Annotated in this window: 92 protein-coding genes and 4 pseudogenes (1 of these 96 running past the window's edge); 50 read left to right on the top strand and 46 right to left on the bottom strand. The window is 72.3% G+C overall.

What is annotated here, in order from left to right; all coding sequences use genetic code 11:
- Positions 1-109, bottom strand: the beginning of a protein-coding gene (locus BKI49_RS03590; protein WP_095932708.1) for an ROK family transcriptional regulator. 1100 nt of this gene lie to the left of the window's left edge; the window shows 109 of its 1209 coding nt (coding positions 1-109); it begins with the start codon at positions 107-109; its stop codon lies off the left edge, out of view.
- 73 nt (positions 110-182) lie between these two features.
- Complete coding sequence (gene xylB / locus BKI49_RS03585; RefSeq protein ID WP_095932707.1) at positions 183-1616, bottom strand: xylulokinase; 1434 nt, start codon at positions 1614-1616, stop codon at positions 183-185.
- A gap of 164 nt (positions 1617-1780) precedes the next feature.
- Here xylB and xylA point away from each other — a divergent pair, with 164 nt between their 5' ends.
- Positions 1781-2947 (top strand): xylose isomerase, encoded by a 1167-nt coding sequence (xylA, locus tag BKI49_RS03580; RefSeq protein WP_095932706.1) that lies wholly within the window; start codon positions 1781-1783, stop codon positions 2945-2947.
- 649 nt (positions 2948-3596) lie between these two features.
- On the top strand, positions 3597-4214 hold the full coding sequence (locus tag BKI49_RS35185) for a hypothetical protein (RefSeq protein ID WP_179332323.1): 618 nt from the start codon (positions 3597-3599) through the stop codon (positions 4212-4214).
- 154 nt (positions 4215-4368) lie between these two features.
- Here the strand turns inward: BKI49_RS35185 and BKI49_RS03570 are convergent, their stop codons facing one another.
- The 3 genes from BKI49_RS03570 to BKI49_RS03560 form a co-directional block, all read right to left on the bottom strand.
- Positions 4369-5712 carry an esterase-like activity of phytase family protein gene (locus tag BKI49_RS03570; RefSeq protein WP_095932704.1) on the bottom strand — a complete coding sequence of 448 codons (1344 nt, stop codon included), beginning with the start codon at positions 5710-5712 and terminating at the stop codon, positions 4369-4371.
- Between the two features lie 88 nt (positions 5713-5800).
- A complete protein-coding gene (locus BKI49_RS03565; RefSeq protein WP_095932703.1) occupies positions 5801-7081 on the bottom strand; it encodes an SWF or SNF family helicase in 1281 nt (426 codons plus the stop codon).
- Positions 7078-9954, bottom strand: a complete 2877-nt coding sequence (locus BKI49_RS03560; protein ID WP_373557515.1) for a DEAD/DEAH box helicase — start codon at positions 9952-9954, stop codon at positions 7078-7080. The genes BKI49_RS03565 and BKI49_RS03560 overlap by 4 nt, the downstream gene beginning before the upstream one ends.
- A gap of 358 nt (positions 9955-10312) precedes the next feature.
- On the opposite strand from BKI49_RS03560, the gene BKI49_RS03555 reads away from it, so the two are divergent.
- Together BKI49_RS03555 and BKI49_RS03550 are read left to right on the top strand one after the other, a co-directional pair.
- Positions 10313-11365: an acyl-CoA desaturase gene (locus BKI49_RS03555; RefSeq protein ID WP_095932701.1), complete on the top strand. Its 1053-nt coding sequence runs from the start codon at positions 10313-10315 to the stop codon at positions 11363-11365.
- A 105-nt stretch (positions 11366-11470) separates the two neighbouring features.
- The gene (locus BKI49_RS03550) at positions 11471-11653 is read left to right on the top strand and encodes a hypothetical protein (protein ID WP_028800308.1); all 183 of its coding nucleotides are present in this window, start codon (positions 11471-11473) and stop codon (positions 11651-11653) included.
- A gap of 4 nt (positions 11654-11657) precedes the next feature.
- Here the strand turns inward: BKI49_RS03550 and BKI49_RS03545 are convergent, their stop codons facing one another.
- A complete protein-coding gene (locus tag BKI49_RS03545; protein ID WP_095932700.1) occupies positions 11658-13037 on the bottom strand; it encodes a tannase/feruloyl esterase family alpha/beta hydrolase in 1380 nt (459 codons plus the stop codon).
- A gap of 148 nt (positions 13038-13185) precedes the next feature.
- Positions 13186-13506 carry a GYD domain-containing protein gene (locus tag BKI49_RS03540; RefSeq protein WP_095932699.1) on the bottom strand — a complete coding sequence of 107 codons (321 nt, stop codon included), beginning with the start codon at positions 13504-13506 and terminating at the stop codon, positions 13186-13188.
- A 537-nt stretch (positions 13507-14043) separates the two neighbouring features.
- Between BKI49_RS03540 and BKI49_RS03535 the strand changes: the two genes are divergently transcribed.
- Positions 14044-14556: a CAP domain-containing protein gene (locus BKI49_RS03535; protein ID WP_095932698.1), complete on the top strand. Its 513-nt coding sequence runs from the start codon at positions 14044-14046 to the stop codon at positions 14554-14556.
- A gap of 345 nt (positions 14557-14901) precedes the next feature.
- The gene (locus BKI49_RS03530; protein ID WP_095932697.1) at positions 14902-18288 is read left to right on the top strand and encodes a hypothetical protein; all 3387 of its coding nucleotides are present in this window, start codon (positions 14902-14904) and stop codon (positions 18286-18288) included.
- Positions 18289-18431: 143 nt separating this feature from the next.
- Here BKI49_RS03530 and BKI49_RS03525 read toward each other — a convergent pair whose 3' ends face one another.
- The 3 genes from BKI49_RS03525 to BKI49_RS03515 all read right to left on the bottom strand — a co-directional run bounded on the left by BKI49_RS03525 (position 18432) and on the right by BKI49_RS03515 (position 20454).
- Positions 18432-19358, bottom strand: a complete 927-nt coding sequence (locus BKI49_RS03525) for a hypothetical protein (RefSeq protein ID WP_095932696.1) — start codon at positions 19356-19358, stop codon at positions 18432-18434.
- A 135-nt stretch (positions 19359-19493) separates the two neighbouring features.
- The gene (locus tag BKI49_RS03520) at positions 19494-19799 is read right to left on the bottom strand and encodes a hypothetical protein (protein WP_095932747.1); all 306 of its coding nucleotides are present in this window, start codon (positions 19797-19799) and stop codon (positions 19494-19496) included.
- A 121-nt stretch (positions 19800-19920) separates the two neighbouring features.
- Positions 19921-20454, bottom strand: coding sequence for a PadR family transcriptional regulator (locus tag BKI49_RS03515; protein WP_095932695.1), 534 nt, complete (start codon positions 20452-20454; stop codon positions 19921-19923).
- Between the two features lie 120 nt (positions 20455-20574).
- On the opposite strand from BKI49_RS03515, the gene BKI49_RS03510 reads away from it, so the two are divergent.
- On the top strand, positions 20575-21333 hold the full coding sequence (locus BKI49_RS03510; protein WP_095932694.1) for an alpha/beta fold hydrolase: 759 nt from the start codon (positions 20575-20577) through the stop codon (positions 21331-21333).
- Positions 21334-21399: 66 nt separating this feature from the next.
- On the opposite strand, the gene BKI49_RS03505 is transcribed toward BKI49_RS03510, so the two are convergent.
- A complete protein-coding gene (locus tag BKI49_RS03505; RefSeq protein WP_095932693.1) occupies positions 21400-21999 on the bottom strand; it encodes a class I SAM-dependent methyltransferase in 600 nt (199 codons plus the stop codon).
- A 152-nt stretch (positions 22000-22151) separates the two neighbouring features.
- Between BKI49_RS03505 and BKI49_RS03500 the strand changes: the two genes are divergently transcribed.
- The 5 genes from BKI49_RS03500 to BKI49_RS03480 all read left to right on the top strand — a co-directional run bounded on the left by BKI49_RS03500 (position 22152) and on the right by BKI49_RS03480 (position 27211).
- Positions 22152-22925 (top strand): MHYT domain-containing protein, encoded by a 774-nt coding sequence (locus BKI49_RS03500; RefSeq protein ID WP_095932692.1) that lies wholly within the window; start codon positions 22152-22154, stop codon positions 22923-22925.
- Positions 22926-22990: 65 nt separating this feature from the next.
- On the top strand, positions 22991-25528 hold the full coding sequence (locus BKI49_RS03495; protein WP_095932691.1) for a sensor histidine kinase: 2538 nt from the start codon (positions 22991-22993) through the stop codon (positions 25526-25528).
- Positions 25525-25959, top strand: coding sequence for a roadblock/LC7 domain-containing protein (locus BKI49_RS03490; RefSeq protein WP_095932690.1), 435 nt, complete (start codon positions 25525-25527; stop codon positions 25957-25959). The genes BKI49_RS03495 and BKI49_RS03490 overlap by 4 nt, the downstream gene beginning before the upstream one ends.
- Before the next feature lie 19 nt (positions 25960-25978).
- Positions 25979-26374, top strand: coding sequence for a DUF742 domain-containing protein (locus tag BKI49_RS03485; RefSeq protein WP_095932689.1), 396 nt, complete (start codon positions 25979-25981; stop codon positions 26372-26374).
- Positions 26375-26602: 228 nt separating this feature from the next.
- Positions 26603-27211, top strand: a complete 609-nt coding sequence (locus BKI49_RS03480) for a GTP-binding protein (protein ID WP_028800295.1) — start codon at positions 26603-26605, stop codon at positions 27209-27211.
- A gap of 54 nt (positions 27212-27265) precedes the next feature.
- Here the strand turns inward: BKI49_RS03480 and BKI49_RS03475 are convergent, their stop codons facing one another.
- The gene (locus tag BKI49_RS03475; protein ID WP_095932746.1) at positions 27266-27694 is read right to left on the bottom strand and encodes a PPOX class F420-dependent oxidoreductase; all 429 of its coding nucleotides are present in this window, start codon (positions 27692-27694) and stop codon (positions 27266-27268) included.
- A gap of 96 nt (positions 27695-27790) precedes the next feature.
- Here BKI49_RS03475 and BKI49_RS03470 point away from each other — a divergent pair, with 96 nt between their 5' ends.
- The gene (locus BKI49_RS03470; RefSeq protein ID WP_095932688.1) at positions 27791-28204 is read left to right on the top strand and encodes a roadblock/LC7 domain-containing protein; all 414 of its coding nucleotides are present in this window, start codon (positions 27791-27793) and stop codon (positions 28202-28204) included.
- Between the two features lie 127 nt (positions 28205-28331).
- On the top strand, positions 28332-29267 hold the full coding sequence (locus BKI49_RS03465) for a DUF6397 family protein (RefSeq protein ID WP_095932687.1): 936 nt from the start codon (positions 28332-28334) through the stop codon (positions 29265-29267).
- A 64-nt stretch (positions 29268-29331) separates the two neighbouring features.
- Here the strand turns inward: BKI49_RS03465 and BKI49_RS03460 are convergent, their stop codons facing one another.
- Entirely contained in the window at positions 29332-30198 is an 867-nt protein-coding gene (locus tag BKI49_RS03460; protein ID WP_028800292.1) for an acyl-CoA thioesterase, read from the bottom strand.
- Positions 30199-30217: 19 nt separating this feature from the next.
- Entirely contained in the window at positions 30218-32731 is a 2514-nt protein-coding gene (locus BKI49_RS03455; protein ID WP_095932686.1) for a DEAD/DEAH box helicase, read from the bottom strand.
- A gap of 145 nt (positions 32732-32876) precedes the next feature.
- Between BKI49_RS03455 and BKI49_RS03450 the strand changes: the two genes are divergently transcribed.
- On the top strand, positions 32877-33671 hold the full coding sequence (locus BKI49_RS03450) for a metal-dependent hydrolase (RefSeq protein ID WP_095932685.1): 795 nt from the start codon (positions 32877-32879) through the stop codon (positions 33669-33671).
- A 53-nt stretch (positions 33672-33724) separates the two neighbouring features.
- Here BKI49_RS03450 and BKI49_RS03445 read toward each other — a convergent pair whose 3' ends face one another.
- The 4 genes from BKI49_RS03445 to BKI49_RS03430 form a co-directional block, all read right to left on the bottom strand.
- The gene (locus BKI49_RS03445; protein WP_095932684.1) at positions 33725-33994 is read right to left on the bottom strand and encodes a type B 50S ribosomal protein L31; all 270 of its coding nucleotides are present in this window, start codon (positions 33992-33994) and stop codon (positions 33725-33727) included.
- Positions 33995-34015: 21 nt separating this feature from the next.
- Entirely contained in the window at positions 34016-34486 is a 471-nt protein-coding gene (locus BKI49_RS03440) for a DUF5709 domain-containing protein (RefSeq protein WP_095932683.1), read from the bottom strand.
- A gap of 273 nt (positions 34487-34759) precedes the next feature.
- Entirely contained in the window at positions 34760-36541 is a 1782-nt protein-coding gene (locus BKI49_RS03435) for an ABC transporter ATP-binding protein (protein ID WP_095932682.1), read from the bottom strand.
- A complete protein-coding gene (locus BKI49_RS03430) occupies positions 36538-38421 on the bottom strand; it encodes an ABC transporter transmembrane domain-containing protein (protein ID WP_095932681.1) in 1884 nt (627 codons plus the stop codon). The genes BKI49_RS03435 and BKI49_RS03430 overlap by 4 nt, the downstream gene beginning before the upstream one ends.
- Positions 38422-38721: 300 nt before the next feature.
- Here BKI49_RS03430 and BKI49_RS03425 point away from each other — a divergent pair, with 300 nt between their 5' ends.
- Both BKI49_RS03425 and BKI49_RS03420 read left to right on the top strand, forming a co-directional pair.
- Complete coding sequence (locus BKI49_RS03425; RefSeq protein ID WP_179332322.1) at positions 38722-39459, top strand: L,D-transpeptidase family protein; 738 nt, start codon at positions 38722-38724, stop codon at positions 39457-39459.
- Between the two features lie 108 nt (positions 39460-39567).
- Positions 39568-41166: a peptide-N4-asparagine amidase gene (locus BKI49_RS03420; RefSeq protein ID WP_095932680.1), complete on the top strand. Its 1599-nt coding sequence runs from the start codon at positions 39568-39570 to the stop codon at positions 41164-41166.
- Between the two features lie 182 nt (positions 41167-41348).
- Here the strand turns inward: BKI49_RS03420 and BKI49_RS03415 are convergent, their stop codons facing one another.
- Complete coding sequence (locus BKI49_RS03415; protein WP_095932679.1) at positions 41349-44282, bottom strand: FAD-binding and (Fe-S)-binding domain-containing protein; 2934 nt, start codon at positions 44280-44282, stop codon at positions 41349-41351.
- Between the two features lie 25 nt (positions 44283-44307).
- The gene (locus BKI49_RS03410) at positions 44308-44763 is read right to left on the bottom strand and encodes a MarR family winged helix-turn-helix transcriptional regulator (protein WP_095932678.1); all 456 of its coding nucleotides are present in this window, start codon (positions 44761-44763) and stop codon (positions 44308-44310) included.
- Between the two features lie 94 nt (positions 44764-44857).
- Between BKI49_RS03410 and BKI49_RS03405 the strand changes: the two genes are divergently transcribed.
- Positions 44858-46657, top strand: coding sequence for an ABC transporter ATP-binding protein (locus BKI49_RS03405; RefSeq protein WP_095932677.1), 1800 nt, complete (start codon positions 44858-44860; stop codon positions 46655-46657).
- A 61-nt stretch (positions 46658-46718) separates the two neighbouring features.
- Positions 46719-47552, top strand: a pseudogene (gene mltG, locus BKI49_RS03400) (endolytic transglycosylase MltG); the annotation flags it as partial.
- Positions 47553-47922: 370 nt separating this feature from the next.
- Here mltG and BKI49_RS03395 read toward each other — a convergent pair.
- Positions 47923-48996, bottom strand: coding sequence for an NAD(P)-binding domain-containing protein (locus BKI49_RS03395; RefSeq protein ID WP_095932675.1), 1074 nt, complete (start codon positions 48994-48996; stop codon positions 47923-47925).
- Between the two features lie 258 nt (positions 48997-49254).
- Between BKI49_RS03395 and BKI49_RS03390 the strand changes: the two genes are divergently transcribed.
- From BKI49_RS03390 to BKI49_RS03380, 3 genes are all read left to right on the top strand, one after another.
- Complete coding sequence (locus BKI49_RS03390; protein ID WP_095932674.1) at positions 49255-49677, top strand: YjbQ family protein; 423 nt, start codon at positions 49255-49257, stop codon at positions 49675-49677.
- A 413-nt stretch (positions 49678-50090) separates the two neighbouring features.
- Positions 50091-50294 carry a cold-shock protein gene (locus tag BKI49_RS03385; RefSeq protein ID WP_028800280.1) on the top strand — a complete coding sequence of 68 codons (204 nt, stop codon included), beginning with the start codon at positions 50091-50093 and terminating at the stop codon, positions 50292-50294.
- A gap of 172 nt (positions 50295-50466) precedes the next feature.
- A complete protein-coding gene (locus BKI49_RS03380; protein WP_095932673.1) occupies positions 50467-51954 on the top strand; it encodes a DEAD/DEAH box helicase in 1488 nt (495 codons plus the stop codon).
- A gap of 107 nt (positions 51955-52061) precedes the next feature.
- Here the strand turns inward: BKI49_RS03380 and BKI49_RS03375 are convergent, their stop codons facing one another.
- The 5 genes from BKI49_RS03375 to BKI49_RS03355 form a co-directional block, all read right to left on the bottom strand.
- On the bottom strand, positions 52062-52811 hold the full coding sequence (locus tag BKI49_RS03375) for a class I SAM-dependent DNA methyltransferase (RefSeq protein ID WP_179332321.1): 750 nt from the start codon (positions 52809-52811) through the stop codon (positions 52062-52064).
- 157 nt (positions 52812-52968) lie between these two features.
- Entirely contained in the window at positions 52969-54156 is a 1188-nt protein-coding gene (locus tag BKI49_RS03370) for a cytochrome P450 (RefSeq protein WP_095932671.1), read from the bottom strand.
- Positions 54157-54308: 152 nt separating this feature from the next.
- On the bottom strand, positions 54309-58400 hold the full coding sequence (locus BKI49_RS03365) for a bifunctional nitrate reductase/sulfite reductase flavoprotein subunit alpha (protein ID WP_095932744.1): 4092 nt from the start codon (positions 58398-58400) through the stop codon (positions 54309-54311).
- A 268-nt stretch (positions 58401-58668) separates the two neighbouring features.
- Positions 58669-60759: an ATP-binding SpoIIE family protein phosphatase gene (locus BKI49_RS03360; protein ID WP_095932670.1), complete on the bottom strand. Its 2091-nt coding sequence runs from the start codon at positions 60757-60759 to the stop codon at positions 58669-58671.
- Between the two features lie 64 nt (positions 60760-60823).
- Entirely contained in the window at positions 60824-61504 is a 681-nt protein-coding gene (locus tag BKI49_RS03355; protein WP_095932669.1) for a class I SAM-dependent DNA methyltransferase, read from the bottom strand.
- 291 nt (positions 61505-61795) lie between these two features.
- Between BKI49_RS03355 and BKI49_RS03350 the strand changes: the two genes are divergently transcribed.
- Positions 61796-62761, top strand: a complete 966-nt coding sequence (locus BKI49_RS03350; protein WP_095932668.1) for an aldo/keto reductase — start codon at positions 61796-61798, stop codon at positions 62759-62761.
- Positions 62762-62909: 148 nt separating this feature from the next.
- Positions 62910-63539, top strand: a complete 630-nt coding sequence (locus tag BKI49_RS03345; RefSeq protein WP_095932667.1) for a dihydrofolate reductase family protein — start codon at positions 62910-62912, stop codon at positions 63537-63539.
- 160 nt (positions 63540-63699) lie between these two features.
- On the opposite strand, the gene BKI49_RS03340 is transcribed toward BKI49_RS03345, so the two are convergent.
- Positions 63700-64401: a TetR/AcrR family transcriptional regulator gene (locus BKI49_RS03340; RefSeq protein ID WP_257004597.1), complete on the bottom strand. Its 702-nt coding sequence runs from the start codon at positions 64399-64401 to the stop codon at positions 63700-63702.
- 346 nt (positions 64402-64747) lie between these two features.
- Here BKI49_RS03340 and BKI49_RS03335 point away from each other — a divergent pair, with 346 nt between their 5' ends.
- The 5 genes and pseudogenes from BKI49_RS03335 to BKI49_RS36275 form a co-directional block, all read left to right on the top strand.
- Complete coding sequence (locus tag BKI49_RS03335) at positions 64748-65362, top strand: (2Fe-2S)-binding protein (protein ID WP_095932743.1); 615 nt, start codon at positions 64748-64750, stop codon at positions 65360-65362.
- Positions 65359-66351 (top strand): FAD binding domain-containing protein, encoded by a 993-nt coding sequence (locus BKI49_RS03330; RefSeq protein WP_095932665.1) that lies wholly within the window; start codon positions 65359-65361, stop codon positions 66349-66351. The genes BKI49_RS03335 and BKI49_RS03330 overlap by 4 nt, the downstream gene beginning before the upstream one ends.
- Positions 66348-68471: a xanthine dehydrogenase family protein molybdopterin-binding subunit gene (locus BKI49_RS03325; protein ID WP_095932664.1), complete on the top strand. Its 2124-nt coding sequence runs from the start codon at positions 66348-66350 to the stop codon at positions 68469-68471. The genes BKI49_RS03330 and BKI49_RS03325 overlap by 4 nt, the downstream gene beginning before the upstream one ends.
- A pseudogene (locus BKI49_RS36280) lies at positions 68464-68916 on the top strand (XdhC family protein); the annotation flags it as partial. The gene BKI49_RS03325 and the pseudogene BKI49_RS36280, both read left to right, overlap by 8 nt.
- A gap of 390 nt (positions 68917-69306) precedes the next feature.
- Positions 69307-70008 (top strand): annotated as a pseudogene (locus BKI49_RS36275) (XdhC family protein); the annotation flags it as partial.
- 171 nt (positions 70009-70179) lie between these two features.
- On the opposite strand, the gene BKI49_RS03315 reads toward BKI49_RS36275, so the two are convergent.
- Positions 70180-70872, bottom strand: coding sequence for an HAD family hydrolase (locus tag BKI49_RS03315; RefSeq protein ID WP_095932662.1), 693 nt, complete (start codon positions 70870-70872; stop codon positions 70180-70182).
- 121 nt (positions 70873-70993) lie between these two features.
- A complete protein-coding gene (locus BKI49_RS03310) occupies positions 70994-71470 on the bottom strand; it encodes an Lrp/AsnC family transcriptional regulator (RefSeq protein WP_095932661.1) in 477 nt (158 codons plus the stop codon).
- Between the two features lie 256 nt (positions 71471-71726).
- On the opposite strand from BKI49_RS03310, the gene BKI49_RS03305 reads away from it, so the two are divergent.
- The 3 genes from BKI49_RS03305 (at position 71727) to BKI49_RS03295 (ending at position 76362) form a co-directional block, all read left to right on the top strand.
- Complete coding sequence (locus BKI49_RS03305) at positions 71727-73214, top strand: FUSC family protein (RefSeq protein ID WP_095932742.1); 1488 nt, start codon at positions 71727-71729, stop codon at positions 73212-73214.
- A gap of 670 nt (positions 73215-73884) precedes the next feature.
- Entirely contained in the window at positions 73885-75255 is a 1371-nt protein-coding gene (locus BKI49_RS03300; protein WP_095932741.1) for a nitric oxide synthase oxygenase, read from the top strand.
- A 60-nt stretch (positions 75256-75315) separates the two neighbouring features.
- Entirely contained in the window at positions 75316-76362 is a 1047-nt protein-coding gene (locus tag BKI49_RS03295) for a lactonase family protein (protein WP_095932660.1), read from the top strand.
- A 244-nt stretch (positions 76363-76606) separates the two neighbouring features.
- Here the strand turns inward: BKI49_RS03295 and BKI49_RS03290 are convergent, their stop codons facing one another.
- From BKI49_RS03290 to BKI49_RS03275, 4 genes are all read right to left on the bottom strand, one after another.
- Positions 76607-77527: a sirohydrochlorin chelatase gene (locus BKI49_RS03290; RefSeq protein ID WP_095932659.1), complete on the bottom strand. Its 921-nt coding sequence runs from the start codon at positions 77525-77527 to the stop codon at positions 76607-76609.
- Positions 77528-77996: 469 nt separating this feature from the next.
- On the bottom strand, positions 77997-79007 hold the full coding sequence (locus BKI49_RS03285; RefSeq protein ID WP_095932658.1) for an N-acetylglucosamine kinase: 1011 nt from the start codon (positions 79005-79007) through the stop codon (positions 77997-77999).
- Entirely contained in the window at positions 79004-79681 is a 678-nt protein-coding gene (locus tag BKI49_RS03280) for a uracil-DNA glycosylase (protein WP_095932657.1), read from the bottom strand. Before BKI49_RS03280 ends, BKI49_RS03285 begins: the two co-directional genes overlap by 4 nt.
- Before the next feature lie 245 nt (positions 79682-79926).
- Complete coding sequence (locus tag BKI49_RS03275; protein ID WP_179332320.1) at positions 79927-81012, bottom strand: WD40/YVTN/BNR-like repeat-containing protein; 1086 nt, start codon at positions 81010-81012, stop codon at positions 79927-79929.
- 271 nt (positions 81013-81283) lie between these two features.
- On the opposite strand from BKI49_RS03275, the gene BKI49_RS03270 reads away from it, so the two are divergent.
- Positions 81284-81862, top strand: a complete 579-nt coding sequence (locus BKI49_RS03270) for an Rv1733c family protein (RefSeq protein WP_095932655.1) — start codon at positions 81284-81286, stop codon at positions 81860-81862.
- Positions 81863-81890: 28 nt separating this feature from the next.
- Here the strand turns inward: BKI49_RS03270 and BKI49_RS03265 are convergent, their stop codons facing one another.
- The gene (locus tag BKI49_RS03265) at positions 81891-83972 is read right to left on the bottom strand and encodes a HEAT repeat domain-containing protein (protein ID WP_095932654.1); all 2082 of its coding nucleotides are present in this window, start codon (positions 83970-83972) and stop codon (positions 81891-81893) included.
- Between the two features lie 168 nt (positions 83973-84140).
- Between BKI49_RS03265 and BKI49_RS03260 the strand changes: the two genes are divergently transcribed.
- Both BKI49_RS03260 and BKI49_RS35655 read left to right on the top strand, forming a co-directional pair.
- Positions 84141-84533 carry an ArsR/SmtB family transcription factor gene (locus BKI49_RS03260; RefSeq protein ID WP_095932740.1) on the top strand — a complete coding sequence of 131 codons (393 nt, stop codon included), beginning with the start codon at positions 84141-84143 and terminating at the stop codon, positions 84531-84533.
- Between the two features lie 106 nt (positions 84534-84639).
- A pseudogene (locus BKI49_RS35655) lies at positions 84640-84822 on the top strand (cation-transporting P-type ATPase); the annotation flags it as partial.
- Positions 84823-84932: 110 nt separating this feature from the next.
- Here the strand turns inward: BKI49_RS35655 and BKI49_RS03250 are convergent.
- The 3 genes from BKI49_RS03250 to BKI49_RS03240 form a co-directional block, all read right to left on the bottom strand.
- Positions 84933-86744: a phosphatidylglycerol lysyltransferase domain-containing protein gene (locus tag BKI49_RS03250; protein WP_095932653.1), complete on the bottom strand. Its 1812-nt coding sequence runs from the start codon at positions 86742-86744 to the stop codon at positions 84933-84935.
- Positions 86745-87018: 274 nt separating this feature from the next.
- A complete protein-coding gene (locus tag BKI49_RS03245; protein WP_143658372.1) occupies positions 87019-87360 on the bottom strand; it encodes a hypothetical protein in 342 nt (113 codons plus the stop codon).
- A gap of 208 nt (positions 87361-87568) precedes the next feature.
- Entirely contained in the window at positions 87569-88648 is a 1080-nt protein-coding gene (locus BKI49_RS03240) for an NADH:flavin oxidoreductase/NADH oxidase (protein WP_095932738.1), read from the bottom strand.
- A 143-nt stretch (positions 88649-88791) separates the two neighbouring features.
- Here BKI49_RS03240 and BKI49_RS03235 point away from each other — a divergent pair, with 143 nt between their 5' ends.
- Positions 88792-89148 (top strand): ArsR/SmtB family transcription factor, encoded by a 357-nt coding sequence (locus BKI49_RS03235; protein WP_095932651.1) that lies wholly within the window; start codon positions 88792-88794, stop codon positions 89146-89148.
- Between the two features lie 187 nt (positions 89149-89335).
- Here BKI49_RS03235 and BKI49_RS03230 read toward each other — a convergent pair whose 3' ends face one another.
- The gene (locus BKI49_RS03230; protein WP_095932650.1) at positions 89336-90700 is read right to left on the bottom strand and encodes a nucleobase:cation symporter-2 family protein; all 1365 of its coding nucleotides are present in this window, start codon (positions 90698-90700) and stop codon (positions 89336-89338) included.
- 169 nt (positions 90701-90869) lie between these two features.
- Positions 90870-92219 carry an FAD-dependent oxidoreductase gene (locus BKI49_RS03225; protein WP_095932649.1) on the bottom strand — a complete coding sequence of 450 codons (1350 nt, stop codon included), beginning with the start codon at positions 92217-92219 and terminating at the stop codon, positions 90870-90872.
- Between the two features lie 213 nt (positions 92220-92432).
- Here BKI49_RS03225 and BKI49_RS03220 point away from each other — a divergent pair, with 213 nt between their 5' ends.
- Positions 92433-92954 (top strand): DUF6214 family protein, encoded by a 522-nt coding sequence (locus BKI49_RS03220; RefSeq protein ID WP_095932737.1) that lies wholly within the window; start codon positions 92433-92435, stop codon positions 92952-92954.
- A gap of 34 nt (positions 92955-92988) precedes the next feature.
- Here BKI49_RS03220 and BKI49_RS03215 read toward each other — a convergent pair whose 3' ends face one another.
- Positions 92989-93663 carry a DUF305 domain-containing protein gene (locus BKI49_RS03215; RefSeq protein ID WP_373557514.1) on the bottom strand — a complete coding sequence of 225 codons (675 nt, stop codon included), beginning with the start codon at positions 93661-93663 and terminating at the stop codon, positions 92989-92991.
- 192 nt (positions 93664-93855) lie between these two features.
- Between BKI49_RS03215 and BKI49_RS03210 the strand changes: the two genes are divergently transcribed.
- On the top strand, positions 93856-95358 hold the full coding sequence (locus tag BKI49_RS03210; RefSeq protein WP_095932647.1) for an LVIVD repeat-containing protein: 1503 nt from the start codon (positions 93856-93858) through the stop codon (positions 95356-95358).
- Here the strand turns inward: BKI49_RS03210 and BKI49_RS03205 are convergent.
- The 5 genes from BKI49_RS03205 to BKI49_RS03185 all read right to left on the bottom strand — a co-directional run bounded on the left by BKI49_RS03205 (position 95346) and on the right by BKI49_RS03185 (position 99553).
- Complete coding sequence (locus BKI49_RS03205; RefSeq protein WP_095932646.1) at positions 95346-96128, bottom strand: TetR/AcrR family transcriptional regulator; 783 nt, start codon at positions 96126-96128, stop codon at positions 95346-95348. The two genes, BKI49_RS03210 and BKI49_RS03205, sit on opposite strands and share 13 nt — an antisense overlap.
- Positions 96129-96287: 159 nt before the next feature.
- Positions 96288-96983, bottom strand: coding sequence for an HAD family hydrolase (locus BKI49_RS03200; protein WP_095932645.1), 696 nt, complete (start codon positions 96981-96983; stop codon positions 96288-96290).
- 32 nt (positions 96984-97015) lie between these two features.
- Complete coding sequence (locus BKI49_RS03195; protein ID WP_095932644.1) at positions 97016-97729, bottom strand: phosphatase PAP2 family protein; 714 nt, start codon at positions 97727-97729, stop codon at positions 97016-97018.
- A 186-nt stretch (positions 97730-97915) separates the two neighbouring features.
- Positions 97916-98851, bottom strand: coding sequence for a M56 family metallopeptidase (locus BKI49_RS03190; protein WP_095932643.1), 936 nt, complete (start codon positions 98849-98851; stop codon positions 97916-97918).
- 150 nt (positions 98852-99001) lie between these two features.
- Positions 99002-99553: a DUF5134 domain-containing protein gene (locus tag BKI49_RS03185; protein WP_095932642.1), complete on the bottom strand. Its 552-nt coding sequence runs from the start codon at positions 99551-99553 to the stop codon at positions 99002-99004.
- 178 nt (positions 99554-99731) lie between these two features.
- On the opposite strand from BKI49_RS03185, the gene BKI49_RS03180 reads away from it, so the two are divergent.
- Together BKI49_RS03180 and BKI49_RS03175 are read left to right on the top strand one after the other, a co-directional pair.
- Positions 99732-101387 (top strand): FUSC family protein, encoded by a 1656-nt coding sequence (locus BKI49_RS03180; RefSeq protein ID WP_095932641.1) that lies wholly within the window; start codon positions 99732-99734, stop codon positions 101385-101387.
- A gap of 383 nt (positions 101388-101770) precedes the next feature.
- A complete protein-coding gene (locus BKI49_RS03175) occupies positions 101771-102421 on the top strand; it encodes a MarR family winged helix-turn-helix transcriptional regulator (protein WP_095932736.1) in 651 nt (216 codons plus the stop codon).
- Between the two features lie 88 nt (positions 102422-102509).
- Here the strand turns inward: BKI49_RS03175 and BKI49_RS03170 are convergent, their stop codons facing one another.
- On the bottom strand, positions 102510-103274 hold the full coding sequence (locus BKI49_RS03170; protein WP_095932640.1) for a VOC family protein: 765 nt from the start codon (positions 103272-103274) through the stop codon (positions 102510-102512).
- Positions 103275-103475: 201 nt separating this feature from the next.
- On the opposite strand from BKI49_RS03170, the gene fabG reads away from it, so the two are divergent.
- From fabG to BKI49_RS03120, 10 genes are all read left to right on the top strand, one after another.
- A complete protein-coding gene (fabG, locus tag BKI49_RS03165; protein ID WP_095932639.1) occupies positions 103476-104228 on the top strand; it encodes a 3-oxoacyl-[acyl-carrier-protein] reductase in 753 nt (250 codons plus the stop codon).
- Entirely contained in the window at positions 104225-105034 is an 810-nt protein-coding gene (locus BKI49_RS03160) for a thioesterase II family protein (protein ID WP_095932638.1), read from the top strand. The genes fabG and BKI49_RS03160 overlap by 4 nt, the downstream gene beginning before the upstream one ends.
- Positions 105031-105966, top strand: a complete 936-nt coding sequence (locus BKI49_RS03155) for a TauD/TfdA family dioxygenase (RefSeq protein ID WP_095932637.1) — start codon at positions 105031-105033, stop codon at positions 105964-105966. The genes BKI49_RS03160 and BKI49_RS03155 overlap by 4 nt, the downstream gene beginning before the upstream one ends.
- 16 nt (positions 105967-105982) lie before the next feature.
- Positions 105983-106993, top strand: coding sequence for a TauD/TfdA family dioxygenase (locus tag BKI49_RS03150; RefSeq protein ID WP_095932636.1), 1011 nt, complete (start codon positions 105983-105985; stop codon positions 106991-106993).
- 7 nt (positions 106994-107000) lie between these two features.
- Positions 107001-108002, top strand: coding sequence for a beta-ketoacyl-ACP synthase III (locus BKI49_RS03145; RefSeq protein WP_095932635.1), 1002 nt, complete (start codon positions 107001-107003; stop codon positions 108000-108002).
- A gap of 51 nt (positions 108003-108053) precedes the next feature.
- Positions 108054-108314: an acyl carrier protein gene (locus tag BKI49_RS03140; RefSeq protein ID WP_095932634.1), complete on the top strand. Its 261-nt coding sequence runs from the start codon at positions 108054-108056 to the stop codon at positions 108312-108314.
- Between the two features lie 2 nt (positions 108315-108316).
- Complete coding sequence (locus BKI49_RS03135) at positions 108317-109741, top strand: condensation domain-containing protein (RefSeq protein ID WP_179332319.1); 1425 nt, start codon at positions 108317-108319, stop codon at positions 109739-109741.
- Between the two features lie 160 nt (positions 109742-109901).
- Complete coding sequence (gene sbnA, locus BKI49_RS03130; protein ID WP_095932633.1) at positions 109902-110918, top strand: 2,3-diaminopropionate biosynthesis protein SbnA; 1017 nt, start codon at positions 109902-109904, stop codon at positions 110916-110918.
- Positions 110912-111928 (top strand): 2,3-diaminopropionate biosynthesis protein SbnB, encoded by a 1017-nt coding sequence (sbnB, locus tag BKI49_RS03125; RefSeq protein WP_095932632.1) that lies wholly within the window; start codon positions 110912-110914, stop codon positions 111926-111928. Before sbnA ends, sbnB begins: the two co-directional genes overlap by 7 nt.
- 117 nt (positions 111929-112045) lie before the next feature.
- The coding region (locus BKI49_RS03120; RefSeq protein ID WP_095932631.1) for a non-ribosomal peptide synthetase at positions 112046-115343 on the top strand (3298 nt) is incomplete at its 3' end.

Here is a 115343-nt window from a genome sequence, read left to right as displayed (position 1 = left end):
TGACGGTGTGCATGACCCTGGACAGGTTGCGGCGGCGCATGCCCTGCTGAGTGTCGGGCAGTCGGCGGCCGGATCCGGTCGGGTGGGTCTCGTGCAGCGGTGCGGTCATGCCTCCGTCAATCCTCGTTCCTGTCGTCCTCGCGGGACCACGCTCCTGCCACCGCCCGCACGGGCCGGCCTGACTACGGCCGCTCCAGCAGGGGAGCCGCGTCGGAGAGTACCCCGGCGATCCTGGCGAGCGTCTCGTCGTCCCGCTCCACGGCGTCGAGCACCGGCCCCTCAGCGGTGTTCCAGCGTCGGGCGACGGCGGCCGGGTCCTCGCCGGTGAGCAGGCCCGCGGCCTGGGCGGCCGCCCCGAGCGCCACGAGTTCCTTGGCCTCGGGCACCTGCACCGGCCGCCCCGACAGCCGCCGCACGGTCTGCTGCCAGGCGGTACCCCGGGCACCGCCGCCGATCAGCAGCAGGGGCGCGGTGCGGTCGGCGTCCGCGTCGAGGACGAGATCGAGGGCGCCGAGCAGCGAGTGCACGGCACCGTCGTACGCCGCTTGGAGAAGCTGCCCGCCGGTCGTGTCGTGACGCAGCCCGGTCAGCAGTCCGGCCGAGTGCGGCAGGTTCGGGGTGCGCTCACCGTCCAGGTAGGGCAGCAGCGTCACTCCGGATCCGGGTTCCACGGCCTCCCGGTCGAGGCCCAGGAGCGCGGCGATACGGTCGACGGCCAGGGTGCAGTTCAGGGTGCAGGCCAGCGGAAGCCAGTCGCCGCGCGCGTCGGCGAAGCCCGCCACCGTGCCGGTCGGATCGGCGGGGCGCCGCGTCGACACGGCGTACACCGTGCCGGACGTCCCGAGGCTCAGTACCGCGGTGCCGGGGCGCAGGCCGAGGCCGAGCGCGGCGGCCGCGTTGTCGCCGGTGCCCGCCGCGACCAGGGTGCCCCTGGAGAACGGCAGGCCACCCTGCGCGTGCACCGTTCCGGCCACCTCGCCGGGACGGACCACGCGGGGGAGCAACGCCGGGTCGAGCCCGACGTGGGCGAGGACCTCGTCGTCGTAGGCCTCCGTCCCGGACGCCCACCAGCCCGTGCCCGAGGCGTCCCCGCGGTCGGTGGTGCCCTGTCCGGTCAGTCGTTCGGTGAGGTAGTCGTGGGGCAGCCGGACGGCCGCCGTCGCCCGGACGGCGTCCGGCTCGTTCTCGGCGAGCCAGGCCCATTTCGTCACGGTGAAGGACGGTCCGGGGACGCTGCCGGTGCGTTCCGCCCAGGCCTTCGGGCCGCCCAGTTCCTCGACCAGTCGGCGGGCCTGCGGCGCGGACCGCACGTCGTTCCACAGCAGGGCGGGACGCACGGGCTCGCCCTGGGCGTCGAGGGTGACCAGGCCGTGCTGCTGGCCGCCGATCGAGACCGCGGCGGCCTCGTGGGCGGCGTCGCCACACTGGTGCAGCGCTTCGCAGAGCGCGTCCCACCACTGCCGGGGGTCGCTCTCGCGGCCCGCACCCGTGGAGACGGTGTGCGGTGCCTGCCCACTGGCAACCACCTGTCCGGTGGATGCGTCGACGACCAGGGCCTTGGTGGACTGGGTGGACGTGTCCACTCCGACGACGAGCGGACCCTCGGCTGCTGACATCGGGCTCTCCCTCTTCCGCGGCTCCGCGGGATCTGTCCTGGTTGTGGGGCTGTCCGGACCGGCTCGGCCCGGGTTTCGCACTTCGTCTCTTCCCAGAGATGCGTCCGCATACTAATTTGTTAACCGCCATGACGAAATAGTCGGAGCAAGCAAGGAGCCGCGACATGAACTACCAGCCCACCCCCGAGGACAGGTTCACCTTCGGCCTGTGGACCGTCGGCTGGCAGGGAAGGGACCCGTTCGGCGAAGCCACCCGGAGGGCCCTGGACCCGGTCGAGTCGGTGCAGCGTCTGGCCGAGCTCGGTGCCTACGGAGTGACGTTCCACGACGACGACCTGATCCCCTTCGGGTCCTCGGACAGCGAGCGCGAATCGCACATCAAGCGGTTCCGGCAGGCCCTGGACGCCACGGGGCTGAAGGTGCCGATGGCCACGACCAACCTGTTCACGCACCCCGTCTTCAAGGACGGCGCGTTCACCGCGAACGACCGCGACGTGCGCCGCTACGCCCTGCGCAAGACGATCCGGAACATCGACCTGGCGGTCGAACTCGGCGCCCAGACGTATGTCGCGTGGGGCGGCCGGGAGGGCGCCGAGTCCGGTGCCGCCAAGGACGTCCGGGTCGCGCTCGACCGCATGAAGGAGGCCTTCGATCTTCTCGGCGAGTACGTGACCTCCCAGGGCTACGACCTGAAGTTCGCCATCGAGCCGAAGCCGAACGAGCCGCGCGGCGACATCCTGCTGCCCACCGTGGGCCACGCCCTCGCCTTCATCGAGCGCCTGGAGCGCCCGGAGCTGTACGGCGTGAACCCCGAGGTGGGTCACGAGCAGATGGCCGGGCTGAACTTCCCGCACGGCATTGCGCAGGCTCTGTGGGCGGGGAAGCTCTTCCACATCGACCTCAACGGCCAGTCGGGCATCAAGTACGACCAGGACCTGCGCTTCGGGGCGGGCGACCTGCGTGCCGCGTTCTGGCTCGTCGACCTCCTGGAGAGCGCCGGTTACGCCGGGCCGAAGCACTTCGACTTCAAGCCGCCGCGCACCGAGGACTTCGACGGTGTCTGGGCGTCGGCCGCCGGCTGCATGCGCAACTACCTGATCCTTCGGGAGCGCTCCGCGGCCTTCCGTGCCGACCCCGAGGTCCAGGAGGCCCTGCGTGCCTCGCGTCTGGACGAGCTGGCGCAGCCCACGGCGGCCGACGGCCTGAAGGGGCTACTCGGTGACCGGACGGCCTTCGAGGACTTCGACGTGGACGCGGCGGCCGCGCGCGGCATGGCCTTCGAGCGTCTGGACCAGCTGGCGATGGACCACCTGCTGGTTGCGCGGGGCTGACCGGTCCCACGCGGCGTGGGCCCGCCCTCGGGCGGGCCTGCCCCAGAGCGGGATCTCGCGGCCGGGCCTCGTGCTCGGGCGCCTTCCGACCCCACCTCGTGGCCGGCTCCGGTGGGATCGGTGAGTGTGGAGGGGGCAGCGGGTTCGGTGGGTTCGGAACGTTCCCTGGGTGAATGATGCGGAATCATGCGATCCATGCCATGAGTCCGTATCAACTTCCGCGCAGGGCTCGCGTGATGACCGGTTCGGCACGACTCTTGACGGTATGGCCATGCCGCCCGTACCGCCTCGACCGCCGGGAGACACGCCGCCCCCAGATGACGGTGGCTTCGGCCCACCACCGGGAGGCTACGACCCACCGCCCAGTGGCTATGGATCGCCGACAGGTGGCGACGGATCGCAGTCGGGCGGATATGGACCTTCGTCCGGTGGCTACGGACCTTCGTCCGGTGGCTACGGGCCGCCGACAGGTGGCCATGGATCGCAGTCGGGTGGCTACGGTCCCCCTCCAGGGGGCTACGGTCCGCCTCCCGGCGGCTTCGGGCCGCCGTCGCAGGGAGGCGGGGGATGGCAGCCACCGCCACCTCCCGGACCGCCGGGCGGCGGACCCGGAGGCCACCGGGGCGGACGGCGCAGGAACACGCTCCTCGTGGTGCTCGCCGTGATGGTGACCATCGGTGTCGTGGTGGCCGTGATCGCGGTGGCGACGGGAGACGGTGGAGGCGGGAAGGACGACAAGTCGCCGGAGGCCAGCGGAAGTACGCGGCGAACGCCCGGTCCCTCGCTGAGCATCCCGTCCGAACTGCCCTCCGCCCCCTCGGAACTACCCAGTGCCGTGCCGACCCTCCCCTCGGACCTGCCCACCGACATCGTCCCGAGTGACCTCGGATCGCTCTTCCCGACGCCCGCGGGCAACGAGTTGCCGTACTACATGCTGACCACGGGGGACTGCTTCGACGCGGACGGCAGTCGGCCCGGACAGGCCGCCAAGCGCTCGTGCAGCAAGCCGCACGACGCCGAAGTGGTGAAGGTGGCGGAACTCGAAGGCACCTACACCACCGATGCCGCTCTCAAGAAGGCGGCATCGGCCCTCTGCCGAGTGCCCCTGGAGCGCAAGGCTGCCAAGCAGTCCGCGGGCACCGTACGCGGCACGCTCGTGCAGTACCCGGATTCCAGCGGCTACCGGATCGGCATCGACAAAGTGGCGTGCAGTCTGGCGGCGGACGTCGGCAACGGCACCCACAAACTCACCAAGCCACTGAAGTGAGCGGCACGCAGTCGTGCGCCAGCCGGCTCCGTCGCCGTTCCCGCGATCGCGCGTCTGCCGGTGTCCGCGCGATCGCGTGCCTGCCGGCCGCCGTCCCGCGCGCCCGCCAGTCACGTGCCACGCGCGCGTGGCACGTGACCGGCCGGCGCAGACGTCAGATCCCGTGCGGCAGCCGCACGTACGTCACCGTCGTCTCGATGCCGCTGTCGACCAGCCGGCCCTGCGCGTCGAACGCGCCTGACCCGTCGGTCATCCCGAAGTCGTTGTCGTTGATGAGGGCCAGCGTGTCGTGATCCACGCGCGCGACGCCCTCGATCTTTCCGGGCACCCCCGTGACGGTGCCCAGGTCCACGACCAAGTGCTTGCCCAGCACCGGGACACCGGCGGCAGAGGGGTCGTCGAGCTGCTCCAGGGAGGGCGACGTCGTGTCGTCGTCCCACGGGCCACCGAGGATGTCCGCCTGCCGCGACAGCTTCACCAGGTGCAGACGCGCGGCCTTGTCGGTGCGCTCCTCGACGAGCAGCCGATCGCCTCCGACGGCCACCACGGAGGAGATCTTGAGCTCCGAGGTGTCGTCCTCGCTCGGGTCGACCACGTTCACGGGGTCGAAGCGGTACGCGTACTCGGCGGTGACGGCACGCTTCTTGGGGGAGAAGCGGACCAGCCGGGTGGTGCGCGAGGCGTCTCCCACGGCGCCGTCCGGCAGGGAGAGCGGGCTCTGCAGCGCCATCACCAGGTCGCCGCAGGGCAACAGGGCAAGCCCTTCGAAGCCGCGGTTGATCTTCCGGTGCAGCAGAACCGACGGCAGCGCCTCCACCACCGGATAGTCCGCGCCGGTCAGGTTCAGCCCCTTGGGCACGTAGCGCGTGAGTACCTTCCCGCGCGCGGAGACGTGGATCAGCGACGGCCCGTACTCGTCGACGAGCCAGAAGGTGCCGTCCGCGGCGCGCACGATCCCCTCGGTGTCCACACCGTTCGGGTTGAACGTGAGTGGGGTCAGCGCGTCGTAGGAGTACGGTGCCTCGTCGCGTCCGGCCTGGTTGGACAGACCGGTGACGGGCTTCCCGGAAGACGTGGTGATCGGGATCGCGTCGATCACCTTGACGTTGTCACCGGTCACGCGGATCTTCACGATCGCCGGGTCGAACCCCGGCACGGGGAAGGTCCGGCGCTTCTTGCCGTCCACCTTGATCTGGCCGTTGGGACCGCGGTCGGTGACCGTCCAGAACTCGCCCTTGCGTCCCGCCGGGTAGATGTCGCTGCCGATGCCGCCCAGGTCCACACCCCGGTCGTCGTCCACCGTGCCCGGCAGCAGCGAGTTGCTGAACGCGCCGAGCGGGACGTCGCCGAGTGTGGCGGTGCCCGTCACCTGCGGCTGTGCCGGGCTGCCGGCCGCGCTCGCGGAGCCGGCCACCGCGAGGGCGGCCAGCACGGCGAGCGGCAGGCCCGCTGCGACGGAACGGTTGACGCGGCGCCGGCCGACGGCGTGCGGGGACATCAGGCCTCCTGGGGCACAAGTTCAGTGTCAGCGGCCAGAGTTGGCCTCGACCCCCAACGCCGGGCGACCTTGAGATGAACGCCGCGCGTCAACCATTCATCGGGTCTCCTCCGGCCGCGGCGAGGGCCGTCGCCGGGTCCCGTACCGCCGGCCCGGCGGGGGCCCATCGGCCCCGCTCCTCGCGGTACGGCCACCACCTGCCGTCCCGGGCCAGGCGCAACTGGATGCCACTGCCGCCGCTGCCGACGACCGTCCAGCGGTTGTCGGCCGGGACCAGCCGCGGTCGCTCGTCCTCGTCCCAGGCCGACTCCAGGGCGTCACGCGCGCGTGCCAGCGATTCGCCCTCCACGGCCCACGTGTCCTCAAGGACCGACAGCGCCGCCGTACCCCCGAGACGCCAGGCACGTACGGCGAGTCGCAGAGCCTCGGCGTCGCGCCCCGAACCCTCGGCCAGCCGCTGGAGGACAGCCTGGTCCGGGTCCACAGCGGCCAGCCGCACCGCGTCCTGGGCGAGCGACAACCCCTGCCTGACCGCCTGCTGCCCGTGCCCGTCCGCGAGCGCCTCGCGGAGGAGCCGGTACGCCTCTCCCGCCGCGGCGGTCGCGAGGAACTCGAGGGCGGCCGGGTCGAGTCCGGGCGCGGGGGCGGTCTCGGCGTCCAAGGCGGGCGGCGGCCCGGCCTCGCCCGGCAGGTCGGCGACAGACGGCAGTGACGGCAGGATGTCCCCGGCGGCGTACGCCTCGGCCGCGTCCACGCCCTCCACGCGCGCGTGGCCTGCATCCGACGGCTCCCGCTGCCGCGCGCTGCCGCGCTCCTGGAGCTCGTCCAGCAGGACGTGCTCGGAACGCCCACGCATCAGCAGCAGGACGAAGGGGTCCTGGTCGAGCAGCCTCGCCATCTGGTAGCAGAGGGCGGCCGTGTGCCCGCAATGGTCCCAGGCGTCGCAGTCGCACTCCGCCTCCAGATCGCCGAGCCCCGGCAGGAGTTCGATGCCGGCCGTCGCCGCGTCCTCGACGAGATGCGGCGGCATGTCGCGGTCGAGCAGCGCGGCGACGTGCCCGGCACGCTCCGCGGCCATGTCCAGGAAGCGGTCCCACTGTTCGTCGGACAGTTCCTGGAGCAGCACGTCCGCGCGATGGGCGGTGCGGTCGCGGTCCTGGACCACGGCCGTGATGCGCCCGGGGCGGACCGACACGGCACCCACGGCACCCGCGCGTGCCAGCCTGCGGCCCGTCTTCACCTGCCCCGCGTCCAACGCCGCGTCCTCCAGGGCCTTGAGCCATGCCAGGCCCCACCACGTCTGCGCGAAGCCCCGCCCGGGCGCGGGCGGCAGCGCGGCGAACGTGCGTTCCTCGTCACGGTCCTTCATCGTGCGCCCCCTCGCAGTTCCACCAGGTCGGCCAGTTCCGCGTCCGTCAGTTCGGTGAGCGCGGCCTCACCGGAGCCCAGGACGGCATCGGCCAGTTGCTGTTTGTGGCGCAGCATGTCGGCGATCCGGTCCTCCACGGTCCCCTCGGTGATGAGCCGGTGCACCTGGACGGGGCGGCTCTGCCCGATGCGGTACGCGCGGTCCGTGGCCTGGGCTTCCACGGCCGGGTTCCACCAGCGGTCGTAGTGCACGACGTGCTCGGCCCGCGTGAGGTTCAGCCCTGTGCCGGCGGCCTTCAACGACAGCAGGAAGACGGGGACCTCACCTTCCTGGAAGCGCTCCACCATCGCTTCGCGCTCGGTCACGGGTGTTCCCCCGTGCAGGAACAGCGTCGGCACACCGCGCGTGGCCAGGTGACGCTCGATCAGGCGGGCCATCTGCACGTACTGGGTGAAGACCAGGACGCTCGCATCCTCGGAGAGGATCGTGTCGAGCAGCTCGTCCAGCAACTCCAGCTTCCCCGACCTGCCGGGAATCCTGGGCTGCGCTTCCTTGAGGAACTGCGCCGGATGGTTGCAGATCTGCTTCAGCCCGGTCAGCAGCTTCATGACCAGACCGCGCCGTGCGACGCCGTCCGCCTCCGAGATCTCCGCGAGGGTCTCGCGCACCACGGCCTCGTACAGGCCCGCCTGCTCCTTGGTCAGTGCCACGGCGCGGTCCGTCTCGGTCTTCGGCGGCAGCTCGGGCGCGATGCCCGGGTCCGACTTGCGGCGACGCAGGAGGAACGGCCCCACGAGGCGGGCCAGCCGCTCGGCCGCCGCGGGCTCCAGACCGCCCTCGACCGCCTGCGCGTACCGTGTGCGGAAGGCGCCGAGCGGCCCGAGCAGGCCGGGTGTCGTCCAGTCGAGGATCGCCCACAGTTCCGAGAGGTTGTTCTCCACCGGGGTGCCGGTGAGCGCCACGCGCGCGCGTGCGCCGATCGTGCGCAGCGCCCGCGCCGTGGCCGAGTAGGGGTTCTTCACGTGCTGGGCCTCGTCCGCGACCACCATCCCCCACGGCACCTCGGCCATACGCGGTGCGTCGAGCCGCATCGTGCCGTACGTCGTGAGCACGAACTCCCCGTCGGACAGCCCCTCCAGGGAGCGCCTGGAACCGTGGAAGCGGCGCACGGGGGTGCCAGGGGCGAACTTCTCGATCTCGCGCTGCCAGTTGCCCATCAAGGAGGCCGGGCAGACCACCAGTGAGGGTCCCGCGGTCGACTCGGCCGTCTGCCGGTGAAGGTGCAGGGCGATCAGCGTGATGGTCTTGCCCAGGCCCATGTCGTCGGCGAGACAGCCGCCCAGGCCCAGGGAGGTCATCCGGGCGAGCCAGTTGAGCCCCCGTGCCTGATAGTCGCGCAGCGTCGCGTCCAGCGCGGCGGGCTGCCCGACCGGCTCCTGGCCCTCGGGGTCCGCCAGCCGCTCCCGCAGGGCCGCCAGCCATCCCGTCGGGCGTACGTCGACCCTGCGCCCGTCGATCTCCGTGGAGCCCGTCAGCGCCGCGCTCAGCGCGTCGATGGGCGTGACCTTCCGGTCCTGCCGGGCCCGGGCGCGTCGCACCTCCTGGGGGTCCACGAGGACCCACTGGTCGCGCAGTCGCACGACGGGCCGGTTCGCCTCGGCCAGCTGGTCCAGTTCCGCGCGGGTGAGCTGCTGATCGCCCAGCGCGAACCACCAGTCGAAGGCGAGCATGGCGTCCGCGGACAGGAACGAGGGAGCGTCCGACCCGGCCTTCCCGAGGCCGCCGCCCGCGTTCCGGGCGGCGTCGCCGGCACCGTCCACGTCGTCCGGCGGGCCGATGACCGCGCCGGTCGTCAGATTGCGCGACAGTTCCTTCGGCCAGTGCACGTCGACACCCGCCGACGCCAGGCTGCGGGCGCCTTCGCGGAGGAGCTCGGTGATCTCCTCCTCGGCGAGTTCCACTGCGTCCGGCACGGCCGCCGAGAGCAGCGGAGCCAGCGGTGTCCAGACGCGGGCGGCGCGACGCAGCCCGAGCAGGGCGTCCATCCGCGCGCGCGGGCCGAACCCGGTGGACCCCGACCACACGTCGGCGGCGTCCGCGACGAGAGCGGGATCGCTCACGCCGTGCAACTGCAGGACGGCACGGAACACCAGCCGCGCGTCCCCGGGTGCGTCCGGCTCCAGCCCCGGCACCTCGACGCGCAGAGAGATACCTACGTCCGAGTCGTGCACGGCGGCGACGTCGTCCAGCCAGGCACGGTGCTGGTGCGCGCGCCGCGGCTCCGGCGCAGCGAAGGCCGGTCCGCCCGCGGCGAGCGGCGCCGCCGGCGAGCGGGGCAGCCCATCGGCGACCGCGTCCAGGAACGCGCGCAGCAGCCGTTCCGGATCGGGCAGCCGCAACGGTTCGACGTCGTCCAGGGGGATCGCGTGCGCCTCGGGCGGCATCGCGGCGGCCAGCTCGCGGACGCGCTCCATGTCCTGGGCGCGCAGCGGACCCGCGCGCCACGCGTCGTGGTCGCCCGGGGTCAGGCCGGGCAGCAGCAGTCCGCGTGCGGCGAACTGGAGGGCGAGCACGGCCGCGGCGCTCCAGAAGGAGGCGGACCGGTGCGCCCCGGCGACGGCCCGCGCGCGCGTGAGCACCGGCAGAGCGGCCCGCACCGGCAGCAGCACGGCGGGCACGGCCACACGCTCGACGCCCTCCTCGCCGGGCAGCACGACCGTCAGGTCCTCGGGGGAGCCGGACGCCACGGCGGGAGGGGAGTCGCCCTCCGGGCACCAGAACGCGACGCGGCTGGTCCGGGGCGGATCGGCCGGCACGAACACGGCACAGCAGCGGGCCAGTTCGGCGATCTCGGCGGGAGTCGCCGCGGGAATCCTGTGCTCGACGATGACACATTCCTCAAATTTGACTACCGGGTCGGGTCGCCGAGGGTACAGCACTCCGGTGTCCGGTGTGCGGTGTGCGGTGTGCGGTGTGCGGTGTGCGGCGTGGAGCGCGCGACGGTGGCTGGTGGCGAGTGGCGGGCGACGCGGACGGTGCGGTCATGACGTGGACCACCGGGCTCGGGGGTGTTGCCAGCCCCCCTGAGGCGGCGGGGAGGACCCCCGCACGCACTCGGGTGGTGGCGCCATGGCCGCCGAAGGTCACCGATTCGTACGTTTCTTCAGGCCAGCCCGCTTCAGTGCCAGCCCGCTTCAGGTCAGCCCGCTTCACAAGACTCCGGAGACCGCCATGCCCCAGACCGCCACAGCCCTCGCCGAACACTCCACGGTCGCGGACGGTGGGCCTCCAGGAAGCGAGTTCGCTCCGCTCCTGCGCACCGTGAAGGGCCGAGGGCTCCTCAAGCGGCGCCGTGGCTGGTACGCGCGCGAGATCTGCGTGAACGCGCTGGCCCTGGCCGGTGCCGTGACCGGCATCGTCCTGACCGGCGGCTCCTGGGCAGTCCTGCTCCTCGCCCCCGTGCTGGCCGTCCTCTCCGCCCGAACGGCGTTCATAGGCCACGACGCGGGCCACTCGCAGATCACGGACGACAAAGCGGTCAGCCGTCTCATCGGACTCGTCCACGGCAACCTGCTCCTGGGCATGAGCTACTCCTGGTGGAACCGCAAGCACAACCGCCACCACGCCAACCCCAACCACATCGACAAGGACCCGGACGTCGCCGCCGACGTGCTGGTCTTCACGAGCGGTCAGGCGAAGGGCCGGGCCGGGTTCAGGCGATGGCTCACCCGCAACCAGGCCTGGCTCTTCTTCCCGCTCACCCTGCTCGAAGGCGTCGCCCTGAAGGTGCACGGGTTCCGCGACCTGCGTCGCCAGCCGCCGGGCGAGCGGGCGGTGGAGGCCCTGCTTCTGGCCGCCCATGTCGTCGCCTACGCCACCCTGCTGCTGACCTCCATGTCCCCGGGCAAAGCACTCGCCTTCGCCGCCGTCCACCAGGCACTGTTCGGCCTTCACCTGGGCATGTCCTTCGCGCCCAACCACAAGGGCATGGAGATGCCCGACCCCGACGGTGAACGCTGGGGGCATCTGCGCCGCCAGGTACTGACCTCGCGCAATGTCAGGGGCGGCGCCCTGACGGACTGGTTCCTCGGCGGCCTGAACTACCAGATCGAGCACCATCTGTTCCCCAGCATGCCGCGCCCCCGTCTCCGTCTCGCCCAGCCCCTGGTGCGCGCGCACTGCGCAGAGTTGGGTATCCCTTACGCGGAGACCGGGCTCGTCGACTCCTACCGGCAGGCCCTGTGTCACATGCACGAGGTGGGTGAGCCCCTCAGGGTCGAGTAAGGGGCGCGCCTCAGGGACGTATCAGGGTCGCGGTCCGGAACCGTCGGACGCGGAGACCCGTTCTCAGATCAGAGAGCGGCAGCAGCCGCGGAGGAGGCGACACACATGTCGAAGAACGCGAAGATCGCCGCAGGAGGCGTGGCGGTCGGCCTGATCCTGCTGATCTGGGTGCCCTGGTGGGTCGCCTTCCTGATCGTGCTGGGCGTCCCGGCCGCCGCGTACCTTGCGCTGGACCCCTCGCAGCGGCGCAGGCTGCGCCGCGTCACGCGCAAGGAGCTCGGCCGCTGAGGCGTCACCGGCGCCGTGCGTCGCCCTCCAGCGCGCAGGAGCCGACCACGTCCCCGCCCGCGGGCCTGCCGACGGTACGGTCCGCGGGCGGCCGGACGCCCCGCTCCACCCAGGCGGTCAGCGCGTCGAACGCGGACCGGTAGCAGGGCAGGATCGGCCGCAGCCGGTCCGGGTAGGTGTCGTACAGCCCGTCGACATGCGTGCCGCCTTCGATCACGTAGTAGCGGTGCAGCCTTCCCCGGCCCTGCTCGTCGATCATCCGCGCGTACACGTCGGAGTCGGCCGCCTCGGGCAGCAGTGCGTCCAGGTCGCCGTGCAGCGTGATCATGGGCTTGCCGATCCGCCCGGACAGGGCGACCCGGGCCACGGCGCGGTGGACGGACGCCGGCCGTGCGGCGTAGTCGTACGCGGCGTCGGAGGCGCACGGCGCCAGGATCTGTTCGGCGGAGGACCCGGCCGAGACGCCCGGGCAGTCGACGTCGTACGAAGGGTCGAACTCTGCCCGGTAGATCTTCTGTGTCACGCCCCAGTAGGCCTTCTCGTGGTACGGCCACAGGAACTCGGAGCCGTGCGCGAATCCCGCGTCGTACAGGGCCCCGTCGTCCGCCGAGCCGAGCGTCCGCGCCACGGCGGCCGGCAGCGAGGTGAGCAGGTTCGGCCCGTGCGCGGTCCACAGCGCGCCCTCCCAGTCGACGCCGCCGTCGTACAGCTCCGGGTGGTTCTCGAGCTGCCACCGGGTGAGGTAACCGCCATTGGAGATGCCCGTCATGTATGTGCGTCGAGGCGCGTGGCCGTAGCGCTGGGCGACGACCTTCCGGGCGGCGCGGGTGAGCTGTGTCGTCCGCGCGTTCCATTCGGCGACGGCGTCACCGGGCCGCTTCCCGTCACGGTAGAAGTCGGCTCCGTTGTTGCCCTTGTCGGTGGCGGCGTACGCGTATCCCCGGGCGAGCACCTGGTCGGATATGGCCGTGTCGGTCGCGTACTGCTTGCGCGTGCCGGGCGCGCCGGTGACCACGAGACCGCCGTTCCAGTGGTCGGGCAGCCGGATCACGAACTGCGCGTCGTGCTGCCAGCCGTGCGTGGAGTTGAAGTGCGAACTGTCGGGGAAGTACCCGTCGATCTGCACGCCGGGCACCCCGGACGGATTGCGCGTGCCCTTGGCCGTCAGTCCCGCCTGATCGGCCATGTCCGTGTACGGGGTCCCGGCGAGCCCCGAGGTGGTCAGATCGGCCAGGCACGCACTCTGCTGATGGGCCGCACCGGGCACCGTGGCCCTCTCCTGCCGCGCACAGTGCCCCGCGCCGCCGTCGGCCGAGGCGGAACCCGGCACGGTCAACACCATCAGAGCGGCGGCGAACAGGGGGACACCACGAGACACACGCATGACCGGCCTCCGAGACAGGGCGCGAGAGCTGAAGGGGAGCGAAGCGCTGCCTCATGGTGCGGAACAGCCCCCGGCTCGACCATGGGGTCGGACCACATGGAACGGACGCCGCTTATGGTGAAACAGGCCGGTCTGAACGCCTGTTGGGCTACCGGCCGGGGGCGCGGAAGGGCACCTGCCGACGGGCGGCCTCGTCGATCTCGTCGAGTGTGAGGAGGGGAGTGGCCCGGGTGTGGAGGGCGCCGCTGGCCTTGACGGTGAGGCTCGCGGCGGCCATGGAGACCGGGTCGGGGAAGTCGACGATGATCACGATGTCGTCCTGCCCGAAGGCGAAATACATGGCCTCGACCGTCCCGCCGAGACCGGTCACCACCTGGTCCACGGCGGCGCGGCGGCCACTCGCGCCCTCGTCGAGCAGCCCCTTGGTGCCCTCGGGCGTGTAGGTGGCCTGAATGAGGAACTTCGGCATGGGGGCGCTCCCTGTCCGTTGACGGTCCGGTACGCAGAGTGGGCTTCCCGCTGGGACAGGAGCGCCACGTGCGGAGCGGCCGGATTCACCCGTTGGAAGCGCAACCTGTTGCCACTGATGAAATGTCACCAAGAGGCGCTACCAAGGCTCCTGTGGGCAGGGGCGACGGGTGTACCCGCACGTGGGCCGAGACGTGTGAAGCGGCGAAGCGCCCGCTCCGGACGGCGTTCCTTCGACAGGGCCGTCAACGCCCCCTCGCGCCCGAGCCGGCCTTCCGGCTGGATTCGTGGCCAGGTCGCACCGGGCGTAACGTGAAGTTGTACGAGCGCAGGCGCAGGGCACCTGGTGGGGCCGACGGTGGCCAGGATTCTCCGGACGGTCGCATACCGTGCTCGCGTCCACCCCGCGCTCCCTCGGCCGGGCCGAACCGGCCGGCGCCGCACGCGGCCGGCCGCACAGTGTGGGCATGTAGGACCGCGGTCCCGCACCGCATCCGGGCCCCCGGGGGAATCACCCTTCCGATCGAAGGCCATACCCATGCGCACCAGCACACGAATACGCCGTCTCTGCGCCGCCACCTGCGCGGCACCCCTTCTGGTGCTCGCCGGAGCAGCCGGCGCCGGAGCAGCCACGGTCACCGTGCCGGCGACCACACCGAATGTCGTCCAGGCCACGCCCAGCGAGATCCTCGATCTGGTCAACGCCGAACGCGCGAAGGCCAACTGCCCCGCCCTCAAGGAAAACGCCCAGCTCACCAAGGCCGCCCAGGTCTTCGCGGACGATGCGTCGAAGAACAACCTGACGAACCACACCGGTTCCGACGGCTCCACCGACGCGCAGCGGGTCAAGGACGCGGGCTACAACGCGAAAGAGTCCATCGGTGTCGGTGAGAACATGGCTTGGGGCAGCTCCACCGACGCCAAGACCGTCGTCGACGGCTGGATCAAGAGTTCTGGCCACCACCGCAACATTGTGAACTGCAGCTACGTCGACACCGGCGTCGCCGTCAGCGGCAAGTACGCGGTGCAGGTCTTCGCATCACCCGCGTGACACCGCTTCCCTGACGGACAGTGATCCGTGCGACGGGCAGGGCCGGGCTCCGACCGGGTGGGCGGAGCCCGGCAACCGCGATGCCCCGGGAAACCGGGGCATCGCCAAGTAGGCGTGGCCGTCGTCGTCAGGTAGGCGTGGCCGTCGTCCCACCGGCGCTGAACGCCACTGTCCCGACCGGGAGTCGACAGTGGCCCGGGCCGGCCCACGTGGGCAGCGACGCCCGTCACCTCGGTGACCGGAGCACAGATCCACGAAAACCCGTTGCGCACTTGATCACTTGTCCCCGACGATGACCGGCATGAAGCATGGAAAGGAGGCCCAGCGGCTCCACGGTGAGCGCTGATGGCCGAACACGAGGCGTCGCAGGCGCCGCAGTCCCCGTCCCACATGCCGCCGGCGCCGCTGACGCCCGCCTGGCTGAGAGCACACTTCGACCCCCTGCCCTTCCCGGCACGCATGAGCGCCCTCGCGCGCTACGCCCGCACGCTGACTCCGCACGCGTACGCATCGCTCCAGCAGGTCCTCGACGCCGGAGACCCCGGCGAACGGCACACCGGTCTCTTCCTCGCCGTCGCACGTCGCGACCTCGACCGGGTGACCGAAGCCCTCATGGATCCGCTGCTGGGACGCCGTGCACGCTCGGCCGCGCTCCGGCTGCCCGTTCCCGAACACGCTCTGGAACGTCTCGCCCTGAGCGACACCAGGGCGATCCGCCACGACACCTACCGGCTCCTCAGGCTCAGCCGCCGACGTTCGCTCGCCGCGCGACTGCTGCCCCAGGTGCACAAGCGCCACGGCGACCCGGAGGCGGCCCTCCTGCTGTCCGCCTGCCCGCCCGCAACCGTACTCGCGTGGCTGCCGCGGCTCGACGCACCGATCGGGGCTCTCAATTCACTGGCCCGCACGGCACCCGCAGCCGTGGCGGAACACCTCGCCGGACGCTGGGAAGACGGAACGCCCCACGAGGCCACGACCCTTGTTCTCCGGCACCGGGCGGTCGCCTCCGTCGCCGCCGGACGAGATCCGTCCGCGGCCCTGACCCTCCTGGAACGGGCACCCGACCTCCTCACCCCGCCGGCCGTCGTCGCGGCCCTCCTCCGCCCCGCCGACGCGCTCGCGGTGCTGCGCGCGGCCCGGCCACGGACCGACGGACAGCCCCGGGAGTACCCGATTCCGGCCGGGCCGTTGCCGCTGTCCCAACGCAGGGCCCTGAAGGACCTGGCCGTCGACGACCTCATCACGCTGGCCGAACACCTTCCAGCCAGCGGCAGTCGTGAACGAGCGCCGGGCCGCCGCGAGGTGGCGGCCGATGGACTGCTGCAACTCCTGCCACCCGCCGAGCGGTTGCGCATCGTCAAGAGCCGCACCGTGGCGCGCGGCCGGTTGCGCGGCGCGGCACTCACCACGCTGGCGGCCCTCGCCCCCGGAGACCGCGTGGACCTGATCACCCCGTGGCTGCGGCGGCAGCGGAGATCCTCCTGGTCGGCAGCTCGCCTGGCCGCCGCCCTGCCCCTCGCCCAGGGCGAACCGCTGCTGCGTGAACTCGCCGCCGACCACCTGGTCCACCATCGTGCCCTGGCCTGGCCGGCCCTGCTGGCCTGCGCCGAACTCGAAGGCGACGCCGACCGGTTCGCACGGATCGCGCGTGACTGCGAACGGGCCTGGCACGACCAGGACGAGGTGCGCCGCGCGGCCCTCCAGCAACTCGCCGGAGCAGCGCCCCACCTGCTCACCGCTCTGCCCCGACAAGTCCTGCGTGACGCCGTCCTCACCACCGTGCAGTCCCGTGACTCCACGAGCGCCTCACTGGCCGCCGCCGCACGGTTGGCGCGCCGCGTCGCCGAGCGCGCCGCCGCCACCGGCCGTCACGAACGGGCCGCGTACGCGGTCGAACTGCTCGGCCAGGTCGTCTCAGCGGACCGGTACACGGGACCTGTGACGCCCCTCCACATCGACGAAGAGGTCGCCCGGACCCTGTGGTCCGCCATGTCTCCGACCGCTGCACACCGTGCCGAACTGAGCACCGCGCTGGCGGAACTCCTCGGGCACCACCTCGCCGCACTGCCCGACCTCGAAGCGCAGGTGCACCGGACCGCGCTCGAGACGGACGATCCGGCACTCGCGGCCCGCGCCGCTGCCGCCTGGGTGCGACCACCACGCACGAGGGAACAGCGGTGCGGCGAACTGATCGCGGCGGACGCGACGTTCGCGACCGTTCCCGTCGTCCTGGGCACGATCGCGGCGCGCCGTACCGATCTGCTCGATCCCGTCCTCACCGCCGCTCTCGGACGGTTCTCCGGCCGGGCGCGCCCCCGTGCCACGGCCTGGGCGCCCGGTCTGCCCGCCGGTGTCGTCGGGCGATGGCTCCCCCGCCAGCGGCAACAGTGGGGAGAGCACCACGCGCGCGTGGCTGCGGACGAAGCCGCACCGCTGCGCTCAAGGGCCGACGCGGCAGCCCTGCTCCGCGACCACGGACGGCTCACGGCGCTGGCCGAGAGCGCCCCGCAACCGGTGGCGGCCGCAGCCCTCGCGGCGCTGGCGGAGGGACCCGGCACCGAGTCGAGCGAGGACCTCCGCGACACCTTTCTGCGGCACGCGGCGGCCGGCGGCGTCCGAGGACGGGCCGCGATGGCCTCGCTCCGGCGGCTCCTGGGACGACTTCCCGACCGCGAGACCGTGCCCCTGCTCGCACCGGTGGCGGCCGCGACCGCTGCCCCGGTGGGGACCCGCAAGGAGGCCGCCCGGGTGCTGGGCGCTCTCCCGGGGGAGGACGCCTTCGAAGCGCTGGTGGCGGCATGGGACGTGCCGGGGCAGCATCCCGACGTCCGCGCCGTGCTGGCCCGTGGTCTCCTCACCAGGGTCGACCGGCCCGACGTGGCACGGCGCCTCGTCGAGGCGGCGGGAGAGGCCGCCGTGCGGGATGCCGTCGTGCACGCGCGCGTGGGCGTCGCCGGCCGTGAGGCGTACGCGGCCTTTCTGGCGAGACTCGTCGAGACGGGTGACGAAGAGACCGTCGTCGCCGCGTGCCGTGCGCTGCCCGTGTGGCTGCCACCAGGTGCCCGCGACGCCATGAAGGTGCTCGTCGACGCCTTCACCGCCCCGGAAAGGCCCCGCAGGGTGTGGGAAACAGCCGGCCGGCAGTTGGCGTCGCTCACCCCGGGGCCGACGCTCGAAGGCCTGCTGTGCGACGCGTTCGACGTCCTGAGGGAACGCGCCGGGTCCCTGGATCCTGGAGTCCGTGCCGATGCCCTCAGACGACTGCACGAGTGCTCCGGCGTCCTTCAGCCGGGTCGCGGCGCGGCACAGATCTTCGCCGTCGCCGACACGCTCGCGGACACCCTCGAAGCCGTGGGGCTCCTCGCGGATGCTGTTCGCGTCAGCTGGCACGCGGCCATGGCCTGCGTGCGACAGGGCGACTACGAGGAACACCGGTGGGAACGCCTGCTGCGACTGTACGAGGAACGGCCCGAGCGCGTGCGGTCCATGGAGCACCTGTCCATGGACGTCGGCTGTCCCCGTGTGAACGCGGCGCTGCTCGCGGCGGTGCGGACCGTCCGAGCCCGCCGGACGCCCTCATGCGGACCGCTCGCGCTCGCGCTGGTCGGCATGGGAGGCCGGGGATCTCGTTGGAGTGAGCCCTGGCGAGCCGAGCTCGACGCCCTGCGCGCCCACGAGGACCGTGAGACGGCCGTGAGCGCTCTCCTCGTGGACACGGACGAGTACCGCTGAGGACACGCCGCCGGGCGGCGCCGCCGGCCGAGGCCGCGCATCACGAAGTGGCCCGGCGCGCGGCAACTCGGCCGTGCTCCGGGCGACTCCTATGAGTCGCCCGGCGCACGGTAACTCCGCCAGGTCGCCCGGGGCGTGGCCGCTCAGCTGGGGCGTACGGCCATCTTGTCGAGCGCCTCCAGGAGGCCGGGCAGCTCCGGACCGCGACCGACGGGCAGGACCTCGCCCGGCTCCTCGTCGAGGAGGACGAACGCGATGTCGTCGGTCCTGGCGACCAGCGACCAGCCGGGGCCGTCGGCTCGCAGGGTGCGGGCGTCGCCCGTGGCGAAGGACGAGCGGACCCGGCCGAGCGGCGGCGGTGTGTCCACGTAGGCGCGGGCCTCGGCGAGGACCCGCCGGACACCGCTGCGCGGCTCTCCGGAACCGGCGCCGTCCTCCTTCGAGGCGGTCCCGGCCTCACTCTCGGAGGCCGCGCCGTCGGAGGGCTCGCTCTCCGACGTCTCGGCGTCGGAGGTCTCCGAAGGTGCGCCTTCGCCCTTCGACTCCTCGTCTCCCGGTTGCACGAAGTCGCCGTCGTCGATCTGCTCGCGCCAGGTCGCCCACTGGAGGGCGATCTCGTCGGCACCGAGACGCCGCTGCGCCGGCCCCCACGTCGCCGTGTCAGGCGGAGCGAGGGGAGGCAGGTCCGTGAGCTCGGGCGACGGGTCGTGCGGAGCGGGCACGCCGGGGGCCGCCACCGCCACGTCGAGTGGCCAGCCCGGCAGGGCGGCGACGACCGTGCGTTCGTCGGGGGAGAGTTCCTGCTCCATGCCGCAGTCCCAGGCGGCGATGGCGACGGCGACCAGCGACACGTCGTCGACGACGACCGTCCACCTGGCGCCCTCACTGTCCTGGCCGAGCACCAGACCGTATCCGTCGGCGAGCGGCGCGAGGTCGAGCGCGGCGCAGGCCTCCGGGTAGTCGTCGCCCAGCACGCTGGGGAACTTCGCCGGTGTCAGCAACACCGCCGTCAGCACATACAGTGCGTCGTCGTCCCCGGTGGCGACGGCTTCGTCGTCCGTCCCGGCCATCCCAGCCTCCCGATCGCTACGTCCGTCGGCGCACCCTAATGCGACCGGAACCCGCTTGTCACGGGTCCCCGACACACGCGGAGCTGCAGTTTTCCGGCTGGACAGGGGCGAAACGGCCGTCCGGGTAACCGCGGGTCACACCACGGGCAGCCCGAGGAGCGTACGGGCGACCGTCCGCGGCGATTCGTCGCGCTCCCGAGCCAAGGCGATCACGGCACGGCACGCCAATTCGTTGACCCCGAACGACAGTGCCTCCGGAGACACCCATCCCGCCGCCTCGTCGATCCGGTCCTGGTCGTCCTCCGCGCACGCCGACACGTACGCCGCGGCCGCTTCGAAGAGATTGTGCGCGCGCTTCTCGGCGGCGGGCGCCGAGGGCCTGGGCTCCTCGTTCCGCTCGGCCGCCTTCTTGCCCCAGGTCTTGCGGAGTCTGCCGAACATGCCGGACATCGGGCCACCTTCCCCCAGTGCGGTTGCCATCGTCGACTGCTCATCTGCTGCTGTTCAACGTAGAGTTGAAGTCCCGGCGGCAGAAGGGGGAACGGCCGTGACGTTGCGCCGATCACCTGCTGCCGGTGTCGAGTGAGGCGACGGTCTCCCGCAGCCACGCCAGCTCGGCCTCACTCGTGGCGCGGGCGATCGTGAGGATGCCGCGCCGGAAGGGGTCGTCGAACTCCTCGGCGCGCAGCGGCCGGTCGCCGTCGTAGAAGAAGCTCGCCGGCTCCTCCAGGAAGGCGAGCCGACGGCGCAGGACGGTGGCCTGCGCCCCGGGGTCCTCCAGGTGCCGGAGGAAGGCGAGCACGGTGAACCAGCGGTTCTCGTCGGTGATGTCGCTCCGCGACGGTTCCGCGAGTCGTCGCCGCAGTTCGCGACGGCCCTCCTCGGTGAGCGTCAGTTCATGGCGCGGAGCGGCGACCGATCCGGGTCGGGTCGCCCGCTCCAGCAGCTCCGCCTTCTCCAGCCGCTTGATGGCCGGATACAGCGTGCTCTCGGCCACGGGCTTCACATGCCCGGTCAGCGCGGTGATCCGCTTGCGCAGCTCATACCCGTGCAGCGGGGCGTCGTACAGAAAACCGAGGATGGCCAGCTCCAGCATGGCCTCATTGTGCCGCAGTCCCGCTGTACATCGACCTCCGAATACTATGTATCCGCAATACCTCGACTTCGATGTATTCTCTTGAGGGCACGAGGAACCATGAGGGCAGGGGAGACAGGGATGAAGCAGGCCGAGTTCGACGACAAGGGAAGCTGTGTCCGCTGGACGGAGGCTGCGGGCGCGGGCCCGGCCCGGGTGTACGTACACGGTCTGGGAGCGACCTCGACCGTCTACCACGCGCACGTCGCCGCCCGCCCCGAACTGGCGGGCCGCCGCACCCTGTTCGTCGACCTGCCCGGCCACGGCATCAGCGACCGGCCGGCGGACTTCGGGTACACCCTGGAGGACCACGCGGACGCGCTGGCGGCCGCTCTGGACGCCGCCGGGGTCTCCGGGGCGGAACTCGTCGCCCACAGCATGGGCGGTGCGGTCGCCATCGTGCTCGCCCACCGGCGGCCCGATCTCGCCTCACGGCTGGTCCTGGTGGAGGCCAACCTCGATCCGTATCCCCCGGGCACCACGGGCAGCAGCGGCATCGCCTCCTACGAGGAGGTCGACTTCGTCGAGAACGGCGGCCACGCGCGCGTGCTGGAGAGGGTCGGCCCCCTGTGGGCGGCCACCATGCGACTCGCGGACCCCCGCGCCCTGCACCGCACTGCGACCGGTCTGAAGCACGGCACGAACCCCACGATGCGCCGCCTGCTCGAAGCTCTGACAGTGGAGCGCGTCTACCTCCAGGGCGAGTCCAGCGGTGAACTGCTTGGCAGGGAAACCCTGGAGGACGCCGGAGTGCGCGTCGTGACCGTGCCGGGCGCCGGGCACAACATCATGTTCGACAATCCCGACGCCTTCGTGGCTGCGGTCGCGGGCACTGTCTGAGGCGTCGGTCGCGCCGTGCCGGCGGCGCAGACGTTCGTGCCGCGGAGTATGTCCGCCAGGGGCGCGTCAGCCGCGTCGCACGGCCAGTGCCAGGAAGCGGGTGTCCTCGTCGAGGTACGACGTCATCTCCCACCCGGCGTCCGCCAGCAAGGGACGCAGATTGGCCTCCGCGCGCAGGTCGTCCGGGGTGATCTGCCTGCCCTGTCGGGCCGCGAGCGCGGCCCGGCCTACCGGGTGGAACAGCGCCAGCGTCCCGCCCGGCCGCACCACCCGGGCCAACTCCCGCAGATTCTCGGCCGGCTCGGGCAGATGCGAGACGAGACCCGCTCCGAACACCGCGTCCAGCGTCTCCGTGCGCAGGGGCAGCGCCGCGACGTCGGTCAGCAGCAACTGCCCGTCGCGGTCGCGTCCTGCCCGCACGGCGGCCTCCAGCATGGCCGGGGTCAGATCGGCCCCGATGACCGTCCCCGAGGCCCCCACGGCCGCGCGCAGGGGCGGCAGGGCCCTCCCGGTGCCGCAGCCCGCGTCGAGTACGCGGTCGCCCTCACGCAAGCCCATGGCGGCGACCGCGGCCGCGTAGGCCGGCTCGTCGTCGGGAAAGCGCGCGTCCCAGCCGGCCGCGCGAGCCGCGAAGAACTCCTGGACATGTGTGTGGTCGTCGCTCATGTTTCGCATGATCCCTCACCGACACGATGGACGTCGTGGCGCACACGTTCGGGCGTCACGCGATCGTCCAAGTACACCTCTTCGTCATATTCCAACAGGTTTCGAAATGCGCCCCCGTTGTGCGCCGCTGCCGGGACTAGCGTCCCTGGGCCATGGGACACCTGGACCACGCCGCCTTCGGCTGGCTGACCCCCGTACTGTCGTACGTGATGGCCTGCATAGGCGCCGCCCTCGGGCTGCGCTGCACCGTCCGCGCGCTCGCCGCGACCGGACGATCCCGCCGCAACTGGCTGCTCACCGCCGCCTCCGCGATCGGCACCGGCATCTGGACCATGCACTTCGTCGCGATGCTCGGCTTCAGCGTCAGCGGCACCGAAATGCGCTACGACGTGCCGCTGACCGTGCTCAGCCTGGTCGTCGCCATGGTCGTCGTCGGTGCCGGCGTCTTCGCCGTCGGCTATGGCCGTGACCGGGGCCGCGCGCTCGTCCTGGGCGGCCTCACCACCGGGCTCGGCGTCGCGAGCATGCATTACCTGGGCATGGCCGCGCTGAGGTTGCACGGCCAAGTGCACTACGACCCGACGCTCGTCGCCCTCTCCGTCGCGATCGCCGTCGTCGCGGCGACCGCGGCTCTGTGGGCGGCGCTCAACATCAAGTCACCGGTGGCGGTCGCCCTCGCGTCCCTCGTCATGGGCGGGGCGGTGAGCAGCATGCACTACACCGGCATGATGGCGGTGAGCGTGGGGGTCAGCCCCTCCGCCGGGACACTCCCCGGGGCCACGGCGATGCAGTTCATCTTCCCCCTCGCCGTCGGCCTCGGGTCCTACCTCTTCCTGACGTCGGCCTTCGTCGCCCTGTCCCCGACGTCCGAAGAGCGTGAAGCGTCCGAGTCGGCCCAGCGGCCGGTCGAGAGCGTAGCCCGCTGACGGCGCGGGCCCGGAGCCACGGCGGCCGGGACGGCGCGCCCCGAACCTCTCCGAGCGAGGAGGCCATGCGTACACCCCGTAGGACCCCGACGTCCGGCGCCGAGCCGCCGCCCCAGCCACCCGCACGCGGCCGCCGCGCGCACGCCGGACCGCCGGCCGACGAGCGTGCGGACGCCGACGACACCCTCGCCGCACCAGCGCAGGCGGCGACCACGCGCGCGGAGCGGTGGCACATCCGCCCGCGCACCGTACGAGCCAAGATCGTCTGCCTCCTCATGGTGCCGGTCATGTCGCTGCTCGCCCTGTGGGCCTACGCCACGGTGAGCACCGCCCAGGATGTCGCCCGGCTGCGGCAGTTGCAGCGTGTGGACTCCACGGTCCGGAGCCCGGTCGCCGACGCCGTCGCGGCCCTCCAGGCCGAGCGCACCGCCGCCGTGCGCTACGCGACCGACCCTGCCGTCGAACGGCCCGGCGATCTCAAGGAGTCGGCACGGCGCACCGACCGAGCGGTGGCGAAGCTCCGGATGGGCGACCACAACACCGTCGCGGACGGCGCGGACCTTCCCGCGGGCGTGGCCGGACGCCTGGACGCGTTCGTCACCGCCGCCGACGGGCTCACGTCCCTGCGCACCGCCGTACTGGAGCGACGCGCCGACTGGAACGAGGCCTACCGGCGGTACACCCGGGCGATCTCGACAGCCTTCGGCGTGGGCGGCGCGCTCACCGGCATTGCGGACGACGACCTCGGCTCCGACGCGCGCGTGCTGCTCGAATTCTCCCGCGCCGGTGAAGCGCTCGCCCAGGAGGACGCGGTGCTGGCCGGCGCCCGGCTCGCCGGGCGCCTCGACGGAGAGCGGCTACGGCTGTTCACCGGCGCCGTGGCCACCCGCCGGACCCTGACGGACTCCGCGGTGGGGGACCTGCGCGGAACCGAACGAGCCGCCTGGCAGGACCTCGTGGAGGGGAGCGCGTACACCGACGTGCGCGCCGTCGAGGACAAGGTGCTCGTCTCCCCGCCGGGCGCCAAGGCGCTCGGCGCCGCACCGGAGGCCGACTGGGACGCGGCTCACGCGCGCGTACAGCACGGCATGCGCACCATCGAGGCGAACGCGGGCCGGGACGTCGCGGACCGCGCCGACCCCGTCACCCGCGGTGTGCTCACTCCCGCCGGTGCCGCCGTCCTCTTCGGGCTCGCCGCCGTCGTGGCGTCGCTCGTCATCTCCGTACGCATCGGACGAGCCCTCGTCGTCGAATTGGTGAGCCTGCGCAACACCGCCCTGGAGATCGCCCGGCGCAAGCTCCCGCACGCGATGAGCAGACTGCGAGCGGGGGAGGAGATCGACGTGCGGGCCGAGGCTCCGCCCGGACCGCCCGCCGAGGACGAGACCGGACAGGTCGCGGAGGCCCTCGGCACCGTGCACCGCGCCGCCCTGCGCGCCGCCGTCGAACGCGCGGAACTCGCCAGCGGAATCTCCGGCGTCTTCGTCAACCTCGCCCGCCGCAGCCAGGTGCTCGTGCACCGCCAACTCAACCTGCTGGACAGCATGGAACGCAGGTCCGAGGACCCGAACGAACTGAGCGACCTGTTCCGCCTCGACCACCTCACCACACGCATGCGACGCCACGCGGAGAGCTTGATCATCCTGTCCGGCGCCGCACCGGGCCGCGCCTGGCGCATGCCGGTCTCCCTGACCAACGTGGTCCGCGCGGCCGTCTCCGAGGTCGAGGACTACGCGCGCGTGGAGGTACGGCAACTCCCCGAGGCGTCCGTCGTCGGCTCCGCGGTGGCCGACGTCACGCACCTCCTGGCGGAGATCGTCGAGAACGCCGCACAGTTCTCGCCGCCGCACACCAGGGTGCGGATCACCGGCGAGCCGGTCGGCAACGGCTATGTGATCGAGGTCGAGGACCGGGGGCTGGGCATGGGCACGGAGCGGCTCGCCGATGCCAACCGGCGCATCGAGCAGTCCGAGGCCCTCGACCTGTTCGACAGCGACCGGCTCGGCCTCTTCGTGGTGAGCAGGCTCGCGGCCCGGCACGACATCAAAGTGCACCTGCGGACCTCGCCCTACGGCGGCACCACGGCGGTCGTCCTGCTGCCCACGGCCCTGCTCCAAAGCGGTCCGGCGGAACGTTCCACCCGCCGGACGGACACCGAGAAGCCCGAAGTACGGGAGTACGCACGGGTGTCCGCGGTCCCGGAACAGGAATCCGTGCCGGCCATCACCGAGAGGCCCGCGCTGGTGCCCCCGGTGCGGACCGGCCCGGAAGCCCCTGAGCCCGGCCCGCCGGACAACACGACACCCCCGGTCGGCACCCTCCGGCTGCACCGTCCGCCGGACGACTCCGACAGCTCCGACGACCTCCCCAAGCGGGTGCGGCAGGCGAACCTGGCCCCCCAACTGCGCGCTCAGCGTTCCGAGGAGTCCACGGAAAGAGCAGTTGACTCCCACCGCGACGGTGAGCGCACACCCGAACTCGTACGTGACCGCATGGCGGCCTACCGCGACGGCTGGGTGCGCGGCGGCGGCAGAGCGCCCGGCCGCGGAGCCACCTCCGGCCCGGCAGCGGGCAGCGACAGCAGGGAAGGAGACCCCGCATGATCCAGGACTCGAGCACGAGGGGCCAGCGGTCCGGTGAACTCGACTGGCTGCTGGACGACTTGGTGCTGCGCGTGGCCGCCGTACGGCACGCCGTGGTGTTGTCGAACGACGGTCTCGCGGTCGGCGCGTCGAACGGTCTGCGCCGCGAGGACGCCGAACATCTCGCGGCGGTCGCCTCGGGGTTCCACAGCCTGGCCAAGGGTGCGGGACGCCACTTCGGTGCCGGCGGCGTGCGCCAGACGATGGTGGAGATGGACGACGGATTCCTGTTCGTCGCCGCCGCGGGAGACGGTTCCTGCCTCGCCGTGCTGACCGCCGTCACGGCCGACATCGGCCTGGTCGCCTACGAGATGGCGCTGCTGGTCAAGCGCGTGGGCGAGCACCTCTACACGCCGCCTCGCGTCGGCGCGCAGCCGCCCGCGGCCAGGTGACCGAGGGCGGGCGGCGCACATGACCGAGGACATGCCGGGCAGCCAGTGGTTCGACAACGAGGCCGGACCGCTCGTCCGTCCCTACGCCATGACGGGCGGCCGCACGAAGCCGGGCCCCACCGGAGTGCGGTTCGACCTGATAGCCCTGGTCACCCTCGACACCGGCGCACCCGGCGCGGACGACGACACCTCACTCGGTCCGGAACACCGGGCGCTGATCGAACTGTGCCGCGTCGAGACGCAGTCGGTCGCCGAACTCGCCGCGGACGCCGACCTCCCGGTCGGAGTGGTCCGGGTGCTCCTCGGCGACCTCCTGGAACTCGGCTGTGTCACGGTCAGCCGCCCGGTGCCGCCCGCCCAACTACCCGACGAGCGCATTCTCCGCGAGGTGATCGACGGTCTGAGGGCGCTCTAGATGAACAGCATCGGCATTCCCTACGCGCTCTTTGCGCTTCAGATCCGACACCCAACGGACGTGAGCCGGTCACAACGATCAGCTTGCGGTCCCGTCCCTCGAAGCAGGAACGCAGTTGTCATGATGCTGAATTCGCTGATTCCGCGCCCCGTTGCACCAGTCCCCACGAGCACCGCGCACCGCCGTACCGACGTCGACCCTTGTCGGCACTCCCGAGAGAAGTGATCGATGGTCTCCGAGAATCCCGACGCCCCGAGTGGCGAGACGGCCGCCGCTCTGGCCCTGAAAATTCTGGTCGCCGGCGGATTCGGCGTCGGCAAGACGACCCTGGTGGGCGCGGTCAGTGAGATCAGGCCGCTGCGGACCGAGGAACTGCTGAGTGAGGCAGGCCAGTCGGTGGACGACACGGACGGCGTCGACCAGAAGGTCACCACCACCGTCGCCATGGACTTCGGGCGGATCACCATCAGGTCCGGTCTCTCGCTCTACCTCTTCGGAACTCCGGGGCAGGACCGGTTCTGGTTCCTGTGGGACGAACTGTCACAGGGTGCGCTCGGCGCCGTCGTCCTCGCCGACACCCGGCGGCTCGAAGACTGCTTCCCCGCCGTGGACTACTTCGAGCACCGGCACATCCCGTTCGTCGTGGCCGTCAACTGCTTCGCGGGTGCCCGCACCTACGGCGCGCAGGACGTCTCCCGCGCCCTCGACCTCGACCGCGGCACGCCAGTGGTGCTCTGCGACGCCCGCGACCGCGACTCCGGGAAGGAGGTGCTGATTCGTCTCGTCGAGTACGCCGGGAGGGTGCACACCGCCCGGCTGCTCGACTCGGTCGGCTGACACGGCGAACGGCCGCTCGGCAAAGGGCGGCCGTTCGCGCACGGACCGAGGGGCTCAGGCGGTCATCGAGGCGTAGGCCACGACCTTCTCGATCCTCACCCGGACGAGGAGTTCACCCGGAACAGCGTTGCGTTTGCCGAACTCCTCGGCGCGCTCCTCGCCCATGTAGCGGGCGGCGATCCTGGTCGCCCAGTGGAGCAGTTCGCCGGACTCCTCCGAGAGCGTTGCCCGTCCCTCCAGTACGACGAAGTCGAAAGGCGGCCGGTCGTCGTCCACGCACAGGGCGACCCGGCCGTCCCGAGCGAGGTTCCTTCCCTTGACGGTCTCCTTCCCGGTGTTGAAGACCAGCTCGTCGCCGTCCAGCACGAACCAGATCGGCGCGACGTGCGGGCCTCCGTCGGCCCGGACGGTGGAGAGTTTTCCGGTGCGCGTGCCCTGTGAAACGAACGCGCGCCATTGCTCGTCGGTCATCTTCTCTGCCATGCCGTCCATCCTCCTTGCTCGGACGACGGGTGTGGGGAAGGCTGGCTGGTCAGATCCTCCGGCCAGGGGGAAGGACTTCAGGGGGAAGACCGGATCATGGCGCAGAACACGGGACTCGGCTGGCTGCTGGACGACCTCACGCAGCGCGTCGAACACGTACGGCACGCCCTGGTGCTGTCCAACGACGGACTGGTGACGGGGGCGAGCACAGGGCTGAGGCGCGAGGACGCCGAGCATCTCGCGGCCGTCTCCTCGGGCCTGCACAGTCTGGCCAAGGGCTCAGGCCGTCACTTCGGCGCCGGACACGTGCGCCAGACGATGGTGGAGTTCGACGACGCGGTGCTCTTCGTCACCGCCGCCGGGGACGGCAGCTGTCTGTGCGTCCTCAGTGCCGCCGAGGCCGACATCGGCCAGGTCGCCTACGAGATGACGCTGCTCGTGAACCGCGTCGGCGAGCACCTCGGAGTGGACGCGCGGCAACGTGAAGGATCGCCCATCGTAGATCTCTGACCTGTGCAAATGTCGTTGCGGTCGAGGTTATCCACAGGCTCCCCGCGATGTCCGCCGAGCCGGATACGGTTTTTCCCGAAGCGAGCGCACATCGGCGCGAGCAACCGACTCCACGGGGGAGACCGTCATGTCCGGCCGCACCATCGCGCAGTCCACCACCTCGTCGTTCAGCCGTGCCGCACGAGAGCTGGAGCTCAGGCGTGGCGAGTTCGACCTCGCCCTGCACCTCGGCTGCATCCGCTCCGTCCCGGACGAGGGCGGCGGGGGACGCCGTGTCACTCGCGGCGAGATCGACCGCCTGCGCACCGCGGACGGCTTTCCCGAAGCACTGCGCGAGCGGGTCAAAGCCGTCGGTACGACGGAAGGTGCCGCTCTCATGGGCGTGACCACCGCCCGGTTCACCCGCCTGGCCCGCCTGGGCCTGATCGTCCCGGTCAGGTACTACCTGAACCGCTATCGGGCCGTGGTCTGGCTGTATCTCGCCGAGGAACTGCGGCAGTTCGCGACCGACGAGCAGAACGCGCCGCTGCTCAGCGGCCGTACGCCCGAGAGGCTCCGTGACCAGCTCGACGAAGGAGTCGACCTGCGGCCCCGCAACTGGCGAGGTCGTCACATGGGCTTCCTGCTGCGGGCAACCGAGGATCCGTGGGCGCGGGCCGCGGTCGTGGCGTCACTGCTCGACTCCACGCATGTGGCGGAGGTCGTCGCTGATCCGTACGAGCGGGCCCACCTGAACAGGCTCCGGCCCGAGCACCCCCCCCAGGGCGCACCGGACTCTCCCGCCGCGCTCGTCGCCGCCCGCATCACGAAGGCCGACGCGCTCGACGAGATCGGCTGGCTCAAGGCCGACCTGTGCCAGGCGATCGTCGAGGCCAGGGCACTGCACCCCGCGCCGCACCCGCTACCGGTCGACGCGGCCGAGAGGACGGAGGACCAGCCCGGAAGCGAAGGCACGGAAGGCCACACCGGGAGCGAACTCAAGGGGACGGAAGACCGGGCAGGCGGCGAGGGGCCCGAGCGGTCACGCGGACTGCTCGGGTGGCTGCGTCGCAGAAACCCCTGACGGGGCGCCTCTCTCCCCGATGCCGGAGGCGCCCTTCACGGACGGTCGGGCACAGGGCACACCCTCACAGCGCCCGGAAGAGCCCCTCCTGCACCACCGAGACGAGCAGGCGTCCCTGAAGGTCGTAGATGCGCCCGCGCGCCAGACCACGCCCGCCCGTCGCGATCGGGGACTCCTGGTCGTACAGGAACCACTCGTCCGCACGGAACGGGCGGTGGAACCACATGGCGTGGTCCAGCGAGGCCATGTCGAAGCCCCGCTTTCCCCACAGCGGCTCCACCGGGATGCGGACGGCGTCCAGCAGCGTCATGTCGCTGGCGTACGTGAGGGCACAGGTGTGCACGAGCGGATCGTCGCCCAGCGGCCCGACCGCCCGCATCCACACCGCGCTGCGCGGCTCGGCGTCCTTGATCTCCTCCGGGGTCCAGCGAAGCCGGTCCGCGTAACGGATGTCGAACGGCTGGCGCCGCGCCATGCGCTCCAACGCCTCGGGGAGCGCGCCCAGATGTTCCTCGATCTCCTGCGTCACCGTCGGAAGCGACTCCGGGTCCGGAACCTCGCGGGCCGGCGGCAGCTGGTGCTCGAAGCTCCCTTCCTCAGGCTTGTGAAAGGAGGCGGTCAGATTGAAGATCGTGCGTCCCTGCTGCACGGCGGTGACACGACGGGTGGTGAACGACCTTCCGTCCCGGACCCGTTCGACCTGGTACACGATGGGCACGCCCGGCCGGCCCGGCCGCAGGAAGTACGCGTGCAGCGAGTGCACGGGCCGGTCGCCCTCGGTGGTGCGGCCGGCGGCGACCAGCGCCTGGCCGGCCACCTGGCCACCGAAGACCCGCTGCAGGGACTCCTGCGGGCTGCGGCCGCGGAAGATGTTGACCTCGATCTGCTCCAGGTCGAGCAGGTCGACGAGCCTCTCGGCTGGGTTCGTCATGTGTGGGATTCTCCTGAGCTCACAGCTGGCCGACATCGGTGACGCGGACGACGGCACGTCCCTCCGCGTCGGAGGCCGTCAGGTCCACCTCCGCACTGATGCCCCAGTCGTGATCACCATTCGGGTCGGCGAAGGTCTGGCGCACCCGCCACAGACCGTTCTCCGGCTCCTCCTCGATGAGGAGCAGCTTGGGCCCACGGGCGTCCGGTCCGGTGCCGAGGTCCTCGTACTCGTCCCAGTACTTGTCCATCGCCTCGCCCCAGGCATCGGCGTCCCAGCCGGAGTCGCCGTCCATCTCGCCCAGTTCGTCGACGTTGTCGAGAGCGGCGAGTTCGACACGGCGGAACATGGCGTTGCGGACGAGGACACGGAAGGCGCGGGCGTTCGACGTGACCGGCTTGACCTGGTCGGCCTTCTCCTGGGCCTCCTCGGCCGTCATCTCCTCCGGGTTGGCGAGCTGCTCCCACTCGTCGAGGAGGCTGGAGTCGACCTGGCGCACCATCTCGCCCAGCCAGGCGATCAGATCCTCCAGGTCCTCGGACTTCAGGTCGTCCGGGACGGTGTGCTCGAGGGCCTTGTAGGCACTGGCCAGGTAGCGCAGGACGATGCCCTCGGTGCGGGCGAGCTCGTAGAAGGAGACGAACTCCGTGAAGGACAGTGCCCGTTCGTACATGTCGCGGGTGACGGACTTCGGGGACAGCGGATGGTCGCCGACCCACGGGTGGCTCTTGCGGTACGTGTTGTACGCGTGGAAGAGGATCTCCTCCATCGGCTTGGGGTACGACACGTCCTGGAGCCGCTCCATGCGCTCCTCGTACTCGACGCCGTCCGCCTTCATCGCGGCGACCGCCTCACCGCGCGCCTTGTTCTGCTGCGCCGCGAGGATCTGCCGCGGATCGTCCAGCGTCGACTCGACGACGGACACCATGTCGAGGGCGTACGAGGGGGATTCGGGGTCCAGCAGGTCGAACGCGGCGAGCGCGAAGGTCGACAGCGGCTGGTTGAGCGCGAAGTCCTGCTGGAGATCAACGGTGAGCCGCACGATGCGGCCGGTCGCGTCGGGCTCGTCGAGCTTCTCGACGATGCCGCCGTCGAGGAGAGAGCGGTAGATGGCGATGGCCCGCCGGATGTGCCGCAGCTGCTGCTTGCGCGGCTCGTGGTTGTCCTCCAGCAGATGCCGCATCGCCTCGAAGGCGTTGCCCGGCCGGGCGATCACCGACAGCAGCATGGTGTGCGTCACGCGGAAGCGCGAGGTCAGCGGCTCGGGCTCGGAGGCGATGAGCTTCTCGAAGGTGTTCTCCGTCCAGCCGACGAAGCCCTCGGGAGCCTTCTTCCGCACCACCTTGCGGCGCTTCTTCGGGTCGTCGCCGGCCTTGGCGAGGGCCTTCTCGTTCTCGATGACGTGCTCGGGCGCCTGAGCCACCACGAAACCCGCCGTGTCGAAGCCCGCACGACCGGCGCGGCCCGCGATCTGGTGGAACTCTCGGGCGCGCAGCGTGCGGACGCGGTTGCCGTCGTACTTGGTGAGCGCCGTGAACAGCACGGTACGGATGGGGACGTTGACCCCGACGCCGAGGGTGTCCGTGCCGCAGATGACCTTCAGCAGGCCGGCCTGGGCCAGTTTCTCCACCAGACGCCGGTACTTGGGCAGCATGCCCGCGTGATGCACACCGATGCCGTGACGCACGTAGCGGGAGAGATTGCGGCCGAACTTGGTGGTGAAGCGGAAGTTGCCGATCAGCTCGGCGATCTGGTCCTTCTCCTCACGCGTGCACATGTTGATGCTCATCAGCGCCTGCGCCCGCTCCACGGCCTGGGCCTGCGTGAAGTGCACGATGTAGACCGGCGCCTGCTTGGTTGCGAGCAGCTCGGTGAGCGTCTCCGTGAGCGGAGTGAGCATGTACTCGTAGGACAGCGGGACGGGACGGGTCGCCGAGCGGACGACCGCCGTGGGCCGTCCGGTGCGCCGGGTGAGGTCCTTCTCGAACATCGAGACGTCACCGAGCGTCGCCGACATGAGGATGAACTGCGCCTGGGGCAGCTCCAGGATCGGGATCTGCCACGCCCAGCCGCGGTCGGCCTCCGCGTAGAAGTGGAACTCGTCCATCACGACCTGGCCCACGTCGGCGTGTTTGCCGTCCCGCAGTGCGATGGAGGCCAGCACCTCGGCCGTGCAGCAGATCACCGGGGCGTCGGCGTTCACCGAGGCATCGCCGGTGAGCATGCCGACGTTCTCGGTGCCGAAGATCTTGCACAGCTCGAAGAACTTCTCCGAGACGAGCGCCTTGATCGGCGCCGTGTAGAAGGTGACCTCGTCTCGGGCGAGCGCCGCGAAGTGGGCGCCGGCGGCGATCATGCTCTTGCCGGATCCCGTGGGCGTCGAAACGATCACGTTCGCACCCGAGACCACCTCGATCAGCGCCTCCTCCTGGTGGGGATAGAGGGTGAGACCGCGTTCCCCGGCCCACGACTCGAAGGCTTCGTAGAGGGCGTCGGGATCTGCGGTCTGCGGGAGCTGATCGATAAGGGTCACGCCCCCATCTTGCCTGTCGACCCGCCCGATGGGGGAATCGGATGCTGGTCCGAAGATCACGAACGCTACGCTGTGGCGCCGACGAAGCATCAGTGCGCACGGGCAACTGGACAGCGGCACAAGAGGAATGGGGCGGGGAGCGGCCATGATGGGACCAGCACACTCACTGTCGGGAGCCGCTGCCTGGCTCGGGGTCGGAGCGGCAGCCGCCGCTGCGGGACATGCCATGCCCTGGCCGGTCCTCCTGGTCGGCGCCCTGATCTGCGCCGGTGCCGCGCTCGCCCCCGACCTGGACCACAAGGCGGCCACGATCTCTCGGGCCTTCGGACCCCTGTCACGGGGCCTGTGCGAGATCGTCGACAAGCTCTCGTACGCCGTCTACAAGGGGACGAGGAAGCAGGGCGATCCCCGGCGGTCGGGCGGTCACCGCACGTTGACGCACACCTGGCTGTGGGCGGTGCTGATCGGCGCGGGCACGTCGGTCCTGGCCATCACGGGAGGCCGCTGGGCGGTCCTGGCCATCCTGTTCGTGCACATGGTGCTCGCCATCGAAGGGCTGCTGTGGCGAGCCGCCCGCGGTTCGAGCAGCGACGTGCTGGTCTGGCTGCTGGCCGCGACGAGCGCCTGGATCCTCGCCGGAGTCCTGGACAAGCCGGGCAACGGCTCGGACTGGCTGTTCACCGCGCCGGGCCAGGAGTACCTGTGGCTCGGGCTCCCGATCGTTCTCGGGGCTCTGGTCCACGACATCGGGGACGCCCTGACGGTGTCCGGTTGCCCGATCCTGTGGCCGATCCCGGTCGGCCGCAAGCGCTGGTACCCGATCGGTCCGCCCAAGGCGATGCGCTTCAGGGCCGGCAGCTGGGTCGAGCTCAAGGTGCTGATGCCTGTGTTCATGCTGCTCGGCGGAGTGGGCTGCGCCGCGGCGCTCAACGTCATCTGAGGCGGTCGTCGCCGGGCGGGGCCGGTCTCCGGACCTCGCCGGCGACGCTGCGATCAGGTGGCGCCGTCGCCTCCGGAGCCCTGCGCGCCGTAGCGCCGCTCGAACTGCGCGATGCGTCCCTCCGAGTCCACGGTCCGGGCCTTGCCGGTGTAGAAGGGGTGGCTCTCCGAGGAGATCTCCACGTCCACGACCGGGTAGGTCTCGCCGTCGTCCCATTCGATGGTCCGGTCGCTCGTCGCCGTGGACCGGGTGAGGAAGGCGTAGCCGGCGGACCGGTCGCGGAAGACGACCGGGTGGTAGTCGGGCTGCTTGTCCTGCTGCATGGATGCTCCTTGAGGGGATGGTCAGCCGGACAGGAAGTCCTCGTCGACGATGTGCATCGCCGCCTCCTCGGCCGAGGCCGCGGCACCGTCGATGCCCACGTCCGTGGCGATGAGCCCGCTCTCCTCGTCCTCGTGCGAGCCCTCGTCGGGGGCGACGAGACGGCCGGAGCGCAGATCGCCCACCTCGTTGTCGAGGAGCTCACCGTCCGTGCCCTGGACGTCGCCGATACCGTCTCCGGCTGGTTCCACGATGTCCGGCAGCTCCTCGGCGAGCCGCTGCTCCAGGCTCTCGCCCTCGTGGCCCTCCGCGGCAGTCACCCCGGCGTGCTCCACGGCCCACGGCCGTTCCGGAGGGGACCAGCCACGGTCCAGGGGGTCGCCGACGCCGTCGGCGAGCAGAGTGTCCTCGGCGTCGAGCAGTCCCGCGTCGTCCTGTACCTCGGATCCGTCGGGCTGGTAGACGTCGTCCCCCCATCCGTCGGCGCTGTCCACGGGTACCTCCAGAGGGTGCGGGCGGGGCTCGGTGCCGCCGCACTCGACGGTCGGCGCTCGGGCCGCTGGGCACAGGCGCCGCCCCACGCGAACCGGGTGGTTCCGGGGGAGTGCCCCGAGCCGGTGCCCACATCCAGCCTTCCACCCCCCTTCGCCACCGCGCAACGGCACGTGCTCCGGCCATGGAACCGGAGCACGTGCGAAACGGCGGTTCGGAGGCCGTCACACCCCTGCCGACGGGCCGTGCCACCGGTGCGACGGCAGGGGCCAAGGTCATCCGTGCCAGGACCGCCACAGCGCCGCGTAGGCGCCGTCGGCGGCGACGAGCTGGTCGTGGCTGCCGAGTTCGCTGATGCGGCCGTTCTCGACGACGGCGATGACGTCGGCGTCGTGCGCGGTGTGCAGGCGGTGCGCGATGGCCACCACGGTGCGGCCGTCGAGGACGCGTGCGAGCGAACGTTCGAGGTGGCGGGCCGCACGCGGGTCGAGGAGCGAGGTCGCCTCGTCCAGGACCAGCGTGTGCGGGTCGGCCAGGACCAGGCGGGCCAGCGCGATCTGCTGGGCCTGGGCCGGGGTGAGCGCGAGTCCGCCCGAGCCGACCTCGGTGTCCAGGCCGTCGTCGAGCGCCCGTGCCCAGCCGTCCGCGTCGACGGCGCCGAGAGCCGCCCACAGCTCGGCGTCGACCGCGCCGGTCCTCGCGAGCAGCAGATTGTCGCGCAGGGATCCCACGAAGACGTGGTGCTCCTGGTTGACCAGGGCCACGTGGGAGCGGACCTCCTCCGCGGGCATCCGGGACAGTTCGGCGCCGCCGAGGGTGATCCGGCCGTCCCGGGGCGCGTAGATGCCGGCGAGCAGCCTGCCCAGTGTGGACTTGCCCGCGCCGGACGGGCCGACGAGGGCCAGCCGGGTGCCGGGGGCGACCTCCAGGGACACCTTGCGCAGCACGTCCACGCCGGCGCGGTAGCCGAAGCGGACCTGGTCCGCGTGGACGTCCCGTCCGTCCGGGGCCACCGACGGGTCGCCCGCGTCCGGCTCGATGTCCCGGACGCCGACGAGGCGGGCCAGGGAGACCTGGGCGACCTGGAGCTCGTCGTACCAGCGGAGGATCAGGCCCACCGGGTCGACGAGCATCTGCGCGATGAGCGCGCCCGTCGTCAGCTGCCCCACGCTGATCCACCCGTGCAGGACGAAGGTCCCGCCGATCATGAGGACCGAGCAGAGCACCGTCACGTGGGTGAGGCTGACGACAGGGAAGAGGACCGACCGCAGCCAGAGCGTGTACCGCTCCCACGCGGTCCACTCCGCGACCCGGCGGTCGGACAGTTCGATGCGGCGCACGCCCAGGCGGTGCGCCTCCACGGTGCGACCGGCGTCGACCGTCTCGGCGAGGACGGCGGCGACGGCCGCGTAACCGGCGGCCTCCGAGCGGTACGCGGACGGTGCGCGCTTGAAGTACCAGCGGCAGCCGAACACCAGCAGGGGCACCGCGACGAGCACGGCGGGGGCGAGCGTCGGCGCGGTCACGGCGAGGCCGCCGAGCAGCAGTGCGGCCCACACCACACCGATGGCCAGCTGGGGCACGGCCTCGCGCATGGCGTTGGCCAGCCGGTCGATGTCCGTGGTGATGCGCGAGAGCAGGTCGCCCGTGCCGGCCCGCTCCAGGACACCGGGCGGCAGGCCCACCGACCGCACGAGGAAGTCCTCACGCAGGTCGGCGAGCATGCGTTCGCCGAGGACGGCACCGCGCAGCCGCACCTGGCGCACGAAGACGGCCTGGACGAGGAGCGCGGCGACGAACAGTCCGGCGGTGAGCTCCAGGTGGAGATCCCGCGTTCGGTCCGAGACCCGCTCGACGACCGAGCCGAGCAGATAGGGCCCGGCCATCGAGGCCACGACGGCGACCGTGTTGACGGCGATCAGGAGGAAGAAGTCGGTGCGGTGCCTCCGGAAGAGCTCGGTGACGTAGGCGCGTACGGTCTCGGGGGCGCCGACGGGCAGGGTGCTCGCCGTCGTCGGGGCGGCCGGGTCGTACGCCGGGGGCGCCACGCCGATCATGCGGTTTCCTCGATTTCTTCCAGGACGCCGCCCAGAGGGCCCGCGTCGTCGTCCAGGACGCCGCTCAGGTCGGCTTCCTCGTTTTCGAGGGCGCTGCCGGGAGCGGCCTCGCCCTTCGGGTGTCCGCCGCTCGGCGCGGTGGCGGCCTCGTCCTCGGTCTCCCGGGTCACCACGGCCCGGTACCGCGGTTCGCTGTGCACCAGCTCGCGGTGGACGCCGACGGCGACCACGTCGCCCTCGTGGACCAGCAGGACCCGGTCCGCGTGGTCGAGCAGCAGCGGTGAGGAGGTGAAGACCACGGTCGTCCGCCCGGCACGCAGGGAGCGCACGCCGTCGGCGATCCGGGCCTCCGTGTGCGAGTCGACGGCGGACGTCGGCTCGTCCAGGACGAGCACCTCGGGGTCCGTGATCAGTGACCGGGCCAGCGCGAGCCGCTGGCGCTGGCCGCCCGACAGGGACCGTCCGCGCTCGGTGATGTGGGCGTCCATCGCGTCCTGGGCGTCCAGGGAGCCCTGGGTGAGCGCCTCCAGGACGTCGCCGCACTGCGCGGCCGTCAGCGCCTGGGCCGCGCTCACCTTGCCGGAGGAGGGCACGTCGAGCAGTTCGCTCAGCGAGCCGGACAACAGCACCGGATCCTTGTCCTGGACGAGGACGGCGGTGCGAGCGGTGTCGAGCGGGAGTTCGTCCAGCGGTACGCCGCCGAGGAGCACCGAGGTGCCTTCCTCGGACGGGTGTCCACCCAGCCGTTCGGCGAGCAGACCGGCCGCGTCCGGGTCTCCGCACACCACGGCGGTGAGGCGTCCCGCGGGCGCGAGCAGCCCGGTCGCGGGATCGTACAGATCCCCGCCCGGTGTCCGCTCCGTCCGCGTCCCGCCGCTGTCCACGGCGCGCTGGAGGGACAGCACGCGGGCGGCGCGTCGGGCGGACGGCCTGGAGAAGGAGTAGGCCATCGCGATCTCTTCGAAGTGTCTGAGCGGGTAGGTCAGCAGCATGACCGCGCTGTACACGGTGACCAGTTCGCCCACGGTGATGCTGCCGTCGCGGGCCAGCCCCACGCCGCGCCAGACGACCGCGATCATCAGCAGACCGGGGAGCAGCACCTGGATCGCCGAGATCAGCGACCACATGCGGGCGCTGCGCACGGCGGCCCGGCGGACCTCCTGGGAGGCGCTGCGGTAGCGGTCGAGGAAGAGTTCCTCGCCGCCGATGCCCCGCAGCACCCGCAGACCGGCGACGGTGTCCGAGGCCAGTTCGGTGGCGCGTCCGGCCTTCTCCCGCTGGAAGTCGGCACGCCGTGTCGCGCGGGGCAGCAGTGGCAGCACGGCGAGCGCGAGGACGGGCACGCCCACAGCGACGATGACGCCGAGCGAGGGCTGGTAGACGACCAGGCCGACACAGACCAGCACCACGGTGAGGGCCGCCGCCGCGAAGCGCGACACTGCCTCCACGAACCAGCCGATCTTCTCGACGTCGCCGGTGGAGACGGCGACGACCTCGCCGGCCGCGACGCGCCGGGTCAGCGCGGAGCCGAGCTCGGCGGTTCTGCGGGCGAGCAGCTGCTGGACGCGCGCGGCCGCGGTGATCCAGTTGGTGACGGCGGCGCGGTGCAGCATGGTGTCGCCCAGCGCGATACCCACGCCGCACAGCGCGATCAGCCCGCCCGCCAGGGCGAGCCGGGCGCCGGAGGAGTCCACGACGGCCTGGACGGCGAGGCCGACGCAGAACGGCAACCCGGAGACGGCCACGAAGTGCAGCAGACCCCAGGCGAGGGCCTTGAACTGCCCGCCGAGCTGATTCCGGCCGAGCCACCACAGGAATCGGGGACCTGAGCGTGCGTCCGGCACACCCGGGTCGGGATACGGAAGGTCTTGAATCTGCATGACGTCCCAGTGGCTCGTGTCAGGGGTGGAGGGAGCCGCGCTCTCGGCAGCCGGCCGGCCCTGAAGGCCGGCAACAAACCGTGAAAGGTTCGCGTCGCAGCGTGGTCGGAAGCAAACGATTTATCGCCCCGCGGCACGGATTCGGGCCGCGGCCCGTGACGCGCGGCAGGTCCGGCGGCGTCGAGCACCGTGCCGGAGAAGCTCGTGCGAAACCGCCCCAAGAGGGGCGGAAGGTGAGGGAAGGGGCGTTACCGTGACCGGCTGCGTTCAGCGTCTTGTCGGGGTGTCACCATGGTCGGCATGCGATCGGTCGGAGTCAGGAGCGCGGGAGTCGTCGCGGTGGCCTGTGGGGTGCTCGCCGCCTCCCTGTCGGCGTGCGGCGGCTCGGACTCCGGTCGCCGGGCCGAGGGTGACGGCGGGCCCGCCAGGTCGGACGCCCCGAGCCACAGCGCGGACCTGAAACGCATCCCCGGCATCGGTGACGCGATGAGGGACCGCATCCCGTCTGACGCGCGTCAGGTCGTGGCGGTCCACGGCGACGGCGTGGACTCCGCGGACTCCACGGTCACGCTGTACACGAAGTCGGGCTCGACGTGGGAGAAGACCCGCAGTTGGCCCGCGCACAACGGCAAGAAGGGCTGGACCGTCGACCACCACGAGGGCGACAACCGCAGCCCCGTCGGTGTGTTCACGCTCAGCGACGCGGGGGGTGTCCTCGCCGACCCCGGCGCCCGGCTGCCGTACACCCGGTCCCCGTCGTTCGCCGCGCCGCGCTACTGGGCGAAGTCTCACTGGCACGACTTCGACTACGTCATCGCCATCGACTACAACCGCCTCAAGGGCACCGCGCCGAACGACCCGACCCGCCCCGAGGGCCAGTCCAAGGGGGGCGGCATCTGGCTGCACATGGACCACGGCAGCGGTACGTCGGCGTGCGTGAGCGTGTCCCGGCCGGCCATGGAGTACTTGCTGCGCACGCTCGATCCGCATCGGCATCCTGTCGTGGTGATGGGGGACGAGGCCGACTTGAACGCCTAGTCGTCCTGGTGGGGCGAGCAGCCCCACGCGGAGGGGGGTGCGTTCGCCGGTGCGCGCGCTGCGCGGGCCCCATTGCGGGTGGCCCGACTGCCCCGTAGAACACCGCACATGAGAAGACGGATGGTCATGTCCATGCTCGCGGGAGTGATCCTCGTGGCGAGCACGCTGTTCGGGGCGGAACCGGTGTCGGCCGCCTCGTCACCGGAACCACCGGCCGAGTTCGGGACGGACTGGCACGACCCCCTGACGGCGGCCCCGCCGGTCGGCAGGCCCGCCGGGCGGTCCTGTGAAGTGACGCTGGCCGAGGCGCAGTTCCGCGACTTCACGCCGTATCGCGGCACGTACGCGCCGCCGATCGGGTGCGGAGACCGCTGGAGCAAGGTCGTGCTGCGGCTCGACGGCAAGGTCAAGGGGCGGCAGTTCGACCGGCTCGGCTACGTGCACGTCGGCGGGGTGGAGATCCTTCGCACGTCGACGCCCGAACCGTCGCCCGACGGCATCGCGTGGTCCGTCGAGAAGGACGTCACGCGCTACAGCGACACCCTTCGGCGCAGCCAGGACGTCGAGATGCTCATCGGGAACGTCGTCGACGACACGTACACGGGCGTCATCGACGTCAAGGTCACGCTGACGTTCTACGGGGGCAGGCCGGCAGCCGCACCCGACCGCGTGCTGACCCTCCGGGACGGCACGCTGACCACACCGCGCAACAGCGAGCGCGTCGTCGCCGAGGTCTATGCGACCGGGTCCGGCGGCGGTTGCGAGGAGTACTGGTACCTCACCGTGCCGGACCCCGCGCCGTACTCCTGCCGTGCGGACGCCGGCCCCTACCGCGAGGTGCAGATCAGGGTCGACGGCCGGCTCGCGGGCATCGCCGAGCCGTTCCCGACCGTGTGGACCGGCGGCTGGTCCAACCCGTTCCTCTGGTACGTGATTCCGGGCCCGCGCGCCTTCGACGTCAAGCCCGTCGAGTACGACCTGACCCCCTTCGCGGGGCTCCTGAACGACGGGCGGGCACACCGGGTGGACGTGTCCGTCGTCGGCGTCCCCGAGGGACAGAGCGGCTGGAGCACGCCGGTCAACGTCCTCGTCTGGCAGGACGCCGGACGAGAGCGGGTGAGCGGGGCGCTGGCTCAGACCTCGGACGACGGCCTCGCCGACTCCTCGACGTACACGCCGGGGGCGGAGCACCGGCTCGACACCCGGGGAAGCCACCGGCTGACCGTCTCCGGGTACCTGGACACCTCGCACGGCCGGGTGCGCACCACCGTCACCCGCTCGCTCGCGAACACCTCCGTGCACCGCTGGACGGACGGCGAGAACACCGACGCGCTGGAAGCGACGTGGACCGACGACGAGACGGTCACCGTGGACGGGCGCGGGCCGGCGAGGGCCACGCACACCCGGCGCACGTACACGATGGACGGCACGACGACGCTCGGCGCGGACGAACGGCTGCGGACGGTCCTGACGCTCGGCGACCGGGCGGCCGTCGGTGAGACACGGGCGGGAGAGCGCACTGCGTGGTCCCGGCTCGACGACACGTACACGGGCGACGCGACGTACACGGCGAACGTGCCGCGCGATCAGCGTCATGCGGTCGGCACGACACGCGAGCGCTACCGACTGCTGGGCTCGGCCGGGTGCTACGACCGCGACCTGGTCACGGTGCAGGGCGTGCTCACGCAGGACCGCAGACGCTGCTGATCCTCGGGGGTCGCTCCGGCACCGCCGTTCCGTGGGGCCCGCCCAACCTGGGATCCGCCAACACGTGGGGCCCGCCGCTCCGTGGGTTCTCCCTCGGATCCGCCGTTCCCCGGGACCCGTTGATCAGCGGGCCCCGGGGCGCCGACGCGCGCGCCCCGTGTCCGGTGGAAGCACAGTGTCGGTCAGGCGTCGTCGGCCGTCGGCCGGGTCGCACGCTCCAACTCCAGCAGTACGGAGTAGTAGCCGCGGCCCGTCGCGTGATCCATCCCCACCTCGCACATGCGGTTCGCCGAGAGGTGCGCGTCGAAGGGACGCGAGCGCACGAACTCGGCCTCCTTGCGGGTGGCCGATTCGGTGAGCTCCTTGTGGAGCATGCCGCGGTCGCCCGCGAAGGCGCAGCAGCCGGCGTCGGCGGGGACGACCACCTCGTCGGCGCAGGCCTCCGCGACGGTCCGCAGCTGCTCCTCGTCCCCCAAGTGCCGCATGGAGCAGGTGGGATGGAGCACGGCCGAGCCGACGGTGCGGCGCACGGTGAGGTGGGGGAGGAGATCGCGCGCCGCCCAGACCAGCGAGTCGACGACGGTGAGTTCGGCGTGCAGGGCGCGGTTCTCGGGGGTCAGACACGGCACGAGCTCGTGGGCGATGCCGAGCGTGCAGGAGGAGGCGTCCACGACGAGCGGCAGTGCGCCGCCCGCGGTCCAGCCCCAGGCCGCCTCGACGATCCGGTTGGCCATGACCCTGTTGCCCGAGTCGTACCCCTTGGAGTGCCAGATGGTCGCGCAGCAGGTCCCGGCCACATCGTCCGGAATCCACACGGGCATTCCGGCGCGCGCGGAGACGGCGACGACGGCCTCGGCCAGGGAGAGGTCTCCCGGTCCGGCGAAGATGCGGTTGACGCACGCCGGGTAGTAGACGGCGGCGGCCCCCACGCGCGCGGTGGGCGGCAGGTTCGCGGGGGCCGCTCCCGGCATTCCCGGCAGCCACTCGGGCACGAGATCCGGTCGTACGGCCCTGCGCGCGGCGCGTGTCGCCCCGGTCACCCACTTGTCGCCGATCCGGTCCGCGACGGCCACGGCCATCCGTGCCGCCGCCTCGACCGACCGGAAGTGGCGTGCGGCCAGGGCCGCCGCCCGCTCCTCGCGCGGGGAGTGCCGCGCGTGCCGGAAGTCACGCATCATCGCGCCCGTGTCGATGCCGACGGGGCAGGCGAGTCTGCACGTCGAGTCGCCCGCGCAGGTGTCCACCGCGTCGTGGCCGTAGGCCTCCAGAAGGCCGTCCTCGACGGGGGAGCCCTCGGGCTGGCGCATCATCTCGCGGCGCAGCACGATCCGTTGACGCGGTGTGGTGGTCAGATCCTGGCTGGGGCAGGTCGGTTCGCAGAAGCCGCACTCGATGCACGGGTCGGCGACCGGCTCGACCCGGGGGATGGTCTTCAGGCCGCGCAGATGGGCGCGCGGATCACGGTCGAGCATGATGCGCGGGGCCAGCACCCCGTCCGGATCGACGACCCGCTTGATGCGCCACATCAACTCCGTCGCCCGAGGCCCCCATTCGAGTTCCAGGAACGGCGCGATGTTCCGGCCGGTGGCGTGCTCCGCCTTGAGGGAGCCGTCGAAACGCTCGACGGTCAGCCGGCAGAAGTCGTCCATGAAGGCCTCGTAGCGCCGGACGTCCGCCGGGTGCGACGCGTCGAAGGCGAGCAGGAAGTGCAGGTTGCCGTGCGCGGCGTGACCGGCCACCGCCGCGTCGAAGCCGTGCCGGGTCTGCAGTTCGAGCAGCGCCTCGCAGGCCTCGGCCAGCCGCTCCGGGGGGACCGCGAAGTCCTCGGTGATCAGGGTGGATCCGGACGGGCGGGCGCCCCCGACGGCCGTGACGAACGCCTTGCGGGCCTTCCAGTGGCCCGCGATGGCCTCCGCGTCGCGGGTGAGGACGTTCGTCACCGAGGCGACGGGGGAGACCAGGGAGAGCCCTTCCAGGACCTTGCGGGCGGCTTCTTCGCAGGCCTCCTGCCGGGACTCGTCCGGGGTGCGGAACTCCACGAGAAGGGCCGTGGTCGGGCCGGGCAGTTCGGCCCAGTCGGCGGGCACGCCCGCGACGCTCACGGAGGCGCGCAGGGTGTTGCCGTCCATCAGCTCGACGGCCGACGCGCCGGCCCGGGTGAACAGCGGCACGGCGGCCGCAGCCTCCGGGAGCGAGGGGAAGAAGAACAGCCCGGCGGTGACCCGCCGGTCCAGGGGCAGTGTGTCGAAGACGGTCTCGGAGATGAAACCCAGGGTTCCTTCGGAACCGACCATCAGGCCCCGCAGGATCTCGACGGGGGTCTCGCCGTCCAGGAACGCGTCGAGGCGGTAGCCGTTGGTGTTCTTGATCGTGTACTTGGCGCGGATGCGGGCGACCAGTGCGGGGTCGGACCCGATCTCCTCCTTGAGCTCCAGCAGACCGGCGCACAGCGCGGGTTCGGCGTGCGCCAGCAGGTCGTCGGCCCGCGGATCGGCCGTGTCGACGATCGTGCCGCTCGGCAGCACGAAGGTGAGCGAGGCGAGGGTGCGGTACGCGTTGCGGGTGGTGCCGGCCGTCATGCCGGAGGCGTTGTTCGCGACGACCCCGCCGACGGTGCAGGCGATCGCGCTCGCCGGGTCGGGGCCCAGCACACGTCCGTGACGGGCGAGCGCGGCGTTGGCGCGGGCGACGGTCGTGCCGGGCGCGATGCGGGCCCGGGCTCCGCCGTCGAGGACCTCCACTCCCGTCCAGTGCCTGCGGACGTCGACGAGGATGTCCTCGCCCTGCGCCTGCCCGTTGAGCGACGTCCCGGCCGCGCGGAACACCACCTCGCGGTTCTTGCCGTGCGCGTACGACAGCACGGTGGAGACGTCGTCGATGTCCTCGGCGATCACGACGACCCGGGGCACGAAGCGGTAGGGGCTGGCGTCGGAGGCGTAACGCACGAGGTCGGAGATCCCGGTGAGCACCTTCTCGGCGCCGAGCAGCGCGGTCAGTTCGCCCCGGAGCGGCTCGGGCGTGCCCCCGGCGCGGTCCTCCGGGACCCGGTCGGGCGCGGGCGTCTCGGGGCGCGCGACGGGGCGCAGCGTGTCGTGCCGGGGCTCCAGCAGGGGCATCGCGCACCACTCCTCACGAGCTGGTTCAGCAGCGGTGCTCCGTGTGCGGCACGCCGTCCACCAGGGTGTTCAGCAGGCCGCCGAGCACATCGCGCTGTTCGTCCGTCAACGGAGCAAGGATCTCCTCCGCGGCCGAACGCCGCGCGGCGCGCAGTTCCCGCAGCGCCTTGCGTCCCTCGTCGGTGACCTCGATGCGGATCACGCGGCGGTTGGTGGGGTCGGGCACGCGGCGCACCTTGCCGCTCGCCTCCAGACCGTCGACCAAGGTGGTGACCGCGCGCGGCACCACCTCCAGGCGCTCGGCCAGATCGGCCATGCGGGGTGGCCCGCTGTAGTGGGCGAGGGTGCGCAGCAGCCTGGACTGGGCCGGGGTGATGCCCAGCTCCCGCTGCTCCAGATGGCGCTTCTGGATGCGGTGCACGCGGCGCGTCAGCCGCAGCAACTGCTCGGCGAGCAGGCCGTCGGCATCGGGGGTGGTCATGAGGGAACAATATCAGGATGCCGTTCATTGTGAGTATAGGTAACAATGAGCTACGCTCCGTTCGTCATCGACCTCTCACCTCCCGTAGGAGCCCATGCATCCCGAGCAACCCACCTGGACCCCCGCACCTGCCGACCCGGAACAGCCGCGGCAGGTGCGCCGCATCCTGAGACTCTTCCGGCCCTACCGAGGCCGGCTCCTGATCGTCGGCCTGCTCGTCGGTGCGGCGTCACTCGTCTCCGTCGCGACGCCGTTCCTGCTGAAGGAGATCCTCGACGTCGCGATCCCCGAGGGCCGCACCGGCCTGCTCAGCCTGCTCGCGCTCGGCATGATCCTCAGCGCGGTCCTGACCAGCGTCTTCGGCGTGCTCCAGACCCTCATCTCCACGACGGTCGGCCAGCGCGTCATGCATGACCTGCGCACCGCCGTGTACGGCCGGCTCCAGCGCATGTCGCTCGCCTTCTTCACGCGGACCCGCACGGGCGAGGTCCAGTCGCGCATCGCCAATGACATCGGCGGCATGCAGGCGACCGTCACCTCCACCGCCACGTCGCTCGTCTCCAACCTCACGAGCGTGGTCGCGACCATCGTCGCGATGGTCGCACTGGACTGGCGCCTGACCGTCGTCTCGCTGCTCCTGCTGCCGGTGTTCGTCTGGATCAGCCGACGCGTCGGCAACGAACGCAAGAAGATCACCACGCAGCGCCAGAAGCAGATGGCCGTGATGGCCGCCACCGTCACCGAGTCGCTCTCGGTCAGTGGCATCCTGCTGGGCCGCACCATGGGCCGCGCCGACTCGCTCACCCGTTCCTTCGCGGACGAGTCCGAGCGCCTGGTCGACCTCGAAGTGCGGTCGAACATGGCGGGGCGCTGGCGCATGTCCGTCATCGGCATCGTGATGGCCGCCATGCCGGCCGTCATCTACTGGACGGCGGGCATCGCCCTCCAGATGGGCGGCCCGTCCATATCGATCGGCACGCTCGTCGCCTTCGTCTCGCTGCAGCAGGGCCTGTTCCGGCCGACGGTGAGCCTGCTCTCCACCGGCGTGCAGATCCAGACCTCGCTCGCCCTCTTCCAGCGGATCTTCGAGTACCTCGATCTGCCGATCGACATCACCGAACCCGAGCGCCCGGTCCACCTCGACCAGGTCAAGGGCGAGATCCGCTTCGAGGACGTCGTGTTCCGCTACGACGGCAAGAGCGGACCGATCCTCGACAGCATCGACATCACCGTCCCCGCCGGCGGGAGCCTCGCCGTCGTCGGCCCGACCGGCTCGGGCAAGTCCACGCTGAGCCACCTGGTGCCCCGGCTGTACGACGTGTCGGGCGGACGCGTGACCCTCGACGGCGTCGACGTGCGCGACCTGGACTTCGACACGCTCGCGCGCGCGGTCGGTGTCGTCTCACAGGAGACCTATCTCTTCCACGCCTCGGTCGCCGAGAACCTGCGCTTCGCCAAGCCGGACGCGACCGACGAGGAGCTGTACGCGGCGGCGCGCGCGGCCCAGATACACGAGCACATCGCGTCCCTCCCCGACGGGTACGACACGATCGTCGGCGAGCGCGGCCACCGGTTCTCCGGTGGGGAGAAGCAGCGTCTGGCCATCGCCCGCACCATCCTGCGCGACCCGCCCGTGCTCATCCTCGACGAGGCGACGAGCGCCCTGGACACCCGCACCGAGCACGCCGTCCAGGAGGCCATCGACGCCCTGTCGGCGAACCGCACCACGCTCACCATCGCGCACCGGCTGTCGACCGTCCGGGGCGCGGACCAGATCGTGGTCCTCGACGCCGGGCGCACGGTGGAGCGCGGCACCCACGAGGAACTCCTCGGCCTGGACGGCCGGTACGCCGCCCTCGTCCGAAGGGACGCCCAACTGGAGCCGACAACCTGACGGGAGCCGACAAAATGACGATATGCCGGGTTTGCGGTGATCTGCGGGTTACCGTGCCCGCATGGAGACGAACACTCCGCCACGGAGCACGATCCGACTGACGCGCCGGGGCCGGGCCGCCCTCATCGCGACGGGAACCGTCGTGGCGGCCACCGCCGTGGCGGTGCCGCTGCTGACTCTGGGGGCAGGCGGTCACGAGAAGCCGAGGACCCTCGTCATCCCGGAGGGCTGGCGTGCCGGCCAGGTCTACGAGGCCGTCGACAAGGCGCTCAAGGTGCCCTCCGGCACCACGAAGAAGGCCATCGGGAAGGCCAAGCTCAAGCTGCCGAACGACGCCGAGGGCAACCCCGAGGGGTACCTGTTCCCGGCGACGTACCCGATCGGCGACAAGGCGACCCCGGAGTCGCTGCTGAAGTACATGGTCGACACGGCGAACCAGAAGTTCAACAAGGCGCCGATCGCCGCCGGGGCGCAGCGCAACGCCATGAACCTCTACCAGGCCATCACCATCGCGAGCATCGTCCAGGCCGAGGCGGCGACCAAGGCGGACATGGGCAAGGTGGCCAGGGTCGTCTTCAACCGCCTGGAGCGCGGCATGCCGCTGCAGATGGACTCGACGATCAACTACGGGCTGAACCGGTCCACCCTGAACACCACGCAGAACGACACCGCGGTCGACAGTCCCTACAACTCCTACCAGCGCATGGGGCTGCCGCCCACGCCGATCGCCAACCCGGGCGAGGAGGCGATGCACGCCACCGTCAGTCCGCCCGCGGGCGACTGGCTGTACTTCGTGACGGTCAAGCCGGGCGACACACGCTTCACGGCGGACTACGAGGAACACCTGAAGAACGTCGCCGAGTTCAACGCCTATCGCAGGAGCGCGGTCCCCGCGTCCCCCGCCGCGCCCTCGGCGTCCTCCGGAGACCCCGCGTCGCCGGCCGCCTCGGCGGGCGCATCCCCCGGCGCCTCCACGAGCACCTCCTCGGATACCTCTACGGGGGGTGACTCCGAGGGTGCCTCTACGGGCGACTCCTCGGATGCCACTACTGGCGCCTCCTCGGGCGACTCCTCTGATCTCTCCGAGGGTGCCTCCACGGGCGACTCCTCGGGCCTCTCCGAGGGTGCCTCTGCGGGCGACTCCTCGGGCCTCTCCGAGGGTGCCTCCACGGGCGACTCCTCGGATGTCTCCGAAGGAGCCTCCACGGGCGGCTCCTCCGACGCACCCGCGATCACGCCCACCGAGTGAGCCGCCCGGCGGGGTGTCAGGCGGCGACCGGCTCCTCCGCCAGCAGCCGCCTGATGTCCCGTACCGCGGCGCGCCCGGCACGGTTGGCGCCGATGGTGCTCGCCGAGGGCCCGTATCCGACGAGATGGATCCGCGGGTCGGCGACGACGCGGGTCCCCTCGACGCGGATGCCGCCGCCCGGCTCGCGCAGCCGCAGCGGCGCCAGATGGTCGATGGCGGCCCGGAAGCCCGTCGCCCACAGGATGACGTCGGCGTCGACGCGACGGCCGTCGTCCCAGGCAACACCGTCGGGGGTGATTCGGTCGAACATCGGCTGCCGGTCCAGCACGCCGTCGGCCAGCGCCGTCCGGATCGCCGCGTTCAGGGGCAGTCCCGTCACCGAGACGACGCTCCGCGGCGGCAGCCCCCGGCGGACCCGTTCCTCCACCAGCGCGACGGCGGCCCGGCCGTACTCCTCCGTGAAGGGGCCTTCGCGGAACACCGGCGGCCGTCGCGTCACCCAGGTGGTGGCGGCAGCATACGGGGCGATCTCCATCAAGTGCTGCGTGCCGGACGCGCCCCCGCCCACCACGATCACGCGCTTGCCGGCGAAAGCCTCCGGGCCGGGGTACTGCGCCGTGTGCAGCTGGCGCCCACGGAAGGTCTCCTGGCCCTGGTAGCGCGGCCAGAACGGCCGGTCCCAGGTGCCCGTCGCGTTGATCAGCGCCCGGGTCGACCACGCCCCGTCGTCGGTCTCGACGAGCAGCCGCCCGTCGGAGCCCTCCCGGACGGCCTTGACGTCGACCGGCCGCCGCACCCGCAGGTCGAAGGTCCGCTCGTAGCTGTCGAAATACTCCGCGATGACCTCGGAGGACGGGCGTGCGGGGTCCGCGTCCGTCAGCTCCATGCCGGGCAGCGAGTGCATGCCGTGCACCTTGCCGTACGTCAGCGACGGCCAGCGGAACTGCCAGGCGCCGCCCGGACGGGGGGCGTGGTCGAGGACCACGAAGTCCCGCTCGGGTTCGAAGCCTGTGCGCCGCAGATGAAAGGCGCTGGACAGGCCCGCCTGCCCGGCGCCGATCACCACCACGGCGACCTCACGCACACTCATCCCGGAATCGTTCACGCTTCCACCAACTCGGCCGGGGTCGTGGATCTTCCCGAAGGGTCTGCCGGAAGCGGGCGATCAGCGATCGGCGGGCATCGCGCGGACCAGTGCCGAGCCCCGAGTCCCGTGTCCCGTGTCCCGAGTCCCGCGTCCCGAGCTCCGCGTCACGCGCCGCACGGCCGGGCGACCGCGCACCGAACCCGGCTCGGGCAAGGAATCCGGCTCGGGCACGGAATCCGGATCATGGGCGAGGATTGAACCATGTCCGATGCCTTCAGCACCCGCGTCCTGAACGTCGCCACCGGTTCGTCCGAGACGGTCGTCGACCTCACTCACGCCTGCGAGGCGTTCCTGCGCGAGGTCGCGCCGGGTCGCGACGGCCTCCTGAACCTCTTCGTGCCGCACGCCACCGCCGGCATCGCGATCATCGAGACCGGTGCCGGCAGCGACGACGACCTCCTCGCCGCCCTGCACTCCCTGCTTCCCGCGGACGACCGCTGGCAGCACCGTCACGGCAGCCCCGGCCACGGCCGTGACCACGTCCTCCCGGCGATCGTCCCGCCCCACGCGACGCTGCCGGTCCTGGGCGGCAGGCTGGAGCTGGGGACCTGGCAGTCGGTGTGCCTGGTGGATACGAACAAGGACAATCCGAACCGGAACGTCCGCCTGTCGTTCCTGGGTTGAGACGGCGCGGTGCGACGACCGCGGGCCGAACGGCCGTCCGGGCGAGCCGGCTCGTCCTCGTCGATCGTGGAGTCCAGGTGGTCCTCACTGAAGAGGCGAGTTTTCCTCGATCGCACTTTGTATCATTCGGAAATTAACCTTCCTCATTCGGTCGAGTTCACGTCGGCCGACCCGCTGCTGTGCTCCCGCCGGGCCGCTGTCGTGCGGCATGGGCGAAAATGGGGCGGATGTGTGAACCGTGCTAAACTTGACGACAGTTGCAGTTGTGGTTCCCGAAACTTCAAGTGTCTTGGTGCCTGTATAGCGTCGGGCATTTCTTGTATCTCCGGTGTTTGTCCGGACGGGGCGCATTGTGACAACGAAGGGGTTCGCACGCCGTGGGTCCCCGGGTACTGCCCCCAAGGAGATGTGACATGGCTACTGGCACCGTCAAGTGGTTCAACTCGGAAAAGGGTTTCGGCTTCATCGAGCAGGACGGTGGCGGTCCGGACGTGTTCGCCCACTACTCGAACATCGCCGCCCAGGGCTTCCGTGAGCTCCAGGAAGGCCAGCGGGTGAACTTCGACATCACGCAGGGCCAGAAGGGCCCGCAGGCGGAGAACATCACTCCCGCCTGACGTCCGAGCGGACGAGATGACTGGGGCCCCGCCTTGTGGCGGGGCCCCAGCTCACTGCTTTCCGCATTCCGCTGGAATTATTCGATATTCATATTCGGCTCGTTCTTGCAATTTGTCCGGCTCATTCTTGTCGGGAATTCCTCGATGCGTGCCCTGTTGAGGAAGGTTCTCCATGAGCCGTTCAGCCCGCACGAACGACCGTCCTGAGCCACGGGGGCAGGGCCGCCCCGATGCCGGTCCGGGCGACACCGAGCGCCGTTCCGCCCCACCGGAGGGGGAGTTGGCGCTGCCGGTCACCGTCACTCCAGCGCTCCCCGCCGTTGCGACCTTCGGTGAACTGGACATGCCCGTCGCGTTGCTGGAGACGCTCACCGGTCGCGGCCTGAACGAGCCGTTCCCGATCCAGGCCGCCACCTTGCCGGACTCCCTCGCGGGCCGCGACGTCCTGGGCCGCGGGCGCACCGGATCGGGCAAGACGCTCGCCTTCGGCCTGGCGCTCCTCGCGCGCACGGCCGGGCAGCGTGCTGAGCCGCGGAAGCCGCTGTCCCTGATCCTCGTCCCCACACGCGAGCTGGCCCAGCAGGTCACCGACGCGCTCACCCCGTACGCCCGGCCGCTGAAGGTGCGGCTGGCCACGGTGGTCGGCGGCATGTCGATCGGCCGGCAGGCCGGCGCACTGCGTGAGGGGGCCGAGGTGGTCGTCGCGACGCCCGGCCGCCTCACGGACCTCGTGGAACGCAAGGACTGCCGTCTGGACCGAGTGAAGATCACCGTCCTGGACGAGGCCGACCAGATGGCGGACATGGGCTTCATGCCGCAGGTCACCGAACTGCTCGACCAGGTACGTCCCGACGGCCAGCGCATGCTGTTCTCGGCCACGCTGGACCGCGACGTCGACCTTCTGGTCCGCCGCTACCTCCATGACCCGGTGGTTCATTCGGTCGACCCGTCGGCGGGCGCGGTCACCACGATGGAGCATCACGTACTGCAGGTGCACGGTGCCGACAAGTACGCCACCGCCACCGAGATCGCCGCCCGCGACGGGCGTGTGCTCATGTTCCTGGACACCAAGCATGCGGTCGACCAGTTCACCAGGCACCTGCTGAGCAGCGGCGTGAAGGCCGCTGCGCTGCACGGCGGCAAGTCGCAGCCTCAGCGCACCCACACCCTGGCCCAGTTCAAGACAGGTGATGTCACGACGCTGGTGGCCACCAACGTGGCGGCCCGGGGCATTCACGTCGACGACCTCGATCTCGTCGTCAACGTCGATCCGCCCAGCGACCACAAGGACTACCTGCACCGTGGCGGCCGCACCGCCCGCGCCGGAGAGTTCGGCAGTGTCGTCACGCTGGTCCTCCCCAACCAACGCCGGGACATGGCCCGTCTCCTGTCCGACGCAGGCATCAGGGCCCGGATCACGCAGGTCCGCTCCGGCGAGGCCGAGCTGAGCCGCATCACCGGCGCCCAGGCTCCCTCCGGTGTCCCCGTCGGCGGCAGCGCACCGGTCGAGCGCCCGAAGCGCGGCGGTGCCCCCTTCCGGGGACTGGGCACGCGCCCGGGACGGGAGGGCGGCGGTGGCGAGTCCCGCCGGTCCGCCGAGGCCCGCCGGATCGCCGAGGCCCGCAAGGCCGCCCGGGTCCGTCGTGGCTCACGCGGCTGACCGGTCGCCGCTCCCGGTCGTGCGCTCCGCCTTCTCCGCGAGCGCGTCGAGTTGCGGCACCGCGTACGCCTGGGTTCGACCCGCGGTCTCAGGGAGCAGCCACGCCCTCACTCGGGACGAGTCGGCTTGCGCCATACGGAGATGTGCTTCGCGGACTCCTGGTCGAACCGCGTCCCGTCCCAGTCCGCGACGCGTCGTTCCAGCTCGAGTCCCGCGATCCGTGCCATCAGGTCGAGTTCGGCCGGCCATGCGTACCGGTGCCGGGAGTTGTCGCGGCGGTAGCGGCCGTCGTCGCCGTCGCGGGTGAAGTGGTGCGAGACGAGGATCTGCTCGACCAGGTCGAAGGTGTCGAAGCCGAGGTGCCGCTCTGAGACGTCGAACGGCACCGCGACCTGCCCGGGGGGCAGGAACCGCAGCGGCGGTACGCCCAGTTCGATGACGAACCGGCCGCCGGGCGACAGGTGACGCGCGGCGTTGCGGAAGCACTCGACCTGCTCGTCCTGCGTGAGCAGGTTCGTGATGGTGTTGTAGACGAGATAGACCAGGGTGAACTCGCCGGGGACGACGGTCGTGGCCATGTCCCCGATGGCGACCGGAAGCGTGCGCTCGTCGATCTTGCGCCGCAGCACCGCCGCCATGGGCTCGGACAGTTCGATGCCCACCACGGGTACGCCGCGTTCCCGCAGCGGGACGCCCACGCGTCCGGTTCCGATGGCGAACTCCAGTGCCCGGCCGTCACCGGCGAGTTCGGCGAGGAAGGCGAGGGTCGGTCCGAGAACAGCGGCCGAGGACAGCTCGGCCTCCTCGGCGTCGTAGCGGTCGGCGGTCGCACGGGTCCATGGCTCACTGCTCGTCACGGGCGGCCACTGTGCCGTGCGTGGTGGGGCGTTGTCGACGCATTTACGTTCCATGACCGAAGGAACCGCGACAGCCGCTCACCGTTCGGCGTTGCCGCACACGGCTGCCCGCTCCGGCGGCGGCCCGATGACAAGTCAGGAGTGACCCGGCGTCGAGTCAGCGTTGTGCGGGCACGTCCCAGCGGACGCGCAGGGCCGGCGGCTTCCGGAAGACCAGGCCCCTGGGTGTGGTGGGCGAGGCCGGGTCGAGGCGCAGGCCGGGGAGGCGGTCGAGAAGTGCGAGGAGGCAGACGCGGGTCTCCAGTCGGGCGAGGTGGGCGCCCAGACAGAAGTGCGGGCCGTGCGCGAAGGCCAGCTGGAGGCGGGAGTTGCTCCGTCGCAGGTCGAAGCTGTCGGGGTCCTCGAAGACCTCGGGGTCGCGGTTCGCGCCGGCGAGCGACACGACCACGAGATCACCGCGCCGCACGTCGGCGCCGCCGATCGTCACGTCGGTCGTGGCGTAGCGGTCCACGACGGCAGCGGCCGGTTCCAGGCGGAGCGACTCCTCGATCGCCGCGTCGACCAGGCCCGGATCGGCGTGCACGAGGGCGAGTTGATCGGGGTGTGCCAACAGGTGCAGTACGGCGTTGGCGATCATGCCTTCGGTGGTTTCGATACCACCGAACATCAGCACGGCGGCGTTGGCGACCACCTCCGGCAGTTTCAGGCGTTCGCTTTCGGCCGCCGCGACCAGCACTGACGCATCGGTTCCTGCCGCGACCGTCGCCTCGACGCTTCCTCGCAACTGGTCGAACGCCGCCGCCCCGTCGGGGTTCGCGGGCAGCCCGGCGGTGATGTCGGAGACCGCGCCCACGATGGCGTCGTACCAGGACAGCACCGCCTCGGCGTCCGCGTCGACCAGGCCCAGCGACTCGGCGACGACGGCGACGGCCAGGGGCCCGGCCACCGCCCGGCGCAGTTCGGCGCTGCCATGTGGCCGGATGCCTTCGACGAGCCGGGCGGCTTCCTGTTCCACGAACCCGGTGAACCGGGCGTGCACGTCGTGCGTGCGGAACGGGTCGGTGAAGGGGGCACGGTGCCGCTTGTGCTCGGCGCCCTCCAGGGAGAGCATGCTCGGACCGACCACCTGGGCCGTGGAGAAGCGGGGGTCGTCCACCGTGAAGGTCGCCGCGTCACGCATCACGCGCAGTGCGAGATCACGCCGGGTCACGAGCCAGCCTCCCAGCACGGGGACCCAGGACACCGGTTCGTGGGCGCGCAGCAGGGTCAGCCGGGGGTGGGGATCGTCCTCCAGCTCCGTGAGCGTGGTCGCGGAGCCGAGCGGAAACCGGCGCGCTGTCACCATGGAAGTTGCCCTCTGTTCCCGTCCCTGGAATTCCGGCCGCCCCGGAGGCCGCTCAGAGCCTATGCGTCTTCGGCGGTGAGTCGAGCCGGTCCCACATACTGGGACCGGCATCTCCGGCCGGCTGTGCCCCGCACACGCACGTCACCGACGTGTCAGTACACGTCGCGCACATAGCGCTTGTCGGCGGCGAGTTGTTTGACGAAGGCCGCGGCGCCGTCGTCGTCGAGGCCGCCGTGCACGACGGCGATGTCGCGCAGCGCCCGGTCGACGTCCTTGGCCATCCGGGAGGCGTCGCCGCAGACGTAGAAGTGGGCGCCGTCCTGGAGCCAGGACCACAGCAGGGGCCCGTGTTCGCGCATGCGGTCCTGGACGTACACCTTGGTGCGCTGATCGCGCGAGAACGCGGTGTCGAGCCGGGCGAGGGTGCCGGCGTCCAGGTGAGCGGTGAGCTCGTCCTCGTAGTAGTGGTCGCCGGCGCGGCGCTGTTCGCCGAAGAACAGCCAGTTGGGGGCCCGGTGCCCGAGCGCGCGACGCTCGTCGAGGAAGCCCATGAACGGTGCGACCCCGGTCCCGGGGCCCACCATCACCATCGGCGTGGCGGGGTCGACGGGCGGCCGGAAGTGCGGGGACCGCTGGACGAAGACCGGCACGGAGCTGTCCGGCGCGGCGTCGGCCAGGAAGGGTGAGCACACGCCCTGACGGGTGCGGCCGTGCAGGTTCTCCCAGCGGACCACGGAGACCGTCAGCGAGACCAGGGCTGGATCGGTGAGCGGGCTGGACGAGATGGAGTACAGCCGCGGTTGCAGCCGCTTGAGCGTGTCGGCCCATTCCTGGGCACTGGCGCACACGGCCAGGTCGGCGACGACGTCGATGGCCTGCCGGCCCCAGCACCACTTGGCCAGCTCGTCCTTGTTGTCGGGGCGCAGCAGCTTCTTCAGCTCGCGCGGATCGTGGACGCGTTCGCCGAGGAAACGCAGCATGTCGGTGGTGACGCGGGTGATGTCCAGGTGCTCGTGCAGGGCTTGACGGAACGTCGTCCCGCCGACGCCCGGCACCGTCACCTCGGCGTCCGCGGCGAGACCGGTGACGGCGAGCCACTCCGCGACCAGCTCGGGGTCGTTGACGGGGCGTACGCCGAGCGCGTCACCCGTCTCGTACGTCAGCGGTACGGCGCTGTCGCGGGTGTCGAAGGTGAAGCGCCGCACCTCCTTGCCCGACCCCGGGCCGCTGAGGAGCCGGTTGCCGACGAGACGTGCGGTGACCGGGGCGGGTTTCCGGGTGTTCGGGGGCGCCACCGGGGTGGCGGCCGGCGTCGGGGCGGCCTCGTCGGTCAGAGCGGTGAGAACCTGGTCCAGCCAGGCCGTCGCGGAGGGTTCGTAGTCGGGCTCGCAGTCCGCGCGCGGCGCCAGACGCACCGCGCCGAGCTCGTCCAGCCGCTGGTCCAGCCGTCGGCCGTATCCGCAGAAGTCGTCGTAGGAGGAGTCGCCCAGGGCGAGGACCGCGTACGGCCGTCCCGCCAGGCTCGGGGTGTCGGACGAGGCGAGCAGGTCCCAGAACGAGGAGCCGTTGTCCGGAGCGTCCCCATCGCCGAACGTGCTGGTGATCAGCAGCAGACCGGCGGCGGGCGGGAGCGTGGAGAGGTCGACGTCGTCCATGGGGACGAGGCTGGCGCTGTGCCCGGCCGAGGAGAGCCGTTCGGTGGCGGCCGCCGCGAACTCCTCCGCGTTGCCGGTCTGCGACGCCCACAGCACGACGACCTCGCGTCCCGCGGACACGGACGCGGCGAGGACCGGGGAGGGCACGGCCGTCCTGGAGTACATCCCGGCCAGTACGCCGTTGACCCACAGCGCGTGCTCGGGACTGAACGGCGCCGTCGGCGGGAGTACCGGCACACCCGAGGTGCCCGCTTCGACACCGGCGAGGAAGCCGACGAGATAGCGGCGCTCGGTCTCGCTCAGCACGGGCGGCGGCGGGACGGGGGACAGACCGAGGACGGCAGCCGCGGGGCCGGCGCCTGCCGTGCCCGGTGCGACCGGGGCCGCCACGAGAGCCGGGCCGACGGGCACGGGCGGTACCGTCGCACCCGTCCCGGGAGCCGGAGGACCGGGCACGGGCGCCACCTCCGCACCCGGTCCGGGCCCGCCCGCTCGCGCGGCAGCCGGTGCGGTCACCTTCGCCAGCGACACCGCGCACACCTTGAACTCGGGCTGGAAGGACAGCGGGTCCACGGCGTCGTTGGTCACGGCGTTGACGCTGAGGTACTCGCCGAACAGGTCGTTCCAGTGGAACGGGGCGAAGCAGTTCCCCGGCCGGACCCGGTCCGTCACCACCGCGGGCAGCACGGCCCGGCCGCGCCGCGAGGCGACCTCCACCGCGTCCCCGTCGCGTACGTCCAGAGCCCGGGCGTCGTCCGGGTGCAGCTCCACGAACGGCCCCGGGTTCAGCTTGTTGAGCTTGGCGACCCTGCCCGTCTTCGTGAGGGTGTGCCACTGGTGCTGCACGCGCCCCGTGTTCAGCACGAACGGGTAGTCGTCGTCGGGCATCTCGGCCGGCGGCACGTGCGGGCGGGCGTGGAAGACACCGCGGCCGCTCGCGGTCGGGAAGGACGGCCGCCCGTCGGCTCCCAGGTACCTGATCGGGTTGCGGTCCGGCCCGTCGGCCGCTGCCGCCGGCCACTGCACGGGGGTCGAGCGCAGCCTCTCGTAGGACACACCCCGCAGGTCGTAGCCGGTCTTCGGGTTCCAGGCGCGCCTGATCTCCTCGAACACCTCCTCCGCGCTGCCGTACGAGAAGCCCTCCTCGTAGCCCATCTCGCGCGCGACGGCAGCGATGATGCGCCAGTCCGCCATCGCCTCGCCGGGCGGCTCCACCGCGGGCCGGGCGAGCGTGAGGTTGCGCTCGCTGTTGACCAGCACGCCCTCGGTCTCGGTCCAGAGCGCCCCGGGCAGGATCACGTCGGCGTACGCGTTGGTCTCGGTGTCGGCGAAGACGTCCTGGGTGACGACGAACTCGGCCGCCTCCAGCCCTTCGATGACGGTCTTGCGGTTGGCGACCGACGCGACCGGGTTCGTGCAGATGATCCAGCAGGCCTTGATGTGGCCGTCCGCCATCCGCCGGAACATGTCCACCGTGCCCCGGCCGGCCCCGTCCTCGCGGATCGAACCCGGCGGCAGCCCCCACAACCCCTCGGTGAACGCCCGCTCCTCGTCGACCAGGACCGAACGCTGTCCGGGCAGACCGGGCCCCATGTAGCCCATCTCCCGGCCGCCCATGGCGTTGGGCTGCCCGGTCAGCGAGAACGGACCGCTGCCCGGACGGCAGATCGCCCCGGTGGCCAGGTGGAGGTTGATGAGGGCATTGGTGTTCCAGGTGCCGTGAGTGGACTGGTTCAGGCCCATCGTCCAGCAGCTCATCCACTCCCCGGCCTCGCCGATCAGCCGGGCCGCCGTGCGCAGGTCCTCCTCGGCGATGCCGGTGATCTCGCTGACCGCGGCCGGCGAGTAGTCGGCGAGGAACCGCGGCATCGCCTCCCAGCCCTCGGTGTGGGCGGCGACGAACTCCACGTCGGTGTGGCCGTTCTCGTGCAGGAGGTGCAACAGGCCGTTCAGGAGCGCCAGGTCGGTTCCGGGCCTGAGCTGCAGGAACAGGTCGGCCTTGGCCGCGGTGGCGGTGCGTCGCGGGTCCACCACGATCACCTTGGCGCCCGCCTTCTTGACCCGTTCCATCATCCGCAGGAACAGGATGGGATGGCAGTCGGCCATGTTGGAGCCGATGACGAGGAAGACGTCCGCGTGGTCGAAGTCCTGGTACGAGCCGGGCGGGCCGTCCGCACCGAGCGACAGTTTGTAGCCGGTGCCCGCGCCGGCCATGCACAGCCGCGAGTTCGACTCGATCTGGTTGGTCCGCACGAAGCCCTTGGCCAGCTTGTTCGCCAGGTACTGCGCCTCCAGCCCCATCTGCCCGGACACGTAGAAGGCGACCGCGTCCGGGCCGTGCTCGTCCACGACCGACCGCAGCCGTCGTGCCGTCTCCTTGATCGCCGCGTGCACGCCCGTGGGCGCCGGCTCCTCCTCGCGCCGCTCCCGGACGAGAGCGGTCTCCAGCCGGCCCGGGGCGGCGAGCATCTCGGCCGTCGTGGCGCCCTTGGTGCACAGACGGCCGAAGTTCGCGGGGTGCGCCTTGTCGCCGGACGCCTTGAGGACCGTACGCCGGCCGTCGGGCCCCATGCCGATGTCGAGCACCATCCCGCAGCCGACACCGCAGTACGAGCAGACCGTGCGCACCTGCGTCGCGGTCGTGGTCACGGGCGATCCCTCTCGTCACCGGATTCGTCCCGTCGACCGTACGAAATGCCCGTTACGCGGGTGTCACACGAGCTGATCATCGGTGGTTACGTGCACCACACACCGGCGACCGGCGATCTGTGAGACCGGCTCCGCGTCCGGGCCGCCGGTCCCGCCCGGTCCGCCGCCGGTCCCGCGGGGTCGGCTGCTGGTCCCGCGATGTCAGCCGCTAGTCCCGCGGGGTCGGCTGCTGGTCCCGCGATGTCGGCCGCTGGTCCCGCGGGATCGGCTGCTCGAACCAGACGACCTTTCCGGTGCTCAGCCGTGTCGCGCCCCAGCGCCGCGCGAGCTGGCTGACCAGGAACAGGCCGCGGCCCCCCTCGTCGCCCGGTGCGGCATGCCGCATCCGGGGCACCTCGGGCGAGTCGTCGGTCACCTCGCAGCGCAGTACGTCGGTGCGCAGCAGCCGCAGCGAGATGGGGCGCGAGGCGAAGCGCACGGCGTTGGTGACGACTTCGCTGACCATGAGCTCGGTCGGGTCCAGCAGGGACTCCAGGCCCCAGCGGTGCAGGGCCCTGCGGGCCAGCCGGCGTGCCTGTCCCGCGGTTCTCGGCCGAGGGTCCAGAAACCAGTACGCGACGCTGTCCGGCGGGAATCCCTCGAACCGGGCGGCCAGCAGCGCGATGTCGTCGTCCCGCGCGGCCGGACCCAAGCTGCCCAGCACCTGGTCGCACAGCAGTTCCAGCGAGAGGGTGGGGCGTCCGTCGACGGTGGTCTCCAGCCGCCTGCGCAGCGCCTCCACTCCGGTGCCCACGTCCGTGGCGCGGGTCTCGACCAGCCCGTCGGTGTACAGCAGCAGTGTGGCCCCGGTGGGCGCGGGCATCTCCACGGACTCGAACAGGACGTCGCCGACGCCGATGGGAGGGCCCGGCGGAACGCGCAGGATCTCGGTCCGTCCGTCCGGGTGCAGCAGTACGGCGGGCGGGTGGCCCGCGTTCGCCATGAGCAGCCGGTGCGAGATCGGGTCGTAGATCGCGTAGAGACAGGTCGCGATGTGGTCGCTGCCCAGGCGCCGGGCCTGTTCGTCCAGGTGGTGCAGAACCTCGTCCGGGGGCAGGTCGAGCCCGGCGAGGGTCTGCACGGTGGTGCGCAGCTGACCCATGATCGCGGCCGAGGTCATGGAGTGGCCCATGACATCGCCGACGACCAGTGCGATCCGGTTGCCGGTGACCGGGATGGCGTCGTACCAGTCGCCGCCGACCTGGGCCGTGCGGGAGGCGGGCAGATAGCGACTGGCGAGCCGTACGCCGGTGGGTTCGGGCAGCGACGACGGGAGCATGGTGCGCTGCAGGGTGTCCGCCACAGCGGCCTCGTGCCCGTACATCACGGCCTTCTGGACGCCCATCGCGGTGTGCGTCGCCAGCTGCGAGGCGACGAGCAGGTCGTCCGAGGTGAAGGCGGGGCGCTCGGGCCTGCGCAGCAGGACGACGGTGCCCATGACGTCATGACGGCCGTGCAGGGGAGCGATGATCAGCCTGCGTCCCGGTGGCAGAGTGCCGGGCTCGCCCGTCACCGGGCCGAGCAGTTCGGCGACCGCGCCCCCGATGCCGGGGGCGTCGCCGAACGCCGGACGACCGGCGAGCAGAAGCTCCGCGAGACGCCCGGTGACCGTCACGTGCACCCGCTCGGCCACGTTCGCGTGCAGGGGGCGGACCGCCGGCGGCGAAGGGGTGGGGCCTGCGGCACCCGACGGATCCGGCGCCCGGTCGACGCTGTGCAGCTGGAGGACGACGGGTGCGGCCGACTTCTCCTGTCCGACCGGAAGTGGATCGTGCAGATGGATGAAAATCGCATCGGCGAAGGACGGAACCGCCGCCCGTCGTAATGCGCGGAGCGTCTCGTCCAGGTCCATGCCGCGGGCGATGCGCCGGGTCGCCACGTCGAGGTAGCGCAGCCGGTCGGTCTGCGGGCCGGCGTCGTCCGGGACCGCCTCGTGGGAGGGGACGTCCGCGGGCGCGTGATGCCGTGCCGCGGACCGGCCCTCACCGGGGACGGCGGAGCGCTCCGCGCCGGAGGGCTGCGGTCGGTTGCCGTCGGGGGAGGAGGGTCGCGCCGTGTCGGAGGACGTGGGCCGCTTCCCGTCGGACGAGGACGAGGACGGGGACGAGGACGAGGACGAGGACGAGGGGGAGGAGGGCTCCGCGCGCCGCCGGACCGGGGACGGCTCGGGCGTGCCGGGGTGCTCGGCCCGGGTCGGCGGGGCGCCGGACCGCCTGGGCGCATCGCCCGAGCCTTCGCGGGGTGTGTGCTGCTCCGTCACGCTTCTCGTTCCGTCCGGTGGGTGCCGCGGAGGTGTCGCGGTCCGCGGTGATGGATCGTCGTGCTCAGTCCGCCCGACGGCAGCAGAGGAACACCTGTTCCTCGGGCGGGACGTCGGAGACGGCCGGGGCGTAGGTGTAGGAGGACTCCTCGGCGACGTCGAAGCCCGCCGCCTCGATGACCTTGAGCAGGTCCTCCCGCAGATAGCCGGAGACCCGGATCGTGTTGCCGAGGAACGGGATCGAGAAGTCGTCCACGTCGGCCTCGACCATCGACAGGACGAACAGCCCGCCGGGAACCAGCAGATGGCGGATCGTCGCCAGTGCGAGGGGTATCTCCGCGCGCGGCAGCATGAGGAGGGAGAAGAAGGCCGCGACGGCGTCGAACCGGCCGAGATCCCGAGGACCGCCCGGCCTCAGGTCGGCGATGTCCATCTGGTGGAACGTCGCCGCCGGCACATAGCCCCGGGCCAGCTCGACCATCCCGCCGGACAGGTCGATGCCCACGACCTCGAACCCGGCGTCCGCCAGCTGGCGCGATGTCGGCACACCGGTGCCGCAACCGAGGTCCAGGACCCGGGACCCGGCCGGCAGCTGCTCGATCAGCCACGTGCCGGCGAAGAGCTGGCCGTCCTTGTGGGGGAATGCCTCGTCGTAGCGGTCGCCGATGGCGTCGAACGCCTCGGCCTGCCCGCTGCGGTCGAGCCAGATGCTCTCGTATGCGGTCCCATGGTCGCTGTTGGCCACGAAAGTAACCTTTCATTGGACATATTGGATTATCCCACGATTAAGTCAGGGGTGACCTTGTGCGTCCGGGCCCCTGGAGGGCGCCGAGGGCCTCGGAGCCGACATGACCGCCGCCGAGGAACGCCCGAAGAAGGGCACGCTCGCGCGTGCCGCGGCCGAAGCCCGCCCGTGGCGGACCCAAGTGAAACTCACCTGACCGAATCGCTCAACTCGCCTATGGTCAAACTGATTTCCGACTGGGGGCGCGGCCCGTCCGGGTCGCCGGCGGGGCCACTGACGTGGAGGGTGATTGTGCGTTACCGGGAGCTCGGCCGCAGTGGACTGTCCGTGTCCGAGATCGGTTTCGGAGCGTGGGGGATCGGTGAGTCCAGCTGGGTGGGAGCGTCGGAAGACGAATCGGTGCGTGCCCTGCACCGTGCCGTCGATCTGGGGGTCAACTTCGTCGACACCGCCCGCGGCTACGGCGAGAGCGAACGGATCGTCGGCCGGGTGGTGCGTGAGCGCGGCGCCGACGAGGTCCTCGTCGCGACCAAGGTGCCTCCGAAGAACGGCACATGGCCGGCGCCCGACGGGCTGGACCCGGCCGAGACCTTCCCGGGCGCGCACATCCGCGACAGCCTGGAGACCAGTCTGCGGGTCGCCGGCCTCGACCACTACGACGTCCTGCAGTTCCACGTCTGGTCCGACGAGTGGGTCGGCCGGGGTGACTGGCTGGAGACGATCGCCCAGCTGAAGCAGGAGGGGAAGATCCGCCTGTTCGGCGTCTCCATCAACGACCACCAGCCCGACAACGCCCTCGCGCTCGTGCGCAGCGGCGCGGTGGACAGTGTCCAGGTCATCTACAACGTCTTCGACCAGGCACCCGCGGACGCACTGCTGCCGGCGTGCGCCGAGCACGGTGTCGGCGTCATCGTGCGGGTGGCGCTCGACGAGGGCGGCCTGACCGGCAGGATCACCGTCGGCACGACGTTCCCCGAGGGCGACTGGCGCAACCGCTACTTCCGCGGCGACCGTCCCGCCCAGGTCGAACGCCGGGTGGCCGCGATCGTCGCGGACCTCGGCATCGAACCCGGCGAGATCGCCGAGACCGCGCTGCGTTTCGTCCTGAGCGCGCCTGCCGTCTCCACGGTCATCCCGGGGATGCGCAGTGTGCGCAACGTCGAACGCAACACCGCCCTGAGCGACGGGCGGGCCCTCGCCGCCGACCGGCTCGCCGTGCTGGCCGGGCACCGCTGGCAGCGCAACTTCTACTCCTGAGCGGAGCGCGTCCTTCCCCCTGGCCGGCGTGCCTGTCGCCTCCCCCAGGAGGTGAGTGCGGAAATTCTCGGGAGAGGCTGTCGATCCGGACGGGCCCCGTTCGACGCACGGGTGAGAGCGGCAATCCACCGACCCGAGGAGAACGGTCATGCCCAAGCTGCGCGTACACAACATCACGGTCTCGCTGGACGGCTACGCCGCAGGTCCCCACCAGAGCCTGGAACACCCGCTCGGCGAGGGTGTCGAAGAGATGCACGACTGGATGTTCGCCGCGATGCGGGACCTCGCGGACGGCAAGACGGGTCTCGACGTCGACTATGTGGCCCGCTCCGAGGAGAACATCGGAGCCACCATCATGGGACGCAACATGTTCGGACCCCACCGCGGACCGTGGCAGGACGAGTCGTGGAAGGGCTGGTGGGGTGCCAACCCGCCCTACCACAACGACGTGTTCGTCCACACGCATCACCTTCGGCCCTCGGTCCCGATGGAGGGTGGCACCACGTTCCACTTCACGGACGAGCCCGTCGAGACGGTGCTGGCACGGGCGTTCGAGGCGGCGGCGGGCAAGGACGTGCGGATCGGCGGGGGAGCGGCGACCGTACAGCAGTACCTGCGGGCAGGGCTGATCGACGAGTTGCATCTGGCCGTCTTCCCGAAGCTCCTCGGCAGCGGCGAGCGCCTGTTGGACAATCTGGGTGACGGGGTCGACGGCTACCGGGTCTCCGAGCTGGTGAGCTCGCCGGCCGTGACGCACGCCGTACTGGTACGCCGCTGAGACGGCGCGACCGGGCCCGGCGTCCGCCGCCGGACACCCTCGACGGGCACCGGTGGCGGAAATCGGTCGCGGTCCCTGTCGCTGTCGCCCTCGCCGTCGCCGGAGGCCGGTCGTGGTCGGTGGATGCCGGTCGTGGTCGGCGGTCACGCGGCCGGCCGGTTCATTCGTCTCCGGCGGTGCCCGTCTGCCGTGGGGCATTGTCAGGCGCGGACGACGCCGGTGCGGAGGGAGCGGGCGCGGGCCGAGGTGGTGCGGGTGGCGCGCCGGGGCCGGGGGCGCCCGCGCGCAGGCCGTCCATGACCAGGTCGAGGAGACGCTCGGCGCGCGGCTGCCAGTCCCCGTGCGGGTCGATCTGCCACAGCCCCGCGATGGCGAGGATGAAGTCGTCGGGAGTCACCCCCGGGCGGATGGTGCCGGCCTCCTCGTTGGCCTTCAGCAGGAGCGTGACCGCGTGGGCCACGGGCCCGTGCCCCAGGCGCGTCAGGGTGCCGCGCGCCACGCTGGTGGCCGTCCGCAGCGCGTCGGCCAGGCCCGCCTTGGCCATCGCGTACTGGGCGAGGCGGTCCATCCACTCCCGCAGCGCCTGGTCCGGCGGGTGGGTTTCGAGCAGCTTGGCCGCCGCGTCGGCGACCTGCTGCACCTCGTAGCGGTAGACCTCCAGGACGAGGGCCTCGCGGTTGGGGAAGTTGCGGTAGAAGGTCCCCTGCCCGACGCCCGCCTTCTTCGCGATCGCGCTCAGGGGGGCGTCCGCCGAGCGGGTCAGCTCGGCCAGGGCCACTTCGAGGATGCGCTCGCGATTGCGCTGCGCGTCCGAGCGCAGCGGCGTGCTCGAACGGGTCGGCGTGTCCTTCTCGGGGCGCACTCGTCCTCCTTCCGGGATGTCGGCCTTCCGGGATGTCGGCCGGACTCCGTCCGGGCCCCGTGCCGGGGATCTCCCGGAACCTCGGCCGGACTCCCTCCGGAGTCATGGTGTGGCCGACCGTGGTCGTCGACCGGTCGACCTTGCTAACCGGACAGCTGTCCGTTAGCTTTTACGGGTAGCGGACAGCTGTCCGCTTGGAGCTCACTCTAGTGGCTGACCCGCTCCGTGTGGATGGCCGGAACCGATCGCCGAGAGGCATTCTGGCGCACCCGGCGGGATGACGAGCCGCCACGGACCGCCCCCGTTCGACTTCGACGCGCACGACACACGCGAAAGAAGGCTGATCATGGCCCCATCGACGTCCAGCGCCATCACCCTGAACATCAACAACAAGAAGTACACGCTGCCCGTCGACCACCGCACCACCCTGCTCGACGCACTGCGCGAACAGCTGGACCTCACCGGTACCAAGAAGGGCTGTGACCAGGGGCAGTGCGGTGCCTGCACGGTGCTCGTCGACGGTCGCAGGGCCGTCTCCTGCCTGCAACTGGCGGTCGCCGCCGAGGGCCGCGAGATCACCACCATCGAGGGCGTGGCCGACGGTGAGCGGCTGCATCCGGTCCAGCAGGCGTTCCTCGACCTCGACGGTTACCAGTGCGGCTACTGCACCCCCGGCCAGATCTGCTCGGCGATCGCGGTGATCGAGGAGCACGCGGCGGGCTGGCCGAGCGCGGTGACCGACGACGTCCGCTCCGAAGCGGGCCCGCCACCGCTCACCGCCGAGGAGATCCGGGAGCGGATGAGCGGAAACCTGTGCCGCTGTGGCGCCTACGTGTCGATCGTCCAGGCGGTCGCACGGGCTGCCGGGGCGCAGGTCCCCGCGGAGCCGGACTCCGGACCGCCGCGCTCCGGGGCGCAGGGGTCCGGGACCGGTTCCGACACCGAGGAGGTCGCGGCATGAAGGAGTTCGGATACGACCGGGCCCACGACGTCCAGGGCGCCGTGGCGTTGCTCGGCGGCGACCCCGAGGCCCGCTTCCTGGGCGGCGGCACCAACCTCGTCGACCTGATGAAGGCCGGGGTGGAAAGGCCCACCCGGCTCGTCGACGTACGCGAACTGCCCCTCGGCCGGATCGAGTTCTCGCCCGAGGACGGGCTGCGCATCGGCGCCACCGTCACCAACAGCGAACTCGCCGCCCACCCCGAAGTGCGCCGGCACTACCCGGCGTTGGCGCAGGCGGTGCTCGCCGGAGCCTCCGGGCAACTGCGCAACATGGCCACGGTCGGCGGGAACCTGCTCCAGCGCACCCGCTGCGGCTACTTCACCGACCTGACCAAGCCGTGCAACAAGCGGACTCCCGGCAGCGGTTGTCCCGCCATCGAGGGCGAACACCACAACCACGCCGTTCTCGGAGCCTCCGAGCACTGCGTGGCCACGCACCCCTCGGACATGGCCGTGGCCCTCACCGCCCTCGACGCCGTCGTCGCGTACGAATCGGCGGACGGGCCGGGGGAGCTGCCCCTCTCCGATCTCTATCTGCCCGTCGGTGACACCCCGCATCTGGAGACGGCCCTGCCGGCCGGCGCGCTGATCACCGCCGTCACCCTGCCCGCCGCCCCCGTCGCCGCCACCTCGCGGTACCGGAAGGTGCGCGAGCGCGCCTCGTACGCGTTCGCGATCGGCTCGGTCGCCGCGGCCCTCGACGTCCAGGGGGACGTCGTCCGGGATGTGCGGCTCGCCTTCGGCGCGGTGGCGTCCCGGCCCTGGCGGGCCACGACGGCCGAACGGCTGCTGACCGGGGGCCCGGTGAGCGCGGAGGCGTTCGCCGCCGCCGCGGACGCCGAACTGGCGGCCGCCCGCCCCCTGCCCCACAACGGCTACAAGGTGACCCTGATGCGCAATCTCGTCGTGGCCGTGCTGACCGAACTCGCCGAGGAGGCCGCCCGATGACCACGACCACCCCGACCGCCGCGGCGAGCCGGGCCGTCGGCACCGCGCACACCCGAGTGGAGGGCCTCGCCAAGGTCACGGGCGCCGCACGCTACGCCGGAGAGGTCCCGCACCCCGAACTGGCACACGGCTGGCTCGTGTTGGCGACCGTGGCACGCGGGCGAGTGCGCTCGGTCGAGGAGGCGCCCGTCCTCGACATGCCCGGAGTCCTCGCCGTGCTGCACCACGGCAACGCCCCGCGGCTCGAAGCCGGCTACATGGGCGTGTTCGGACCGCCCGACCCGGTGCTCCAGCTCTTCCAGCACGACCGCGTGCCGTACGTCGGCTGGCCGGTCGCCCTGGTCGTCGCCGAGACGCCCGAGCAGGCCCGGGAGGCGGCGGAGACCCTCACGGTGCGGTACGACGCCGAACCTCACGACGTGGCCTTCTTCGCCGGACACTCCGGCATGTACACCCCCGAGGGCGCGGAGGAGAGCAGAGGCGACCTGGAGTCCGAACTCGCCTCCTCCGCCGTCGTGGTGGACGCGGAGTACACCACTCCTGAGGAGCACCACAGCTCCATGGAGCCGCACGCGGCGATCGCCCGATGGGACGGCGGCCGCCTGGAGGTCGTCGACTCCAACCAGGGCAGCAGGTTCGTGGCGGACGAGCTCGCGAAGCTGTTCTCGCTCGACGCGGAATCGGTGCGGGTGCGCTCCGAGCACGTCGGCGGCGGCTTCGGCTCCAAGGGAACCCGCCCGCACCAGGTCTCGGCGGCGATGGCCGCGACGGTCCTGCACCGTCCCGTCCGCGTCGTGCTGACCCGACGTCAGATGTTCGCGCTCGTCGGCTACCGCAGCCCCACGGTGCAGCGGGTCAGGCTCGGCGCCGACCACGACGGCCGGTTGCGCGCCGTCGACCACGTGTCGGAGTGCCTGACCTCGACCGTCCATGAATTCGTGGAACGGGCCGCGGACTTCGGACATCCGCTGTACGACGCGAACGCGCACCACACGGCCAGCCGGGTCGTACGGCTCGATGTGCCCACACCGACCTGGATGCGGGCCCCGGGCGAGGCCCCCGGCTCGTTCGCGCTGGAGTCGGCGCTCGACGAGCTCGCCGAGAAGTGCGGCATCGACCCGATCGAGCTGCGGGTGCGCAACGAGCCGTCCGTGGGGCCCCTGACCGGGCTGCCGTTCAGCAGCCGCAACCTCCTCGCCTGCTTCGAGGAGGGCGCCCGCCGGTTCGGCTGGGCGGACCGCGACCCGCGTCCCGGCGTCCGCCGCGAGGGACGCTGGCTGCTCGGCACCGGCACGGCCGCCTCCGCCTTCCCCACGCTCTCCGCGCCCTCCACGGCCGCCGTGACGGCGGAGGCCGACGGCACGTTCACCGTGCGGATCACCGCCGCCGACATCGGCACCGGCTCACGGACGGCGCTGACGCAGATCGCGGCCGACGCGCTGGGGACGACACCCGGGCGCATCCGGATGCGGATCGCGGACAGCGACTTCGGCGCCGCGATCATGGCCGGCGGCTCGATGGGAACGCGCTCCTGGGCCTGGGCGATCACCGTCGCGGCGCGCGCCCTGCGGGAACGGCTCGTCCCGGGCGTGGCCCTTCCGCCGGAGGGGATCACCGAGCGGTCCGACACCTCCGCCGCGGTCGGCGCGCTCACGGAGAAGGAACGGCACGCCTTCGGGGCGCAGTTCGCCGAGGTCGCCGTGGACGTCGGCACGGGCGAGGTACGGGTGCGCCGCATGCTGGGGATCTTCGCGGCGGGCCGGATCGTCAATCCGCTGACCGCGCGCGGGCAGTTCGTCGGCGGCATGACCTGGGGCCTGTCCATGGCCCTCCACGAGGAGGCGACCCGGGACCAGGCCTCCGGCGGTCACGTCGGCGCCGACCTGGCCGGCTACCACTTCGCCGCGCACGCCGACGTGCCGGCCATCGAGGCGGACTGGGTGGACGATCCGGACCCGGACGACCCGGTCGGGATCAAGGGCATCGGCGAGATCGGCGTCGTGGGAGCTGCGGCGGCCGTCGCCAACGCGGTCTGGCACGCGACCGGCGTGCGCCACCGGAACCTGCCGATCCGGCCGGACCGCGTCCTGAACGCCGTCGGGGGAGCGGACGGTGCTTGACCTCGCCGAGGAGTTGCACCGGTGGGTCGAGGAGGGCCGGGACTTCGCCGTCGCCACCGTCGTGGCGGTCGGCGGCAGCGCACCGCGCGGTCCTGGCGCCGCCCTCGCCGTGGACAGCGACGGCACCGCCATCGGATCCGTCTCCGGCGGCTGTGTCGAGGGGGCCGTGTACGACCTGTGCGTCGAGGCCCTCCAGGACGGGCGGGTGGCCCTCGAACGCTTCGGCTACAGCGACGAGGACGCCTTCGCGGTGGGCCTGACCTGCGGCGGGGTGCTCGACGTCCTCGTCATGCCGGTACGCGCGGACACTCCGGCCCTCGCGGCCTGGCTGGCCGCCGCCGCGCGGGGCGAGGCGGCGGCGCTCGCCCGGGTGGCCAGGGGGCCGGCCGACCTCCTGGGTGGTGCGCTGCTCGTGCACGCCGACGGGTCGTACGAGGGAACGCTGACGGACGGCTCGCAACGGTCCGGTTCCGCCGCGGCGGCCGGGCCGTCGGGCTCCGCGCCGGGGACCGGGCCGGAGTGGGACGCGGTGGGGACCGGGGTGTCGCGCTCCGCGCCGGCGGCCGAGCCGAAGCCGGACGTGACGGGGTCCGGGCCGCATCGGGACGCGACGGAGGTCGAGCCGAATCGGGACGGGGTGCAGGTCGGGCCGGAGCGGGACGGGGTGCAGGTCGGGCCGGAGCGGGACGGGGTGCAGGTCGGGCCGGAGCGGGACGGGGTGCAGGTCGGGCCGGAGCGGGACACGGTGCAGGTCGAGCCGAATCGGGACGCGGTGCAGGTCGGGCCGGAGCGGGACGCGGTGCAGGTCGGGCCGCAGTGGGACGGGGGCGGCGGGGCCTCGTGGTCACGGGAAGGGGGCGTCGGTGCCGCGCTGGAAGCGACCGCGGCAGCCGAGGCCCGGGCCATGCTCGACGCGGGACGCACCGGCACCGTCGAGATCTCCGAGGACGGGGCGAACTGCCCGGGCGGGGTGACGCTGTTCGTGGAGTCGAGCGTGCCCCCGCCGCGGATGATCGTCTTCGGCGCCGTGGACTTCGCGGCGGCACTGGTCCGGGCGGGCAAGTTCCTCGGTCACCACGTGACCGTGTGCGACGCCCGCCCCGTCTTCGCTACCCGGAACCGCTTCCCCGAGGCCGACGAGGTCGTGGTCGACTGGCCGCACCGCTACCTGCGGAACACCGCGACCGACCACCGCACGGTCCTGTGCGTCCTCACCCACGACGCCAAGTTCGACATCCCCCTGCTGGAGACGGCACTGCGCCTGCCCGTCGCGTACGTCGGCGCCATGGGGTCACGTCGCACCCACGAGGACCGCGAGCGCCGCCTGCGCGAGGTGGGCCTCACCGACCCGGAACTCGCGCGGCTGCGCTCGCCCATCGGTCTCGACCTCGGCGCCCGCACCCCTGAGGAGACGGCCCTGTCCATCGCGGCCGAGATCGTCGCGTCGCGGCGTGGCGGATCGGGCGTCCCGCTCACCGGCAACGGGCTGCCGATCCACCACGACCGGGTGACCGCATCGGTGGTCCGGGCGTCCTGACCGGCCGGCGGCGGGACGAGAGCGGGCCGGATCGCCTGGCCCGTTGGCCCGTTGGCCCGTCGCCTCGTCGGTCCGTTGGCCCGTCGCCCCGTCGCCCCGTCGGTCCGTTGGCGCGTTGGCCCGTCAGCCGGTGGGCCGGTCGGCCCGTCAGTGCGTCGGCCCCGTCGGTCGTCAGCCGGACGTGCGTGGCGCGAGCCAGTCGTACGCGCCGCGCGCGGTGAACTCGGACTGACCGCCGCGCAGCAGCAGTCCGGCCGTCGCGAAGGCCGGGTCGTCGGCCTGCGCGGCGACGTAGGGGACCGCGATGCACCGCATCCCGGCGGCGTGCGCGGCGGCGACGCCCGGCGCGGCGTCCTCCAGCACCACGCAGTCGGCCGGTGCGGCGCCCAGGCGGCGAGCCGCCTCCAGGAAGACGTCGGGGGCGGGCTTGCCGTGCGCGACCTCGTCGGCCGAGACCACGGTCGGCATGTACGGGGCAAGGCCCGTGCCCGCCAGGATCGCCTCGATGGCCTCCGGCGAGGAGCCGGAGGCCACCGCCATCGGGACGTCCTCGGCGGCCAGCAGCTCCACGAACTTCCGCATCTCCGGGTACACCTGCGTCGAGGCGCGGGCCAGCTCCAGATAGCGGCGGTTCTTGTCGGCGAGCAGCGTGTCGAGCGGGGCTGTCAGGCCGTAGCGCTCCTTCCAGAGGGCGAGCGTCTCCTGGGTGCTGATGCCGACGTACTGCTCGTGGTCGGCCCAGGTGAAGTCCGTGACGCCCTGCTCGGCGAGGGTCCGGCGGCCCGCCTCGAAGTAGTTCGGCTCGCTGTCCACGAGCGTTCCGTCGAGATCGAAGATGACCGCCGTGGTGCCGAAGGTGCTCATGCGGAAAAGGATGCCAAGTGCACGGCGGGCGGATCCGCTCGGGTCCACCGGGGCCCGGCCGGCGGTTGAGCTCGGCCCCGGCCCACGGCCGGCCGGTGGTCGGCTCCGGGTCGTCCGGTGGTCAGCTCCTCGCGCTGCGCCCGATCGACTCCACGAGGGGCAGCAACCGGTGCGGGACGCGTTCGCGCAGCGCCACCTCGGTGCGGGTGCGGACGACGCCCGGCAGGCTGATCAGGGCCTGGATCACGTCCTCCAGATGTGCGTTGTCCCGGGCCACCACGCGGGTGAGCAGATCGCCGCCGCCGGTGATCGAGAACGCCTCGACGATCTCCGGCACGGCGGCCAGGGCGTCGCCGACCTCGTCGAGGTGGCCCTGCGTGACCTCGATGTGCACGAAGGCCAGGACCGGGTGTCCGAGGGCGGCGGGGGAGAGCGACGGGGCCGCTCCGGTGATCACGCCGTCTCGCTCCAGCCGGTCGAGGCGCGCCTGGAGCGTGCCGCGGGCGATGCCGAGGATGCGCGCGTACTCGCGCACGCTGGTGCGCGGTTGTTCGAGCAGCAGCCGCAGGATGCGGGTGTCTAGTTCGTCCACGGCCATGGTCCGTTGGTCTTCCTGTTGTCCTACGTGATCTCCTTCGACTGTACCAATGGCCCTCCCTGGGTTCCGCCTGTTGAGCCAGTTCCCGGCTGTTGCTTACCTTGTCTGTATTCATGGCGCTGCGCAGCGCCGGACGGCAAGGACGCCGGCCCGGACCCGCGGCGCCATTCCCATGTCCTGAGGGCCGAGGCCCGAACGGACCCGTGCGCGGAAGGTGTCGATGCGAAGTGGGGGCGGGCCGCCGACGGTGAAGAAGATGTTCATGGCTCCGGACCCGGGGCTGTTCCGGCTGCGGGTCTCCCTGCGGGCCGTCCTCGGTATCGGTCTCGCGGTGACCGTGTGCGAACGGGCCGGGCTCTCCCTGCCCGCGTCCATCACGGGCGGTCTCGCCGCGCTCCTCGCGCTGTTCACGGTGGGCGACCCGACCGTGCGCGGCCAGGCCGTCACCACCGCCCTGCTGCCGCTGGCCGGCTTCCCGGTCCTCGCGCTGGCGACCGCCCTGCACGGGACGCCCGCGGTGCGCGACGCGACCTGGCTCGCCGTGATCTTCGCCGGCGTGTACGCCCGCCGCTGGGGTCCGCGCGGCCACGCGCTCGGCATCTTCGCGTTCATGATGTTCTTCACCACGCAGTTCCTGCACGCCGTTCCCGGCCAGCTTCCCCAGCTGTTCGGCGCCGTCGCACTCGCGCTCACCGCGTCGTCCACCGTGCGTTTCGGCGCCTGGTGCGTCGAGCGGCGCACCCCGCTGCCCGCCGCGCCCACGCCGCTGGACGGGCGCGGACTCGCACGCCCCGCCACGCGCCAGGCCTTCCAGGCGACCGCCGCCTGCGCGTTCGCGCTCACCGCGGGCCAGCTGATCTCCCACGACCGTTGGTACTGGGCCGTGGGCACCGCCTGGTGGATCTTCGTCAACACCGCCTCGCGCGGTGAGACGCTCGTCCGCGGTTTCCGGCGCGTCGTCGGCACGGTCACCGGCATCGCCGCCGGTCTGCTGATCGCCGTACCGCTGCACGGCGCCCCGGTGCCCACCGCGGCGCTCGTCGCCGTCTGCGTCTTCGGGATCTTCTACACGGCGGCACCCTCGTACAGCTGGATGATGTTCTTCGTCACCGTGATGGCCGGTCTGCTGTACGGGCTCCTCGGGGTGCTGCACCCCGGACTGCTCGGTCTCCGGCTGGCCGAGACCGGAGCGGGCGCCCTGGGTGCCGCGCTCGCCGTCGCGCTGGTCCTGCCCATCACGACGCACGCCGTCACCGACCGGTGGGTCGAGCGGGCCCTGCACGCCGTGCACGGCTGTACCGCCGCGGCGGCCGACCGGCTGGCGGGCGACGATCAGGCCGACCCGGCGCCGCGCGCGGGGGAGCTCGAAGCACTCCTGGGGCGCGTACGCCTGTCGCTCGCGCCCCTGGTGCATCCGCTCAATCCGATGCGTGCGCGCAAGGAGCGGGCCCGTCAGATCCTCGCCCTGCTCGACGACTGCGCCCGCGAGGTGCGGGGGCTCGCGGCCGTGGCCGCCGACCCGGACGCCTCGCACGACGCACGTCTCACGGCCGCGTGCGGGCGGGTCGAGACCGCGATGGAGACCCTGGTCGGCGCCGTGCCGGGGCGTCCCGCGACGGCCCGTCCGGCGGCTCCGGGGCACCACCCCGGAGCCGAGCAGGCCCTCGCCCATCTCCACGGTCTCGAGCGCGCGCTCCTGGCGCTCGCGGCGCCGCTGCGCGGTTCCCGGCTCATGGGTGCCTGAGCCCTTCCGGCGTTCGGGCCGGGCGGCGGACGGTCCGGTGGCTCGGGTCGCCGTCGCCCGGTGGACGGCGCATCCCGGAACGAGGCACTTTTACCGGCCATGCAGAGGGTGGATCACCCCGTGGGCCGGGTAACCCCGCGGCTATCAGACGCACGGAACCCGCGGACCGTGTGCGGGAGGGCTCCGCGGGCGGAGCCCCTGGGGGGTGGCACCAATGCGGGACGTCCCTTGCAGAAGCGCGCACGAAGGCCGCTGCGCCGACGATCCGGACGCGGGGCATGCGGCCCCGGTCGCCGACGGTCCGGGCGGCTGGCTGGACCGGCTGGACCGCCTGGGCGCCGGTCACCGGCACGACGGCACGGACGCGGCCGGATGGCCGGAACCTGACCTGGGCGGCCGTCGGCCGGAGGGCACCGACCCCCGGGTACCGCAGCTGCCCGCCGTCCGTCGGTCCGACGACGGCGCCGCCCTCGCCCCGGAGGCGCGGGGCGGGGCCGGGACACGCGCCCGTCGGGACGCAAGCGGTCCCGTACCGGGGCTCAGAGGGCGGCTGACGCCCGCAGGCCCACCGGGCGGCGCCTCGTCCCACCCCGCGAGGACACCGGGTCCGAACGGGTCGGCCCGGCAGCCGGAACCGGGACCACGCGCCCTGCCGGCGCGAACCATGCCGATGCAGACCACCACGACCTCGCAGACCGAGCCCGCCACGCGTGACAGGGCCCGTCCGGCGGGCCCCGACGCGCACGGCGGGAGCGCCCCGTCCGCTCACGCCGCCCACGACGCGACCGCACCGCCCGGCTGCCCCGCCGCCCCGCCGCGGAATCCGACCGGCCTCCTGCCGTCCCCGTACGGCCCCGTATCGTCCGCGTCCGGCCCCCTGCCGTCGAACTCCGCCCCCGCACCGTCCGCGTACGGATCGGTCCCGGCGCCCGGCCCGCACGCGCTGTTCCAGGCCGCCGTCGAGTTCCTCACCCTCCATCACGTCGAGCGACGCCTCGGTGATCCGGCCCGGAGGATCGCCGCCGTACGGGCCGAGATGGCGGACACGGGGACGTACCGGCACACCACGGAGGAACTCGTCTTCGGCGCGCGCGTGGCCTGGCGCAACGCCAACCGATGCATAGGGCGCCTCTACTGGCACTCCCTCCACGTGCGGGACCGCAGGGACGTGCAGGGCGCGCAGGACGTCGCCGACGGGGCGGCGGACCATCTGCGGGAGGCCACCCGCGACGGCCGCATCCGGGCGCTGATCACGGTGTTCGCGCCCGACGCTCCGGGGCGGCCCGGCCCGAGGATCTGGAACGAGCAGCTCGTCCGGTACGCGGGCTACACGCGCCTGGACGGCGGCGTGACCGGCGACCCGCGCAACGCCGGACTCACCGCGCTCGCCCGGCGGCTCGGCTGGCCAGGCGGCCCCGGCACCGCCTTCGACGTACTGCCGCTGGTGATCGAGGGGACCGACGACAAACCCCGCTGGTTCGCCCTGCCGGACGACGCGGTGCTCGAAGTGGAGCTCGCCCACCCCGAGCACGACTGGTGGCGCACGCTCGGACTGCGCTGGCACGCGGTGCCCGCGCTCGCCAACATGTGCCTGGAGATAGGCGGCATCTGCTACCCGGCCGCGCCCTTCAACGGCTGGTACATGGGCACCGAGATCGGTGCCCGCAACCTCGCCGACACCGACCGCTACGACCTGCTGCCCCGCATCGCGGACCGCCTCGGCCTGGACACCCGCACCGACCGCTCCCTGTGGAAGGACCGCGCGCTCGTCGAACTGAACCGGTCCGTGCTGCACTCCTTCGACCTGGCGGGCGTCACGGTCACCGATCACCACACCGAGTCCCGGCGCTTCCTCACCCACCTGGAGCAGGAGGAGCGCAGGGGGCGGCGGGTGGGCGCGGACTGGTCGTGGATCGTGCCGCCGATCTCCGGGAGCGCCACCCCGGTCTTCCACCGCACCTACGAGACCGTCGAACGCCGCCCCGCCTACGTGCACCATCCCGAGGCCTTGGAACGGGCCGAGGGCGCGCCCCTGGTCTAGACCGCAGCGCCGCTGCTGCTACCGTCGCCCCGGACTACGCGGGACCGAGAGGGGACGGCAGTGGCAGACGGCGACAGGCGGCGACGGCGGGCGTTCATCGGCTCGTTCACGGCGGCGGGAGGGCTCGGTGTCCTCACGACTGCCGTGGACCCGGACAGCGGCGCCCTGACGGTCCTGAGCGCGGTCGACGGCGTCCCCGATCCCTCCTACCTCGCGCTGTCGCCCGCGGGCGACATGCTGTACGCGGTGAGCGAGACGGCCGAAGGCGGCGTGGCCGCCTACCGGGTCCACGAGGACAAGCCGGAGCTGACGGGGCCGCCCGTGCCGGTCGGCGGCAGCGGCCCCACGCACCTCAGCGTGTTCTCCGGACACGTCCTGACCGCCAACTACGGCTCCGGCAGCGTCACGGCCGTGCCGGTCGACCCCGTCGGCGGGCTGGCGGCCGGTGCCTCAGGCGTGCTCCAGCACACCGGCTCCGGCCCGCACACCCCGCGTCAGCAGGGCCCGCACGCCCATCAGGTGCAGCCCGACCCGAGCGGCCGGTGGGTGGTGAGTGTCGACCTCGGCACGGACTCCGTACGCGTGTGCGCCCTGGACGGCGGAACGCTCACGCTCCACCGCGAGATCGCCCTCCGGCCCGGCTCGGGCCCCCGCCACCTGGCCTTCCACCCGCGAGGCGAACACGCGTACGTCCTCAACGAACTCGCGCCCACCGTCACCGTCTGCCGCTGGGACGCCGCCGGCGGCGGGCTGCGGCCGGTCGGCGAGACTCCGGTGCTGTCGGGCGTCCCGAGCGGTGACGCGTACCCCTCGGGGATCGTCGTGTCGCCCGACGGCCGGTTCGTGTGGACCGCGACGCGGGGTCAGGACGTCGTCTCCGTGCTCGCCCCGGACGCGGTCGGCGAGGGGCTGCGGCTGGTGGCGACGGTGCCCTGCGGCGGCGTGTGGCCGCGAGCGCTGGCCCTCGACCCCACCGGCCGGTTCCTGTACTGCGCGAACGAGCGCTCCGGTGACGTGACCTGGTTCGTGGTCGACCCGGACACCGGCGTGCCGCGACGGGGCGGCTCGGTCGCGGCACCGGCCGCGTCCTGCGTCGTCTTCGACTGACCTGCGCCCCGCGGCCCGGCCACGGGCCTGGAATCCGTCCGGGGCCTCCCGCCCATGACGCCAGGGCGTCCCGCCCATGACGCCAGGGCGTCTCGCCCACGAGGTCCTGGGACTCCGGTCCATGACGTCCGAGGGCTCCCGTCCACGACCTGACCGGCCGCGTGTCATGTGAACGGCCGCCCATGCGAAGGGGCCCGCTCCAGGGACGGAGCGGGCCCCTTCGGGGTGCTGGTGTGCCGGACGGCTAGTGGGTCGGGCTGCCCTGCGGCTGCTGCGGGGCGATGCCCAGCGCAGTCGTGTACTTGGCCAGTGCCAGCTTGCCGATCGCCGGGTACGGGCCGAGCGCCTCGGCGGCGGCGCAGCCCGCCTCCTTGGCGGCCGCGTCGAGCAGACCCGCGTCGAGCTCCGGCCCGATCAGGTACGGCGCGAGCGCCAGCTGCTGCGAACCCGAGCCGCGCAGCTGCTCGGCGGTGGCCGCGATCGCGCCCTCCACGTCGAGCGCCGCCGCCATCACCGGGACGGCGAGCCGGGCCGCGAGCAGCATGCCGGTGATCCCGGCCGCCTGCACGGCCTCCTCGCCGCCCACGGCGGCCAGGATGATGCCGTCCGCGGCGGTCGCGACGGTGAACAGCCGGGCGCGGTCGGCGCGGGCCAGACCCGCCTCGGACAGGCGTACGTGCAGCGCCTCGGCGAGCAGCGGGTGCGGGCCGAGGACATCCGTCAGGTCGGCCGCGACACGGCTCTCCATGACGGCCTGGCGGACGCGGCGGAGCAGCGCGTTGTCCGGACCGGCGAGCAGCGGCACCACGACGGCGACCGGCCCGTCGGGCTCGGCCACGTCCGCACCGGCGGCGCGCGCCTGCTCGAAGCGCGCGGTGCGCTCCTCGGCGGCGTGGGTCAGCACGGACTGCAGCGTGGGGAATTCGTCGTCCCCGTCCAGGTACCCGATACGGGCGTCGAGGCCGGGGAGCTCGGAGCGCGCGATGCTCACGACCTCCTCGGCGAGGCTGCGCGTGGCGGCGCTGGGGGTGCCCGGCACCGCGAGGACGAGCGCGGGCGCGCCCTCAGGAGCCGCCAGGGGTTCCGGACGGCGGTGCCGGCCGGGCTGGCGGGGTCGCGGCATTCGTACTGGCAGGCCGGACGCGGGCCCAGTGGGGGAGCTCATGGCGCCGCATGTTACTGGCTTCTTGGGCTCCCCTGTTCGGGGAGGGTGCAGGTGAGCGGTATCCGTCCGCTTTTGTCTGATGAGTTACGTACGGATCGGAAGTGATCGGTACCAACCCACTTGTGAGCCGGGTGAGATGCGCGGTGTTCGGCACACGTGTCACCCTCAGGTGTCCGACACGGCCGAACAATCCCCCATGTCGGTCATGGAATTCGACCGCGAGGCGCTGACCAGGGAGAGCGCTCGACGGGATGGGCGCGGCCCGTCGGATTCGCGCGCGCGTCGCGGACCGATGCCGGCCGGGTGCGCGTGGCGCGCGAGGCCGGGAACCGGCACCGGATGCGCCCGGCCGTCCGACTCCGGCCGCCCGTTTCCGGGAGTTCGTCCGCCCGTATCCGTTTCCGGCAGCTCGTCCGCCGACGTCTGTTTCCGGCTGTGTGTCGTCCTCCGGTCCGTCGCGGGCGTCCCGCTAGGGCTTTTCGGTCACCACGAACAGCATCCGCTCGTCCGTGGGCAGCGTGAGCCGGTCGTCGGCCAGGTCGGCGGCGATGCGCACGGCGCCGTCCAGCGGGTCGCCCGCGGCCGGTACCTGCCGGGCGTGCGGCAGCTGCCGCGCCAACTCCTCGCGCAGCGGCCCGAGCAGTGGCTCACCCATCTTGAACAGGCCACCGGTCAGGGCGACTCGGGCCTCGTCGCCGTCCGGGCAGACCGCCGCCGCGGACTCGGCCATCTGTGCCGCCGCCGAGCGCAGGATCTCGGCCGCCACCGGATCGGCCGCGGCGCAGGCCGCGACCTCGGGGGCGAAGGACGCGAGGGCGGCGGGCCGGTCCGTGCGCGGGTACAGCTGGGCCGGCAGCCCCGGCACCGGCCCGAACATCTCCTCCGCGCGCTCCAACAGGGCCGCGGAGCCTCCCCGGCGACCGTCGAAGGCCCGTACGGCCGCCTCCAGGCCGGCGCGACCGATCCAGGCCCCGCCGCCGCAGTCCCCGAGCAGATGGCCCCATCCGTCGGCCCGTCGCCAGCGGGTCAGATCGGTGCCGACCGCGATCAGTCCGGTGCCCGCGGCGATGACGGCGCCCGCGCGCAGGCCGAGGGCGCCGGTGTACGCCGTCACCGCGTCGGCGACCAACGCGAGCCGCCGCACGCCCAGTTCACGCTCCAGCGCGGACGGAAGGTCGGCGCGCAACGCGTCACCGAGCGTGGCGAGTCCCGCGGCCCCGACGGCGACGGCCGCGATTCCGTCGGCCCCCGCCACCGCCAGCAACCGGCGTGCCATCGGCACCAGTTGTCCGGCCAGATGAGCCGCGTCGATGCCACGCGGTCCCGTCCGGACCGGCTCCCGGGAGGTCAGGGGCGCGCCGAGTCGTTCGGGGGGAGCGCCGGGGTCCCGACCGTGCGCGGCCAGCACCGCGCGCAGTCCCGAACCTCCCGAGTCGACGGCGAGTACGGCGGTCGGTGCCGGTGTGGCGCCGGCCGTCACGGCAGGCGCCAGTCCACCGGCTGGGCCCCCTGGCGGGCCAACAGGTCGTTGGCCCGGCTGAAGGGCCGGGAACCGAAGAAGCCCCGGTCCGCCGACATGGGGGAGGGATGCGCGGACTCCACCGCGGGCAGGTCGCCGAGGAGCGGGCGCAGATTCCTGGCGTCGCGGCCCCACAGGATCGACACGAGAGGCCGCCCCCGTGCGGCGAGCGCCCGTATCGCCTGCTCGGTGACCTCCTCCCAGCCCTTGCCGCGGTGTGCGGCCGGGGTACGAGGGGCCGTGGTGAGCGCCCTGTTGAGCAGGAGCACGCCCTGCCGGGTCCAGGGGGTGAGGTCGCCGTTGGACGGCTGGGGCAGGCCCAGATCGGTGTTGAGCTCACGGAAGATGTTGATCAGGCTGCCCGGCAGCGGACGCACGTCCGGGGCGACCGAGAACGACAGCCCCACCGCGTGCCCCGGAGTGGGGTAGGGGTCCTGCCCGACGATGAGGACGCGTACCTCGTCGAAGGGCTGCTGGAAGGCCCGCAGGACGTTCGCCCCCGCCGGGAGGTAGGTGCGTCCGGCGGCGATCTCCGCGCGCAGGAAGTCGCCCATCCCGGCGATCTGTCCCGTCACGGGTTCGAGGGCTTTCGCCCAGCCCGGTTCGACGATTTCATGCAACGGTCGTGGTGCCACGGGCGTCACCCTACTGCCGTACACACGGCGGAGATCAAACCGGTGGGCCCGCGGCGACCGGGCCTGACCGATCCGTCGACGAACCGAGTGCTCCCGGGACAGGGTCCGCGACTTCCTGGCCCGCTCCGTTCCGGCTCGCCCTCCGTCGCGATGGGCACCCCGGGACCGGCCCGAAGGCCTCCCCGCGCACGGCACTTCGCTGTCGTCTCTCCCAGGACACCCACCGGCGTCTCCCCCCGCTTGCCTCAGCCGATGACAGCTGCCCGTACGCACAGCACGTCCGGCAGGTGCGAGGCCAGTTGCTTCCAGCTGTCGCCGTCGTCGGCCGAGGCGAACACCTCGCCGTTGCGGTTGCCGAAGTACACGCCGGCCGGGTCGGCGTCGTCCGTGCACAGGGCGTCGCGCAGGACCGTGCCGTAGTGGTCCTCTGCGGGCAGGCCGGCGGTCAGCGGCTGCCAGCTCTTGCCCGCGTCCGACGTGCGGAAGACGCGACAGCGCCGGTCGGCGGGGACGCGGTCCGAGTCCGCCGTGATCGGGAAGTTGTACGCCGTGTCGCCGCGGTGCGGATGCGCGGCGACCGCGAACCCGAACGTGGACGGCAGAGCGTCGCCGATGTCCGTCCAGTTCGCGCCCGCGTCGTCACTGCGGTACACGCCCCAGTGGTTCTGCAGATACAGCCGGTCGGGGTTCGCGGCGTCCCGCGCGACCTTGTGCACGCACTGGCCGAACTCCGGGTTCGGGTCCGGCAGGAACACCGCGGAGACACCGGAGTTGGAAGGGGCCCAGCTCGCGCCGCCGTCCTCGGTGCGGAAGACGCCCGCCGTGGAGACGGCGACCGTCACGGCGCGCGGATCGCGGGCGTCGGTGAGGATGGTGTGCAGCCCCTCGCCACCACCGCCGGGCACCCACTTCGAGCGGGTGGGGTGCTCCCACAGCGGACGGACGAGCTCGAAGGACTCGCCACGGTCCTCGGAGCGGTACAGCGCGGCGGGCTCGGTGCCCGCGTACACCACGTCCGGTTCGGCGGCCGCCGGGTGCAACTGCCAGACCCGCTCCAGCGAGGCGCCGGTGTCCTTGGGGAACTTGACGGCGGGCTGCGCCGGCTCGGTCCACGTCCGGCCCAGGTCGTCCGAGTGGAACACGGACGGGCCCCAGTGCGCGCTGTCCCCGCCGACCAGCAGCCGGGGACGCTCGCCCCGGGTGTCGATCGCGACCGAGTACACCGCCTGTGCGTTGAAGTACGGACTTTCGTCGAACTCCCAGGCGCCGCCGCGCCGTCGTCCGATGAACAGTCCCTTGCGCGTGCCTACCGTGAGCAGAACGTCGGCCATGCCGACCACCTCCGCGACGTCGTTGTCCCAGACACCGGCCAGTCTGCACCCCACCACTGACAGTGACCCCTGAACTAGTCGTCCGCGCAGGTCGCGGACGCCGTGTCGGGGCCTGACGGCGATCCCTTCGAGCTGCCTCCCGGCACATATGCGGCGTACCGTGATTCCAGGGACGGACGAGTCGACCGACCCGGCCTGAGCATCCGGCGGGCCGAGCGCGTATGGGAGGGGGACGGGGCGTTTCCGTGCGGCTGTGAGGAGGATGCCATCGATGGCGGCATTCCGAGGTCCGAAGGTCTGGCTGTGGCGGTGGCGGCGCAATCCGTTGCGGCGCCGCAGTGACGCCCTGGAGGCCTGGATCATGCTCGTCGCCTGGGTGCTCATCGTGCTCAGTGGCGTCTTCACCGGTCTACTGACCGCGCGGACCGTCGAGCGGGGCCTCGCCGTGGAACGCGCCCAGTGGCGCTCCGTCGCGGCCCAGGTCACCGAGGACGCGGTCGGTTCCGGCGCCACGGAGTCCGCGAGCGGCCTCGTCTGGGCGAAGGTGCGCTGGACCGCGCCGGACGGCTCGGCCCACACCGGCCAGGCGAGGGTCTACGCCGGGACGGAGGCGGGCACCCCGGTCACCGTGTGGACCGACCGGCAGGGGCGCCTCGTCACCAAACCGGCCACCGCCTCGCAGGCGCAGACCCGGTCCGCCATGGTCGGTGTCCTCGTGGGCGTGAGCGCGGCGGCCGTGCCCTTCGTCGGCGGCCGGCTGGTACGGGGCCGTCTCGAAAGGCGCCGCATGGACCAGTGGGACCAGGAGTGGGCGCGGATAGGACCCAGATGGGGCCGGACGACGAGCTGAGCCCCGGCCCTCCGCGGGCCCGACGGCGCTACGCCGCGTCCAGCACCGTGCGGCAGTCCCGCAACAGTCGTTCGTCCTCCAGGATGTCGTGACTGCCGTAGCCGCCGGACCGCGCCCGGTGCCGCCGCGGAGCGGCCAGCTCCGCGTGGACCAGATCGTGGACGGGCTCCGCCGCGCCGCCCATCCGGACGAGACACGCGGCGATCGTGCCGCGTGTGTACGCGTTCTCGTGCCAGGCGGTGCGGAACACCCGCAGCACGGGCTCCGGATCGCCGGCGATGTCCCAGAGCGCGCAGGCGGCGGCCGTCCGCTCCCAGACCTCGGCCGACTCCGCGAGCCGCCGCAGCTCCGGAAGCGCGGCGGCGGCGGGCGGCCCCACGCGGCCGAGGGCGTCCGCCGCCGGCCGCGCGTGGCCCGTCCCCTCCTCCGCGAGCCCCCGCATCAGCGGCGGAAGCACCGCGGTCAGGTCGCCCTCGACCGCCCAGAGCGCGGCGGCCGCCGGGACGGCGCTCGGACCGTCCAGCAGTTCGCGCAGCACCGGCGTCGCTGTCCGCGCGCCGGCCCCGAACGTCCCGAGCGTCCCGGCGAGCGCGCTCACGAGCGAGTCCCGCAGCGACAGCGTGCCGGGCGCGCCGTGCAGCAGCCGGAGTACTTCCGGCACCGCGGCGTCGTGCCGCAGCCTGCCGAGCGCGGACAGCAGCGGCGCGGCCCGGCCGTACGTCTCCCGGGAGTCCAGGGGCACCTCGCCGAGGCGCTGCCGCAGCAGCGGGGCCAGGGGCGCGGCGGCCGGGCCCAGGTACTCGATCGCGTGACCGACCTCGTTCGGGACGACGGGCTGGGTCAGCACCTGGGCCAGGGCGGGAACCGCCCGGGGATCCCCGGCCCTGGCCAGGGCCTTCAGCGGGCGGCCCAGGGTCGGCGTGCCGGAACCCCAGGCCCGCGGGTCCGACTCCACCAGAGCGGCGAGCCGGTCGGCGGCGGGCGCCGCGAGGGTGAAGAGGGACTCCAGGACCGACACCGCGGCGTAGCGCAGACGCTCCTCGTCCGCGGCGAGTTGCTCACCGATCAGGGCGATCGGCTCCTCGTACGAGGCACGCCACTCGCGGAACAGTCCCGCGGACATCCACACCGCGTTGCACCGGTCGGCCGCGTCCTTGCCGGTCAACTGCCCTTCGAGCAGGGCGATCCGGTCGGCGGTGCGGGAACCGAGTGCCGTGTGGAGCGTGCGCAGCAGCTGGGAGCCCTCCTCGTCCGCGGGCCGCATGCGGCGCAGATGTCCGATGAGCGTGTCCGTGCCGGTGCGCTCGGGCTCCTCCGATCCGCGGGCGCATCGCGACCGTGCGCGCAGCAGGGCGATGACGGTGGGCACCAGGTCGGCGGGGAGGCGGTCGGGTGCGCACCCCGCGAGCTGGCCGAGCGCGGCGAGCCGGAGCCCCGGCTCGTGCGGGGCGGCGCACAGCGCGGTCAGGCAGTCCACCGCCGGTGCGCCGACCCCGGCGTGCAGTCGCGCGAGCAGTCCGATGCCCTCGGCGAGGGCCAGCCGGACGCCGCCCTCCTCCTCGGCGTCCAGCCGTTCCCTCAACAGGCCGAGCACGCGCTCCGGTTCGTCGAGGAAGCGGACGAGCGCGGCCGGCACCGCGCGCCGTACCTCCGGGTCCTCGTCCGCGACCAGGCCGACGAAGGCCGCGGCCCCCGCCCGTATCGCCGCACGGGCCATCGCCCGATTGTCGCCGTCGCCGTCGCCGTCGCCGTCGTCGCGGTCGCCGTCCTCGCCGTGGACCGGGGCGGTGACGTCCTCCTCGGCGTCCCCGGCATCGTCGTCGTCCTCGCCGTCGTCCCCTCCGCCGATGCTGACGAGCAGTTCCACGATGCCGCCGCGGTCGGGGACTTCTGCGTGGGTGACGAGCTCGAACAGGAAGGGGATGCAGGCCAATGTCGAGTCGTACACGTCGCCCTGGTGGTGCACCGCCCCGTACATCCCGTCGAGCGCCCGCTCGCGCTCCTCGGGGTTCGCCGCGGCGAGCCCGCGCAACAGCCCCGGCACGTCCTCGGCGCTTCCGTACGCATGCTCCATCGAAGCCCAGCCGACCTCGTCGATCCCCCTGAACACGGCGTCCTCCCCAGGCATCCGGCAACTGATCGAGAGTGTGCACCACGGCACTGACAGTGACGCCGGGAAGCGTGCCGGGCGACGGCCGCGGGCGCCATGGCCGGAGTCCTGGACTGGGGCGATTCGCACGGGCGGGCCGGCGGGTCGGTCGGACGGGAGGACACGGCGGTGGCGGCAGAGGTCGGGGGCTTCGAGGACCCGTCCGCCGAGGTGCTGGCGGAAGCGGCCGCGGCGTTCGGGCTGCTCGCGTCGCCGGCGCGGCTGCACATCGTCTGGGCGCTGGCGCAGGGCGAGAGCGATGTGACCGGCCTCGCCGAGCGGGTCGGCGGCGCGCTGCCCGCGGTGAGCCAGCATCTGACCAAGCTGAAATTGGCCGGTCTCGTACGGTCCCGGCGCGAGGGCCGACGGCAGGTGTACTTCGTCGACGACCCGGACGTCGTGACCGTCGTACGCCTCGTGGTGGGCCAGTTAACCGACCGCGCCGCCCTGGCGGATCGCACCGCCGCCGGCGGTCGCTCCGCGCGCGGAGCGCTGCGACGCATCCGCGGCGTCGGCGCCTGAGACCGTCTTGGCCCCCGGCACGACCTCGGCGTCGCCGCGGCAGGACCGCTCGCGAGTCGGCGTGCCGCCCGCCGCGGAGGCGTACGCGTCGGACGGCCTCGCCGCAATGACGTCGCTCCAGCTGCTGCGGCACCTGGACACCGGCCCGCGAGGGCTGACCGAGGCCGAGGCGCAGGAGCGGCTGGTCCGCTGGGGAGCGAACGAGGCTCCGGACCGGCGCGCGACGTCCTGGCCGCGCTTGTTCGTCCGCGGAACGCGTGACCCCTTCACCGCTGTGCTGCTCTGCCTCGGTCTGGTGTCGGCGGCCGTGGCGGCCGGCGAAGGCGATGAAGGACGAGAACGCGCAGCCCGCTGCCCGGCAGGCGGTGCCGGAAGCCGCCCGGGCCGCCGAGGGTCCGGCTACGCCCCATCCGGCGCCGGAGGCGTCCGGCGCAGCGCACTGAAACCGGGCCGCGGCAGGGCGGGCGGGGCGAGAAAGCCTTCCGCGCGGGCGGCGGCGACGCCGATGCGCGGAAGGTCGCTGCTCTTCTCGAACAGCAGGTAGCGCGGTTCCCAGACGGGCCGGTACTTGGCGTTGGCGCGGTAGAGGGATTCGAGCTGCCACCAGCGCGAGAGGAACGTCAGCAGCGAACACCACAGCCGCAGCACGGGTCCGGCGCCCAGCCGGCCGCCGCGCTCGAAGACGGACCGGAACATGGCGAAGTTCAGGGACACCCTGCTGACGCCGATCTCCTCGGCACGCAGCAGGAGTTCGATGACCATGAACTCCATGAGCCCGTTCTCGGAGTTCCGGTCGCGGCGCATCAGGTCCAGCGACAGGCCCCGCTCTCCCCACGGCACGAAGCTCAGTACGGCCCTGGGCTCGCCGTCGCCGTCGTGGCACTCCAGCATGACGCAGCGCCCGTCGGCCGGGTCGCCCAGTCGGCCGAGTGCCATGGAGAACCCGCGCTCGGTCTCGCCGTCGCGCCACCGGTCCGCCAGGTCGGTCAGGGCGGCCATCTCGGCCCGGGGGATCTCGGCGTGCCGGCGGATGCGGACGGTGTGGCCGGCGCGGCGGACGCGGTTGTGCGCCTGCCGGACACCCCGCATCGCGCGCCCTTCCAGGGTGAAGTCGGCGCGGTCCACGATCGCCTCGTCGCCGAGTTCCAGGGCGTCCAGACCGTGCCGGGCGTAGATGGTGCCGGCTTCCTCGCTCGCCCCCATCACCGCGGGTGTCCACGCGTGCCGGCGCGCCTCGCGCAGCCAGGCGTCGATCGCGCCGGGCCAGGCCTCGGGATCCCCGATCGGGTCACCGGAGGCCAGCGTCACGCCGCCGACGACCCGGTAGGCGATCGCCGCCTTGCCGGTCGGCGACCACACGACCGCCTTGTCGCAGCGCAGCGCGAAGTACCCCAGTGAGTCCCGTTCGCCGTGCCTGACGAGCAGCTCCCGCAGGCGGTCCTCGTCGGGCGCGCCGAGGAGTTCACGGCCGCGCGGCGAGCGGAAGCAGGCGTAGAGCACGAGGAGGAAGGTCGCGGCCATCATGACGTTGATCAGGACGTCCACCCAGCGGGGTGCCGCGACGCTGTCGAAGCGGTCGGCGAGCGGTCCGACGCTGACGCCGCGCAGCAGGGTGTACGCGACGCGGTCGCTCAGCGGTGTCCCGGTGACCCGGTTGGTGGCGCCCACCAGCAGGGTGCCGAGGGTGGCGGCGACGAGCAGGCCGCCGGTGCCGACGGCCACGGCCAGCCTGGGGTTGGAGCGGTCGCCGACGGCGTGGAACTCCTTGCGCCCCACCAGCAGGGCGATGACGAAGAGTCCGGTGAGCAGGGTGGAGAGCCAGTTGAAGCCGTGCCGCTGATACCGGTCCTGGGTCAGTGCGGCGACGTAGAGCACGAAGAGCGGGCCGGCCAGCAGCATGTTGAAGATCCACGCCGCCCGTTTGCGGCGCCGCATCACCACGGCGAGGAACAGGGCCAGCGCCGCCGAGACCAGTCCCGCGGTGGCGAGGTACGGGGTGAAGTACTGGCCTCCGTTGTGCTCGATCACCTCCTGGCGGAAGGTCAGCGACACCACCGCCACCAGATTCAGCGCCGCGAGCAGGCGCAGGTACCAGACGGTGAGGGTCGCCGCCCGCAGTCGTGCGGCGGTGGCCCGTTGTCCGGGCCGGTGGGCCGGACGTGACCTCGTGTTCCGCTGTTCCGGGACGAGCACTGACTGTTGTACGGACACCGTGGAGCAACACCTTGGGGAGAGGCCGGGGCGAACCGGTGCGGATTGTGGCCGGGGAGCGCAGTGGGGGGCTGCGGCCGGGAACCCTACATGGTGTAGGGAAAAGACTGGTTATGGAGAGGTGAAGGGGTAAGGAGGCGGTGAGAATCGCCCGTCGCCCGTCGCCCGTCGCCCGTCGCCCCGTCGCCTCACCGGCCCGCCAGGCCCCGGCCGGGTTCCGGACAGACCCTCGCGCGTCCCCGCGGGGTGGCGGCCCTCGGTCCCTCCGGTGCTGCTACTTCTTCGTCCTGTCCGGTGCGCGCAGCCAATCGGAGCGGCCCGGCCGTGGGTGGCCCAGGGCCCGGGGCGGGCACGGCTTCGCACTCTCCCCGGCAGGGCGGTTGCGTGTCGTCGCCCACCACAGGAGGTCACCCAAGGCGGCGCCGGCCGTGACCACGGCCAGGATGACACCCGTCATGGTCAGCCCGTCGTCGAGGTGCGGGCGCCCGTGCAGGGCGTGCAGATCGAACCCGCACAGGTGGTACACGCCCACCGCGGCGACCCCGAGGCTCGGTACCAGCAGGGCCAGCACGGACATCGGCCCGCGGCCCGCGCGCCCGTCGTGGCGTTCCTTCAAGGGGTCCCCCGTCGCGTATGAGCCGGTTCACCACCGGGACCCTACTTCACGTAGGGTCCGACCGATCCTGGGGTGACGTCCTCCCCCTCATGGACCGGTGGGGAGCGGTCCTCAGTTCCCGTTCCGGGTGGGTGTCCTGGGTCACAGGCCCATCGGTGCCCGGCCGCACGCGGGTGCGGCCGGCGCCGGCCGCACCCCCGGGCGGGGCCTACACGGACCGGTGGTACTGGTCCGGCACGTGCACGTCGCCCCCCAGCTCCCGCGCGGCGAGTCGCGCGAAGGACGGGTTGCGCAGCAGCTCGCGGCCCAGCAGCACCGCGTCGGCCTCTCCGTTGGTGAGGATCTTCTCGGCCTGCTCGATCTCGGTGATGAGACCGACGGCGGCGACGGGCAGGGAGGTCTCGTTCTTCACGCGGGCGGCGAAGGGGACCTGGTAGCCGGGCTCGACGGGGATGCGGACGTCGGAGGCATTGCCGCCGGTCGACACGTCGAGCAGGTCCACGCCGTGCTCGTGCAGCTGGGCGGCGAAGCGGACGGTGTCGTCGGCGCTCCAGCCGTCCGCCTCCAGCCAGTCGGTGGCGGAGATGCGGAAGAACAGGGGCTTGCTGTCGGGCCAGACCTCGCGCACGGCGTCCACGACCTCGAGGGCGAAGCGGGTGCGGTTCTCGTACGAGCCGCCGTACGCGTCGGTGCGGTGGTTGGAGTGCGGGGACAGGAACTCGTTCAGCAGGTAGCCGTGGGCGCCGTGGATCTCTACGACCTCGAAACCGGCGTCCAGGGCGCGGCGGGCCGCGTCGGCGAACTGCCCGACGATCTCCTGGATCTCGGCGACGGTCAGCTCGGCCGGGACCGGGTGGCCTTCGTCGTAGGGAAGCGGGCTGGGGGCGAGCGGCTGCCAGGCGAGGGCGCCGGGGGCGATCGGCGCGCCGCCCTTCCAGGGGCGCTCGGTGGCCGCCTTGCGCCCGGCATGGGCGAGCTGGACGGCCGGCACGGTGCCTTGTGCGGACAGGAAGCCGGTGATGCGGCGGAACGCCTCGACCTGCGTGTCGTTCCAGATGCCGAGGTCGTACGGCGAGATCCGGCCCTCGGGGGAGACGGCGGTCGCCTCGACGATGATGAGCCCGGTGCCGCCGGTGGCCCGCGCCGCGTAGTGGGCGAAGTGCCAGTCGTGGGGGGCGCCCGCCGCGGCTCCTTCGGGTGCGGCGGAGTACTGGCACATGGGCGGCATCCACACCCGGTTGGGGATGGTGAGCTCGCGCAGGACGTAGGGCTCGAAGAGAGCGCTCACGGCGGACTCCATTCGTCACGGGACCGGTGTACGTCTCGTACGATAGGCATCGTAGTACGGGAGATGTCAAACTACGAGAGATCTCGTACAATGCGTGCAGGACGACAGCCCCGGAGGAAGTTCCCGGACGAAGTGGAGCCGCCGTGACGACCGCCGCCCGTGCCAACGGCAGCCGCGACCTGCCGCACCCCGCACTCGAGGAGATCCGCCTGGAGTCGGTGCTGCACGCGCTCTCCGACCCCATGCGGCTCCAGGTCGTGCGAGAGCTCGCCGCCGACGGCGACGAGCTCTCCTGTTCGCATTTCGACCTGCCGGTCACCAAGTCCACCACCACGCACCACTTCCGCGTGCTGCGCGAGAGCGGGGTCATCCGGCAGGTCTACCGGGGCACGGCGAAGATGAACGGCCTGCGCCGGGACGATCTGGACGACCTCTTCCCCGGGCTCCTCGACAGCGTCCTCGCGGCGGCGGCCCGTCAGGCCGACCGGCTCGGCGGCTGAGGCGCCGGGATCCCCGGTGGCCCGACGGCTGAGGTGCCGGGATCCCGGGTGGCCCGACGGCTGAGGTGCCGGGATCCCCTGTGGCCCCACGGCCGCGGGCCGACCTATCCGATGGCCTTGACGGCTGCGTCCCCGCGTCCCCAGTCGTCCGACGGCGTGGCCGGCCGTCGGCCGCCGGTGTCTGCCGCTACGCCTCCGCCGCCACCGAAGGAGGCGTGGGCCCGGCGGCGTCCCCGGCCGAATCCGCTGTGCCCGGCAGGTGGTTGAAGAGCAGGTTCAGGGCGATCGCGGTCAGGCAGCCCGCGCTGATCCCGCTGTTCATCACCGTCTGGAACCAGTCCGGGAACTTCGCGTACACCGTCGGCACTCCGACCGGCAGCATGCCCACGGCGACCGAGACGGCCACCACCGTCAGGTTGTTGTTGCCCTTGAAGTCCACCTCGGCGAGGGTGCGCAGGCCGCTGGCGGCGACGGTTCCGAACATCACCAGGCCCGCGCCGCCCAGCACGGGCGCCGGGATCGCGGCGACGATCGCTCCCAGCTTGGGCAGCAGGCCGAGCAGCACGAGGATGCCGCCCGCGGCGGCGACCACCCAGCGGCTGCGCACGCGCGTCATCCCGACCAGGCCGACGTTCTGCGCGAACGCCGTGTAGGGGAAGGTGTTGAACACGCCGCCCAGGACCGTCGACAGGCCGTCCGCGCGCAGGCCGTCGGCGAGCGTGCGCGGCTCGACGGGACGGTCGGTCATCTGGCCCACCGCGATGAAGTCACCGGTGGTCTCGGTCATCGTGACGAGGGCGACGACCAGCATCGAGACGATCGCGGAGACGTGGAACGTCGGCGTGCCGAAGTGGAACGGCGTGCTGATCCCGACCCAGTCGGCGTCCCCGACCCCGTCGAAGTCCGTGAATCCGAAGGGGATGGCGACCGTGAGGCCCACGGCGATGCCGATCAGGACCGCGATGCGGCCGAGGAAGGCCGGCGCGAACCGTTGCACGGCCAGCACCACGGCCAGGACGAAGCCCGCGAGCGCCAGGTTCTTCGGCGCGCCGAAGTCCTCCGCGCCCACTCCGCCGGCCGCCCAGTTCCCGGCGACCGGCAGCAACGAGACACCGATGATCAGGATGACCGTGCCCGTGACCAGGGGAGGGAAGAACCGCAGCAGTCTGCCGAAGACCGGGGCGAGCAGGACTATGGCGAGGCCCGCCACGATCACCGACCCGTAGATCGCGCGCAGTCCGCCGCCGGTCGTCCCGATCAGCACCATCGGCGACACCGCGGCGAAGGTGCACCCCTGCATGATCGGCAGTCGTACCCCGAAGCGCCAGAAACCCACGCACTGGATGAGGGTGGCGATGCCGCACACCAGGAGGTCGGCGGTGATCAGATACGCCAGATCCGCGGGCGACAGCTTCAGCGCGCCACCGACGATCAGCGGGACGGCCACCGCGCCCGCGTACATCGCGAGCACGTGCTGAAGCCCGAAGGCCGCCAGTTGGCGTACGGGTGGAACCTCGTCGACGGGATGCACGGGAGCGGCGGTGGTGGCCATGGGCACTCCAGGAGCGGCGGGAAGCGGGTGGGGGTGAAGAAGGGTGAACAGGCCCCGACCGTAAGCGGCTTGAACAGTTTGTTGATGTCCGGGCTGTTGCCGATGTGTGTCATGCCCACGGAAGCCGTGTCGACTCCACCGCGCCCCGCCGTGCGTGCCGACGCACCTGTCACGAACCCGTCGTACGCGCCGCCGCCAGCAGTGACGTCCAGTCGGGCAGCTTCACCACACCCCGGCCGAGCGAGGCGCCGAGTTCCGCCTCGGCTCGTTCGATCGCCTGCCACCCGGCCCACTCGACCGGCCGTACTCCCTCCGCCCGCAGCGCCGCGAGAGGATCCCCGGCCACCTCGCGCCGTACGAGGGTGTCCGCGTCCTCCAGCAGTGAGGTCACCGTCTCCTTGGCGCACGGCCGGTTGGTGCCGATGACGCCCGTGGGGCCGCGCTTGATCCAGCCCGCCACGTACTCGCCCGGAGCGATCGCGTCGTCCCGCAGGATCCGGCCCGCCCGGTGCGGCACCGTGCCGTGTCCGGCGTCGAAGGGGAGTCCGTCGATGGGCACCCCGCGATAGCCGACCGAACGCAGCACCAGCTGGGCCTCGATGTCCTCGAACCGCCCCGTGCCCGCCACACCGCCCTGCCCGTCCGGCACGGTCCGCTCGAAGCGCACCGCTCCCACCCGCCCGCCGTCGGCGAGCAGTTCGACGGGGCGCAGGAAGAACCGCGGTCGGATCCGCCGCGGGCGGCCCTGCACCGGCGCGTCGGCCCAGCCTCGCAGCACCTCCACGTTGCGCCGCTGCGCGGCCGGCAGGCCGGACGGATCCAGGTAGGCCGGGTCGAGCTCCAACTCGTGAGGATCCACGACGATTTCGGTGTCGGGCAGGGATCCCAGCTCACGCAGTTCCTTGGTGGTGAAGCGGGCCTGGGAGGGGCCCCGCCGCCCCACCATGCTGATCTCCGTCACCTTGCTCGCGGCCAGCGCGGCGAGCGCCGCCTGCGGCATGTCCGTGGGGCTCAGCTCGGCCGCGCCGCGGGCCAGGATCCGGGTCACGTCCACGGCCACGTTCCCGACGCCGATGACCACGGCCGAGCGCACGCCGAGCACGAACTCCTCCGCGGCGGCGTCGGGGTGCGCGCTGTACCAGGAGACGAACTCGGTGGCCGACCAGCTGCCGGGCAGGTCCTCGCCGGGCACGCCGAGATGACGGTCGGTGGCGGCGCCCACGCAGTACACGACCGCGTGGTAGAGGTCCCGCAGGCGGGCGACCGGCACCCCGTCCGGGCCGACCTGGACGCCGCCCAGGAACCGCACCCGCTCGTCCTCCAGGACGGCCCGCAGGTTGTTCTGGAGCGATTTGATCTTCTCGTGGTCGGGGGCCACCCCGTAGCGCACCAGGCCGTAGGGGCACGGCAGCCGGTCCAGGACGTCCACCCGGACATCGGGCACCTGGCTCTGCTGGACGAGGCTCTGGGCGGTGTAGACCCCGCTGGGACCTGAGCCGACGACGGCGACATGCAGCACGGCGGAACTCCTTAACCGAGGGTTCTGGAAGAACGCTGACAGGAGATCGCTGACGGTTCCAGGATCGCACCGCCGATGCTCGGCTGACAGGGTGCGGCGCGTGTCGTGTCCGCGCGTGTCCGTTCGAATGGCATGTGATCATGCGGTTACGTTCCGCATGTGCTGGAAGCATCCTTTCTCGATCTGAACGGCCGCTGCCGCGCGGACGGCGTGGTGTCGGTGTGGCCCGTCTGGCAGGTGCGTGACCACCGGACCGCCACCTCCTGGTTCGACGTCCGGCTGGTCTTCGCCGACGGTGCCCAGGTCGAGGTCCTCGCCGTGCTGTCCGGGGCCGGGGTGACGATCGAGGACGTACGGGCTCAGCCGCCGCTCTCCCTCGACGACCTCGCGGTGCTCTCCGACTGGATCGAGGCGCCGCTCTTCGAGGCGTGCGGTGCCGCGGCCCGGCCCGCGGGGAGGCGTGAGGGCGCACGCGGCGACGAGGGGGAGGGCGCGCACTGCGACGAGGGGGAGGGCGGGCGGACGGAGCCGGCGCGCCGGGCCCGGCGCGCGTGGCCGCGTGGCACCGAGGGCCGCAGGCTGGCGGCGGAGAAGTACCGCGCCGCCCAGGAGGACGGCCAGGACCCGGTGCTGGCGGTCATGTGCGCCACCGGCCACAGCCGGCGCAAGTCCCTGCGGCTCATCGCGGGGGCGCGGGAGGCCGGTTTCCTGACCCCTCGTCACGCACGGCGCTGAGCATGCGGGTCGAGCGACGCCCGTCGGGACCCGGTCACTGAAGTGCGCGCATCCTGCCGATCTCGCTGGTCTGCTGCGCGATCACGTCATCGGCCATCTCCTCGATCTGGATGTTGTTGCCCTCGGACTTCACGTCCGTGGCCATGGTGACCGCCCCGTCGTGATGCGTGATCATCAGCTTCAGGAAGAGCTCGTCGAACGCCTTTCCCTTCGCCGCGCGCAATGCCTTGAGCTGGTCCTCCGTCGCCATACCGGGCATCGTCGCGTGCTCGTGCTCCGTGACCGCCCGCTTGCCGCCGTTCGTCTTGAGCCAGCTCTTCATGGTGGAGATCTCCGGGCCCTGTGCGGCGGCGATCCGTGCGGCGAGCCGCTTCACCTTGCCGGACTCCGCCTGCTTCGGGGCGAGTTCGGTCATCTCCAGCGCCTGGGTGTGGTGGACGATCATCATCCGGGCATAGGTGAAGTCGGCCGAGTTGGGGGAGTCGTCGTCGCTCCGCTGCTTCGCGGCCTCTTCGGCGGACAGGGTCTCGGCCGCCTCCCCGGGCTTGCCGGGCGCGATGACCGAAGGGCCGGGCGACGCCGAGGACTTGGCGCCGGAGTCCGAGTCGCAGCCGGCGAGCGCGAGTGCGGCCACGGTCAGCGACACCGCGGCCAGCAGCGCACGGGGCGTGGGTCTCGGGGACGCGCTGGACGTACGGCGAGCGGACACGGCGACCTCCTGCGGCTCATGAAGCGACGGATACATCACGGGTGTTGATGTCCGTCCTAGCACGCTTCCGAACGTGGCTGATCAAAAACATTCATTACGAGTACGTTGCCGTCTGTTGATCTCTGCATGGGACGGACGATACTTCAGGGGTCCGTGAACCGTTCGACCTTGAACGGCACAAGGGAGGAAACAGTGACCCTGTTGAACGATCCCCGAACGCGGCACAGACGCCTGGGAGTTGCCGCCGCCGCGGTGGGACTCCTGGCCGCGCTGGTCACAGCCGGGCCGGCGGCCGCCACCCCCGACCCCGGGGACGGCCCCGCGGCACGGGAGAAGGTCTCCCGGAGCGACGCCGCCGAAGCGAGGGCCGCGGTGGCGAGCGGGGAGATACCCGGCCAGGACGAGATCGTCCACTCCGACAACATCCAACACCTCGCCAATGTCCCCAAGGAGGCCTTCACCGGCCTCAATTCGGACCTCGCCTTCCAGGGCAAGTACGCCTTCGCCGGCAACTACGACGGCTTCCGCATCTTCGACATCAGCAACCCGAAGGCGCCCCGGACCGTCGCGCAGGTGCTCTGCCCCGGCTCGCAGAACGACGTGTCCGTCTCCGGCAACCTGCTCTTCCTGTCCACCGACTCCTCGCGCAGCGACAACTCCTGCAACAGCACGACGCAGCCCGCGACCGAGAAGTCGTCGTGGGAGGGCATGAAGGTCTTCGACATCAGCGACAAGTCGAACCCCAAGTACGTCGCCGCCGTCGAGACCGCGTGTGGTTCGCACACCCACTCGCTCGTGCCCGACGGCAAGAACGTCTACCTCTACGTCTCCTCGTACTCGCCGAGCGCCACCTTCCCCGACTGCCAGCCGCCGCACGACGGCATCTCGGTCATCAAGGTGCCGCGGAACGCTCCCGAGAAGGCGGCGGTCGTCAACTTCCCGGTGCTGTTCCCGGGCGAGGGGCCGGACGGCGGCGGCAACCCGGGCGGGCCCACCAACCCCGGTGTCTCCAAGACCACCGGCTGCCACGACATCACGGTCCTGCCCTCCAAGGACCTCGCCGCGGGCGCCTGCATGGGTGACGGCATCCTGTTCTCCATCAAGGACCCGGAGCACCCGAAGGTCATCGACCAGGTCGAGGACAACGTGAATTTCGCGTTCTGGCACTCGGCGACCTTCAACCAGAAGGCCAACAAGGTCGTGTTCACCGATGAGTTGGGTGGCGGCGGCGCGGCCACCTGCAACGCGGCGATCGGCCCGAACCGCGGAGCCGACGGCATCTACGACATCGTCGGCAAGGGTGACAAGCGCAAGCTCGTCTTCCGGAGCTACTACAAGATCCCCCGTCACCAGGCGGACACCGAGAACTGCGTGGCCCACAACGGCTCGCTGATCCCCGTCAAGGGCAAGGACCTCATGGTCCAGGCCTGGTACCAGGGTGGCGTCTCGGTCTGGGACTTCACCGACTCGTCGGCACCGAAGGAGATCGCCTACTTCGAGCGCGGCCCGCTGTCCACCGACACGCTCCAGGTCGGCGGATCGTGGTCGGCGTACTACTACAACGGCTACATCTACTCGAACGACATCGCCAAGGGCTTCGACGTCCTGAAGCTCGACGACCGGCGCACGGACCCGGCCAAGCGGGTCCGGCTGAGCGAGCTCAACGTCCAGACGCAGCCGGACTACTTCGACTGACCGTCCGCCCGGGCGTCCGCCTGGCGGTCCGAACGGCCCACCGGCTGTTCGTCCGTCAGGCGGTCCGGGGCATCGCCGGTCCGGTGCTCCGGCCGGTCCGCGGCCTGGTCCTCGGGCTGCCGACCGGTCGCGAAGAACCGTGACAGATCCGTCTCACACGTCCCGCCGGGCACCTCGGTCTCCGGCGGGACACCCATCTCCCAGTCGAGGCGGTACCGCTTGAACAACTCGGCCCGCAGCGTCGGTATCGGCATCGGAACACCCGGCACCAGGGCCGAGTACACCGCGCCCATCAGCAGCGCCCGCAGCATCGGGTAGTCGGTCCCGGCATCCGGCGAGCCGTACCCGGCCATCGTGTCCCGGAGCAGTTGGGCGAGGCGCTGCTGCTCGGGACACTGCACGAAGCCCTCGGCCTGCAACAGGCCGGCCATGTGCTGGCGCATCAGGACGGGCTGGTCGCGGGTGAGGCCGAGGATCGCGTCGATGGCCCGCGCCATCCGCTCCCGTCCGTCCTCGGTACGCGGCTCGCTCTCCAGCCGCTCCTCGAGCGTGCGGTGCATCAGCCGGTGCACGGCGGACTGCAGCAGCTGGCGCTTCCCGGGGAAGTAGTACGACACCAGGCCGCGCGCCGATCCCGCGCGGTCCGCGATGTCCCCGAGCGTCGTCGCCTCGTAGCCGCGCTCGCTCACCAACTCCACGGCTGCCTGCAACAGCCGCTCCCGGGAACGCCGCCGCAACTCTTCATTGACCGAGGCGCTGCGCGGGGACATGCTGTAACTCCTGCGTTGACTGGCTGCCAGCCAACTATACTCAACGCGTCCGGAGCAGACCCTTCGTGGGTCCACTCCGGCCTGCCGTCTGCCTCGGGTGACACGGGGGATCATCCGAGGCGGACTGGCGGGCGAACGGGCGAACGGGCGACGTTGCCGTCAGTCGACCAGACCGAGCACGGGCCGCAGTCCCTCCGGGCGCCCGGCCGCCGGCAGATGGTCGACGAAGAACACCTCACACCCCAGGGCCGCCGCGCCCCCGTCGGCCCGCCGGTCGTCGCCCACCATCAAGGTGTCCTCGGGCGCGACGCCCAGCGCGTCGCACGCGACCGCGAACAGCCGTGGATCGGGCTTCTGGATGCCGTGCTCGTACGAGAGCACGTACGTGCCGACGTACGGGTCGAGGCCGTGCTCCCGGAAGACGGGGCGCAGGTCCCAGCCGATGTTGCTGACCACACCGACCGCGACCCCGCTCTCGCGCAACGCGGCCAGCACCTCGGCGGCGTCCGGGTAGGGGTTCCAGGCGTCCGGCACCATGTGCCGCTCGTACAGGGCGTCGTGCAGACCGGGACCGGGCAGGGGCACCTGGCGGGAGACCGCCGTGTACGCGGCACGGTGCAGCTCGGCGCTCCGGTCGCGGGTACGCCACAACTCGTCGAGACCCTCGGGCACGCGCCCCGGGCGTCCGCCGCCCGGCATCGCACCCACCGCGTCCAGGGCCTGTGCCGCCGCGGTCAACTCGTCGTCGGGCAGGGTGAGTCCGGCGTCGCGAAGCACCGCGCGCAGCCAGGAATCGGTCGGTTCGGCGCGGAAGAGGGTTCCGGAGAAGTCGAAGAGCACACCTTTGATCCTCATGGCGGAGATCCTTCGCGGCGCCTCCACGGGGGTCAAGGGTGCCCGGGGTCGCGCCATCGCTCGTACGAGGCCACGGCGAGGACGACCACCAGCGCGCCGATCAGCCAGCCGCCCAGGACGTCGGAGGGCCAGTGCACGCCGAGCCAGATCCGGGTCCAGCCGACGCCCACGACGGTGACGACGGCCAGGGCCGACGCCGTGCGCCGCAGCCCGCGTCCCGCGCCGTACCGGTACAGCAGCCACAGCAGCAGCCCGCACACCACCGTGGCCGTGAGGGCGTGGCCGGAGGGGAAGGCCGCGTAGTGGGCTCGGTCGACGGGGTCCCGCCAGACCGGGCGTTCGCGGCCGACCGCCCATTTCAGCGTCTGTTGCACCGCCGTGCCCAGCGCGCACGCGGCCGCCACCCACAGGGCGAGCCACCAGTCCCCGTGCTTCCACACCAGCCAGATCACCGCGACGGCGCACACCGCACGCATCGTCCACGGGTCCCACACCCAGTCCGTCAGCACCCGGAACACGTGGGTGAGGCCGGGCTCGTCGACGGCCCAGGTGTGCGTGGTGCGGGCGATGTGGCCGTCGAGGGAGGTCAGCGGGTGCCAGGAGAGCGCGACCAGCAGGACGAGCGCGAGGGACAGCACGGCCAGGATCACGGCGGCCGGCACGACGCCGCGGAGACGTGGGCCGCGCGGGGCTGGGGCACGAGGGTCGGGTGCGTCGGGGGGAGGGGCGGCTGCCGGGGAGTGCATGGAGTGATCCTCGCCGACGCCCGGGGCGCCGGGCCAACACCCGCTCCGCGACGCACCGGACGCGCCCGGCGTGCGAGGGAGCCCCCGGGCTGTCGGAAGGAACCCACCACCGAGGGGGATCCCGGGCTGTCAGGAGGAACCCGCCGGGCTGCCCGCCGGGCGGCGCAGGTGTGCGTCGGACAGGACCTAGCCCAGCGCCCGCAGCCCGGGCACGAACGCCACCAGGACAGGGACCACCGGGACCAGCGCGGCGGCGGCCGTCAGTCGCAGCCGCCGGGCCGCCGTGAGCCGGTCGGGGGGAGTGAGCAGGCGGTTCACGCGCTGCGGGACGTGCGCCTCCGGGGTGGGGCAGGGGCCGAACACGCCCCGGTCCTCGTTGAGTTCCACCAGGGCCAGGGCGATCGTGAGGCGGCCGAAGCGGCGCGAGGCCACGTCGTCGGCGGCGAGTTCGACGAGCCGGTGCATCTCGTCGCGGAAGGCGGCGAACACCGGCACCTGGGGGAAGCCGGTGGCCAGCGCTGCCGAGGAGTGCAGCAGCCAGTCGTGCCGGGCTCGCGCGTGCCCCTGCTCGTGGGCGAGTACGGCGTCCAGCTGTCGTCCCTTGAGACGGCGCAACGCGGCCGTGGTGATGACGAGTTGGGGCGCTGTGCCGGGCAGCCACCAGGCGTCGGGGCGCTCGCCCTCCAGTACCACCAGACGGTCGGCGCTCGGCTCCTCGCCGGGCAACAGCGGGGCGCGCAGGCGCAGTTCGGCCCGGCTCTGCCGGCGTCGCGCACGGGCCCGCAGAATCTCCCGGACCAGCATCGCTCCGGTCCACACGCCACCGCAGGCGAGTGTCACGGCGGTCGTCGCGGCCCACGCGCCGCCCTTGCTCAGCGCGTACGCGTCCACGACGGAGCGCGGCGCCGGACCGAACACATGGCCCCGCACCGCCACCCACGCGGCGGCCGCGCTGAGCGTCATCGACAGGGCGCAGCACAGCAGGACGGCCGCCACCACGCACTGCCAGACCCACAGGGCGACCACCGGTTCACGGTCCGGCCAGTCGGCCCGTGCGAGCAGTCGTGGAGCCACCACGGCGACCACGGCGCCGAGCAGCAACAGTGCCGCGGGGACCATCATGGCCCGAAGCCTATGAGCGGGGTGTCGGCGCTGGATACGGGCCGCGAGGGCAAGTGACGCACGCCACGGTTTCGTACGGCGCTCTAACGCCTCGCGTCCGGTCCCGCGCTCGACGGGCCCGCCCAGGGAGCCGTGTCCGACGAGTCGGTCTCAGAGGGCGACCAGCATGGCCAGCATGGCGATCCCCATGGACAGGCGGCAGGCCCGCGACAGTTCGGGCCGGTCGCCCCAGCCGACGGCGCGCGTGCTCCCGGCGGTGGCGCTCCCCAGGGGCAGCAGCCGGGCGCCGGAGCGCAGGACGTACGCGGTGAAGTACAGCAGGAGCGCGCCGGTGACCAGGGGGATGCCGGAGCCGCCGTGGTGACCGTGGTGGCCCGGGGAGACGGCCATCGTGACCGCCATGTAGACCATCGCCAGGGCGCCCATCAGATGGTGCAGGTGGTGCGGGTCCGACCGGGCCGTCCACAGGGCGCGCACGGCGGCGGCGCCGAACACGGCGGTGTAGACGAGCCAGGCCCAGCGCGGCGGGGCGGCCACGGCGGCCGGGACCGCCATCGCGGCCATGCCGAAGCCCATGAGGGCCTCGCCGCCCGCGGTCCGGCGCTGTTCCTCGACACGGCTGCGCATGCGCAGCAGGCAGTAGGCGCCGGTTGCCGCGCACAGCGCGACGAGCAGCCAGCCGGGCGAAGCCGGTCCGTGCACCCTGTACCTCCCCGCTCTCCGATGTCGGACATCGGGCAGTCGGTCTGGACATGCCCCGAGCGTCCGGTGCGCAAGCGAGCGCAAGGGTGTACGTGGGGGAGCGTGCGGGAGTGTGCGCTGGTGAGGGGTGTGACGGGGGGTATGTTTTACGAGTAAAACACCTGCTAATATTGTTTCCATGAGTAGTGCGACCGCCCCCAGGACCCCCCGCGTACGGCGCCTGCCGCTGGCTGGAGTGCTGCGTCTCGGCAGACCGTCCGACATCTGGTTCAAGCCCGCGCTGAGCGCCGTCGTGGCCGTCGCCCTGCCCAACCTGACGCTCCTGGCGCTCGGCCGCCTCGACCTCGCCATGTACACGATGGCCGGCTCGCTGTGCGCCCTGTACGCCCACAACCGCCCCTATGCGGCGCGGGCCCGCGCCGTCGCCTGGGTGGTGCTCGGCATGCTCGGCGGCCTCGCCGTCTCCCTCGTCACGGCCTCGCTCACCACGAACGCCGTCGTGCTGGTCACCGTCGGAGCCCTGCTCGCCGCCGCGCAGAAGGTGCTCTGCGACGCCACACGCATCGGGCCGCCCGGACACGTCGTCCTCGCCTTCATCTCCTCGGCGGCCCTGTTCGCGCCGCAGTCCCTCGGCCAGGTGCCCGGCCATCTCGCGCTCGGCGCGGCGGCCGGTGTGTGGGCCTGGATCGTCTGCATGGCCCCGGGCCTCGTCCGCCCGCACGGCCCCGAGCGCCGCGCCACCGCGCACGCGCTGGACGCGGCCGCCGCGTACGTCGAGGCCAGGGCGGCCGGGGCCGACGGCGCACGGGCCCGCGCCGCCGCGGCCGCCGCCGTGCACGGCGCCTGGCAGTGCCTGCTGTCCACCGGAGCCCGCTCCGCACCCCGGCGCTCCCTCGAACGACTGCTCGTGCGCGCCGAGGTCGCACTGGCCGCGCCCGCCGACACGGACTCCGGGCGGCTGCGCGACTGGGCCCGCGACCTGCGCGGCAACCACCCCGTGCCGCGTCCCGGCGACCTCTCCGGGACCGCCGACGAACTCCTCGGTGTCGAGGCCGCGCTGACCTTCGGGGAACCGCCGCTGTTCCGCCGCCTCGGCCCGCTCGCACCCATCGCCCTGCGCACCGCGCTCGGCTGCGCGCTCGCCGGGTACGTCTCGCTCGCCCTCGGCGTCGGCCGCCCCTACTGGGCACTGGTGACCGCTGCCTCGCTCTACCAGGCCAACGTCACCCTGACCTGGAACAGGGGCGTGCAGCGCGTCGTCGGCAACCTCGTCGGCGTGCTCGCCTTCGCGGCGATCGCCCCCCTCGCCCACCTCGGCCGCGCGGCCCTCGTGCTGTGCTGCCTCGCCCTCAACTTCGGCGCCGAGGCGCTGATCGGCCGCAACTACTGGCTCGGCAGCATCTGCGTGACCCCGATGGCCCTGCTGATCACCGAGTTCGCGCGGGTCCAGCAGCCCGGCGAGCTGATCACCGACCGTGTCGTGGACACTCTCGTGGGTGCGCTGGTCGGCTTCGTCGCCGCGATCGCGGTGACGAACCGCAGGGCCGGCGACCGCATCGAGCAGGCGCTCGTCGCCGTCGAGGGCGCCCGTGAGCGCGCCGCCGCGCTGCTGGCCGCGGAACATCCCGGGCCCGGTGCCCTGGAGTCGGCCCGACGGGATCTGTCCGCCGCCGTGGTCGCCCTGCGCGCCGCCGCGGACGCCGCGGCGGGCGAATGGTGGCAGCGCGCCCTGCCGGAGGAGCGGGTCGTGCGGGCCGAGCAGCGCGGACACCGTACGCTCGCGGCGACGGTACGACGGCAGGGACTGCACTGCTTGGAGGGCGCACAGGCATGACGACAGCGGACGGGCGGGCGCACGCGGAGGGCACTCCCGGGGGGAGGGGCCACTCGGAGGCCGTACCCGCCGAGCCGGGGGCCGCCGGGGGAGTGCCCGTCGGCCGGGAGGACGGCGCGGACGCGCCCGCCGGGTCCGCGGGTGCCGGGAGCGACCGCCTCGCCGCGACGGCGCCCGTCGGTCACGGGGGGAGCGAGGAGCGCCGGGAGCAACAGGAGCGCGGGGAGCACCGGGAGCGCGGGGAGCACCGGGAGAGGTTGGACGGTCCCGCCGGTCCCGCCGGTCCTGCCGGTTCCGCCGGTCCTGCCGGTTCCGCCGGTCCTGCCGGTTCCGCCGGTTCCGCCGGTCCGGCGGGCGAGGAGGCCGCCCCCGGCGCGCGGGCCGTGGCGGCACGGGCCTCCGGCGGCGGTCCCGCCCGTGAGGACGCCCTCTCCGGAAGCGAGACCTCCACGGGTGCCCCCTCCGGGAGCGGAACCTCCACGGACGCCCCCTCGGAGAGGGGAACCCCGACGGGCACCCCCACAGGCGCCCCCGCCGACACCGTCGCGGCCGTCGTCCGGCAGTGGCAGACCGTGCGCCCCGACCTCGACACCGGGCCCATGGAGGTGATCGGCCGCGTCAATCGCTGTGCCGCGCTCCTCCAGCAGGCCGAGGACGCGCCGCTGCGCCGGGCCGGGCTCACCCGCCCCGAGTTCGACGTCCTCGGAACCCTGCGGCGCACCGGACACGAACTCACCCCCAGCGAGATCGCCCGCGAGACGTTCTCCTCGGGCGCCGCCGTCACCAAGCGGCTCAAGCAGCTCACCGAACGCGGGCTGGTCGAGCGCCGGGGGGACACCCGTGACCGCCGGGTCGCACATGTACGGCTGACCGACGCGGGGCGCGATCTCGTCGACGGCATCCTGCCCGAGCAACTGGCCTACGAGACCTCGGTCCTGTCCGGCGTCGACCCCGATCATCGACGCGAACTGGCCGGACTGCTGGGCGAGTTGCTCGGCCAGTTGGAGGGCCGGCTCGGGCTGCCGCGGGCCTGAAGCCGTCCGGGGGAGAGAGCGGGAGCCGTGCCCTCCCTCCGGGGAGCGGGAGCCACCCCCGGACCGTCCGGTCGCGGTGGCCCCGCCGTCAGCCTTCCTCGCCAGCCGCGTGGATTCCGAACGGCGCCCCCTGCGGGTCCTTCAGCACCGCGATGCGCGGGCCCTCCGGCACCGTCGTGGGCTCCATCAGCATGCTGCCGCCCGCCGCCACGGCCGCGTGCGCCGTTGTGTCCACGTCCTCGACGGCGAAGTACGGCAGCCAGTGCGAGGGCACCTCCGGCGGGAACTTCTCGTCCAGCGTCAGCATGCCGCCGAAGTCGTCGCCGTCGATGCCCCATTGCGTGTACTGGTCCGAGGGGTTCACGGTCCAGCCGAAGACCCGCGTGTAGAAGTCCGTGACCGGCCCCGGGGCGCGGGTCAGCAGCTCGACCCAGCCCAGCGCGCCCGGTGCGTTGAACAGTCCCGCGCCGGGGAAGGCACGTGCCTGCCACAGCTGGAAGAAGGCACCGCCGGGATCGACCGCGACGGCGAAACGGCCCACGTCGAACACGTCCATCGGCCCGAGGACGATCGTGCCGCCCGCCGCTCGCACCGCCTCGGCGGCCGCATCCGCGTCCGCCACGGCGAAGGACACGTTCCAGGCGACGGGCTGGGACTCCTGGTACCGGGGCGAGATCGCCGCCACCGCGGCGTCGCCCAGGTGCGCGACGGTGTAACCGCCCGCCTCCTGGCGCGGGTCCGTCTCCGGCCGCCATCCGAACAGGTCGGCGTAGAAGCGCTTGGCCCCCTCCAGATCGCTGGTTCCCAGCTCGGTCCAGCAGGGACCACCCGTCACCGGCCCGTCCAGCTTCATGAGGTTCCTTCCGCAGCGCCCATGGCGGTCCTTCCCCAGCGAGACCCCTTCAGCACGCTATGCCCGCACCGGGACCCCGGCCACCGGGCGCCGCCCGGACCTCCCCACCGGCCGCTCGCGGGCCGTGCTGGACACCGTATAGGCCCCATATAGCGACCGAACCCACGCTCGACTCATTCGAACGGATGAGGGGGCTCGGACATGGGGCGGGACGGCAGCGCGGCTCGGGTGGCGGTCGTGACCGGTGGATCGCGGGGCATCGGCCGTGCCGTCGCCGTGCGACTGGCGCAGGACGGCTTCGACGTCGCGATCTGCTACCGGTCGGACGAGGCGGCGGCGCAGCTCGTGCGGAAGGAGATCGAGGACAGGGGGAGTCGGGCGCTGACCCGGCGTGTGGACGTGGGGGTCCGGGAGGACGTGCAGCAGTTCGTGACGGCCGTGGAGGACGAGCTCGGCACACCGGACGCCGTCGTGACGTCCGCGGGCATCACCCGCGACCGGCCGCTCGCCCTCATGGGGGACGAGGACTGGCACTCCGTCGTCGGCACCAACCTGAACGGCACCTACCACCTGCTGCGCTGCGTGATCCGTCCGATGATCCGTGAGCGGGCGGGAGCCGTCGTCACCCTCTCCTCGGTCGCCGGAGTCGCCGGCAACGCGGGCCAGGCCAACTACGCGGCTTCCAAGGCGGGCATCGTCGGCCTCACCCAGTCGCTGGCCAAGGAGGCCGGGCGCTACGGGATCCGGGCCAACGCCATCGCCCCTGGGTTCATCGAGACCGAGATGGTCGCCGACCTGCCCGAGAGCGTCGTCGAGGGAGCCCTGACCCGTATCCCGCTCGGCCGCTTCGGACAGGCCGACGAGGTCGCCTCGCTCGCCTCCTTCCTGGTCTCCCCGCAGTCCGCGTACATCACCGGCCAGGTGCTCCGCGTCGACGGGGGCATGGCGCTGTGACCGGCGACGGCCTGTGGTTCCGCCGCTATCCCGCGGCCCGCCCGCCCCGGGTGCGGCTGGTGTGCCTCCCGCACGCGGGCGGCAACGCACAGCTCTTCCACGGCTGGCCGGGCCGGCTGCCCGGCGACGTCGAGGTGCTCGCCGTGCGCTACCCCGGACGCCAGGAGCGGATGACCGAGCCGTGCGTCGAGTCCATGGACGAGCTCGCCGACGAGGTCGCCCTGGCCCTGGACGTCTACCGGGACGTCCCGCTCGCGCTGTTCGGGCACAGCATGGGCGCCGCCGTGGCCTACGAGGTCGCGGCCCGCCTCGAAGCGACCGGCCCGGGCCCCGTCCAGGTGTTCCTGTCCGCGCGCAACGCCCCGCACCGCGCGACCCGCACCATGCTGCACCGGGCCGCCGACGAGGTGCTGCTGGCCTCCGTGCGGCGCCTGGGCAGTCTCGGCGGCGACCCCTACGGCGTACCGGAACTGCGCGAACTGCTGCTGCCCGTGCTGCGCAGCGACTACCGGCTCATCGAGACGTACGCGCCCCTGAACCCGCCCGTGCTGCGCGCACCGTTCACCGCGTACGCCGGTGCCGCCGACCCCGGCTGCGACGTCGAACGCGTCTCGGCCTGGGCCGAGTTGACCACGGGTGGCTTCGACCTGCGGTCGTTCCCCGGCGACCACTTCTATCTCGCCCCGCGGGAGGCCGAGCTGACCGCGGACATCGCCGCCCGGCTCGCCCGGCCGACCGGGGCGACCACCGCAACCGCCATGCAGGCCGCGCAACCGGCCGTCACGACTGCGAGGACAGCTCCATGACCCACACCGAGACCTGGGCACCGCTGGAGATCAAGGCCGAGGACGGTGGCGGTGCCGGCGAACTGCTCAGCCGCCTCGACACCCTGGACCCCGGCCTGGACGAACTCCTCGTCCGCGAGAAGGCCCTGGTCTTCCGCGGGTTCGGCATCACGCCCGACACGCTCGACACGGCGCTCGACCGGCTGCTGCCGCACCGGCTCGCCTACGTCCACGGCAACTCGCCGCGCACCAAGGTCGGCGGCAACGTGTACACCTCCACGGAGTACCCGCAGGAGTACACCATCTCGATGCACAACGAGATGAGTTACGCGCACGCCTGGCCGACCCGGCTCGCCTTCTACTGCGAGGTGACCCCCGGCGGCGGTGGCGCGACACCCGTCACCGACGCCGCCAGCTGGCTGGCCGCGCTCGACGACGAGGTGCGTGAGGCCTTCGCGGGCGGCGTGCGTTACGTGCAGAACCTGCACGACGGGTACGGCCTCGGCAAGAGCTGGCAGGACACCTTCGAGACCAAGGAACGCGGCGACGTCGAGGAGTTCCTCACCGGCACCGGCGCCGAGTGGACCTGGCGGCGCGACGGCAGCCTGCGCGTCGAATCGGTCCGCCCCTCCACCACCCGGCACCCGGTCAGCGGCGCCGAGGTCTGGTTCAACCAGGCCGACCAGTGGCACCCGGCCGGGCTCGGCGACGACACCGCCGCCGAACTCGCCGCGATCCTCCCCGAGGACGAGCTGCCGCAGATGGTGAAGTTCGCCGACGGCGGCGCCATCCCCGCCGAGTACGTCACCCAGATCCGGGACCGGGGTCTGGAGGCCGCCGTCGACGTCGACTGGATCCGCGGTGACCTGCTCCTCATCGACAACGTGCTGCTGGCCCACGGGCGACGGCCGTTCACCGGTGACCGCCGCGTCCTCGTCGCGATGTCCGACTGAACCGGGAACGGACGACATGACCAGCACCCACGACGTGACCCGCACCGGAACCGGCGTACTGCCCGGCTGGGCCGGCACCGGCACGGCGCCCCATCTGCACCGGGCCCGCACCGAGGACGCCGCCGTCCTCGCCGACATCGACACGCACCGCGACGAGCTCCGCCGCTGCCTCGCACGACAGGGAGCCGTCCTGCTGCGCGGCTACGCCATCGGCGGGGTCGACGGCTTCGACGCCGTGGTCCGTGCCTTCTCCGGCACCCCGCCACTGGCCTACGCCGAGCGCTCCTCGCCCCGCTCCACCATCAAGGGCCAGGTCTACACCTCGACCGACTACCCGGCGGCCGAGGAGATCTTCCTGCACAACGAGAACTCCTACCAGGCCGTGTGGCCCGGCACCCTCTACTTCCACTGCGCCGAACCGCCCACCACCCAGGGCGCCACCCCGCTCGCCGACACACGGCGCGTGCTCGCCGCCCTCGACCCCGATGTGCGCGAGGAGTTCGAGCGGCGCGGCTGGCAGGTGGTGCGCAACTTCCACACCGGTTTCGGAGTGCCCTGGCAGGAGGCGTTCGCCACCGCGGACCGGGACGCGGTGACCGCCTACTGCGCGGAGCGCGACATCGTCGCCGAATGGCGGCCCGACGGAGGGCTGCGCACCACCGCCGCCCGTGCGGCCGTGCACCGCCACCCCTCCACCGGCGAGCGCGTCTGGTTCAACCACGCCACCTTCTTCCACGTCACCACCGTGGCCGAGGAGGTCGGAGCGGGCCTGCGGGCGATCTTCCCCGACGAGGACCTGCCCACCAACACGTACTACGGCGACGGCGGAGCCATCCCGGACGCCGTGACGGACCATCTGCGTTCCGTCTACCGGGCCAACTCCGTCCGCTTCGACTGGCAGCGCGACGACGTGCTGATCGTCGACAACATGCTCACCGCGCACGCGCGCGAGCCGTTCACCGGGCCCCGGCGGATCGCCGTGGCCATGGCCGAGCCGTCCGGCGCCCCGTCGGACGGGAGGAGTTGAGGACGTCATGGCACAACCCGAGGCAGCGGGAGCTCCGTTGGAGACCTATCTGACCCCGCCGACCCACGGATCCCGCATCACCGGCATCGCCGCCTACCGGCCGGCGAAGCTGCTGTCCAACGAGGAACTGTCCCCGCGCACCACCGTCTCCCCGCAGTGGATCGAACAGCGCACCGGCATCAGGACCCGGCACCACGCGAGCGAGGCCGAGGACCTGGTCACCATGTCCGTCGCCGCCGGCGAGAAGGCCCTGGTGATGGCCGACATCGACCCCACCGAGGTGGACCTCACCATCGTGGCCACCGCGACCCGTAAGCGCCGCATGCCGGGCATCGCACCGGAGGTCGCCAGCCGCATCGGCCTGCCCAACTCGGGCGCGTACGACCTCAACGCGGTGTGCGCGGGCTTCACCTACTCGATGGCCATGGCCTCCGGCGCCGTACGGCTCGGCGAGGCACGGCACGTCCTCGTGGTCGGCGCCGAGCGCACCAGCGACTGGATCGACCCGGACGACCCCGACACCTTCGTCATCTTCGGCGACGGAGCCGGCGCCGCCGTGGTCTCGCGCTCCGAGCACACCGGGATCGGCCCCGCCGTATGGGGCAGCGACGGCGCCCGGCACAACGTCCTCGGCCTCACCGAGAGGCCCGACGGACGCGAGTACGTCGCCATGAACGGCCCGCTCGTCTACAAGTGGTCCACGGCCACCATGCCGGACGTCGCGCACCGGGCCTGCGCCGCCGCCGGAATCACCATGCGGGACATCGACTGGTTCGTGCCGCACCAGGCCAACAACCGCATCATCAAGACCCTCACCCGGGAGCTGGAACTGCCGCCCGAGCGCGTCGTCAACGACGTCGTCGACACCGGCAACACCTCCGCCGCCTCGGTGCCCCTCGCACTCAGCCGCCTCCACGACAGCGGCCGCTCCACGCCCGGCGACCACGTGCTGCTGCTCGGCTTCGGCGCCGGCCTCACCTACGCCGGACAGGTCGTCCGCATGCCCTGACCAGGGCACCGCCACCCTTCCCAGCTCACCACTCAAGAGACGGATCCACACATGACGACGCACGAGACGACCACCGACGCCCTGACCGCCGAGGTCATCGCCCTGGTCCAGCGCACCGCCCTCGACCTGGAGGGCGACATCGACGCGGACTCCAGCTTCGAGGAGCTCGGCATGGACTCGCTCACCCGGGTCGACCTGCTGGCCGCCGTGGAGAAGACCTACCGCCTGTCCGTGCCCGACGAGACGGTCGCCGAACTGCTGCGCGTGCGGGACGTCGTCGCCTTCCTCGCGACCGCGAAGGCCGAGGTCTGACGGTGGAACGCCACCACGGGGGGCCGACGGTGGACACCGTCCTCGACACACCGCTGCCGCTGTCGGTGGGCCAGGAGGGGCTGTGGCTCCTCCAGCGCCTGGCCCCCGACAGCGCGACGTACAACCTCGCCGGCGGGGCCCGCATGACGCCCGCGCCGGACCCGGAGATCCTCGCCCGCGCCGTACGCGCCCTGACGGACCGTCATGCGATGCTCCGCTCGCGCTACACCGAGACCGACGGACAGCCCTGCCGCGTCGTCGAAGCGGTCGGCACGCTCGGTGAACTGACGGCCCAAGAGGTGCCGGACGCGACGGACGAGGAGCTCGACGCACTGGTGCGGGCGGAGGTCCGCCGCCCCTTCCGCCTCGACACCGAAGGCCCCTTCCGGGCTGTCCTGCTGCGCCGCCGCCACGACGCCGTCGCCCTCGTCGTCACCCACCACATCGCCACCGACGCCTTCTCCCAGTGGCTGCTGTGGCGCGACCTGCTCCAGGCCTACGAGGCGTTCGCGACCGGCCACGACGATCCCGGCTGGGAACCGCTGCCCGTCGCCTACGACGACTTCGTCGAGCGCGAGCAGATGCTCCTCGACTCCTCGCGCGGCAAGCGGCAGGCCGAGTTCTGGCAGGAGGAGGCCGCCGGCGCGCAGGCCGCCGAACTGCCCACCGACCGGCCCCGCCCCGCCGTGTCCTCACAGACCGGCGCGAGCCTGCTGCGCCGGCTGCCCGACCGGCTCTCCGACAAGGTGCTGCGCACCGCCGCGCAGCGCGGAGTCTCCCCGTTCGCCCTCACGCTCGGCGCCTTCCAGTCGCTGCTCCACCGCTGGGGCGGCCAGCGGGACTTCCTCCTCGCCTGCCCGGCGTCGACCCGCCGCTCCTCCGCGGCCCAGGTCGTCGGCTACTTCGTCAACCCGGTCCTCATCCGGGGCCGATTCGGCCGCGACACCACCCTCGCGGACGCCATGACCCAGGCCGCCGACCGGGTCCGGCAGGCCACCGCACGCGTCTCCTACCCGTACCCGCTCGTCGCCCGCGACGCCGGCACCACGGGCCCGCTCTACCGGATCTCGGTGACGATGGTCGCCACCGACCGGTTCGGACCGGGCATGGGCGGCGCCGCCTCCGGCGAGCCGATGACCGTGGCGGGCATCGAGACGACGTACCTGGAGATCCCGCACCTTGAAGGCCAGTGCGACCTCTCGCTGGAGATCACCCGTGATGTCTACGGGCTGACGATGGCCCTGCGCTACGACACCGACCTCTTCGAACGGGCCACGGTGGAGCGGCTGTTCGACGTCTTCCTGCGCTTCGTCGAGGCGGCGGCGGACGACCCCGACCAGCGCGTCTCCCGCATCCCGCTGACCGACGACGCCGAGCGCCGGGCCCTGCTCGCCCTGGGCGGCGCGGGCTCCGGCGGCACGCCGTGACCGTCATGGCCCGGCGCCCCGCCACCGCCGTGACCGTCATGTCTCCGCGCCCCGCGACCGCCGGGGCCGGGCGTCCCGCGGCGGCCACGGCGCCGAGCCCCGTGACCGCCACGCAGGCACATCCCGCGACCGCCCACGAATCCGGCAGGAGTCCGCGTCCATGACGCCACGACCGGTGCTCGACGGCATCCTCGACGCCGTCGGCGACACACATCTGGTGGAACTGGGCGGCCTGCTGCCCCGTTTCCCCTCCCGGGTCCTCGCCAAGCTCGAAGGGTTCAACCCCGGAGGCAGCGTCAAGGACAGGTCCGCGCTGTCCATGCTGCTGGGCCGGATCAGAGGCGGCGAACTCATCCCCGGCCGCTCCACGGTGGTGGAGTCCAGCTCCGGCAACCTGGCCATCGGCATCGCCCAGATCTGCCGGTACTACGGGATCGACTTCATCTGCGTCGTCGACCCCAAGACCACCCTGCAGAACCTGAAGATCCTGCGCGCCTACCAGGTCACGGTCGACATGGTCGCCGAACCCGACCCCGACACCGGCGCCTACCTCCCCGCCCGGCTGGCCCGGGTCCGCGAACTGGTGGCCGCCCTGCCCGGCGCGTACTGGCCCAACCAGTACGCCAACCCGCTCAACCCGCGGGCCCACACCCGGACCATGCGGGAGATCGCCGAGGCGTTGGACGGCCGGGTCGACTACCTGTTCTGCGCCACCGGAACCGGCGGCACCCTCACCGGCTGCGCCGACTACATCCGTGACCACGGTCTGTCCACGACGCTGGTCGGCGTCGACGCCCTCGGCAGCGTGCTGTTCGGCGGCCCGGCCGGACCCAGGCTGCTCCCCGGGCACGGCGCGGCCGTCCGCCCGGCCCTCTTCGATCCGGCACGCGCCGACGAAGTGGTGCTCGTCTCGGACCTCGACTGCGTGGTCGGCTGCCGGACCCTGACCCAGCGCGAGGCCATCCTCGCGGGCGGCTCGTCCGGCGCCGTCACCGCCGCCCTGGGCCGGTACGCCGACCGCATCCCCGCCGGCAGCACCTGCGTGCTGGTCTTCCCGGACCGCGGCGACCGCTACCTCGACACGATCTACGACGACGGATGGGTGCTCCGCCACTTCGGCGAAGTGAGCCACCTGTGGAAGGAACCGGAGCACACCATGGCGGTGGGAACATGCTGATCATCGGCCACCAGACGGTAGCGGGCCTCCTCGAAGGCCGCGAGAAGGAGGTCGTCGACCTCGTCGCCGAGGCCTACCGGCGCCACGACGAGGGCCGCACCAGCCTGCCGCACTCGGTCTTCCTCCGCTTCCCCGACCGCCCCAGGGACCGCATCATCGGACTGCCCGCCTATCTCGGCGGCAGCACCGAAACCGGCGACGACGACATCGCCGGAATGAAGTGGATCGCCTCCTTCCCCGGCAACATCGCCTCGGGGGTGCAGCGCGCCAGCGCGGCGATCCTGCTCAACTCGCTGCGCAACGGACAGCCCGAGGCGCTCATCGAGGGCTCCCTGATCTCCGCCCGGCGCACCGCCGCGTCCGCCGCGGTGGGCGCGCGCGTACTGCTCTCCGGCCGCAGGCCCTCCGGTATCACGCTCATCGGATGCGGCGTCATCAACCGCGAGGTGCTCCGCTTCCTCGCCGCCGAACACCCGGGCCTCGACCGGCTCACCGTGTACGACACCGACCCCGAGCGCGCCCGGCGGTTCACCCTGGACAACGCGCGGCTGCTCCCGTCGGCCGGCGTCCGCCACTGCGACACCCTCGACGAGGCCCTGGCCGCCCACGACCTGGTGTCCATCGCCACCACCGCCGCGACCCCGCACACCTCCCTCGACGCCTGCCCGCCCGGCACCGTGGTGCTGCACCTCTCGCTGCGCGACATCACCGTCCCGGCCGTCCTCGACTCCCACAACGTCGTCGACGACCCCGACCACGTGTGCCGCGAGAACACCTCGGTCCACCTCGCCGAACTCGCCTCCGGCGGACGGGACTTCATCGACGCGAGCATCGGCGCTCTGCTGCGCGGCACCGCGACGCTCGACCCGCGGCCCGGCAGACGGCTCGTGTACTCGCCGTTCGGGCTCGGGGTCCTCGACCTCGCGCTCGCCCGCTTCGTACGGGACCGGGCCCGCGCCGGCGGACTCGGCACCGACGTCACGGACTTCCTGCCGCCGCCCGCCGCGTAGGCCACCCGCCCTCCCGCACACCGCCGACCGCGCCGCCGCGAGCCGCCGGACCAGCGGCGGCGCCGCCGAGGGCCGTCGCACCGCCGCACGCGCTCACTTCCCTGGAGAAGAGAAGAGATGACAGTCCCGCTGCACCGACTCATCGCCCACCAGGCCGTGTCGACTCCGCTCGCCGTCGCGGTCGACGGCGCCCAGGGGCCACTGAGCTACGAAGCGCTCGACCGGCGCGCCAACCGGATCGCGCGGCTCCTCGCGTCCCGCGGCGTCGGCGCCGAGGACCGGGTCGTCGTCTGCCTGCCGCGCGGCCACGACCTCGTCGCCGCCCTGCTCGGCGTGTGGAAGGCGGGCGCCGCCTACCTACCGTTGGACACGGGGCACCCGCAGGAGCGCACGGCCTGGGTCGTCGCGGACAGCGGTGCGCGCACGGTGCTGACGAGCGGGACCGACGCCGACACCTTCGCGGAGCTCCTGCCCGGCGGAGTCGTGGACCTCGACCGGGAGTCCGACGCCCTGGCCGCACTGCCCGACACGGCACCCGAGACCGAGGTCACCGCCGACCACGCCGCCTACCTCACCTACACCTCCGGCTCGACCGGACGTCCCAAGGGCGTCCTCGTGCAGCACGGCGGCATCGCCGGCCGGATCGCCTGGTCCCTCGACAACCAGGGAGTGACCAGCACGGACCGCGTGCTCCAGAAGACCGTCCTCACCTTCGACGCCGCCGGCTGGGAACTGTTCACGCCGCTCGCCGCGGGCGCCACCGTCGTCATGGCACCGCCCGGCGCCGAGGCCGACCCCGCCCTGCTCGTGGCGACGGTCGCCGACGAGCACATCACCGTCCTCCAGGGCGTGCCGTCGGTGCTGCGGCTGCTCGTCGCCGAGCCGCGCTGGACGGACTGCGCCGATCTGCGACTGGTGTGCTCGGCGGGCGAACCCCTCGACGGCGAACTGTGCCGGGCGCTCGCCGAACCGGGCGCCGCCCGCGTCTGGAACACCTACGGCCCCACCGAGTGCTCCATCGACGTCACCGCGCAGCTCTACGACCCGGAGCGGCACGCCGAGGCCGTCCCCATCGGGCGGCCCCTGGACCACATGAGGGTGTACGTCCTCGACGCCGAGTTCGACCCGGTGCCCGTCGGGGTCGTGGGCGAACTGTACGCCGCCGGCGACGGCACGGCGCGCGGCTACGCGGGCCGGCCCGCGCAGACCGCCGAGCGTTTCCTGCCCGACCCGCACGGCCCCGCCGGCAGCCGCATGTACCGCACCGGCGACCTGGTGCGCTGGCGGTCCGACGGCGCCCTGGACTTCCTCGGCCGCGCCGACCACCAGGTCAAGGTCAACGGCGTCCGCATCGAACCCGCCGAGGTCGAGGCCGCACTGAACGCCCACCCCGACGTCCGCGGAGCCGTCGTCGACGCCCGCACCCTGGGCGACGGCAAGCGGCTCGTCGCCTACCTGACCACGGCCCGCCGCATCCCACGCGACGAACTGCGCACCTTCCTGCGCGGCAGGCTGCCCGAACCGATGATCCCCTCGCTGTTCGTGCCGCTGGACGCCTTCCCGCTCACCAGCAGCGGCAAGGTGGACCGCGCCGCCCTGCCCGACCCGGCCCTGGAGCCGGCCAAGGACTCCGCCGAGCACGTCGCCCCCCGTACCCCCGCCGAGCGTCTCGTGGCGCAGGTGTGGGAACAACTCCTCCAGGTCGAACGGGTCGGCGCCCACGACGACTTCTTCTCGCTCGGCGGCTCCTCCCTGGTCCTGACCCGGCTGGCCGACGCGCTGCGCAGGGCATCCGGCGACGACATCCAGCTGCGCGGCCTCTTCGGCGCGTTCACCGTCGAGGCGCAGGCGAGGCTGCTGGAGGACGCGCGGCCCGCCGTCCCCGGTGTGACGCCCGTCGGCCGCGACGCGCCGCTGCCGCTGTCCTTCGGCCAGCACCGGCTGTGGTTCCTGGACCGCATGCACCCGGGCAGCCCCGAATGGGTGGCCCCGTTCTTCCTGCGGCTGCCCGCCGGCACGACGCGCGACGTCGTGCAGTCCGCCCTCGACGCGCTGGAGGCCCGCCACGAGTCCCTGCGCACCCGGTACGTGGTCCGGGGCGAGGAACCCCGCCAGGTGATCGCCGCGCCGGGCACCGTCGAACTGCGTGTCGAGGACGCCTCGGAGGCCGACCTGGAGGGCCTGTTCGCGGAGCAGTTCGCCCGCGGCTTCGACCTCGCGGAGGGCCCGCTGTGGCGCGCCCTGATGGTCCGCGTGCCGAAGGGCGGCCCGGTCCTGCTGGTGACGGCCCATCACATCGCCACCGACGGCTGGTCGACCGTCCTGCTCGACCGCGAACTGCGCGAACTGTGCGCCGCAGCCACCGAGGGCCGTCCTCCCGAGCTCGGCGAACTCCAGGTACAGTACGCCGACTTCGCGGCCTGGCAGGCGTCCCACGCCGCCGAGGTCGCCTCGACGCGCGAACTCGACCACTGGAAGCAGGCCCTCGCGGGGCTGCCCGAACTCAGGCTCCCCACCGACCGGCCCCGGCCCGCCCGGCGCGACGCGCACGGCTCCGGCGTCAGGTTCTCCGTGCCGGCCTCCCTCGCCGACACCCTCACCGGCATCGGACGCCGACACGGCGCGACCCCGTACGTCACCCTGCTCGCGGCCTTCGGCGCACTGCTCGGCCGCTACAGCGGACAGGACGACTTCGGCATCGGCAGCCCGGTCACCGGCCGGACCCGCCCGGAGACCCAGGACACGGTCGGCTTCTTCCTCAACTCGCTCGTGATGCGCTGCGACCTGACCGGCGACCCCACGTTCGCCCAGCTGCTCCAGCGCGTCCGTGCCACCGTGATGGCCGGATTCGCCCATCAGGAGCTGCCCTTCGAACGCCTCGTGGACGAGCTCCAGCCCACCCGCGACCTCTCACGCACCCCGCTCTACCAGGTCGCCTTCGACCTCCAGGACGAAGGAGCGACCTCGGTCGCCGCCGACGACGTCCTGATGGACGCCTTCCAGGGCGCCTGGCGTGTCGCCAAGACCGACCTCACCCTCTTCGTCTGGCGACAGCACGACGGCTCGCTGATCGGAGCCTTCGAATACGCCACCTCGCTCTTCGACCGCGAGACGGTCGAGCGTCTGGCCCACCACTTCGTCCAGCTCCTCGAAGCCGTGGCCGCCGACGCGGACACAGCCCTGTCCGCCGTCGACATCAGCTCCGTCCAGGAACGGCGACTGCTGAAGGCGTGGAACGACACGGGGGTCGCGGTGCCGGGGTTGTCGGTGCCGGAGTTGGTCGCTGTGCGTGGGGTGGAGTCGCCGGGTGTGGTGGCGGTGGAGGCGGTGGGTCGGTCGTTGACGTTCGGTGAGCTGGATCGTCGGGCGAATCGTCTGGCGCAGGCTTTGCGTGGTGCCGGTGTTGGTGTGGGTG

Origin of the sequence: Streptomyces sp. Tue6028 (assembly GCF_002300165.1) — a bacterium.
Lineage (GTDB): Bacteria > Actinomycetota > Actinomycetes > Streptomycetales > Streptomycetaceae > Streptomyces > Streptomyces siamensis.
This window is presented reverse-complemented; position numbering and strand designations above follow the sequence as displayed.

Coding starts and splice junctions, on each gene's coding strand:
- BKI49_RS03525 (WP_095932696.1), bottom strand. CDS start 19,358: ATGGCCGGGACGGACGACGAAGCCGTCGCCACCGGGGACGACGACGCA.
- BKI49_RS03535 (WP_095932698.1), top strand. CDS start 14,044: ATGCGCACCAGCACACGAATACGCCGTCTCTGCGCCGCCACCTGCGCG.
- BKI49_RS03475 (WP_095932746.1), bottom strand. CDS start 27,694: ATGGCAGAGAAGATGACCGACGAGCAATGGCGCGCGTTCGTTTCACAG.
- BKI49_RS03480 (WP_028800295.1), top strand. CDS start 26,603: ATGGTCTCCGAGAATCCCGACGCCCCGAGTGGCGAGACGGCCGCCGCT.
- xylA (WP_095932706.1), top strand. CDS start 1,781: ATGAACTACCAGCCCACCCCCGAGGACAGGTTCACCTTCGGCCTGTGG.
- BKI49_RS03545 (WP_095932700.1), bottom strand. CDS start 13,037: ATGCGTGTGTCTCGTGGTGTCCCCCTGTTCGCCGCCGCTCTGATGGTG.
- BKI49_RS03530 (WP_095932697.1), top strand. CDS start 14,902: ATGGCCGAACACGAGGCGTCGCAGGCGCCGCAGTCCCCGTCCCACATG.
- BKI49_RS03290 (WP_095932659.1), bottom strand. CDS start 77,527: ATGAGCTCCCCCACTGGGCCCGCGTCCGGCCTGCCAGTACGAATGCCG.
- sbnA (WP_095932633.1), top strand. CDS start 109,902: ATGACGCCACGACCGGTGCTCGACGGCATCCTCGACGCCGTCGGCGAC.
- BKI49_RS03205 (WP_095932646.1), bottom strand. CDS start 96,128: ATGTCCCCGCGCAGCGCCTCGGTCAATGAAGAGTTGCGGCGGCGTTCC.
- BKI49_RS03145 (WP_095932635.1), top strand. CDS start 107,001: ATGGCACAACCCGAGGCAGCGGGAGCTCCGTTGGAGACCTATCTGACC.
- BKI49_RS03275 (WP_179332320.1), bottom strand. CDS start 81,012: ATGGCCGACGTTCTGCTCACGGTAGGCACGCGCAAGGGACTGTTCATC.
- BKI49_RS03195 (WP_095932644.1), bottom strand. CDS start 97,729: ATGCACTCCCCGGCAGCCGCCCCTCCCCCCGACGCACCCGACCCTCGT.
- BKI49_RS03325 (WP_095932664.1), top strand. CDS start 66,348: ATGACCACGACCACCCCGACCGCCGCGGCGAGCCGGGCCGTCGGCACC.
- BKI49_RS03540 (WP_095932699.1), bottom strand. CDS start 13,506: ATGCCGAAGTTCCTCATTCAGGCCACCTACACGCCCGAGGGCACCAAG.
- BKI49_RS03445 (WP_095932684.1), bottom strand. CDS start 33,994: ATGCAGCAGGACAAGCAGCCCGACTACCACCCGGTCGTCTTCCGCGAC.
- BKI49_RS03305 (WP_095932742.1), top strand. CDS start 71,727: ATGTTCATGGCTCCGGACCCGGGGCTGTTCCGGCTGCGGGTCTCCCTG.
- BKI49_RS03465 (WP_095932687.1), top strand. CDS start 28,332: ATGTCCGGCCGCACCATCGCGCAGTCCACCACCTCGTCGTTCAGCCGT.
- BKI49_RS03500 (WP_095932692.1), top strand. CDS start 22,152: ATGGGACACCTGGACCACGCCGCCTTCGGCTGGCTGACCCCCGTACTG.
- BKI49_RS03330 (WP_095932665.1), top strand. CDS start 65,359: ATGAAGGAGTTCGGATACGACCGGGCCCACGACGTCCAGGGCGCCGTG.
- BKI49_RS03140 (WP_095932634.1), top strand. CDS start 108,054: ATGACGACGCACGAGACGACCACCGACGCCCTGACCGCCGAGGTCATC.
- BKI49_RS03370 (WP_095932671.1), bottom strand. CDS start 54,156: ATGGTGACAGCGCGCCGGTTTCCGCTCGGCTCCGCGACCACGCTCACG.
- BKI49_RS03565 (WP_095932703.1), bottom strand. CDS start 7,081: ATGAAGGACCGTGACGAGGAACGCACGTTCGCCGCGCTGCCGCCCGCG.
- BKI49_RS03495 (WP_095932691.1), top strand. CDS start 22,991: ATGCGTACACCCCGTAGGACCCCGACGTCCGGCGCCGAGCCGCCGCCC.
- BKI49_RS03200 (WP_095932645.1), bottom strand. CDS start 96,983: ATGAGGATCAAAGGTGTGCTCTTCGACTTCTCCGGAACCCTCTTCCGC.
- BKI49_RS03395 (WP_095932675.1), bottom strand. CDS start 48,996: ATGAGTGTGCGTGAGGTCGCCGTGGTGGTGATCGGCGCCGGGCAGGCG.
- BKI49_RS03170 (WP_095932640.1), bottom strand. CDS start 103,274: ATGAAGCTGGACGGGCCGGTGACGGGTGGTCCCTGCTGGACCGAGCTG.
- BKI49_RS03315 (WP_095932662.1), bottom strand. CDS start 70,872: ATGAGCACCTTCGGCACCACGGCGGTCATCTTCGATCTCGACGGAACG.
- BKI49_RS03485 (WP_095932689.1), top strand. CDS start 25,979: ATGACCGAGGACATGCCGGGCAGCCAGTGGTTCGACAACGAGGCCGGA.
- BKI49_RS03310 (WP_095932661.1), bottom strand. CDS start 71,470: ATGGCCGTGGACGAACTAGACACCCGCATCCTGCGGCTGCTGCTCGAA.
- BKI49_RS03190 (WP_095932643.1), bottom strand. CDS start 98,851: ATGATGGTCCCCGCGGCACTGTTGCTGCTCGGCGCCGTGGTCGCCGTG.
- BKI49_RS03390 (WP_095932674.1), top strand. CDS start 49,255: ATGTCCGATGCCTTCAGCACCCGCGTCCTGAACGTCGCCACCGGTTCG.
- BKI49_RS03380 (WP_095932673.1), top strand. CDS start 50,467: ATGAGCCGTTCAGCCCGCACGAACGACCGTCCTGAGCCACGGGGGCAG.
- BKI49_RS03510 (WP_095932694.1), top strand. CDS start 20,575: ATGAAGCAGGCCGAGTTCGACGACAAGGGAAGCTGTGTCCGCTGGACG.
- xylB (WP_095932707.1), bottom strand. CDS start 1,616: ATGTCAGCAGCCGAGGGTCCGCTCGTCGTCGGAGTGGACACGTCCACC.
- BKI49_RS03520 (WP_095932747.1), bottom strand. CDS start 19,799: ATGTTCGGCAGACTCCGCAAGACCTGGGGCAAGAAGGCGGCCGAGCGG.
- BKI49_RS03155 (WP_095932637.1), top strand. CDS start 105,031: ATGACCCACACCGAGACCTGGGCACCGCTGGAGATCAAGGCCGAGGAC.
- BKI49_RS03505 (WP_095932693.1), bottom strand. CDS start 21,999: ATGAGCGACGACCACACACATGTCCAGGAGTTCTTCGCGGCTCGCGCG.
- sbnB (WP_095932632.1), top strand. CDS start 110,912: ATGCTGATCATCGGCCACCAGACGGTAGCGGGCCTCCTCGAAGGCCGC.
- BKI49_RS03150 (WP_095932636.1), top strand. CDS start 105,983: ATGACCAGCACCCACGACGTGACCCGCACCGGAACCGGCGTACTGCCC.
- BKI49_RS03460 (WP_028800292.1), bottom strand. CDS start 30,198: ATGACGAACCCAGCCGAGAGGCTCGTCGACCTGCTCGACCTGGAGCAG.
- BKI49_RS03515 (WP_095932695.1), bottom strand. CDS start 20,454: ATGCTGGAGCTGGCCATCCTCGGTTTTCTGTACGACGCCCCGCTGCAC.
- BKI49_RS03435 (WP_095932682.1), bottom strand. CDS start 36,541: ATGATCGGCGTGGCGCCCCCGGCGTACGACCCGGCCGCCCCGACGACG.
- BKI49_RS03335 (WP_095932743.1), top strand. CDS start 64,748: ATGGCCCCATCGACGTCCAGCGCCATCACCCTGAACATCAACAACAAG.
- BKI49_RS03300 (WP_095932741.1), top strand. CDS start 73,885: ATGCAGACCACCACGACCTCGCAGACCGAGCCCGCCACGCGTGACAGG.
- BKI49_RS03570 (WP_095932704.1), bottom strand. CDS start 5,712: ATGTCCCCGCACGCCGTCGGCCGGCGCCGCGTCAACCGTTCCGTCGCA.
- BKI49_RS03470 (WP_095932688.1), top strand. CDS start 27,791: ATGGCGCAGAACACGGGACTCGGCTGGCTGCTGGACGACCTCACGCAG.
- BKI49_RS03425 (WP_179332322.1), top strand. CDS start 38,722: ATGCGATCGGTCGGAGTCAGGAGCGCGGGAGTCGTCGCGGTGGCCTGT.
- BKI49_RS03490 (WP_095932690.1), top strand. CDS start 25,525: ATGATCCAGGACTCGAGCACGAGGGGCCAGCGGTCCGGTGAACTCGAC.
- BKI49_RS03345 (WP_095932667.1), top strand. CDS start 62,910: ATGCCCAAGCTGCGCGTACACAACATCACGGTCTCGCTGGACGGCTAC.
- BKI49_RS03415 (WP_095932679.1), bottom strand. CDS start 44,282: ATGCCCCTGCTGGAGCCCCGGCACGACACGCTGCGCCCCGTCGCGCGC.
- fabG (WP_095932639.1), top strand. CDS start 103,476: ATGGGGCGGGACGGCAGCGCGGCTCGGGTGGCGGTCGTGACCGGTGGA.
- BKI49_RS03365 (WP_095932744.1), bottom strand. CDS start 58,400: ATGGTGCTCGACATCGGCATGGGGCCCGACGGCCGGCGTACGGTCCTC.
- BKI49_RS03180 (WP_095932641.1), top strand. CDS start 99,732: ATGAGTAGTGCGACCGCCCCCAGGACCCCCCGCGTACGGCGCCTGCCG.
- BKI49_RS03410 (WP_095932678.1), bottom strand. CDS start 44,763: ATGACCACCCCCGATGCCGACGGCCTGCTCGCCGAGCAGTTGCTGCGG.
- BKI49_RS03385 (WP_028800280.1), top strand. CDS start 50,091: ATGGCTACTGGCACCGTCAAGTGGTTCAACTCGGAAAAGGGTTTCGGC.
- BKI49_RS03420 (WP_095932680.1), top strand. CDS start 39,568: ATGAGAAGACGGATGGTCATGTCCATGCTCGCGGGAGTGATCCTCGTG.
- BKI49_RS03555 (WP_095932701.1), top strand. CDS start 10,313: ATGCCCCAGACCGCCACAGCCCTCGCCGAACACTCCACGGTCGCGGAC.
- BKI49_RS03405 (WP_095932677.1), top strand. CDS start 44,858: ATGCATCCCGAGCAACCCACCTGGACCCCCGCACCTGCCGACCCGGAA.
- BKI49_RS03270 (WP_095932655.1), top strand. CDS start 81,284: ATGGCGGCATTCCGAGGTCCGAAGGTCTGGCTGTGGCGGTGGCGGCGC.
- BKI49_RS03430 (WP_095932681.1), bottom strand. CDS start 38,421: ATGCAGATTCAAGACCTTCCGTATCCCGACCCGGGTGTGCCGGACGCA.
- BKI49_RS03550 (WP_028800308.1), top strand. CDS start 11,471: ATGTCGAAGAACGCGAAGATCGCCGCAGGAGGCGTGGCGGTCGGCCTG.
- BKI49_RS03450 (WP_095932685.1), top strand. CDS start 32,877: ATGATGGGACCAGCACACTCACTGTCGGGAGCCGCTGCCTGGCTCGGG.
- BKI49_RS03230 (WP_095932650.1), bottom strand. CDS start 90,700: ATGGCCACCACCGCCGCTCCCGTGCATCCCGTCGACGAGGTTCCACCC.